General features: G+C 61.6%; 89 protein-coding genes and 2 pseudogenes (1 of these 91 cut by a window edge). 44 read left to right on the top strand and 47 right to left on the bottom strand.

Going from position 1 to position 95,110, the window contains the following annotated elements:
* The 6 genes and pseudogenes from WG900_RS14785 to WG900_RS14760 all read left to right on the top strand — a co-directional run.
* Positions 1-221, top strand: a pseudogene (locus WG900_RS14785) (lytic transglycosylase domain-containing protein); the annotation flags it as partial.
* Positions 222-462: 241 nt separating this feature from the next.
* Positions 463-2,208 (top strand): relaxase/mobilization nuclease domain-containing protein, encoded by a 1,746-nt coding sequence (locus WG900_RS14780; RefSeq protein ID WP_339968149.1) that lies wholly within the window; start codon positions 463-465, stop codon positions 2,206-2,208.
* A gap of 80 nt (positions 2,209-2,288) precedes the next feature.
* Positions 2,289-2,726, top strand: a complete 438-nt coding sequence (locus WG900_RS14775) for an antitoxin Xre-like helix-turn-helix domain-containing protein (RefSeq protein ID WP_339968133.1) — start codon at positions 2,289-2,291, stop codon at positions 2,724-2,726.
* A gap of 22 nt (positions 2,727-2,748) precedes the next feature.
* Positions 2,749-3,414, top strand: a complete 666-nt coding sequence (locus WG900_RS14770) for an RES family NAD+ phosphorylase (protein ID WP_339968130.1) — start codon at positions 2,749-2,751, stop codon at positions 3,412-3,414.
* Positions 3,415-3,526: 112 nt separating this feature from the next.
* On the top strand, positions 3,527-5,512 hold the full coding sequence (locus WG900_RS14765) for a conjugal transfer protein TraG (protein ID WP_339968128.1): 1,986 nt from the start codon (positions 3,527-3,529) through the stop codon (positions 5,510-5,512).
* Complete coding sequence (locus tag WG900_RS14760) at positions 5,509-5,889, top strand: CopG family transcriptional regulator (protein WP_339968126.1); 381 nt, start codon at positions 5,509-5,511, stop codon at positions 5,887-5,889. The genes WG900_RS14765 and WG900_RS14760 overlap by 4 nt, the downstream gene beginning before the upstream one ends.
* Before the next feature lie 102 nt (positions 5,890-5,991).
* Here WG900_RS14760 and tnpC read toward each other — a convergent pair whose 3' ends face one another.
* From tnpC to WG900_RS14715, 9 genes are all read right to left on the bottom strand, one after another.
* The gene (gene tnpC, locus WG900_RS14755) at positions 5,992-7,635 is read right to left on the bottom strand and encodes an IS66 family transposase (RefSeq protein ID WP_339968124.1); all 1,644 of its coding nucleotides are present in this window, start codon (positions 7,633-7,635) and stop codon (positions 5,992-5,994) included.
* Between the two features lie 72 nt (positions 7,636-7,707).
* Positions 7,708-8,028 carry an IS66 family insertion sequence element accessory protein TnpB gene (tnpB, locus tag WG900_RS14750; RefSeq protein ID WP_417598059.1) on the bottom strand — a complete coding sequence of 107 codons (321 nt, stop codon included), beginning with the start codon at positions 8,026-8,028 and terminating at the stop codon, positions 7,708-7,710.
* A gap of 17 nt (positions 8,029-8,045) precedes the next feature.
* Positions 8,046-8,414 (bottom strand): IS66-like element accessory protein TnpA, encoded by a 369-nt coding sequence (gene tnpA, locus WG900_RS14745; RefSeq protein ID WP_339968120.1) that lies wholly within the window; start codon positions 8,412-8,414, stop codon positions 8,046-8,048.
* A 705-nt stretch (positions 8,415-9,119) separates the two neighbouring features.
* Positions 9,120-10,577: a hypothetical protein gene (locus WG900_RS14740; protein WP_339968119.1), complete on the bottom strand. Its 1,458-nt coding sequence runs from the start codon at positions 10,575-10,577 to the stop codon at positions 9,120-9,122.
* On the bottom strand, positions 10,577-12,874 hold the full coding sequence (locus WG900_RS14735) for a KGGVGR-motif variant AAA ATPase (protein ID WP_339968118.1): 2,298 nt from the start codon (positions 12,872-12,874) through the stop codon (positions 10,577-10,579). Before WG900_RS14735 ends, WG900_RS14740 begins: the two co-directional genes overlap by 1 nt.
* The gene (locus WG900_RS14730; RefSeq protein ID WP_339968116.1) at positions 12,871-13,563 is read right to left on the bottom strand and encodes a helix-turn-helix domain-containing protein; all 693 of its coding nucleotides are present in this window, start codon (positions 13,561-13,563) and stop codon (positions 12,871-12,873) included. Before WG900_RS14730 ends, WG900_RS14735 begins: the two co-directional genes overlap by 4 nt.
* Before the next feature lie 825 nt (positions 13,564-14,388).
* Entirely contained in the window at positions 14,389-14,955 is a 567-nt protein-coding gene (locus WG900_RS14725) for a hypothetical protein (protein ID WP_339968113.1), read from the bottom strand.
* Between the two features lie 280 nt (positions 14,956-15,235).
* Positions 15,236-15,538, bottom strand: a complete 303-nt coding sequence (locus tag WG900_RS14720; RefSeq protein WP_339968108.1) for a hypothetical protein — start codon at positions 15,536-15,538, stop codon at positions 15,236-15,238.
* A gap of 130 nt (positions 15,539-15,668) precedes the next feature.
* A complete protein-coding gene (locus tag WG900_RS14715; protein WP_339968106.1) occupies positions 15,669-15,848 on the bottom strand; it encodes a hypothetical protein in 180 nt (59 codons plus the stop codon).
* Positions 15,849-16,089: 241 nt separating this feature from the next.
* On the opposite strand from WG900_RS14715, the gene WG900_RS14710 reads away from it, so the two are divergent.
* Complete coding sequence (locus WG900_RS14710; protein WP_339968104.1) at positions 16,090-17,133, top strand: rod shape-determining protein; 1,044 nt, start codon at positions 16,090-16,092, stop codon at positions 17,131-17,133.
* A 545-nt stretch (positions 17,134-17,678) separates the two neighbouring features.
* On the opposite strand, the gene WG900_RS14705 is transcribed toward WG900_RS14710, so the two are convergent.
* From WG900_RS14705 to WG900_RS14690, 4 genes are all read right to left on the bottom strand, one after another.
* Entirely contained in the window at positions 17,679-19,319 is a 1,641-nt protein-coding gene (locus WG900_RS14705; RefSeq protein WP_339968102.1) for a long-chain fatty acid--CoA ligase, read from the bottom strand.
* Positions 19,304-20,836, bottom strand: coding sequence for an alpha,alpha-trehalase TreF (gene treF, locus WG900_RS14700; protein ID WP_339968100.1), 1,533 nt, complete (start codon positions 20,834-20,836; stop codon positions 19,304-19,306). The genes WG900_RS14705 and treF overlap by 16 nt, the downstream gene beginning before the upstream one ends.
* A 73-nt stretch (positions 20,837-20,909) precedes the next feature.
* A complete protein-coding gene (locus WG900_RS14695) occupies positions 20,910-21,803 on the bottom strand; it encodes an alpha/beta hydrolase (RefSeq protein ID WP_339968097.1) in 894 nt (297 codons plus the stop codon).
* 70 nt (positions 21,804-21,873) lie between these two features.
* The gene (locus WG900_RS14690) at positions 21,874-24,150 is read right to left on the bottom strand and encodes a TonB-dependent receptor (RefSeq protein WP_339968095.1); all 2,277 of its coding nucleotides are present in this window, start codon (positions 24,148-24,150) and stop codon (positions 21,874-21,876) included.
* A 214-nt stretch (positions 24,151-24,364) separates the two neighbouring features.
* Here WG900_RS14690 and WG900_RS14685 point away from each other — a divergent pair, with 214 nt between their 5' ends.
* Positions 24,365-25,294: an alpha/beta hydrolase gene (locus WG900_RS14685; protein ID WP_339968093.1), complete on the top strand. Its 930-nt coding sequence runs from the start codon at positions 24,365-24,367 to the stop codon at positions 25,292-25,294.
* 17 nt (positions 25,295-25,311) lie between these two features.
* Here the strand turns inward: WG900_RS14685 and WG900_RS14680 are convergent, their stop codons facing one another.
* Both WG900_RS14680 and WG900_RS14675 read right to left on the bottom strand, forming a co-directional pair.
* Positions 25,312-26,319, bottom strand: a complete 1,008-nt coding sequence (locus tag WG900_RS14680; RefSeq protein WP_339968092.1) for a LacI family DNA-binding transcriptional regulator — start codon at positions 26,317-26,319, stop codon at positions 25,312-25,314.
* 27 nt (positions 26,320-26,346) lie between these two features.
* Positions 26,347-27,249, bottom strand: a complete 903-nt coding sequence (locus WG900_RS14675) for an alpha/beta hydrolase (RefSeq protein ID WP_339968090.1) — start codon at positions 27,247-27,249, stop codon at positions 26,347-26,349.
* Positions 27,250-27,320: 71 nt separating this feature from the next.
* On the opposite strand from WG900_RS14675, the gene WG900_RS14670 reads away from it, so the two are divergent.
* From WG900_RS14670 to WG900_RS14635, 8 genes are read left to right on the top strand one after another with little or no spacing between them, the layout of a single operon-like run.
* Positions 27,321-28,574: an MFS transporter gene (locus WG900_RS14670; RefSeq protein ID WP_339968088.1), complete on the top strand. Its 1,254-nt coding sequence runs from the start codon at positions 27,321-27,323 to the stop codon at positions 28,572-28,574.
* Positions 28,571-29,575, top strand: a complete 1,005-nt coding sequence (locus tag WG900_RS14665) for an alpha/beta hydrolase (RefSeq protein WP_339968085.1) — start codon at positions 28,571-28,573, stop codon at positions 29,573-29,575. The genes WG900_RS14670 and WG900_RS14665 overlap by 4 nt, the downstream gene beginning before the upstream one ends.
* Complete coding sequence (locus WG900_RS14660; protein WP_339968084.1) at positions 29,572-31,134, top strand: AMP-binding protein; 1,563 nt, start codon at positions 29,572-29,574, stop codon at positions 31,132-31,134. Before WG900_RS14665 ends, WG900_RS14660 begins: the two co-directional genes overlap by 4 nt.
* Positions 31,124-32,278 (top strand): acyl-CoA dehydrogenase family protein, encoded by a 1,155-nt coding sequence (locus WG900_RS14655; RefSeq protein ID WP_339968082.1) that lies wholly within the window; start codon positions 31,124-31,126, stop codon positions 32,276-32,278. Before WG900_RS14660 ends, WG900_RS14655 begins: the two co-directional genes overlap by 11 nt.
* Before the next feature lie 24 nt (positions 32,279-32,302).
* Positions 32,303-33,487 (top strand): lipid-transfer protein, encoded by a 1,185-nt coding sequence (locus tag WG900_RS14650; RefSeq protein ID WP_339968080.1) that lies wholly within the window; start codon positions 32,303-32,305, stop codon positions 33,485-33,487.
* Positions 33,487-33,945 (top strand): MaoC family dehydratase N-terminal domain-containing protein, encoded by a 459-nt coding sequence (locus tag WG900_RS14645; RefSeq protein WP_339968078.1) that lies wholly within the window; start codon positions 33,487-33,489, stop codon positions 33,943-33,945. Before WG900_RS14650 ends, WG900_RS14645 begins: the two co-directional genes overlap by 1 nt.
* A complete protein-coding gene (locus WG900_RS14640) occupies positions 33,938-34,333 on the top strand; it encodes a MaoC/PaaZ C-terminal domain-containing protein (RefSeq protein WP_339968075.1) in 396 nt (131 codons plus the stop codon). The genes WG900_RS14645 and WG900_RS14640 overlap by 8 nt, the downstream gene beginning before the upstream one ends.
* Before the next feature lie 11 nt (positions 34,334-34,344).
* Positions 34,345-35,172, top strand: a complete 828-nt coding sequence (locus WG900_RS14635) for an SDR family NAD(P)-dependent oxidoreductase (RefSeq protein WP_339968073.1) — start codon at positions 34,345-34,347, stop codon at positions 35,170-35,172.
* Between the two features lie 343 nt (positions 35,173-35,515).
* Here WG900_RS14635 and WG900_RS14630 read toward each other — a convergent pair whose 3' ends face one another.
* Together WG900_RS14630 and WG900_RS14625 are read right to left on the bottom strand one after the other, a co-directional pair.
* Positions 35,516-35,818 (bottom strand): type II toxin-antitoxin system RelE/ParE family toxin, encoded by a 303-nt coding sequence (locus WG900_RS14630; protein ID WP_339968071.1) that lies wholly within the window; start codon positions 35,816-35,818, stop codon positions 35,516-35,518.
* 2 nt (positions 35,819-35,820) lie between these two features.
* A complete protein-coding gene (locus WG900_RS14625) occupies positions 35,821-36,066 on the bottom strand; it encodes a type II toxin-antitoxin system ParD family antitoxin (RefSeq protein WP_339968069.1) in 246 nt (81 codons plus the stop codon).
* Positions 36,067-36,264: 198 nt separating this feature from the next.
* On the opposite strand from WG900_RS14625, the gene WG900_RS14620 reads away from it, so the two are divergent.
* Entirely contained in the window at positions 36,265-36,897 is a 633-nt protein-coding gene (locus WG900_RS14620; RefSeq protein WP_339968146.1) for a tyrosine-type recombinase/integrase, read from the top strand.
* A 230-nt stretch (positions 36,898-37,127) separates the two neighbouring features.
* On the opposite strand, the gene WG900_RS14615 is transcribed toward WG900_RS14620, so the two are convergent.
* From WG900_RS14615 to WG900_RS14600, 4 genes are all read right to left on the bottom strand, one after another.
* Positions 37,128-37,961: a shikimate dehydrogenase gene (locus WG900_RS14615; protein ID WP_339968067.1), complete on the bottom strand. Its 834-nt coding sequence runs from the start codon at positions 37,959-37,961 to the stop codon at positions 37,128-37,130.
* Positions 37,962-38,016: 55 nt separating this feature from the next.
* Complete coding sequence (locus WG900_RS14610; RefSeq protein WP_339968065.1) at positions 38,017-40,968, bottom strand: TonB-dependent receptor domain-containing protein; 2,952 nt, start codon at positions 40,966-40,968, stop codon at positions 38,017-38,019.
* A 77-nt stretch (positions 40,969-41,045) separates the two neighbouring features.
* Positions 41,046-42,281 (bottom strand): MFS transporter, encoded by a 1,236-nt coding sequence (locus WG900_RS14605; RefSeq protein WP_339968062.1) that lies wholly within the window; start codon positions 42,279-42,281, stop codon positions 41,046-41,048.
* 70 nt (positions 42,282-42,351) lie between these two features.
* Entirely contained in the window at positions 42,352-43,029 is a 678-nt protein-coding gene (locus WG900_RS14600) for a TetR/AcrR family transcriptional regulator (protein WP_339968060.1), read from the bottom strand.
* Positions 43,030-43,262: 233 nt separating this feature from the next.
* On the opposite strand from WG900_RS14600, the gene WG900_RS14595 reads away from it, so the two are divergent.
* The 16 genes from WG900_RS14595 (at position 43,263) to WG900_RS14520 (ending at position 58,843) form a co-directional block, all read left to right on the top strand.
* A complete protein-coding gene (locus WG900_RS14595; RefSeq protein ID WP_339968058.1) occupies positions 43,263-45,119 on the top strand; it encodes a bifunctional sugar phosphate isomerase/epimerase/4-hydroxyphenylpyruvate dioxygenase family protein in 1,857 nt (618 codons plus the stop codon).
* A gap of 11 nt (positions 45,120-45,130) precedes the next feature.
* Positions 45,131-46,114, top strand: a complete 984-nt coding sequence (locus tag WG900_RS14590; RefSeq protein ID WP_339968056.1) for an alpha/beta hydrolase — start codon at positions 45,131-45,133, stop codon at positions 46,112-46,114.
* Positions 46,114-47,193: an SMP-30/gluconolactonase/LRE family protein gene (locus WG900_RS14585; RefSeq protein ID WP_339968054.1), complete on the top strand. Its 1,080-nt coding sequence runs from the start codon at positions 46,114-46,116 to the stop codon at positions 47,191-47,193. Before WG900_RS14590 ends, WG900_RS14585 begins: the two co-directional genes overlap by 1 nt.
* Entirely contained in the window at positions 47,190-48,077 is an 888-nt protein-coding gene (locus WG900_RS14580; protein WP_339968052.1) for a Nif3-like dinuclear metal center hexameric protein, read from the top strand. Before WG900_RS14585 ends, WG900_RS14580 begins: the two co-directional genes overlap by 4 nt.
* Before the next feature lie 10 nt (positions 48,078-48,087).
* Positions 48,088-48,948 (top strand): Nif3-like dinuclear metal center hexameric protein, encoded by an 861-nt coding sequence (locus WG900_RS14575; protein ID WP_339968050.1) that lies wholly within the window; start codon positions 48,088-48,090, stop codon positions 48,946-48,948.
* Positions 48,949-49,222: 274 nt separating this feature from the next.
* Complete coding sequence (trbB, locus tag WG900_RS14570; protein ID WP_339968048.1) at positions 49,223-50,206, top strand: P-type conjugative transfer ATPase TrbB; 984 nt, start codon at positions 49,223-49,225, stop codon at positions 50,204-50,206.
* A complete protein-coding gene (locus WG900_RS14565; RefSeq protein ID WP_339968046.1) occupies positions 50,203-50,535 on the top strand; it encodes a TrbC/VirB2 family type IV secretion system protein in 333 nt (110 codons plus the stop codon). The genes trbB and WG900_RS14565 overlap by 4 nt, the downstream gene beginning before the upstream one ends.
* An 11-nt stretch (positions 50,536-50,546) precedes the next feature.
* Positions 50,547-50,822 (top strand): VirB3 family type IV secretion system protein, encoded by a 276-nt coding sequence (locus tag WG900_RS14560; RefSeq protein ID WP_339968043.1) that lies wholly within the window; start codon positions 50,547-50,549, stop codon positions 50,820-50,822.
* Between the two features lie 4 nt (positions 50,823-50,826).
* Positions 50,827-53,298, top strand: a complete 2,472-nt coding sequence (gene trbE / locus WG900_RS14555) for a conjugal transfer protein TrbE (protein WP_339968040.1) — start codon at positions 50,827-50,829, stop codon at positions 53,296-53,298.
* 5 nt (positions 53,299-53,303) lie between these two features.
* On the top strand, positions 53,304-54,077 hold the full coding sequence (gene trbJ / locus WG900_RS14550; RefSeq protein ID WP_339968037.1) for a P-type conjugative transfer protein TrbJ: 774 nt from the start codon (positions 53,304-53,306) through the stop codon (positions 54,075-54,077).
* A gap of 4 nt (positions 54,078-54,081) precedes the next feature.
* Entirely contained in the window at positions 54,082-54,411 is a 330-nt protein-coding gene (trbK-alt, locus tag WG900_RS14545; RefSeq protein ID WP_339968035.1) for a putative entry exclusion protein TrbK-alt, read from the top strand.
* 1 nt (position 54,412) lies between these two features.
* Positions 54,413-55,729 (top strand): P-type conjugative transfer protein TrbL, encoded by a 1,317-nt coding sequence (gene trbL / locus WG900_RS14540; RefSeq protein WP_339968034.1) that lies wholly within the window; start codon positions 54,413-54,415, stop codon positions 55,727-55,729.
* A 3-nt stretch (positions 55,730-55,732) separates the two neighbouring features.
* The gene (gene trbF, locus WG900_RS14535) at positions 55,733-56,416 is read left to right on the top strand and encodes a conjugal transfer protein TrbF (RefSeq protein WP_339968032.1); all 684 of its coding nucleotides are present in this window, start codon (positions 55,733-55,735) and stop codon (positions 56,414-56,416) included.
* On the top strand, positions 56,413-57,435 hold the full coding sequence (gene trbG / locus WG900_RS14530) for a P-type conjugative transfer protein TrbG (RefSeq protein ID WP_339968030.1): 1,023 nt from the start codon (positions 56,413-56,415) through the stop codon (positions 57,433-57,435). The genes trbF and trbG overlap by 4 nt, the downstream gene beginning before the upstream one ends.
* Positions 57,432-58,628 carry a TraB/TrbI/VirB10 family type IV secretion system protein gene (locus tag WG900_RS14525; protein WP_339968028.1) on the top strand — a complete coding sequence of 399 codons (1,197 nt, stop codon included), beginning with the start codon at positions 57,432-57,434 and terminating at the stop codon, positions 58,626-58,628. The genes trbG and WG900_RS14525 overlap by 4 nt, the downstream gene beginning before the upstream one ends.
* Positions 58,625-58,843, top strand: a complete 219-nt coding sequence (locus WG900_RS14520) for a DUF2274 domain-containing protein (protein ID WP_339968026.1) — start codon at positions 58,625-58,627, stop codon at positions 58,841-58,843. Before WG900_RS14525 ends, WG900_RS14520 begins: the two co-directional genes overlap by 4 nt.
* A 16-nt stretch (positions 58,844-58,859) precedes the next feature.
* Here WG900_RS14520 and WG900_RS14515 read toward each other — a convergent pair whose 3' ends face one another.
* Positions 58,860-59,789: a HEPN domain-containing protein gene (locus WG900_RS14515; RefSeq protein ID WP_339968024.1), complete on the bottom strand. Its 930-nt coding sequence runs from the start codon at positions 59,787-59,789 to the stop codon at positions 58,860-58,862.
* Positions 59,790-59,904: 115 nt separating this feature from the next.
* Between WG900_RS14515 and WG900_RS14510 the strand changes: the two are divergent.
* A pseudogene (locus tag WG900_RS14510) lies at positions 59,905-60,195 on the top strand (integrase core domain-containing protein); the annotation flags it as partial.
* Between the two features lie 97 nt (positions 60,196-60,292).
* Here WG900_RS14510 and WG900_RS14505 read toward each other — a convergent pair.
* From WG900_RS14505 to WG900_RS14470, 8 genes are all read right to left on the bottom strand, one after another.
* Entirely contained in the window at positions 60,293-60,793 is a 501-nt protein-coding gene (locus tag WG900_RS14505; RefSeq protein WP_339968022.1) for a DUF2285 domain-containing protein, read from the bottom strand.
* Between the two features lie 79 nt (positions 60,794-60,872).
* Positions 60,873-61,082 (bottom strand): transcriptional regulator domain-containing protein, encoded by a 210-nt coding sequence (locus WG900_RS14500; protein WP_339968020.1) that lies wholly within the window; start codon positions 61,080-61,082, stop codon positions 60,873-60,875.
* 384 nt (positions 61,083-61,466) lie between these two features.
* On the bottom strand, positions 61,467-62,885 hold the full coding sequence (locus WG900_RS14495; protein WP_339968018.1) for a phosphotransferase: 1,419 nt from the start codon (positions 62,883-62,885) through the stop codon (positions 61,467-61,469).
* Positions 62,886-62,999: 114 nt separating this feature from the next.
* Positions 63,000-64,286, bottom strand: coding sequence for a cytochrome P450 (locus WG900_RS14490; RefSeq protein ID WP_339968016.1), 1,287 nt, complete (start codon positions 64,284-64,286; stop codon positions 63,000-63,002).
* Positions 64,287-64,409: 123 nt separating this feature from the next.
* The gene (locus WG900_RS14485) at positions 64,410-65,630 is read right to left on the bottom strand and encodes a cytochrome P450 (RefSeq protein WP_339968014.1); all 1,221 of its coding nucleotides are present in this window, start codon (positions 65,628-65,630) and stop codon (positions 64,410-64,412) included.
* 30 nt (positions 65,631-65,660) lie between these two features.
* Positions 65,661-66,227 carry a 3-phenylpropionate/cinnamic acid dioxygenase subunit beta gene (locus WG900_RS14480; protein ID WP_339968012.1) on the bottom strand — a complete coding sequence of 189 codons (567 nt, stop codon included), beginning with the start codon at positions 66,225-66,227 and terminating at the stop codon, positions 65,661-65,663.
* 37 nt (positions 66,228-66,264) lie between these two features.
* Positions 66,265-67,644, bottom strand: coding sequence for a Rieske 2Fe-2S domain-containing protein (locus WG900_RS14475; protein WP_339968010.1), 1,380 nt, complete (start codon positions 67,642-67,644; stop codon positions 66,265-66,267).
* A gap of 35 nt (positions 67,645-67,679) precedes the next feature.
* Complete coding sequence (locus WG900_RS14470) at positions 67,680-68,915, bottom strand: acyl-CoA dehydrogenase family protein (RefSeq protein ID WP_339968008.1); 1,236 nt, start codon at positions 68,913-68,915, stop codon at positions 67,680-67,682.
* 221 nt (positions 68,916-69,136) lie between these two features.
* On the opposite strand from WG900_RS14470, the gene WG900_RS14465 reads away from it, so the two are divergent.
* From WG900_RS14465 to WG900_RS14455, 3 genes are read left to right on the top strand one after another with little or no spacing between them, the layout of a single operon-like run.
* On the top strand, positions 69,137-70,354 hold the full coding sequence (locus tag WG900_RS14465; RefSeq protein ID WP_339968006.1) for a cytochrome P450: 1,218 nt from the start codon (positions 69,137-69,139) through the stop codon (positions 70,352-70,354).
* A complete protein-coding gene (locus tag WG900_RS14460) occupies positions 70,354-70,923 on the top strand; it encodes a malonic semialdehyde reductase (RefSeq protein WP_339968004.1) in 570 nt (189 codons plus the stop codon). Before WG900_RS14465 ends, WG900_RS14460 begins: the two co-directional genes overlap by 1 nt.
* Before the next feature lie 18 nt (positions 70,924-70,941).
* Positions 70,942-71,748, top strand: a complete 807-nt coding sequence (locus tag WG900_RS14455; RefSeq protein WP_339968002.1) for a dienelactone hydrolase family protein — start codon at positions 70,942-70,944, stop codon at positions 71,746-71,748.
* On the opposite strand, the gene WG900_RS14450 is transcribed toward WG900_RS14455, so the two are convergent.
* From WG900_RS14450 to WG900_RS14425, 6 genes are read right to left on the bottom strand one after another with little or no spacing between them, the layout of a single operon-like run.
* Positions 71,742-72,971, bottom strand: coding sequence for an acyl-CoA dehydrogenase family protein (locus WG900_RS14450; RefSeq protein WP_339968000.1), 1,230 nt, complete (start codon positions 72,969-72,971; stop codon positions 71,742-71,744). The genes WG900_RS14455 and WG900_RS14450 overlap by 7 nt on opposite strands.
* A 19-nt stretch (positions 72,972-72,990) precedes the next feature.
* Positions 72,991-73,611 (bottom strand): TetR/AcrR family transcriptional regulator, encoded by a 621-nt coding sequence (locus WG900_RS14445; RefSeq protein ID WP_339967998.1) that lies wholly within the window; start codon positions 73,609-73,611, stop codon positions 72,991-72,993.
* A complete protein-coding gene (locus tag WG900_RS14440) occupies positions 73,608-74,423 on the bottom strand; it encodes an SDR family NAD(P)-dependent oxidoreductase (RefSeq protein WP_339967995.1) in 816 nt (271 codons plus the stop codon). The genes WG900_RS14445 and WG900_RS14440 overlap by 4 nt, the downstream gene beginning before the upstream one ends.
* Positions 74,420-75,586, bottom strand: a complete 1,167-nt coding sequence (locus WG900_RS14435; protein WP_339967994.1) for an FAD-dependent oxidoreductase — start codon at positions 75,584-75,586, stop codon at positions 74,420-74,422. The genes WG900_RS14440 and WG900_RS14435 overlap by 4 nt, the downstream gene beginning before the upstream one ends.
* 5 nt (positions 75,587-75,591) lie before the next feature.
* Positions 75,592-76,173 carry a 3-phenylpropionate/cinnamic acid dioxygenase subunit beta gene (locus tag WG900_RS14430; protein WP_339967993.1) on the bottom strand — a complete coding sequence of 194 codons (582 nt, stop codon included), beginning with the start codon at positions 76,171-76,173 and terminating at the stop codon, positions 75,592-75,594.
* 33 nt (positions 76,174-76,206) lie between these two features.
* Positions 76,207-77,595 (bottom strand): aromatic ring-hydroxylating dioxygenase subunit alpha, encoded by a 1,389-nt coding sequence (locus WG900_RS14425; protein ID WP_339967992.1) that lies wholly within the window; start codon positions 77,593-77,595, stop codon positions 76,207-76,209.
* Between the two features lie 112 nt (positions 77,596-77,707).
* Between WG900_RS14425 and WG900_RS14420 the strand changes: the two genes are divergently transcribed.
* Entirely contained in the window at positions 77,708-77,920 is a 213-nt protein-coding gene (locus WG900_RS14420) for a ferredoxin (protein WP_264415316.1), read from the top strand.
* Positions 77,921-77,922: 2 nt separating this feature from the next.
* Here the strand turns inward: WG900_RS14420 and WG900_RS14415 are convergent, their stop codons facing one another.
* On the bottom strand, positions 77,923-78,351 hold the full coding sequence (locus WG900_RS14415; protein ID WP_339967990.1) for a globin: 429 nt from the start codon (positions 78,349-78,351) through the stop codon (positions 77,923-77,925).
* Between the two features lie 179 nt (positions 78,352-78,530).
* Here WG900_RS14415 and WG900_RS14410 point away from each other — a divergent pair, with 179 nt between their 5' ends.
* Positions 78,531-79,676, top strand: coding sequence for an oxidoreductase (locus WG900_RS14410; RefSeq protein WP_339967989.1), 1,146 nt, complete (start codon positions 78,531-78,533; stop codon positions 79,674-79,676).
* On the opposite strand, the gene WG900_RS14405 is transcribed toward WG900_RS14410, so the two are convergent.
* Both WG900_RS14405 and WG900_RS14400 read right to left on the bottom strand, forming a co-directional pair.
* Entirely contained in the window at positions 79,677-80,420 is a 744-nt protein-coding gene (locus WG900_RS14405; RefSeq protein WP_339967988.1) for an SDR family oxidoreductase, read from the bottom strand.
* On the bottom strand, positions 80,413-80,841 hold the full coding sequence (locus tag WG900_RS14400; RefSeq protein WP_339967987.1) for a nuclear transport factor 2 family protein: 429 nt from the start codon (positions 80,839-80,841) through the stop codon (positions 80,413-80,415). The genes WG900_RS14405 and WG900_RS14400 overlap by 8 nt, the downstream gene beginning before the upstream one ends.
* A 145-nt stretch (positions 80,842-80,986) precedes the next feature.
* On the opposite strand from WG900_RS14400, the gene WG900_RS14395 reads away from it, so the two are divergent.
* A complete protein-coding gene (locus tag WG900_RS14395; protein ID WP_339967986.1) occupies positions 80,987-81,997 on the top strand; it encodes an LLM class flavin-dependent oxidoreductase in 1,011 nt (336 codons plus the stop codon).
* 6 nt (positions 81,998-82,003) lie between these two features.
* Here the strand turns inward: WG900_RS14395 and WG900_RS14390 are convergent, their stop codons facing one another.
* The 3 genes from WG900_RS14390 to WG900_RS14380 are packed head-to-tail and all read right to left on the bottom strand — an operon-like array spanning position 82,004 to position 85,872.
* A complete protein-coding gene (locus WG900_RS14390; protein WP_339967985.1) occupies positions 82,004-83,491 on the bottom strand; it encodes an aldehyde dehydrogenase family protein in 1,488 nt (495 codons plus the stop codon).
* Positions 83,491-85,089, bottom strand: coding sequence for a GMC family oxidoreductase (locus tag WG900_RS14385; RefSeq protein WP_339967984.1), 1,599 nt, complete (start codon positions 85,087-85,089; stop codon positions 83,491-83,493). Before WG900_RS14385 ends, WG900_RS14390 begins: the two co-directional genes overlap by 1 nt.
* Positions 85,090-85,098: 9 nt before the next feature.
* Positions 85,099-85,872 (bottom strand): SDR family NAD(P)-dependent oxidoreductase, encoded by a 774-nt coding sequence (locus tag WG900_RS14380; protein ID WP_339967983.1) that lies wholly within the window; start codon positions 85,870-85,872, stop codon positions 85,099-85,101.
* A gap of 98 nt (positions 85,873-85,970) precedes the next feature.
* Between WG900_RS14380 and WG900_RS14375 the strand changes: the two genes are divergently transcribed.
* Together WG900_RS14375 and WG900_RS14370 are read left to right on the top strand one after the other, a co-directional pair.
* Positions 85,971-87,104 (top strand): sulfotransferase family protein, encoded by a 1,134-nt coding sequence (locus WG900_RS14375; RefSeq protein WP_339967982.1) that lies wholly within the window; start codon positions 85,971-85,973, stop codon positions 87,102-87,104.
* Entirely contained in the window at positions 87,101-88,264 is a 1,164-nt protein-coding gene (locus tag WG900_RS14370; RefSeq protein WP_339967981.1) for a hypothetical protein, read from the top strand. The genes WG900_RS14375 and WG900_RS14370 overlap by 4 nt, the downstream gene beginning before the upstream one ends.
* An 11-nt stretch (positions 88,265-88,275) precedes the next feature.
* On the opposite strand, the gene WG900_RS14365 is transcribed toward WG900_RS14370, so the two are convergent.
* Entirely contained in the window at positions 88,276-88,626 is a 351-nt protein-coding gene (locus WG900_RS14365; RefSeq protein ID WP_339967980.1) for a winged helix-turn-helix transcriptional regulator, read from the bottom strand.
* A 143-nt stretch (positions 88,627-88,769) separates the two neighbouring features.
* Here WG900_RS14365 and WG900_RS14360 point away from each other — a divergent pair, with 143 nt between their 5' ends.
* On the top strand, positions 88,770-89,987 hold the full coding sequence (locus WG900_RS14360; protein WP_339967979.1) for a cytochrome P450: 1,218 nt from the start codon (positions 88,770-88,772) through the stop codon (positions 89,985-89,987).
* Positions 89,988-90,008: 21 nt separating this feature from the next.
* On the opposite strand, the gene WG900_RS14355 is transcribed toward WG900_RS14360, so the two are convergent.
* The 4 genes from WG900_RS14355 to WG900_RS14340 are packed head-to-tail and all read right to left on the bottom strand — an operon-like array spanning position 90,009 to position 94,440.
* Positions 90,009-90,788 carry a hypothetical protein gene (locus WG900_RS14355; RefSeq protein WP_339967978.1) on the bottom strand — a complete coding sequence of 260 codons (780 nt, stop codon included), beginning with the start codon at positions 90,786-90,788 and terminating at the stop codon, positions 90,009-90,011.
* The gene (locus WG900_RS14350) at positions 90,785-91,627 is read right to left on the bottom strand and encodes an SDR family NAD(P)-dependent oxidoreductase (RefSeq protein WP_339967977.1); all 843 of its coding nucleotides are present in this window, start codon (positions 91,625-91,627) and stop codon (positions 90,785-90,787) included. The genes WG900_RS14355 and WG900_RS14350 overlap by 4 nt, the downstream gene beginning before the upstream one ends.
* A gap of 12 nt (positions 91,628-91,639) precedes the next feature.
* The gene (locus WG900_RS14345) at positions 91,640-93,988 is read right to left on the bottom strand and encodes a membrane-bound PQQ-dependent dehydrogenase, glucose/quinate/shikimate family (protein ID WP_339967975.1); all 2,349 of its coding nucleotides are present in this window, start codon (positions 93,986-93,988) and stop codon (positions 91,640-91,642) included.
* Complete coding sequence (locus tag WG900_RS14340) at positions 93,985-94,440, bottom strand: nuclear transport factor 2 family protein (protein WP_339967974.1); 456 nt, start codon at positions 94,438-94,440, stop codon at positions 93,985-93,987. Before WG900_RS14340 ends, WG900_RS14345 begins: the two co-directional genes overlap by 4 nt.
* Before the next feature lie 185 nt (positions 94,441-94,625).
* Here WG900_RS14340 and WG900_RS14335 point away from each other — a divergent pair, with 185 nt between their 5' ends.
* Positions 94,626-95,110, top strand: partial view of an ester cyclase gene (locus tag WG900_RS14335; protein ID WP_264415333.1) — the 5' portion only. It continues 46 nt past the right edge of the window; the window shows 485 of its 531 coding nt (coding positions 1-485); its start codon is at positions 94,626-94,628; its stop codon lies beyond the right edge, outside the window.

Below are 95,110 nucleotides of genomic sequence, written 5' to 3'. Positions count from 1 at the left end.
CGCTGCAAGCAGGCAGCGCGGCAACCGTTGTTGCCAGCGCATTGCCGTTGCAGCCAGTTCGCACGTCCTGGACACAGGGCCAGCTTTTCGCAGTGCGTGGAGATGCACCCGACCACGCATCCGGCAGCTTCGCTGCCACCACGCCGCCAACCTCCATTCCTGCTGCAACTGCACCCTTGAACGGCCTCTTCGCGCCCGTTTCGGGGAGCCGTTCGCAATGATCGATCTTTTGCCCTTCTGGCGCGTGATGGCGTGGTCTGGCGCAGGATTGTGCGGAAGCTCGGTAGCAGGAGGGGAAGGCTCAGGAGGATGGCAAGATAAAAGCAGCGCCGCCGGGTGGGGTGGAGCCTATTGGAATTGCTGGGCTTTCAGCGCCACCCAAGTGTCTGTCATGCTGGCAGAATATCCCGAAACCGCTGCTTTTCTGCCATTTTCAGCGCCGTCGCTTTCTCGGGACCTCCAATTCTCGTGAACGACGACGACTTCAAGGTCAGGCCGGGACGGGTCCGAGATCGCGGCAGCCGCGCGGCAAAGCCCAAGTCGCTCGCTGCACAGGTCCGCGCCCTGTCAAACAAGGCCGGGCGCGTCGGCATTGCCGGGCGGGGTCGCCGCGGGACTGGACGCAGTGCGCGTGGACGGAGCGCCGCGCTGCGGATGCGAACTCTACCGGGACAGCGCCGCGTGCTGGTAAAGGCGCGGGTGGTCAGGCACACAGGCACACGCCTTTCAGCTGCTCCTCTTTCCCGGCATATCACTTATCTGCGGCGCGACGGCGTGACCCGGGACGGAAAGGATGCCGAGCTCTTCGGAAACGTCGATGGTCCGGTCGATGGTGCGGCTTTTGCCGAACGCTGTGCCGATGACCGGCATCACTTCCGCTTCATCGTCTCGCCGGAGGATGCGGGCGACTTGGCCGATGTCCGGGCATTCACCCGCGAACTGGTGACCGACATGGAGAAGGATCTCGGCACCCGGCTCGATTGGGTTGCGGTCGATCACTGGAATACTGACAATCCGCACGTTCACATCCTGATGCGTGGGCGTGCTGACGATGGCCGCGACCTGGTCATCGACAAGGACTATATCCGCGAGGGAATGCGCGGCCGCGCCGAAGAGCGCGTCACCATCGAACTTGGTCTGCGCTCCGAGCGCGAGATTGACCGGGCACTTGCAAGCGAGGTCCAGGCTGACCGCTGGACCAGCCTCGATCGCCGGCTGCAACGCATGGCAGACGAGCTGGGCGGGGTGATCGACCTGCGACCCGATCCGCGGTGCGCCCAATCGACGCTGGATCGTCACCTGATCGGCCGGGCAGGCAAGCTCGAACGCCTGGGATTGGTGACATCAATCTCGCCTGGCTGCTGGACACTAAAGCCCGATCTCGAGCAAACGCTGCGCCAACTTGGCATTCGCGGCGACATCATCAAGACCATGCACCGCGCTCTGACCGGCCAGGGCCATGAAGCGGATACGGGGCGGTTCGCGATGCATGGCGCCCTCGCCGGCGAACCCATTATTGGTCGCCTGGTCGAACGCGGTCTCCATGACGAGCTCACCGGCACGGCCTATGCCGTTATCGATGGTGCCGATGGCCGAATCCATCATCTGCGCTTCGCTGACCTTGATCAAACTGGCGATGCTGCACCCGGTGCAGTTGTCGAGCTTCGAACCTGGACCGACCGGCGGGGAAGGCAGGGGCAATCCCTTTGGGTCCAGTCGGACCTGACGCTTGCCGAGCAGGTGACCGCACGCGGGAGCACCTGGCTCGATCGGCAGCTCATCTCATCGGACCCGGTCCCTTCCGGAGGCGGCTTTGGATCGGAGGTTGAACAGGCCAAGTTCGCCCGGGCCGAGCACCTTGTGACCGAGGGACTAGCCTCGCGCAGCGCCGGGCGCATCGTGTTGGCAAGAGACATTCTCAGCACGCTGCGCTCGCGTGAATTGGCCGATGCCATTGCTGCCATTACCGCACGCACAGGTATGCCGCACCGACGAGGATCGGAGGGCGACACCGTGTCAGGCACTTACCGGCAGCGCCTGCAACTGGCCTCTGGCCGGTTTGCGATGATCGATGATGGACTGGGATTTGAACTCGTGCCCTGGCGTCCACAGCTCGACAGGCATCTTGGCCAGCATGTGACCGGCGCCATCAAGGCAGGGGGCGGTATCGATTGGACACTGGGCCGCTCGCGCGGGATCGGGATCTGATTTCAGCGACCTTGGGCGCTCATTGAAAATCTTGACAATCGCACCACATGGTGCGTATAGACGCATCAGGAGATGCTAACTTGGCAAGTGCAGCAATACGGCATCGCGCGGCCCCGGCGACCGCTGGGTTGCAGAATTTCTCTGGCGATGGGGACCGCAAACGCCTGACCGGGGCTGCCGTCAAGGCCGTGTTGCGGCTCGTCGATGCCTGGGGCGGTAACAATGCTGAGGGCGCCGCACTTCTGGGCGTATCTGAAAGCACCTGGGACCGGATCAAGGCCGGCAAATGGGACGGGACCTTGAGCCAGGACCAGTTGACCCGGGCCTCGGCGCTGATTGGCGTGTTCAAGGGCCTGCACCTGCTCTTCGCTGACTCAATGGCTGATCGTTGGCCGCGCCTGCCCAATCGTGCGCCTATCTTTGGGACGAGGTCTCCGGTCGAAGCCATGATCGAAGGCGGCATTCCCCGCATGCTTGAAGCCCGGCAATATATCGACGCTCTGCGTGGCGGGCTTTGATCCGGGGCCCGCGCTGCCTCTGGTGCGAGAAGCATTCCCGAGCACGGTGAGGCTAGTGGCAAGCGCGCGGCTGCGGGAAGCGGTGCTCGGACCGCTTGCCGATAATGCCGATGACCTTGCGCTGCTTGCCGAAATCGAAGGTGCCACAAGCGGACGACTGGTCGCCGAGGAACGCGGGCTCGGGGCGCTCAGCCCCGAAGAGCTTGTTCACGGCGTACCGCATGCCCGGTTCATCAACGCAAGCTTTGCCTATGCGAAGCCGCGCGAGCCAATGCGCTTCAGCCCTGCGGACCGCGGCGCATGGTATGCAGCTCTCGCTGTTGAGACCTGCATAGCCGAGGTCGGACATCATCTGACGCGGGCGCTCGCTGACGCGGGCGACTTCAATGCAGTCGTCGAGTATGGCGAGATGCTCGCCAGCATGTCTGGCATGTTCGTCGATCTGCGGGCGACTGCCAGCCATCCTGCGCTCGATCCGACCCCCGCGCTTGGATATGCGGCTGGCAACTCCTTGGCCGCACAGGCTCGCTCTGAAGGACATAATGGCATCATCTATCCGTCGGTCAGGCACACTGGCGGCACCTGCATTGCTGCGCTCTGGCCCAATGTCGTGCAGTCTGTGGTTCAAGGCGCGATGGTCCGGCTCACCTGGTCGGGTACGCCTGACTATGCCTGGGAAGCGATCTAGGCGTTTGCGCCATTGCCTCCGTTGGCGCGCCAGCCTTTTATCGTGACACGTCGATCCTTGCCATTTGTGATTCAACCTGCCGATCTGAATGGAAACGGGTCGGAGTTGGGCCATGTCGGCTGCGAAAATCCTTTGGGGCCAGGTGCTGGCCGTATTGATCATCATCCTGGCGAGCCTCTGGGCAGCAACGCAATGGACCGCATCGGCGCTCGCCTACCAGACCGAACTCGGCGAACCCTGGTTCTCGCTGTCGGGCTATCCGGTCTACCGGCCCTACGAACTGTTCTGGTGGTGGTTCGCCTTCGATGCCTATGCGCCGCAGGTCTTCGACAAAGGCGGGATGATTGCGACGTCGGGCGGGTTCGCTGCGATCATGGTGGCCATTGCCATGTCCGTCTGGCGCGGCAGGGAGACCCGCAGTTCCGACACCTATGGTTCGGCACATTGGGCCACCCGCAGAGACATTACCAAGGCAGGGCTCTTCGCCGAGAAGGGCGTGGTGCTGGGCAAATTCCACAACACCTACCTGCGTCATGACGGCCCCGAACACGTGCTGTGCTTTGCGCCGACCCGATCAGGCAAAGGCGTTGGCCTTGTCATTCCCACGCTGCTCACCTGGCCGAGTTCGGTGATCGTCCATGATATCAAGGGCGAAAATTGGGGGCTAACCGCGGGCTTCCGCTCAAGTTTCAGCCGCGTTCTCTTGTTCGACCCGACCAACCTCAAATCGGCTGCCTACAATCCCCTGCTCGAGGTGCGCCGCGGCATCTGGGAAGTGCGCGATGTCCAGAATGTCGCCGATGTCCTGGTCGATCCGGAGGGCAGTCTGGAGAAGCGCAACCACTGGGAAAAAACCAGTCACGCCTTGCTGGTCGGAGCGATCCTCCATGTCCTCTATGCCGAGGCGGATAAGACGCTCGCCGGCGTTGCCGCCTTCCTCTCCGACCCGGGCCGAAACATCGAAACCACCCTGAAGGCGATGATGACGACACCGCACCTTAGTGACGCTGGCCCGCACCCGGTGGTCGCCAGCGCCGCGCGTGAGTTGCTCAACAAGTCGGAGAACGAGCGGTCAGGTGTGCTCTCGACCGCGATGTCATTTCTGGGCCTCTACCGTGACCCCGTGATTGCCCAGGTCACCAGGCACTCTGAATGGCGGATCGCTGACCTGGTCGACGGCAAAAGCCCGGTCACGCTATACCTTGTGGTGCCGCCATCCGACATCAGCCGCACCAAGCCGCTAATCCGCCTGATCCTCAATCAGGTCGGCCGGCGGCTGACCGAGGAACTAGGTGAGGGCAGGGACCGGCACCGGCTGCTGCTCATGCTTGACGAGTTTCCGGCATTGGGCCGGCTCGACTTCTTCGAAAGCGCGCTGGCGTTCATGGCGGGCTATGGGCTCAAGGCCTTTCTGATCGCTCAGTCATTAAACCAGATCGAGCGAGCTTACGGCGCGAACAATTCAATACTGGACAACTGCCATGTCCGCGTAGCCTTCGCGACCAACGACGAGCGCACTGCCAAACGTGTGTCGGAATCGCTCGGAACAGCAACCGAACAGCGCTCGATGAAGAATTACGCCGGCCACCGGCTCTCGCCATGGCTGGGACATCTCATGATCTCCCGTTCAGAAACCTCAAGGCCGCTGCTGACACAGGGCGAGATACTCCAATTGCCCGAAACCGACGAGATCGTGATGCTGTCAGGAGCTCCGCCCGTACGGGCGAAGAAGGCGAAATACTATGCCGATCCCCGGCTGCAAGGCCGAATCCGAAAGCCGCCAGGTCACGCAACTGGTCGTGCGGGCGCGCTGCCGCCGGACGATTGGAGTCAGCTGCCGATCGTGACGCCCGTTCGATTCAAGGCCAACTGTGCTGTGGTTTCTGAGGATGAAGCCAATGGCGGCGTTCGCAGAGAGCCAGAGTTACCTCTGCATGTTGAAATCGCTCCCGCGCGGAAAGCCCCGACCGGTGAGTTCGACTTCGGCAGCAGAGATGAAGCCGACGACGATACTGCAAGGTCAGAAAGGCTCCGGACACGAATGGTCGCAAATTCCCGTCAGGCAGCGCTGGACCCTGGTGACGGGATCGACCTGTGAAGTCGAAGCATACGTTCAGACTGTCAAGCGATGTTGCGAGCCAGCTGGCAGAATTGGCGATTAGAAGGCGAGTATCACAGGCTGAAGTTGTCGAGGCCGCCCTTGTGTCGTTCATGTCGCCCGATGATTCCGAGCGTATGGAGGCCGCGCTAAGCCGCCGGATAGACCGGATTTTCCGCCGCTTGGAGCAACTGGATCAGAATGTCGAACTTGGGAACGAGGCGCTCGGCCTGTTTGTGCGGTTCTGGCTTACGGCAAATCCGCCACTTCCAGATTCCCTTGGAGCCGCTGCACAATCACAGGGCAAGGAACGCTTCGAAGCCTTTGTTCAAGCACTGGCGCGACGAATGGAGGGCACTGAGCGGATGGGCGGATAGCGCTACGCGAGCAATCTCGCTCACTGATTCCTGAAGCGACTGGCTTTCTTGCTCTCGCCACAAATAGCGTAGCCATCCGGTGAAGACCGCATGGTAGAGTGATCAGGCGGCGATGGCGGTGCGCTGAGCCTGCCAGTTCCATGGCAGCAGTTCGTCGAGCCGATTGATGGGATGGTCGGCGATGCGAGTGAGGATGTCGGCCAGCCAGGCCTGCGGGTCGACATCGTTGAGCCGCGCTGTCTGGATCAGGGTATAGAGGATTGCTGCCCGTTGGCCGCCGCGGTCGGACCCACAGAATAGCCAAGCCTTCCGGCCAAGTGGAACACAGCGCAGGGCCCGTTCAGCGGCGTTGTTGGTTATGCAGATCCGGCCATCGCTGAGGAACCGGGTGAACGCATCCCATCGGCGCAGCATGTAGTTTATGGCCTTGGCGAGATCATGGTTGCGCGACAGCTTGGCAAACTGGCTGTTCAGCCAGACGTGAAGCTCGGCAATGAGTGGCGCGCTCAGTTCCTGGCGAACAGCGAGCCGCTCGGCCGCAGTCTTGCCGCCCAAGCCGCGTTCGATGTCGAACAGGGCATCGAGCCGCTGCACGGCCTCGAGCGCGATCGGATAGATCATGCCTGCGCGCTCACCCCGGCTCTTCCTGCGCGCCGCAGCCGCGACGTCAGCCAGTTCGAAGAACTTGCGCCTTGCGTGGGCGAAGCAGCCGGCCTCGAGCACTTGACCTGGCTGGCGACCTGCGGCGTAGAGCTCGCCATAGCCGCCATAGGCATCGGCCTGCAGGATCCCTGACCAGGTTACGAGGTGCGTTCGTGGGTGTTCGCCGCGCCGGTCGCGCGAGTAGTGGAACAGCGCTGCCGGCGGATCGGCTCCGGCGAAAGGCTGGTCATCGCGCACATAGATCCACAATCGGGCGACATCGGTCTTGCCCTTGGCCAGAACCGGCACGGTGGTGTCGTCGCCGTGCAATCGCTCGGCAGCAAGCACATGCGCTTCGATCAGCCGGTAGAGCGGCATCAGCGCGAAGGCAGCGGCCCCGACCTGATCGGCAAGCGTCGAGGTGCTCAGCGGCACGCCTTCGCGGGCAAACCGTTCGGCCTGACGGTTCAGGGGTTGGTGCTGCCCGTACTTCTCGAACAACAGCATCGCAAGGAAGCTGGGGCCAGCCCATCCGCGCGGCACGACGTGGAACGGTGCCGGGGGTTGGGTGATCTTCTCGCAGTCCCGGCACGAGAACTTCTCGCGCACTGTCTGGATGACCTTCCATGCCCGCGGGATCACCTCAAGCGTCTCGGTTACATCCTCGCCCAGCTTGGATAACCGGCTTCCGCCGCAAGCCGGGCATGAGCACGGTGCCGGCACGACCACGCGTTCACGTGGCAGATGTTCGGGAAACGGCTTCCTTGCCGGCCGCTTGCGCTCGAAGGCCGTGACGGTCGCCGTTTTACCTGCTGCGCCTTCGGCCGCCAGGTCGTCTTCGGTAGCATCGGCTTCGAGGTCTTCGAGCTGCAACTCCATCTGGTCCAGCAAACGGCGGGTGCGTTCGGCGCTGGCACCGTATTGCTCGCGCCTGAGCTTGGCGATCTGCAACTTGAGGTGCGCGATGACCGCTTCGGTCGCACTCTCACGGGCGTGAGCGTTTGCCAACCTGGCCTCGGCTTCGTTCGCCCGTTGGGTCGCTGTTGCCAGCAGCGCCTTTAGCGCTTCAACATCGTCAGGAAGGGGTGAAACGGTCGCTTCCATGACCATGATGGAATCACAGAAACGCCCGCAAATGAAGCGCAAAATGCAGGCGTGACGAAGAAAGTGCGTGCCCTATCCGGCGCTTTGCGGACGCCACGAATACTGCGGGTTACGCCAGTCGATCCCCTCCAGCAGGCAGGCCAGTTGAGAGCTCGTCAGAGACACCATCCCGTCCTTCGCCGAAGGCCATACGAACCGTCCCTTCTCGAGCCGCTTGGCGTATAGCGACATGCCGATCCCGTCGTGCCAGATGATCTTGACCAGTGATCCAGCACGCCCCCGGAAGACGAACAGATCACCACCGTGAGGGTCGCGCTTCAGCCCCTGCTGCACCATCAGCGCGAGGCCCTGCATCCCCTTCCTCATGTCGGTGTGTCCCATCGCAATCCACACCCGCGCGCCTGCAGGGATCACCGCAGCGCCTGCAGCGCCGCAGTCACCTGTTCCGGCGATGCAGCGGTAAAGATGCTCACCTGCTTGCCACGCCCCAGATCAACCACAATCGCCATAGGCGCATCGGAGTGATGCTCCCCATTGCCTTCGAGCATCACGGCCTCGGCAAATCCTGACCCGATCGCGGGACTGCAGGCTGCGCTTGCCTGCGCCGCGCGCAGCTTGCCGCGCCACGTGTAGATCAGCGAGCTCGAAATATCATGGCGCCGGCACACCTCCGCGACACACGCACCAGGCGAAAACGCCTCCGTCAGGATCTCGAGCCGCTCTTCAGCGCTCCAACGTCGACGCCGCTCCGGCCCCGAAAATACCGTGATCTGACCCATCCACCGCTCCTAAGCGCACTCACAAGTGCACGCTTAAGACCCCTCACACGCTGACCCAACAAGGCGGGTCACGCCGGATGGATACCAAATAGCGCAGGAACCGATTTGACGCTCGAACCCTCTGACCCTGACCAATTCGTTTGCGAAGCGTTCCGAGGCCTCGATCTTATCCAGTCCGAGGCAATCTACGATGCAGTGATTGCAAATCGGATCGGGTGCGAGGCGTTCGATTAGCGCCTTGACCCTGTGTTGGACGGTTTCGATCATGTCAGGGCCTATCGAAATCACTCAGCCAACGACAGTCGGATTCATGAGTGTGGCGATCACACTGAGCGATAGCTTTCGCTGACAAGGGAGCCATGCAAAAGTGCAGGAGCGCTCCCTGGAACATGCCGTTCGCTCAGCAGCCCGGTCAGGAATCGCGAATGGCTGGCATTGGGACTAAGCGGCCGCTCGCGGCTCCCCACCTGAATGACTGCCATTGGACAATGCCGCCGCTCCAGCCCGAGCTGGATGCCATCTTCGATTGACTGAGGCTGACCGACTGCGAACTTGTGACCTGCCACGGGTAATTTCCTCCAGTTACGATTAGAGTCCGGCCCTCACGAGGACGGACGAGATGAAGCGCAAGAGGTTTACGGAAGGGCAGATCATCGGGATCTTGAAGGAGCAGGAAGGTGGCATGCCGACCGCGAAAGCCAAGCGCTATCCTAACGTGAGCTTTGACGTAGTCCACCCTTCCGCACTGCGCCACTGGATGACGCCGTAGCGGGGCGAGTGAAGGTTGATCGGGGTCACAAAGGCAGCGGCGCGATCAACGTCGTCATCTTCCTCAGTCTGCATCGGCCCTATCGCCATGCCGATAGGCGCCGTGTCTGCATCGAGATGACCATACCGATAGGCAAGCGCAGAACTGGTGACGGCGAGAAACCGGGATTGCGCTTTCTCGCTCAAATTGACGGCGCGCCGATGCGCCCACCTGCCCACAGCCAAGTTCGAATCGAGTATCGGAACCAGAACCCAGTCGGGCTGGAATTGCACGACCGCGTCGGACGAAATGTCGAGCTGCAAGTCTTGGCAAATAAGGACGATGATCCGGCCAAATCCATCGATGTCGACGACATTTAAAGCGCAGCCAGAAGCGTTGTTCTCCGGCATTCGGCTGCTCGCTGCGGCATCGCACAGGCCCAGGACATGCCCGTCCTCAGCCGAAATCGAGGCTGGCCAGATCTTGCGTTGGCGCCAAATGACCGAGCCCACGGAGTTGACAATTACCGCCTCGTTGAATGGCTGCCCATTCTCGGTGTCGTGCGTGTTCTCAGTGCCAAGCAACAAAAGTTTCGGTGCCTCTTCGCACTCTCTCAGCGAAGCACACACTGCATCCGAGTGATCCGCCGACATCACCAGTTCAGGCGCGATGACAAGTTCGGATTCCTTGACCGCGTCAATTGCAGCGATCAGCCGGTTCTTCGCATCGAGACATGCTGCTGGCCCATAGGCAGCAAACTTCTGCCCGCTGATCTCGACCGCACGTACGTCGAGATCTTCGCCAAGTTCAGCCAGCGGCACGAAAGCAATCCGCTCACTGCCTGGGCGCTCGATCGGAATAACACCGTCAAACATGCCCATCCCGACATGCGATAGCTCGATCGCAATCGGAGTCCCTTCGTGACTAAGCTCTAGCGACACACCGCTCAGATAGCTGAAGCGGTCCGCCAGACTGTCTGCGCTGCTTGCGTGGGGATGGCGGGCGACACGCAGCAGCGGCCCGCGGGGCACCAGGGCAAGTTCTCCAGCCTGGCAGTATTTGCCTTGCAACACCCTCGAGTCGCGCAGTCCTTCCATCCATGGTGGCAATTTGGTTGCTCTCTCTGACGGCGGGCGCGGCGTCCTGGGATGGATCGCTCCAAACGCTTCGTCGATCGCGCGCATCGCACCAAGCTGGGCGCCGACCTCGCCAGCTTCTGAACACGCCACAAGTGCTCGCAGCGCAGCAACTGCGAGAGCCGGATCTTCCAGATGGACCATATCCAGAGCCGAGTGGTGGAAATCGGAACTTACCTTTGGAGCACTGCTCCGTTGGCTGGCCGTCAGCACGGCCGACTTGCGCCAATACTCCAAGAATAAGTGTGCCGGCGTTGGCGATGGGTCAGGTTCCTCCATCAGGTTCCATCGCCTTCAAGTCGCCGCCCTTTGCGCCGGGCAGGAGCCGGTTTCGCAAGCATCGTTGCGGCTGCTCCGAATTCAGCGTCGGCCTCGGTGATTCCTATCTCAAGCAACAATTGCCGCAGCGCCTGCAGTTCCGCGGAAAGCTCGTGTTGGGCCTTGATCGTCACGGTCGCCTGCCGCCGAGAAACATAGCGGATAACCAGCAGCGAAACCCTCGCGGTATCATGCGCTGCCTCTTCCCACCCGGGCAGCTGTGAATCCATCAGGCGCTGGAGCAGCTTGGTTGCGGTGACAAAAAAGGTGCGGCTGGTTCGCGTCAGCCTCGCCTGACTGTTTGCAAATTGCGCGGCGCGTTCGGGGCGGAACGCCGCCTGGACAAATTGCAGCACCATCTCGTCATCGCCAACTTCCAGAATTGGAGCTGCCAACTCTGAGAACTGAAGACCGCCATAACTCAGAGTCGAGCCCAGGCGTACCGCCTCCAGGGCGAAATGTGCTCGTTCCTCGACATCCAAAAGGTCTTCCAGCCGCACGGCCAAGTTGATGGCAAGATCGGTGCGCAAACGGGAAAGCTCGCTACGGCTTTCCGACCGGCCATCCGCCTTCTGATAGGCGCTCGCCAACTCATGGCCGCGACGAAACTCGACCACGGCGCGGTCTGGCGAGTCATTGAGATAAGCCATACCTCGAAGCAAATGAATGTCGACCTCGCCTGCTAGGCGTATAGCGACCTGGTCTGGAGAAAGAGAGTTTCGATCCAGGCTATCGATCAGCTTCTGGATATCAGCAATTGCCTGGAACGCGGCTTCTGTTTCGCGGCTGGACACGTGAATTCGGGCAGCGCGGCGGCGAAAACGCAAACGCATTAACCGCGTCGAGATCGTCGGATCACCGGCGACCAGACTATCAAACTCATCAAGTAGAGCCTGCTCGTCCTCGCGATTCAGAAGCCCGCTATAGTCCAGCACCTTGGTGAGCGTGTCGATGAGGAACGGCTTGAATTGGCTACCACCTTCCAGAATTCGGGCGCGCAGCAAGTCGAGTGACTGGTTAAGCAGCTCGATGGCTTCATATGGCGAGGCGGCCTCATCCGATATCTCGGCGGCCGCCTTGACGAGCGTCTCGATATAATCGTCATCCAACTCCGCATCGTGCTCAAATTGCGCGTCGAGCGCACTTTCGACCAGATGCGACATCTCAAGCAAAGCACGTTCAGGATCTTGCGTGCGCAGCTCCAGAAGGTAGCTCGATGTCGCGTGCTTGGGCTGCAGGCGGCGACGCACTCGCTCCACCCAGTGCTCGTAGAGCGCTGGCATCTTGAGCTCGCGTCCGAGCAACTCGGATGCGACCCGAAGGTAGTTTTGCGACAAAGGGTCGGTCAACGGATCACTCGCAATGATTGGCGCGAGTGCTTCATAGAAGGGAACGTTTGGGGAGGCTCCGATCGCCAGCGCGCGGAAGTCCTCGTCGACTGCATCGCCTGCAAATCCGCCGATCGTCGTGAGTTCGCGGCGAGCTCTTGCCCGCGCACTTGCTTCTTCAGAAGTGCCCTGACTGGCAATGCGCATGGGGATCGCCCGAAGCGTGACCTGCTCCTCGCGCTTGGCTCGAATGGCGCCGGCAACCTGCGCAACCCCCTCCATGTTCTGGCGGTTGAGAATGAAGCACAAGGCTACCTCGTCCGGCAGCTGCATAGTGCAAATGCCAGCGACATCAGCAAGGCCCGTACGACTGTCAATGAGCACGAGATCATAATTGGACTTGGCCCAAGACCTAAGCGCGCTCAGCAATATGCCCCCGGCATCCGCCGTGAAAAAGGTCGGCCACGAAATGGTCGCCAGAGCTTCTTCATAGGTATGCCCTTCGCCAATCTGCGCCGATCCAGCACGCAGAATATCAAGACAAGCAGGCCCCTCTTCCAGTTCCAGATCAAACAGCGGCCTCACCAACTCATCAAACGCGATACCGCTGTCGAAGCGCTCAAAATAGCGCAACAATTCAGACCCATCGTCCGTTCGGCGGATGGTCTCGATCCAATCCCAAACCAGATTCAAGATGCCGGGAGCAGCTTTGAGCGCGCGCGCCTCCTGCGGCTCGACAAGCCCGCGGAAATAATAGCCCAGACCTGGAGCTTCCAAATCCCAGTCCATGACCAGTACGCGCAGGCCATTCATCGCCGCCAAGAACCCTACGTTGGCAAGCGCCATGCTCCGGCCGACGCCGCCTTTGAACGAATAGAACGTTACAATGCGGCCCAGATCGCCATCCTCGGGCTCAGCAAACACACTCACGCCTGCGCGCTTTGCAGCGCATCATCGTTTGAGAAATCTGGAATGTTGTTCCAGAAGGAGTCTAGGTTACCAAGCTTCTGGGACACCACGACGCTCAGTGCCTTGCGCGGCTCGGGAAGCGCGCCCTTGTTGCGCGTTGCTCTCGCCAAGGCTTTGGCCGCTGGTGTCAGGAAGTTGTAGACATGAACGCCGTCACGCCGGAAGTCCGCTGCGCCGATGTCGCGCAGCTTCTTCAACTTGCGACTGACCGTCTCCACCCGCTCGCCAACTTCATCTGACAGCTCGCTATTGGTCTTGTCGCCGCAGGCAAGCGCATCGACGTAAAGTGCCATTGCCTCAGACTTCAAGACGGCCGCAAAATCTTCGCCAACGCGCCGGTCGCGCGCCCGCGACGACACGGTCTGCGCCATGCCGAGCTGGCCGAGCACGTAAGACATGCGAATAGGCGAATTCGCGTCGAGGTTCCGAATAGCCTCGATGACTGCCACAGGAGCCTTCGCATATCCGCGGCGCAGCGACTTGCGCACCTGATCGCTGAAACTGTCAAGCGGCTGGTCAAGCCCGCTGGCCAAGGCCTCCTCGAGCCGGATGGCGATGAGGTTGACTATTTCCGAGGTCATGGCGAAAATGCCGCCTTCTGGGTCAAAGGCGGCTGCTAGCGGCTCGTGGGTGGCGGATTTGGCGGTCATAGAAAGCTCCCTGCGCCCCGTATAGCCGGGATTTGTGTAGGATCAATTACCAATCAATGATCAATAATTGATCATGAGCGCGATGGTTCCTGGGCCCAGGTTCCATTCATCGCAAAACAAATTTCGGGATATCGCAGGAAATTTGCAGGCTCAACTACAGCATGCAAACATATTTAATAATTTCAGATGTTTGCTTTGCCGTCACGGCCTGCCTTGGACACCAGCCCTGCAACCGCAGTTCGGCTCAGCGCCGCCAGAACCAACGCAATCGCTCCGCTTCTTATGCCCCGAAAAAATTGTAGCCGGCCCGCCAAATTGCCAGCCACTGGGGCAAAAGGAGGGCAGGTGGGCGATTCAGGCACCGGTTTGACAGTGCGTTTCAGCTCCCGATGTGACGTCGAAACGGGCAGCAAGGAACTCAATTCGAAGCCGCTCTCGTGCCGCGGACTTCACCCCGGCAGGAAGTCCCGGGCCAGTTTGGCGGGCCCACCTTCTGCACCTTGGGCGACCGCCCTCGGTGGAGCTGTCAGTCGGATACGAACTCGTCTCCACCGGATACAGCTGCCGCCCGGGCACCCAAACGTCAGGCCACGAGCGAGTGCCACTCGGCCAGCACGGCCGAGCGTCGGGTGCGGTAGCCGCCCTTTCGGCGGACGTCCGGCGATGATCGCTTTACGATTGACGCGCCGGGGCGAGCCCAGCCCTCAACGAATGGCTCATTTTCTCCAAAGCGGTCGGTCCTTGGGGATTAGCGAAACGGCCGGATCTGGTCGATTGCAGTCGGGCGACCTCAACCGGCACGTTTTGCGAGATTACGACCAGCATTCATACGTCGATCACACGAACGGGCAGGTCATCCTTTGGGGCAGGATGATGCTGGACGGCCTTGTCGATGTGGTGCCTCACTTTCCAAAGGAACGTGTGAATGGCCTGCACTTGTGCCTGGTCGAAGAGAAGCAGCTCGCCGCCCTCAACCGACAGAAAATCGAAAGTCCTGCCCTCACCAAGGTTAGTTCGCCAGATCGAAGCCGTGATTCCGCTGTGATCGCCATCTGAATGCGCATAGGTCCTGTTGCGGGCATCGATCAGCATCTCGTGCAGGTTGTTTTCTTCGCCTGACATTGCGAACCCTTGTCCCAGCTGCTTCCAACTGAAAGGCGCAGCCATGCCGCGAGCCGTTGAAAATGGCCGCGCGTAGGACACGACCATCGACGTTTCGTAGCACTTGAACCGGCGTCGATCTTCCTGCGTGCATCGCCCGATTTCCCAATCGACGTCTTCCATCAAGAATGTCGCCGCACTCAAAGCGTGACGAAAATCCAGAGCGCTCATCATTAGTCGATGATGCTGACCCTTCAGGTGCTGCTCAGGCGTAAGCTTGGGTTTGCTCATAACCAGGACATGTATGAGGCAGGTGCCATAAACAACTTCCTAGATGGAAGGGGTGGGAACATCACGCTTAGGGCGCGTACCTGCTCGACCGCTGTTTGACCTGAGGATGATTGGTTAGGGTGCATACCGACATTCGTGCGGCAGTGGCAGAACGGCGTGAACTGGTCGCTTGCTGCCGGAAGCCACTGCCGGCTCGTCGAAGGGTTTCGGGCGCCGATAGGCGTCGCTTTTTGAAGCGTCAGGTTACGCCGAGACCAGACATCTGACGAAAGCCTCGACATCATGCGCTGGGCGCTCGCGAAGCTGGACCCCGAAAACTGGCTGGCCAGGCGATGATCCTGCATCGATCGCCCAGAACGATGGTCCGTTCAAGCATGACCTCGACCGGTATAAATATCCCCAGCGTCACGGCGTCGATCCGCTCAAGCATCGCGCGATGGGTATGGAGTTCCTGCAGGAGCGGGATGTCCGCCTCGCCCGAACAAGCCAGCTTTGCGGACCTGTTCGCACAATGTCGGATGGTGCGATCATGCCACTCGTGCGGCAGTTCGCAGCCGTTGACCGGAAATGGTTCGATGACCAACCTTTGCCTCGCCTTAAGCGCTGGCCGGACGCTCACATCGCGTCAGAGCTTTTCGAGATGATCATGCTTCGCGTCGCGCCATGGTCGCCAGGCGATAGGCGGGTTGTGCTTACCCGTACTTCGCCGCGCATCATGCTGCGGTAAGATGCAAGGCTTGTCCGTGTTGGGAAAGGTTCGCGAGTAGGCTCCGGTAATAGCGCGCCAGCTGCAGATAGGTGGCGCGCTTGACCTCGACCCTGGTCCAGGTGGCGATCAGGTAGCAGCGGTCGATGCGGCGGGTCAGCCGTTCAAGTGTCCAGGTGAGGCGCATCCGATTCCCTTTCGCTGCCGGTAATGGTGAGGCGCGGCGCACCTGCAAAGTGTCTTGAGATCAGCCGTCAAATCGGCGGGACAGGCCGATCCCGCGCGCATCAACCGTACTGCGAGATGGGTCTTGTGCGCAGCTTGCCCCGCGGTAGGGGCAACTGGCGGATCGGTTAATCCAGGAGTCAGCCAGAGGGCGTCTTGCCCTCCTACCCGCCGATTGCGGCGGGGAGGGGAATTTCCAACCGATGTCTTTCTTTGACCTGTTCCAGTTTTCTGCGGTGGACCTTGCTATCGACTTGGGCACTGCCAACACCGTTGTCTATCTGCGCGAGCAGGGAATTGTCCTCGATGAACCTTCCGTGGTAGCCATCGAGACGATCGGCGGCATGCCCCGCGTGCGCGCCGTGGGCGATGATGCCAAGCTCATGCTGGGCAAGACCCCCGACAACGTCAAAACCGTCCGACCACTGCGCAACGGTGTGGTTGCCGACCTCGAAGTTGCCGAGCAGATGATCAAGCACTTCATCGTCAAGGCGCAGGCTAAGGGGGGCAAGCTGCGACGTACTTCCGAGATCGTCATATGCGTTCCTTCACACTCGACGCAGGTTGAGCGCCGCGCCATCCGCGACGCAGTTTCCAATGCTGGAGCCCGCCAGGTGTGGCTGATTGACGAGCCCATGGCCGCCGCGATCGGCGCCGGTCTACCTGTGTGCGATCCTGTCGGATCGATGGTCGTGGATATTGGCGGTGGCACTACCGAAGTTGGCGTAATTTCGATCCAGGGCCTGACAATGAGCACTTCGGTAAGGATCGGCGGCGATCGAATGGACGAGGCCATAACCGCAGGCGTTCGCCGCAATCATAATTTGCTGATTGGTGAGGCTACCGCTGAGCGGGTGAAGAAGCAGCTCGGATCGGCGCGGGCTCCAAGAGATGGTGTAGGGGAAACCGGGATCGTCAAGGGCAGGAATGTTACCCGCGGCGTGCCGTCGGAAGTCGAGATTACCGAGGCCGAGGTGGCTGAGGCCTTGGCAGAACCAATCAGTCAGATTGTCCACGCGGTCCGCGTGGCGCTCGAGAATACCCCGCCCGAGATTGCTGCAGACATGATAGAGGGTGGCATCACTATGACGGGCGGAGGTTCCTTACTCAGCGAAATCGCAACCGTTCTCGCCGAAGCTACCGGACTGCCGGTTGTGGTTGCAGACGACCCTTTGCATTGCGTTGCCCTTGGGGCGGGTCGAGCACTGGAAGACCAGGGCTATCGGGGCGTGCTCCACCGGGTTTGAGTGACTTGCGCCCTCGCACTGCCGGCAACGCCGAGGGCGCCATCAGCTTCGATCTTGCCGGGTTACGAGCCATAACTTGGCGGTCTGTGCTTTCGTCTTGAATGGCCGCCTTCGATGGGCATGATTTATGCCTACGAACGGCAGCTAAGTCAGCGTTTCTGCCCATACGGTTAAACATATGCCAACGGCAGGTTACGGCGTGAGCGGATATTCGAGTGCCCGCAGCTGACCGGCGTGAATTGGTCGCTTGCTGCCGGAAGCCACTGCCGGCTCGTGGGACTTTCCTGCCGTTCCTATGCACCCGTCGAACGGCAGGATTTGCCAATAGCGGACGTCAGTTCGTGAGGCTCAGGATGGTCATGATTGCGGACGTTCCGGCATGTCTTCTTTCAGAAGCGTAGATCAAGATAACTGTCGTTCTGGCCGCGAAACGTCAAACCAACCTTGCGCCTAAATCTCAGTCGCTCATAATAAAGAATACCAACGACTATTCGAGACTTGCCGCAGCGTGTTGGCGTCCCACGGCCTAGGTTCTAGCTGCCGACCTAAATGCAGCTTGGAATGGCGCGCGCCCCGGAAAACAGGCTCTGATATCTGGTTCGGATCGCCTTTTTGTCGATCTTCCCCGTAGCGGTAAGCGGAACCGGCTCGATGATGATCGCGTCAGGCATCCACCAACGCACAAGCAGTGGCTCGAGATATGCACGGACAGCACTTACAGTTAGCATTTCGCCTTCGTGCGGCTCGACAATAAGAATTGGACGCTCGTCCCATCGTGGATGTTCGACCCCAACGACCGCTGCAATGCGCATGCCGGGACATGCGCTTGCAGCGTTCTCAATGTCGATCGAACTGATCCATTCTCCGCCGCTCTTGATTATGTCCTTGGCCCGGTCCGTTAACCGAACAAAGCCATACTGATCGATCGTGGCGATGTCGCCGGTGTCGAACCAGCCGTCGGACCCGGCAGCGGGGATATCGGGAAAATAGCGATCGACAACCCAGGGGCCGCGCACCTGGAGGGCTCCTGAGGATTCGCCGTCCCACTGCAACTCTTGACCTGCTTCATCAATAATGCGCAGCTCGATACCGAATTGCAGACGGCCCTGGCGGGTCCAAATTGTCTCGTCGACGAAGTCTTGTGGTTCGGCAGTCAGCTTGGGTGTCGGAGTGGATATGACACCGAGAGGGCTAGTCTCGGTCATGCCCCAGATCTGCCTGACGGTGACGCCGTAACGCCGCTCGAAAGTCTCGGCCATCGCGCGGGGAACAGCCGAACCACCGATGATCAATTGCTTGAGTGCGCCAGCGTCTTCGCCACTTCGTTCGAGGTGCGCGAGATACATTGTCCAGATCGTTGGCACACCGCCCGAGAAGGTCACGCCTTCGCTTCTTATCAATTCCTGCAAGCTTGCGCCGTCGAACTTGTCGCAGGGCAAAACCAGTTTGCACCCGTTGAGCGCAGCGGTGAACGGCAGACCCCAAGCAGTCGCGTGGTACAGAGATGAGCAGGGCATGATCACGTCGAAAGCCGTGAACCCGAAAGCGCCTGACAGCCCGGCGGCGAGCGCGTGGAGGACGATCGATCGGTGGCTGTAAAGCACGCCCTTGGGATCGCCGGTAGTGCCTGAGGTGTAGCAAAGGATGGCGCCGGTGTTCTCGTCGAAGCTGGGCCATTTGAGATCCCCGATCTCCGCTGCAATCAACATCTCATAGGATACTGCTCCAGCAAACGTGGGGTCGAGCCGTGCATCATCGGAAAGCAAGATGAAGTGCCGGATATGCTTCAGCCGCGGACGCAGCCGCGTGACCAGTTCGACGAAGCTACGTTCGAACACCAACACCGAACTACCAGCATGGTTGATCGTGTAGACGATCTGGTCGTCTGACAGGCGCGGATTGGCGGTGTGGAGCACAGCGCCGATGCCCGGGACAGCGTAAAACAGCTCGAGATGACGATGGGTGTTCCAGGCCAGCGACGTCACGCGGTCTCCTGGCAATATGCCGATCCGTTGCAGTGCCTGCGCAGCCTTGCGCGCACGTTGTTCGCAATCAGCCCAGCCGTAATGGTGCGTTGGTTCGTCGACCAGGCGCGACACGATTTTACGGTCGCCGTGCGCCTTGGCTGCGAAGCGGATGATGCCGCTGATCTGTAACGGCATCGCCTGCATCAGGCCTGCGAGCATGAGTTCCCTTCCATTTCTGCTTGCTTGGTCAGGCACGAATCGAGGAAATCAGCTGTCACACCATTCGTCCAGCCAAACCCGGTTTGGGGCGCATATTCGCCGCCGGCGCCAATAGCACCCGCTTCGACGTCGTATTTCTCATAGATCAGGCCGCTTTGCTGGTAATTCTGATCCACCGTATCAACCCACCTCCGCGCGATCTCCAAAGCAAGGTCTTCGTGCCCGTAGCGTGACAGGCCGGTCACCGCGATCCATTGCAACGGCGCCCATCCATTGGGCTGGTCCCATTGCTCGCCGGAAGCGACCAGAGTCGTGCGCAAGCCACCCGGCGCGAGGTAGTTCTCGCGCACATACCTGGCGGTGGCCTCCGCTTGGGATTGAGTAGCCAAGCCGACCAACAGCGGCGTAAGGGCGGCGGCGCTGGAATTCTTGCGCGGCTGGTTCAATTCGAGGTCAAAGTCAGCGAAGTAGCCCGACTCCGCGTTCCAGAAATAGCGGTGCAACACTGTACGGCGATCCTGTGCGAACCGGCCAAAGTTCTTTGCGTCATCGGCGTCGCCCATCGCGGCGATGGTGCTCTCCAGGCCGAACAGGAAAGCGTTGAGGTCGATCGGCGCGACTATGGTCGTGCGAATTGAACCGAGGTCTGGCCCATCGAGCCAGCGCGAAGAGAAGTCCCAACCGCTTTCTGCCCCAGCGCGCAAGTCACGATAAACCTGTCTGAGTGGGCGTCCGCTTGCGGTTGCCGTGGCGACATCCTCGCGCCAGCTTTCGTCACGCGGTGTGTCGCGCGGATCCCAGTACCGGTTGACCAGGGCGCCATCCGCAAGCCGCGCGACGTGTCTGCGCTGTTCACCCGGTGCGAGGCCGTCGGCCCCGGCCATCCACCATGCGTGCTCGCGCTTCATCGCGGCCAGACGGCGAGCAGCGATTTCGGGGCGACGATCATCGAGCAGCGCGACCATCATGTGAAATAGAGGCGGCTGCGACCGACCAAGGAAGTAGGACCGGGCACCGTTCGGGACATGGCCATGTTCTTCGATAAGGTCGGTCATGGCCTCGACAATGCCGTTAGCGAGTTCAGTCTCGCCATCGCGCAAGAGCCCCAGCATCGTGAAGAAGCTGTCCCAGTAGTACATTTCACGGAAGCGCCCGCCCGGAACGACATGACGGTGCCTCACTGACAGCGCCGATGAGTGTTTCCCGCCAAAGGCAGGATCGCGGGCGAGTTCCGACCACATCGCGCGGATATAGGCACGAAGGGGCAAGTCGGGATTCGCTCTGGCTGCAACCGAGCTGGCAACCGAGCTCGGAAGCTCGAAGTTCGCCATGACGAACCTCGCCAATTCTTCTTCGTCACGAGGCAGGCGCGCAAAATCTGCCATGATTTCCGGGATCGGGCGGCGCGGCAGGGCGTCGACAAAGGTCTTGCCGTCCGCGAGGATGTCGCCCTCCTGGACCGCAGCTAGCAGGGCCCCGTAAAGCTCCTGGGGCGTGGATTCAGGCGCGCTTGTCATCGGCCGGCACACACTTCCGTGACCTTGTCGCAGGCACGATGGCACATGGGCTTGCGCAAGATTGTCCCGCTCCTCACGCGCAAAGATGCCTTGCGAAGAAAGCAGCCTGCGCGGCCAGCGCATCATCGGTTTCAGGGCAATCGATCCACGCCCAGAAGGCATGGAGCATGCCTTCATACACGCGCAGGTCGGTCGTCACGCCAGCGCGGCGGAGCGCGAGATCGGCGAGTACCGTCTGGCTGAGAAGTTGATCGCGGGTACTGGCCATCAGCAGCGCCGGCGGGAAGCCTGACATGTCACCGTAGATCGGTGACAGCAGCGGGTCGGTCCGCTCTGTCCCTGCGCTGTAGTCACCGACAACGTCCGGAGCTGTCCGTGACCCCAGAATCGCCGGTAGAAAAGCTTCACAATCTCCCGCCAGGGCAAGGTCGGCGCTGCCGGAAAAGACGCCGGCAGCCGCAGGCATCGGTAGTCCTTCGGCCTTGATACGCGCCAGCAGCTGGAGCGTCAGGATGGCACCGGCAGACGTTCCGTAGACGCCGATAGACGTTGGTGAACGATGGGCGAGCGCATCTCGATAGACCGCCAGTGCATCGTCCACCGCAGCAGGGAAGGGATGCTCGGGGGCCATCCGGTACATCACCGAAACGACCGGGATCCCGGTCAGCCCGGCAATCGGGATCGATTCGGTCAGGGATCCGGAATCGACAATAAAGCCGCCGCCGTGGAAGTTGATCAGCAAGCGAGGCTCAGCGCCTGCGTCGATGTCCTTGCGGCGGACCAGCTTCACCGGAACCCCTGCGATCCGCGCCCTGGAAACTTCGACCCCGAAGCGCTTGGCCCGGCTCTTGCCCAGCGCTCGCAAGGGAAACGACGCTGCCGCGCGGACCGCCGCGCGCGTCACCGGGTTGCGGAGCAGACTGGCGGTCATTTCGGGCGCCGGCTTCGCTGACAGCAAAGGAGTCATCGCAGCGCGCGCCTCCGCGCTGACGGTCAGCGCGAAGGGCGGCTGCGGCGTGGATGTAGGAGGCATCGACTCAGTTGCCGAAACGGTAGCCGAGGCGCACCCCGAACATCCGAGGCTCGGTATAGGTCAGGCCGACGGTGCCGGTGCTTCCGACATACTGGTCCAGCACGCCGACCGGGCGGGCCTGATCCGTCAGATTGGTCACGAACACCCCGAGATCGAGAGACTTGCCGCCGATGTTGCGCAGGTCGAGGCTGGCGTTGAGCAGGCCATAGGCCGGAAGGAAGCGATAAAACGAGGCATTGGTCTGTGCCGTCGAGACTTCCGACTGGCGCACATAGTTGACACCGATTTCGAAGTCGCCGGCCGATCCCAGAGACGTTTCGTACTTCGCCCCGACCGAGAATTTATGCTTCGGCGTATAGGGGAAAGGCGAACCATTGAGGATCGCGCCCGCACTTGCGTCGGTAACCTCGGTATAGCGCGCGTTGATGTAGGAGTAGGTGCCGGTGAACGTCAGCCCCGGGGTCGGGATCAGCGCAGCAGTGATTTCGACGCCTTCGATCTTCCCCTTCGCCGCGCTGCGCGTGATGTTGAGCGGGATTGTGCCAGACGGGGTGGTGACCAGTTCGGTCGTGGTGCGCTGGATATTGCTATAGATCCCGCGGTAAGCGGCGATGTTGAAGCGCCCCCTGACTGTGCCGAGATCGAACTGCGACTTTAGGCCGATTTCGACGTCGGCCAGTCGCTCCGGCGCGTAAGTGCGGAACTGTGAACCAACCGGTACCGGACCGTTCACCCCGCCCGACTTGTAGGCATCACGCGTCGTCATATAGACATGGACCGTGGGCGACACATCATAGTCGAGCGTCGCGGTATAGCTGAGATACTGGTCGTCGGTCGTGCCTTCGACTGCCGGTGGCGCGAAAATCGTCTGCGAGACGAAGCTATGCTCCCAGGTATAGCGGAGCCCGCCGGTCAGGCTGAACCCTTCGAGCGCGGGTGAGATGCGGCCAAGTTCCAGCGTGCCTTGGCCGAACACCGCCTCGCTCTGGTTCTTCGAAACGAATATAGCCGATGCCGTGGGCAGCAGCGTGCCGAACGGGAAGAACGTGTATTCGGCAATGCCCGCCGGTCCGTCCCAGCCCTGCCGGTCGAGGAAGCCGCCAAGCGTGAAGGTAAGCGCCTTGTCAAACGCGGTTCCTTGAAGCTGCAGCTCTTCGGTGAAGAACGTCGGGGCGACGGTGGGCACCCTGCCGCTCGTGAACAATCCCGGGTTCGCCGGATTTACCTGGCTCGTCTGGCCCGAGATGGGGTTCACGGTGGCGTCGTAATCGTATCCGTACTTGGTCCACAGCTTCGAATAGCTGATGATGTTACGAAGCTTCAGATTGTCGGACAGCTCGAACGTGGCCTGATTGAGCACTTGCCAGTACCGCGAGTCAGAGAACTGATCGAGGTTGTAGGCAACCTTGCGAGGGCCGCGCGCATTCTGCTCGGCGACTGCCGTCACCATACCCGGATAGAATGCCAGCACTGGGAGGAAGCCGAACGGCGGGCCGGCATCGATGCCGGCAGCCGGGTTGAAGGCGCCGAGCACCGTGCCGCTGCCATTCGAATGCGAATTGTAGTACCGCGCCATGGTATAGAACTCGACGCCATCCGCCGGGCGCAGGGTCAGCCCGACCCGGACGCTTTCATAAGCGAGGTTGTCATAATCCTTGCCGGAGAAGAACGGGCCGACATCCTTGGTGTAACCATCGCGCCGACCGATCTCGCCGGCAACGCGCAGCAGCACCTTGTCCGAGATGATCGGGATATTGAGTGCGCCTTCGATCCGGCGATCGCTATAAGTGCCGGCCTGTATGCGAACATAGCCTTCGTACCGGTCCTGCGGTTTCACAGGTTCAAACAGAATGTTGCCGCCGGTCGCATTCTTGCCGAACAGCGTTCCTTGCGGACCAGCGAGCACCTGGACATTGGCGAGATCGAAATAGCTGCCCACCCGGCCGTCGATGTTTACCGAGTTCGGCACTTCGGCGAAATAGTTGACCACACCGGGGGTTGAGCCGAACGCCGGACCCTGGCCGCGCAGCGCGAAGTAGGCAAATTCGCGCGGATAGCCACCGTTGATCGTGAACAGCGACGGGGTGTTGTCAGCGAGCGAGGTGCGGTCAGTGATCCCCTTCTGGGCAATGTCTTCTTGCGTGAAGGCAGTTACCGAAATTGGCACCTCCTGAAGATTTTCCTCACGGCGGCGCGCAGTGACAGTGATTTCACCAAGGTCGCTATCGGGGTTTTCGGTCGTGGCGTTGCCCGCCGGCGCAGCGCTCTGAGCGAGGGCCATGCCGGGAATGGCGCTAGAGCCAAGTGCGAGAGCGAAGAGAAATTTGGAGCGCATCGAGTTCATAAGTCCCTCCCAAAGGGTATGCAGTTTTTCAATTGAGGTGATAGCTGACGCAAAATGATATCGATGTCAATAGGTGCTTGTGGCGGAAATCAATACGTGTATGTTTGGGCTTCGAGAGGAACTGCTATCGATAGCAGACGTGGGAGAGACAATGATCGATCCGTTTCAGTTTTCCGGTTGCGTGAGTGACGCGGCGCGGTCCGCGTTTGCTGCGGCAGCGCTCGATCCAGCCGCGCCCACCGATCTGGCAGACCTCCGCCTGCATTACGACGCCTACAACCGCCGCCTGCTCGCTGCGGCCTTAAACCGCTACTCGGTCGGCATTGAGGAAATCGCGATCGACGGCGTGAAGGTCCACAGCGTGGAACCGAGCCTGGGAGTTACCGATCCTCGTACGTTGGTCTGCCTGCACGGCGGTGCCTTCATGTGGGGATCGGGTGCCGGCGCCTTGCTCGAAGCGGTTCCACTTGCAGTGGTTACCGGAATGCGCGTGCTCGCTATCGATTATCGCCTGGCGCCCGAGCACACGTTCCCTGCCGCGGTAGACGATGTGGTTACCGTCTACCGAGACCTGCTGTCCCGGTCGGCTGCGCACAGCATCGGGTTCTATGGCTGCTCTGCTGGCGGAATGCTTACCGCTCAAGCAGTTGCCCGGATCGGTCACGATCAATTGCCCGGACCGGGTGCCATTGCCATGCTTCACGGGACCGCGCTCGAGTTCACCGGCGATACAGCGGCGACGGCAGCGGCATTCGATCCCCACGCAACTCCCGGAGCGTACCCAACGGTCGACCAGCTACCCTATTTCGTGACTGCCGACTTGCAGGACCCGCTTGTGCTTCCGGGGAATCATCCGCAAGCGCTGGAGAAATTTCCCCCTAGCCTGCTGATTTCCGGGACCCGCGATTTTGCCGCGAGCGCCTGCGCAACCATGCATCGCCGGCTCCTTGCTGCAGGCGTCGAGGCCGATTTCGTCCTGTTCGATGGGCTGTGGCACGCGCATCACATGGACGTCGAACTGCCGGAATCGCAAGAGGTGTTTGAGCTGGTCGCGAAGCATTTCAGGCAACATTTGCGGTGAGAAATTTGCGCCCGCTATCAGCCGCCACTGCTCTCCCGGACGACCAGTTCAACAGGAAGCTGGTGCGACGTGCGGTCGGCTGTACCTTCGACCAACCCGATGATGGTTTGTCCGAGAGTGCGTCCCGCGGCAGCGCCATCCTGCCGGATCGAGCTCAGCGGTGGCCGATGGCTGCTGGCGATTGGCGCGTCGTCGAAACCGACCACGGCAACGTCTTTCGGAACCTCCAAGCCCCTTGCGTTCAACTCGTCGCAGGCCCCCGCAGCAATGAAATCGCTGGCGGCGAAGATCGCATCGAAGGAAGTTCCGGCATCGAGTGCCGCAGCGACCGCAGCAGCTCCGGCCTCGGCGGTAAAAGCACAAGGCAGCGCCGCCGCGAGCATGGCAGCGCTCGAAGCGAGTACTTCTCTGCACCCGGCCAGCCTTGCGGCAACTTCAGGGTGTTGGTCGTCGCCGAGGAAGAGCAATCGGCTGCGGCCACTTGCGACCAGATGCTCGGCGGCCAGCCGGCCCCCGGAATGATTGGCGCTGCCCACGACCGGAACCTTGACGCCGCTGACCGGCTCACCCCAGGCGACCGTGGGAAGGCCGAAGCCCTCGATCTGCGCAAGACGGTGTGCGCCTTCGCCCTCGCCAAGCATGACGACGCCGTCAGCGCCCATCGCGCTCGCCGCGACGAAGTGCTCGTTTGTGGTCAGGATCATCGCATAGTCGGCCGGGGTCAGTGCTTCGAGCAGGCCGCCGATCATCGACAGGAGCAAAGGATCGGCAATCGGTCGGTCGTCACGATCAAGCTGCTCGATGACGACGGCAATTGTCCGCGAACGCCGGGTGCGCAGACTGCGCGCGGCGACATTAACCCTGTAACCGACCTGCCTGGCGACCTGCGCAACGCGCTCGCGCACTTCGGGGCGCACCAGATCGCTGCCGCGCAGAGCACGCGAAACGGTGATCTTGGACACGCCGGCGAGCGCGGCGACCATTTCCATGGTCGGACGCTCGGCGTTTCCGCCCAGTTTGTTCATGCCGCAATCTGCATCGAAGATGTGCCCCTAACCTTTGAAATAGCGGCAAACCAGCCGCGCGATCAAGTCGAACGACCGCGAAACCGCAGGAACGGTCGCGGGCAGGAACATGAAGCCGTGCGGCAGGCCGGGCAAGCGGCACGCGAGCGTTTCGACACCCGCCGCGATCAGTGCCCGCGCATAGTATTCACCGTCGTCGCGCAGCGGGTCTTCCTCGGCGGTGAGCACGATCGCCGGAGCCAGTCCGTCATGTCGCTCGGCCCGCAGCGGGGAAATCAATGGATCTGCCAGATCGGCACCCCCGGCGTACATGGCCGCGCCGCCATCGAGATATTCGCGCGAGAACCCGCCCACTTTGACCGTCTCGAACGAGGGCAAGCAGAAGCGCAGGTCGGTTGCAGGATGAACCAGCAACTGGAACAGCGGCTGTTCCCCGCCTTCATCGCGCAGACGCAAGGTCATGGCGGCGGTCAGGTTCGATCCGGCGCTTTCACCGCCCAGCGCGATTCGCGTGGGGTCGCACCGCAATCCGGCCGCCTCGCGCCGGGCCCAGGCCAATGCAGTCGCTGCATCGTCCAGTCCGGCCGGGAACGGGTACTCGGGCGCCAGCCGATAGCCAACCGCAAGCACAGCGCAGCCGGCGCGGGCAGCCAGATGGCGATGCATCGCGTCATGGGTCTCAAGGTCGCCCAGCATCCAGCCGCCGCCGTGAAGGAATACGAGCAGGGGCAATGGCGCATCGCTTTCAGGGCGGTACAGCCGTACCGGAACGCCGTTCGCATCGAAGTCGCGGACTGTCTCGATCTCTACCCCCGGCAGCGCCTGCCCCATCATGGCCATGCTGGCGCGCACCATCGGCAGAATTTCGGCAGTCATCGCCGGCATTTCGGCGGGTTCACCCATGAGCGCAGCGATATCCGGATCCAGCATGTCATTCCTCGTCCCAGTGATGACATCGATATCAATCAAACCTTGCAGCAATGCAAGGGTGGGAGTGAAACATGCCTTTGAATCCCATTCCTGAACCATTGGCCGGTAGTGATCACGCTGCCAGTGGCCCTTCCCGCGAAGGCACTCTCAGCCCGCTTTCGATGGGCGTGTCCGGTCTCTATCTGGCGCTCTATATCCACTACGGATTTTTCGGATTCATCCCGCTGTGGCTGAAGGCCATGGGCGCGCAGCCCGGCGAGATCGGCGTGCTCCTCGCCATTCCGCTGATCCTGCGCCTGCTGACGGTTGCTCCGTTTTCGGCCTGGGCGGGACGGCGCGGGCTGGTGCGCAACTCGATCGTCGTGACCTCGCTGGGTGCCGCGGCAATCGTCGCGCTCTTGCTCGGCCGCCCGGATCATGCGGGGCGGATTGCCATCGTCCTCGCCTTCTCGATGATGTGGGACCAGATCCCGGTTTTGGTTGATTCTTACGCGGTTATGGCCGTGCGGAGTCACGGGCTCGACTTCGGGCGAATGCGTGTCTGGGGATCAATAGCTGTCGTACTGTCGACTGCCAGTGCCGGCTGGGCGTTTGATCAGTTCGGAATAGAAGCGCTGCCGCTCATCTGCGCAGTCCTGCTGCTGCTTCCGGCAATGGTTGCGGCCCTGCTCCGGTCGGATCGCCACCTGGCGATGGCCGAAGCTGGCGAGAGCGGGCGTTGGCGCGACGTGATTGGCGATGGCAAGCTAATGCGGGCCATGGCGGCGGCATCGTTGATCATGGGCAGCCACGGCGTGCTCAACAGCTTCGGCGCGATCCAATGGGCAGCCCATGGCATTTCGACCAGCACGATCGGCCTGCTCCAGGCACTGGCGGTGAGCGCAGAAATTCTCGCGTTCTGGTTCGGTACCAAGCTCCTCGGGCGGCGCGATCCGAGCCTGCTGCTGTGCATTGCTGCGGCGGCTGCGGCGATCCGGTGGCTCATCATGGCGACCGACCCGGGCGTGCCCGTGCTGATCGCGACACAGCTGTTCCAAGGCGTAACCGCCACCGGCGCCATTCTCGGCATGATGCTGGTCATCGCGGCGCGCGTGCCCGTCCAGACAAGCGCCGCCGCCCAAGGGCTGAATGCGGTGCTGCTCGGCGTGGTGCTGGCCGTGGTGACCGCAGGCTCTGGCCTGCTTTGGGCTTACGGAACCTCGTTCGCGTACCTGGCCATGGCGGTGATTGCCGGGATCGGGGTGGCCTTCGCATGGCCAGCAAAGGCCGAGGGCGAAGAATTGACGGAACACGGACAAACGTCCGCAACGGGAGTGGAACAGTGATCAGAACAAAAACCTTGGCAGTGCTGCTGGCGAGCCTCGCCTCCAGTGCCTCACTGGCCCAATCCGCTGCGCCCGCGCCGGAACGCAACATCCTCACCTGGCCGATGCCAGAGACGGTGAGCCCGGAAGGGAGGACAGCCGCCATAGCCTCGGCCAACACACCGATGCCCAACCCGATGCCGCCGCTTCCGCTCGTTCGCCAGATGATCGGCGGGATGCAGGTCGCGATGGGGAAGCAGCTCGAAGCGCGCTACGGTGTCCGGACCGAGGAGTCCGTCATCGCCGGCGTGCCGGTAAGGATCATCTATCCCAAGGGCGTTACCGCAATCGGCAAGGGGCCAGTGCTGCTCAACCTGCACGGCGGCGGCGGCAAGGTCGATTCCGGATCGCTTACCGAGACTATCCCGATCGCCGCGCTGACAGGTATCCCGGTGGTCTCCGCGCTCTATCGGCTGGCCCCGGAGAATCCCTATCCGGCCGGACTCGACGACGCGCTGGCTGTCTATCAGGCGCTTGAGAAAGACCACGGCGCTTCGCGGATCGGCGTGTTCGGGACTTCGGCCGGCGCCGTTCTGAGCGCTCAACTGGTCGCGCGGCTGACCGTCCTCAGGCGGCCCATGCCAGCCGCGCTGGGCTTCTTCGGTGGCATGGCCGATGCCAGCAAGAAGGGCGATTCGATCTCGTGGATGCCCATGCCGGGCGGTGAGTACGGGGCTGATCCTGTCTACAAGATAAAACTTACCGATCCGGTCCTTTCGCCCATTCATGGCGACTTGTCTCATTTTCCGCCGACCCTGCTGATCACCAGCACGCGTGACCTTGCCCTGAGCGGGACCTCGATTTTCGGGCGCGCCCTCTACGAGCAGGGCGTGGCGTCTAACCTGGTCGTATTCGACGCTCTTCCGCATGCATTCTGGACCTATTTGATCGACATTCCCGAAACCGACCAGGCCAACAAGCTGATCGCGGATTTCCTCAAGCGCCGCCTCGCTGCCAAATGACTGGCCAGCAACTCAGCTATGTGAGCGCAGTTCGCGCCGCTGTCGCGGATCGACTGGCGGCTCCGGCGTCGGTGTTCGAAGGATGCGTACGGACCTGGGGTGATACCCTTGACCGCGCGGCGCGGATCGCCGGCGGCTTGCTCGCCCTTGGCGTCGAGGAAGGCGACCGCGTGGGCATCCTCTCCGCCAACAGCGACGATTACCTTGCGCTTTATCTCGCAGTGCCGTGGGCCGGGGCAGTGCTGGTGCCACTGAACTGCCGGTGGAGCGAAGCCGAGAACCGGTTTGCGATCGAGGATTGCCGGCCAAGGGCAATCTTTGTCAGCGACGACTTTGCCGATGCCAATGCCGCTATGCTGGCAGAGGAAAAGGTCGAAGCACTGATCTCGCTAGGGTCGCCGCGTGGCGGCTGGCACACACTCGCCGAATTGCTTGCCCGCGAGCCAATCGACGCCGCTTTTCGCGGCGGGGACGACCTGTTTGCGATCTTCTACACCGGCGGCACGACCGGACGCTCGAAGGGTGTCATGCTGAGCCATGACGGGTTCGTGGCGAATTGTCAGTCGATGCGCGAACTGGGCCTGTTCCCGCAAGGCTGCCGTGGCTTGGTCGTCCCGCCGCTGTTCCATCTCGCGGCGGCTGCAGTGCTGACCATGACGATGCTGGCAGGCGGCACAGCTGTCATCGGCAAGGGCTTTGAGCCCGCCGCGACGCTGGATTTGATCAATCAAGCAGGCGTAACCGATGCTCTGCTGATCCCGACGATGATCCAGATGATGCTTGATGCACCGGGTTTTGATGCCGCGAAACTCAAGCAGGTGAAATCGATACTCTACGGAGCCTCGCCGATGCAGGAGGCCACGCTCGACCGGATAATGGCGGCGGCTCCGCATGTCGACTTTGTCCAGCTTTACGGAATGACCGAAGTCTCATGCTCTGCAACGATGCTGGGTGCGGACTATCACAAGGGCGAGCACCGCGCGGCGGGCCGCCATCGTGGGGCAGGCAAACCAATCTCGATTGCCGAGATCGGCATCGCTGACGACGCGGGCAACCTCCTGCCGACCGGCGAAGTGGGCGAAATTCTCATCCGGGGTCGCGGGGTAATGCTCGGGTACTGGAACCAGCCCGAGCTCACCGCCGAGGCCTTGCGCGGTGGCTGGATGTACACCGGCGACGGCGGGCGGCTCGACGATCACGGGATCCTTTATGTTGTAGACCGGATCAAGGACATGATCGTCTCGGGAGGCGAAAATGTCTTCTCCGCCGAAGTCGAAAGCGTCCTCGCATTGCACCCGGCGGTGGCACAGGTGGCGGTGATAGGGGTGCCTGACGCGCGCTGGGGCGAGCGGGTTCATGCGGTTATCCTGCCGCGTGCGGGTGCAGCCCTGAGTGAAAACGAAGTTGTCGCTCACTGCCGCGAGCGCATCGCCGACTACAAGTGTCCACGCTCGGTCGAATTCCGCAACGAACCTTTGCCGCTGTCAGCTGCCGGCAAGGTGCTCAAGGCCGAACTGCGCAAGACCTATTGGGAAGGACAAAGCCGCAATGTCGCCTGAATCAAGCCCGTGGATGGATGACGAACTGGTCATGCTCGAGGATCAGGCCGCCCGCTTCATCGAGGGCGAACTGACACCTCGGCGCGAACAGTGGGAACGCGACGGGCAGGTCGACCGAACCGCTTGGGAAAAGGCAGCTGAAGCCGGCCTGCTATGCGCCAGCATTCCGGCGGAGTACGGCGGCGGCGGTGGCACCCTCGCGCACGAGGCGGTGATCCACCAGGCGCTGACACGCGCCGGGCTTGGCGGCAGTTTCGGCACCGGCAATACGATCCATTCGGCGATCGTCGCGCATTACATCCTGGCTTACGGCACGGAGGACCAGAAGCAGCGCTGGCTTCCGGCGATGGCCCGAGGCGAGCGGATCGGCGCGATTGCGATGACCGAGCCGGGAGCCGGGTCCGACCTGCAGAATGTCCGCACCCGGGCAGCAGCTGTACAAGGCGGCTGGCTGCTCAATGGGGCCAAGACCTTTATCTCAAACGGCCAGACTGCCGATCTGGTCGTCGTGGTGGCGCGGACTGGCGATGATGCCGGTGCCAAGGGTGTTTCGCTTCTGGTCCTTGAAACCGACAGTGTCGAAGGTTTCCGGCGCGGCCGCAATCTCGAAAAACTCGGAATGCATGGTCAGGACACGTCGGAACTGTTCTTTGACAATGTGTTTGTGCCCGCGGGTAACCTGCTCGGCAGCGAGGGCGGCGGCTTTGTCCAGTTGATGCACCAGCTCGCTTGGGAGCGCCTCATCATCGCGCTCGACGCGGTGGTCAACATGGAGCGCGCGGTGGCATTGACCACCAACTACGTCCGCGAGCGCAAGGCGTTCGGGAAGACGCTCATGGACTTCCAGAACACCCAGTTCGTGCTTGCCGACTGCGCGACGCAGGGCACAGTTGGCCGGGCGTTCGTCGACAGCCTGATGGTCAGGTTGCTCGCCGGCGAGCTCGATGGGGTCACTGCCGCCAAGGCCAAGCTGTGGTGCACCGAAGCCCAGTGCAAGGTGATCGACGCCTGCCAGCAGCTGTTCGGCGGTTATGGCTACATGGCCGAATATCCCATTGCGCGGATGTTCGCCGATGCCCGCGTCAGCCGCGTTTACGGCGGCGCTAACGAAATCATGAAGCTGATCATTGCCCGGGCGCTGTGACGCCGGGCCAAGTGGAGAAATCGCATGAGTAAAGTCCGCATTGCCGGGGTCGGCATGATCCCGTTCACCAAGCCCGGCCAGAGCGAGGACTGGGACGTGATGGCCGAAAAGGCGATCCGCCTCGCGCTTACCGATGCCGGAGTGTCGTACGACCAGGTCCAGCAGGCCTATGCCGGCTATGTCTATGGCGATTCAACAGCCGGCCAGTCCGCGCTGTACCGGGTCGGGCTGACCGGTATCCCGATCGTCAACGTCAACAACAACTGCTCGACCGGATCGACCGCGCTCTATCTTGCGCGGCAGATGGTCGAAGCGGGGGTCGCCGACTGCGTGCTTGCTGTTGGTTTCGAGCAAATGGTTCCCGGCGCGCTGGGCATGGTGTTCAACGACCGCAAGCGCACGCTCGACATGGCGCTTGTCCGGCAGGACGAGTTGCAGGCCTATGATGAACAGGCGCCGTTCGCCGCGCAGCAGTTCGGCGGAGCGGGGCTCGATCACCAGGCGCGGTTCGGCACCAGCGGCGAGGCGTTCGCCCTGATCAGCGTCAAAGCGCGGCGCCACGCGGCGAACAATCCGATGGCGCTGTTCCGCGATCCCATCACTCTGGAAGAAGTCATGGCCTCCAAGCATCTCTACGGCCCGATCACCCGCTTCCAGGCCTGTCCGCCGACCTGCGGCGCGGCGGCGGCGGTGCTGGTCTCGCCGGCATTCGCCGCACGGCACGGCCTCGATGCTTCGGTCGAGATCGTCGCGCAGGCGCTCACCACCGATATGCCGGGTACCTTCGAGAACCGCGGTATGATGAGCGTGGTCGGATATGACATGGCCAAAGAGGCCGCGAGGCAGGTCTACGACGCTTCCGGCATCGGTCCCGACGACATCCAGGCAGTCGAACTGCACGATTGCTTCACCCCCAACGAGCTGATCTCCTACGAAGCGCTAGGGCTCACCCCAGAAGGCACCGCCGAGCAATATATCCGCGATGACCAGAACACTTACGGCGGGCGCCACGTTACCAACCCCTCGGGCGGGCTACTGTCGAAGGGCCACCCCCTCGGTGCGACCGGGCTCGCCCAGTGCTATGAACTGACGCACCAGCTGCGCGGGACGGCCGGCAAGCGTCAGGTCGAAGGCATCCGTCACGCGCTGCAGCACAATGTCGGGCTGGGCGGCGCCTGTGTGGTGACGCTATACGGAAAGGCCGGCTGATGCTCGACCGGGCTGTTCATGTTGGCGTAGTCTCCGAACCACGCGCGGTCGTGGTCGAAGAAGGGTTCCTCAAGTTCTTTGCCAAGGCGACGGGTGAGACCGATCCGATCTACTTCGATGCGGAGGCGGCGCGCACTGCCGGGCACCCCGCCATCCCCGCGCCGCCAACTTACCTGTTCTCGCTCGCGCTTTCTGCTCCCGCCAAGCGCGGCGGCCTGTTTGATCCCGTTGGCGGTCTGGGCATCGACATGGCGCGTGTCCTCCACGGCGAGCAGAGCTTCACCTATCATGCCCCGATTCACGCCGGTGACCGGCTCGTCCTGACGACCACGACCAGCGACATTTATGCCAAGAAAGGCGGCGCGCTCGAATTCGTCGTGCAGGATACGCAAGCCGTTGACAGCGCAGGCGTCCTGCGCGCCGAAATGCGCATGGTGACGGTGGTCCGCAATGCTTGAGGGCGAGGTACTTCCCGAGCTGGTGCGCGGCCCGATCACGCGCGGCACGCTAGCGCTGTTTGCCGGCGCAAGCCACGATCACGTGCCGCTACATTTCGACAGCGATTTCGCCAGCGCCGCCGGAATGGATGACGTTTTCGCGCACGGCATGCTGTCGATGGCTTACCTGGCGCAGGCCCTGCGCCAATGGGTGCCGGCAGACCGTTTGCGCCGCTGGAACGTGCGCTTTTCTGCAATCACGCCGCTCTACGCCACGGTCCATTGCCGGGGCGAGGTAGCGGAACTGTTCGAACACGAAGGCGAACGCTGCGCCCGACTGACCATCGGCGCGTGGACCGGACAGAGCATTCAAACATTGGGCGGCGACGCCATCGTCGCGATAGATTGAGGAAAATTGTGATGAGCAAGTTGAAGGGTAAGGTCGCGATCGTGTCGGGTTCCGGCCGCGGGATCGGGCGCGCGCTGGCGCTCAAGCTGGCGTCCGACGGCGCAAGCGTGGTTGTCAACGACCTTGACGAAGAACCGGCCAGCCAAGTCGTGGCGGAAATCGTCGCTCTGGGTGGCCGTGCCGTCGCCTGCGTCGGCAACGTCACCGCCGAGGATTTCGGGAAGCGCTTCGTACAGACCGCGCTCGACAGTTTTGGCGGTCTCGACATCATCGTCAACAATGCCGGCTATACCCGCGACGGCGTGATCCAGAAGCAGACTGACGAGCAGTTCCAAGCAATGCTCGACGTTCACGTTACCGCGCCGTTCCGCATCCTGCGTGCAGCCGCCGAGCCAATGCGAATGTTGCACAAGAAGGAAGCTGCCGAAGGACGCGAGGTGGTCCGAAAAGTGATCAATATATCCTCGATGGCAGGCACGCACGGCAATGCTGGCCAGGTCAATTACTCGTCAGCTAAGGCTGCTCTCGTCGGCATGACCAAGACGCTATCAAAGGAATGGGGCCGCTACAAAGTCTGCGTCAATTGCGTAGCCTTCGGCTTCATCGATACCCGGCTGACGAAGGCAAGCGACGACCCGGCTACCTTGATTGAAATCGAAGGCAAGTCGATCCAAGCCGGTGTGCCGACCGATGTACTCGGTGCATTGAAAAATATGGTTCCGCTAGGCCGTTCCGGAACGGTCGAGGAAGCTGCTGGCGGCATATACCTCTTCTGCATTCCCGAAAGCGATTATGTCAGTGGGCAGGTGCTGATCGTTGGCGGTGGAATCAGTATTTGATTGGCGATTTGGCCACTCTCAGAGCAAGTGCACCGGCTGGCCGAGACCGAGGCCTAGCGCTTTGTTGAAGGTCGGTGTTCGTTTGGACGGCAACTATCTCAGCGTAAGTCGCGGAAAATGCGAAATGGACAAGCGGCCACTTGCGGGTCGATGACAATGCACCTGCAACGGTGACTTTTTCAGCGGCTTCTGCCTGGATGCATAAACGTATGCCAACGACAGCTTTCAGCGCTAGCGGACATTCAAGCGCTTGCTGCAAAACGGCGTGAATTGGTCGTCAGGAGAAGCGCCCAGTGGGGCGGGGATCTTTGTGGATTGGCCGCATGCCCTTACCTCGCCACGGCTAGCCATCGTAATTAGAGGATATCCAATCTTCCCGACCATGCCGGACGCGTAGAATGACGACCTCGCCCTCATCTCCCACATCATAAATCACCAGATGGGCCTTGTAGGGATGCACGCGAACAGGCGGCGAGATCTCCTCGCGCAGACGCGCGGCATGGGGATAGTCTGCGAGAAACGCGAAAATTGCGCTCAACCCTTCGTGATAGGCGTCGGCCTGAGGCAGGCCGAACTGCTCTATGCCCTCGAGAAAAATGGCTGTCAGATCGTCGGCCGCGGCGCGGGTTAAGCGGAAGCGAGGCACGGTCAGGCTTGAGAGGCCTGCTGGCGGATCGCCCGCGCCCGGATGTCCGCCATCGTCTCGTCGCTGAGGCCACTGGCGCGGGCCTCGTCGACCAGACGCTGCATGGCGGCAACCTTGTCGGCGCGTTCCTGGTCACGGCGGATAAGATCGCGCACATAGTCACTGGCATTGCTATACCGGCCGGTGTCTGCTTGCGCCTCCACCCATTGTTTCATCGGGTCGGGCAGTGAGATGTTCATCGTAGCCATGGCAACCTCCAAACTTGAAAATAGCAAGGATTGGCAAAGTTTGTCAATTGATGGTTGGTCATGGCCTGCCCTCGTGCATGAGGGCATTATGCAGCCGGCGCCTCCACGATCTCCCGAGCATCAAGCCCCACAACATTTCCCCCGTGGGGCTGCAACCGTTCTTCAGAATGGCCAATTCTGGCCAATCGGAGAATGATCATGGAAATGTCTGAAACCGTGAATGCGTCCCCCAAGCGCTCAGTCTGGAATGCCGGGCGCACTGTCGGCGCGAAGCGGGCCCTGAAGCCCAAGCAAATATGGGAGATCCGCTTCTACCTCAATCAGCGCCGCCGCCTGCGGGACAGGGCGCTGTTCGACCTTGCGATCGACAGCAAACTGCGCGGTTGCGACCTTGTTCGCATGAAAATTGGAGATGTTGTCAGCGGCGGGCAGATCCGAACGCGGGCCATCGTGATGCAGCAGAAAACAGGTCGGCCTGTTCAATTCGAACTTCTCCCCGATGCCCGGGCCAGCCTGCTGGCGTGGCTCGAGCGGCGGGGCGGCACGGTTGATGATTATGTCTTCCCAAGCCGGGTTGATCGCAATGGTCACCTCAGCACACGGCAATATGCCCGGCTTGTCGACGAATGGGTGACGGGGGTGGGCCTGATGCCAAGCGAATATGGCACGCATTCGCTCCGCCGCACCAAAGCCTCGATCATCTACCGGACGACTGGCAACCTGCGCGCCGTCCAGATCCTGCTCGGTCATAGCAAGATTGAGAATACGGTCCGCTATCTGGGGATCGATGTGGAAGACGCGCTCGCGCTCGCTGAAAACACCGAGATCTGAACCGTCGGCTCCCCGCAGCACAGACGGGGAGCCGACTTTGGTCACCCTGGGACATTCCTGCCAGTCGGCGCCGCGACCCGGAACGACCGGTTAGGCCGATACTGGCCATTCGTGGATCTACTCAAGCCCAATCACTCAGGTCCAGCCTTGGTGACAATGCGGCACGGCGACTGGGCGCACGAAATGACCGGAAAGCCGACGCTCCACCAGAATATTCTGTCCAAGCCGCCCTAACAGGCGGCGAACGTTGCGCGCATGCGCTTCTTGTCGGCAATCAGACCTGTGAATATCTGGAAGGCCCGCGCGGCCTGGCCGATGACCATGCCGCTGCCGTCGAGCGTGCGGCATCCCTTTACCCGGGCCAGTCGCAGCAATTCGGTTTCGAGCGGGAAATAGACGATGTCGGCGACCCAGTGATGCGAGGCGATCAGCGACGGGTCGATTGCCGGTTCGGGGTGGGCAGCCATGCCCATCGGCGTCGTGTTGACTATGCCGCGAACCAAAGTCGTATCGATGTCGGTGGAACCGCGCGCCACGACCCGGCCCGGGCCGTATTCGCTGCAAAGCCGCACCGCGAGAGCCTCGGCGCGTGACAGATCGACGTCGGAAATCTCAAGCCGGGTCGTACCCAGCGAGAGCAAGGCATTGGCAACTGCGGAACCCGCACCGCCCGCGCCCAGCTGCAGGACAACGTCGAGCTCTGCTTCGGGAAGACCTTCGGCCAGGCTTTCCTGAAAGCCGGTCTTGTCGGTGTTGTAGCCGATCAGCCGGCCATCCTGTATGGCTACGGTGTTGACCGCACCCACACTGCGGGCGCCGTCTTCCAGCTCGTCCAGCAGGGGGATGACGACCTGCTTGAACGGATAGGTGATGTTGACACCGTTGTAGCCCTCTGCCGCAAGTCGGCGCAGCAGGGGACCCAGCTCCTCATCGGCGAGGCCGAGTGCAGTGAAATCGAACAACTCGTAACGCAGGTCCAGCCCCAGAGCCTTCGCTTCCTGTTCGTGCAGCCAAGGCGAGCGCGAGGCCTGAATGGAGCGGCCGATGAGTCCTGTGCGTTTCATGTAAGTGCAATCGTAACGGGCAGGCGCCAGCTAGGCCAGCGCCTGCCCTGATGGATCAGAAGCTGATGCGCGCACCGACATAGAACGACCGGCCGATCAGGTCATAGAGCGCCGGATCGGTCGAGATCTGCGAACTGGCGACGAAGGGCAGTCCCTTGTCGAACAGGTTGTTCACTCCGAAGCGGAACTCGATGTTCTTCTGTACCTTCACGGTCGCAAACATATCCCACAGATTGTAGGCCGCGACCGGCAGCTGGACGTTGTTGGGCGTCAGCACCGCGCTGACATCGGCCAAGGCACCCTGGTAGCGCCAGCGCAGGCCGAGACCAAGGGTGTCCGACTTGTAGCCGAAGGTGGTCAGCGCCTTCCACTTGGGCGTGGCGCGCGGCGGCACACTGTTGGGACCGGCGCCGCCATTGCTGATGCCGGTATAGTTGAGAAATGCCGCGCCCGGCAGCAGCTGAACTTTGTAGTTGTTCAGCCAGCCGATCGCCGAATCGACGTAGAGCTTGCCGGTCTGCCCCAGGAACGGAGCCGGGACGCCCCAGTGGATCTGGGCCTCGACACCATCGGTCTCAAGCGCGCCGAGGTTGAGGAACGGGGTCAGCACCTGCGAAAGCTGGCCGGTCGAATCGCGGCGGATCAGCTGGCAGTATTCGTTAGAGTTGCTGTAGCTGGTGTTGCTGCCATCGAGGTTGAAGCACTTCGACAGCACGGTCAGGCCCGGGATCGGTGAGATCACGTCCTTGATCTTGATGTTGTAGTAGTCGAGCGACAGCGAGAAATCGCCGAACACGCCGCTGTTCGACGGGGCGTTGAACACCATGCCGACGTTGAAGGTGTTGGCGCGTTCCGGAACCAGCCCGGCATTGCCCGATGTGACCTGGCCGGTGGCGGTGGTCGGGAATTGGTACGAACCGATCGCCGCGCTGGGAACGCCCTGGGCAACGCAGAGCGCGCTGACCTGGGCGGCATTGGCGCCAGTGCGGGCGGTGGAGCGCACGTCGCAGGGGTCGCCGATGGCACCCGGTGGCGTGCCGATCACAAGCTGGTTGCCCTGCTGGGGCGAGAACAGCTCGCCGATATTGGGCGTGCGTACGGCGCGCTGGTAGGAACCACGGATCAGCAGCGATTCAACCGGACGCCACCGGGCATCGAGCTCGAAGCTGGTCACCGATCCGGTCACCGAATAGTCGGAATAACGGATCGCGCCGCCAACGGCGAGTTCCTGGAAGAACGGCTTGTCGCTCAGCAGCGGAATATCGACCTGAGCGGCGAATTCCTTCACCGAGATGCCGGTCTTGGCGAGCGGCAGGGTGTTTACCACGCCTTCGATGTTTGCGCCCGGAGCGAAGCCGCTGTTCGCCGTCAGGTCGAAGTCGGGGCTGAACTTGTAGGTGTTCTTCCGATAGCTTGCCAGCATGGCGAGCTGGACTGGTCCTGCGCCCAGATCGAACAGCTTGCCGTTGACCTGGAGCTGGGCCTGCGTCTGGCCGAGGTCTTCCACGCTGACCGCATCCTTGGTGATGAAGGCGCGGCAGGCTGCCGAGAGCGAGCGGGCATTGGCATCGCCGAACGGATTGAACCCGCCGGCGCAGAGCGAGGCCCCGCCGTCGGCCGAGTTGAGCAGCTTCTGGACCTGCGACTTGAGCACGGCCTGGTGCATGGTCTGGGTGTGCTTCGACTGGTCGTAAGCCGCGAAAGCGTCGAAGCTCCAGCCCTCAGCGATGTTGCCGCGCAGGCCGAGCATGTACTGCTGGACGTTGTAGTTTTCGTCCCAGTTCTTGTCCGGCACGCCGACATAGCGACCGTTCCAGGTGAAGGCTGCGGTCGGGTTCGGACGCGAGGCGAGTATCGTGCGCAGGTCGGCCGGGATGAACGGATTGGTCACCGGGATCGTGGTGAGGGCCGGAAACTGCGTCAGGCTGCCGCCGCTCTCGGTATTGACGGTGAGGTCAACGAACAGGAACTGGCCATAGGCGGTCAGGTCCGGGGTAAGTTCGAAATCGCCCTTTACGAAGGCGGTCTTGCGATCGAGCGCGTTTAGTACCTGCAGCTGCTGGCCCACCGGCATGCGCACGTTGCCGCCGATGACGGCATAGCCGTTGGTGCCGTTGTCGCCGCGATAATTCACCGCGCCCGTCTGGACGAAAAGCGTGCGGTCGTTGTTGAAGCCGAGGTTGAGCAGCGGATTGCGCGCGCCGGTAATGCCATAGGTGGTGAACACGCTCTGGATCACGGCAGCGTCGGGCGCGTTGGTTGCGCTTGGCACGAAGGTCCCGGTGCCGATGAACGAGGAGGGAACCTTGTCATTGAAGAACGACCGGGCCGTGCCCTGGATCGGGTCCTGCGTGGTGTAGCTGAAGGCAGCAAGCAGGCTGCCGCGGCCTTCGGCGAACTTGGTCCCAAGGGCCAGCGAGGCGTTGAACTTGGCAGCATCGCCGCGCTCGCTGATGTTGTACTGCGTATCGGCGCGGATGCCTTCGAAATCGCGCATGATCTTGAAGTTGACCACGCCAGACATGGCGTCCGAACCATAAACCGCCGAAGCGCCGCCGGTGATCACGTCGATCCCGCCGATGATCGATTCCGGGATGATGTTGATGTCCACGTTTCCGTTGACGTCCGACAGCGGCAGGCGCTTGCCATCGAGCAGCACGAGGTTGCGGTTGGATCCGAGGCCGTGAAGATTGATCGAGGCGCGGCCGCCGGTACCCTGGCCGCCGGTCGCGGCATTGCCTGCCGTGGTGAAGCTGGGGAACTGGTTCAGCGCATCGCTGAGGTTGGGCGTGCCGGCTTCCTTGATCGTTTCCGCGCCGACCGAAACGATCGGGCTTACGGCGGTGTTGTTTGGCCGCCGGATCAGCGAACCGGTAACAACAATCTCATTAGCATCGACTGATTCGCCTCCATCGGCAGCGGCGTCCTGTGCCAGTGCCGGGGCGGTCAATGCCACCGCAAAACCAAGAAAAGACGCCGAAATGGCGAGACGCGATGCGAACTTCATCCTCAATCCCCTCCCGTTGCGGGACGCCTTTCGCCCCCGCTTCCGTGACCTTCATTTATGTTACGAACTAGTTCCTGTCAATTCGCAGGATTGCGGCTCAACCGCTGCACGGCAAAGGCGCAGGTAGCGCAGGCGAGCAGCGGCACGCAGTAAGCGGAGAAAAGGATCGGCAACGAAACCTTGGCCGCCATCAGCTGTCCACCGATAAACGGGCCGACGATCGCGCCGCTCCGCCCGATGCCGATTGCCCAGCCTATCCCGGTTGCCCGGACATGCGACGGATAGGTCTCTGCCGCCAGCGGCCAGACCCCGTTGTAGCCGCCCTGCAGCAGCACTCCGATCAGGAAGGCGTTGACCATGGTCCCCGCCACCGACATTTCGACCGATCCAAACCACACCATCGCCACGGCCGCGCCGCAGAGCATCGTCGGCACCAGCTTGCCCAGCGGCACGCGCACGGCGAGGAAGCTCATGGCCACGGTGCCGGAAAAGGCACCGAAGTTGTAAAGCGCCCCGGCATAGATGCCGTTGGTCTCCGAAAGCCCAGCCTCTATTGCCAGTTTGGTTATCCAGCTGACGATGAAATAGAGGACCATCAAGCCAAAGAAGACCGCACCCCACAGCGCGAGCGTCCGTCCGCGCAAAAGCGGGCTGAATAGCGATCGCACTCCGCCCTTGACCGCTTCGCCATTGGCGCCATCGGCGGCGGGAACGGAATCGCCCAGCAATACCCAGGCAAGCGGGAACAGGAACACCGTGATACCCCCGGCGCCAATCAGCAGCGCGTGCCAGCCATAAATTGGCAAAAGCTGAGCTACGAGAAGGCCGGTGAACACGGCGGCGAACGGATAACCCGCCTGGACCAAACCGACAGCCAGGCTGCGGTGTCTTTCCGGCGCACTCTCGGAGGCAAGTGCGGCCATGGCGGCGAGTACGGTGCCGATGCCCGCTCCGACAATCACGCGAAGCGTGAAGAGCTGGCTCACGCTTGCTGCAAATCCGCTCGCCAGCATGCCGGCAGACATCAGCGCCAGCGCAACAAGGATCACCTTGCGCCGCCCGAACTTGTCCGCCAGCGGCGCAATGAACATGCCGCCGATTGCCATGCCCAGCAGCCCGGCACTGAACAGGGTGCCCATCACGTCCGGACCGATGCTCCAATCCTGCTGGATGCGCGGCGCGATGAACGAAAGGATAGTTACGTCGACGCCGTCGGCCATATTGATGGCAAAGCATAGCGCAACCGTCGCAATTGCCCGGCGCGTCCAGTCAACCGGTGATGCGGTGCTCTCGCCCGCATGAAATCCTGCCATTATCCTCTTCCCCTTGCCGCCGGGCCTTGCACAGCCGGTTCTGGTCCGTCAGCCGGGGGGCCAGACGAAGTCAGTCCTTCTGCGTGACCCAGGCTATGATGATGTCTGCCACCTGCCGCGCCCGCCGCTCGATCGCGTCCGGACTGGTCATGTCGACCCCGAAGTTGTGAGCGAAAGTGAACTGGTTCGATACGTTGTAAAAACTGAGAGCGGTCACGTTCATGTGCAGTTCGACCGGATCGATACCCGGTCGGAACGACCCTTCTGCCTCGCCCCGCTCGATGATGCGGGCAAGGATGTCCACGGCCTTGCGGTTGCGCTCGGGCAGGCCCTCGATCTGCTTGATCTGTTCGCCGTGCAGGATGTTCTCGTTCATCACCAGACGCACCAGTTCCTGATGCTGCGAGTGATAGCGCACGTCGTGCTCGATGAGGCTGCGCAGCGCCTCGACCGCCGTCCCGGCTTCGATGTTGACGGCGCTCTCGCTGGCGCGCACCTGACGGTAGGCACGTTCGAGCACGGCGCGATACAATTCTTCCTTGCCCTCGAAGTAGTAGTAAATCTTCCGCTTGGTCGCCTTGCCCGCGATCTCATCGATGCGGGCTCCTGCAAGACCCTTTTCAACGAACTCGGCCGTGGCGATGTCGATGATGTGATTGATCGTCGCCTCGCGCGTTTCGGCGTGCGAACGGCGTGGGGGCTTGGTGGCGGAGGGCTCAGAAGCGGAAGGCGCTGGGGCTGTGGGCAAGTCGAAGTCTCCGGGAACAGGCCTGCCGCGCCGGGAAGACGGCACGGTTCGGACCTTTGTCCCGGCTTCGATACCGCCATTTTTCGCTGCCGTCAGCACCCGCAAAAGACTTTCGGACATTTGTGTTACGAACTAGTTCGCATCATTTCTGCTTTTGTCAACTCCGCGACCGTGATATGCAAGCGCCCAGGGAGCAGATGTCTCCCGCTCGGGACAGGACGGCAGGCACCGCGATGAAGACTTCTATCGCAACGGTTTCGATCAGCGGCACTCTCGAATCAAAGCTTCAGGCCATTGCCGCTGCGGGGTTTGACGGGGCCGAAATCTTTGAGAACGACCTTCTGTCGACGCATCTCGGCGCGCGCCAGATTGCGGCGATGATGGCGGACCTTGGGCTCGCCTGCACCATGTTCCAGCCGTTCCGCGATCTTGAAGGCCTGCCCGGTCCGGCGCGCGAACGGGCCTTTGACCGGCTTGAGCGCAAATTCGACGTTATGGCCGACCTCGGCACAGATCTGGTGCTGGTCTGCTCCAGCTGCTCGCCGCAGGCCGAGGGAGATCGCCCCCGCCTGATCGATGACCTCGCCGAAGCGGCCGAGCGTGCAGGGCGGCGCGGCATGCGGATCGGCTATGAAGCGCTGGCCTGGGGCCGCCACGTCAACGACCACCGCGAGGCCTGGGCGCTGGTGCGCGATGTCGATCATCCGGCACTCGGGCTGGTGCTCGACAGCTTCCATTCGCTCGCCCGCGGCATCCCGTCGAGCAGCATCGGCGACATCCGGGGCGACAAGCTGTTCATCGTGCAGGTCTGCGATGCGCCGCAATTGCAGATGGATTACCTCGGCTGGAGCCGCCACTTCCGCTGCATGCCCGGACAGGGCGATTTACCGCTCGACGACTGGGCCGAAGCGATCCGCCGCACCGGCTATGACGGCTACTGGAGCCTTGAGATCTTCAACGACCGTTTCCGGGCAGGCTCGGCGAGCGGCGTCGCGCTGGATGGGCTGCGTTCGCTCCGCCTGATGGAGGGCGGCATTGCTCGGCCCGTCTCGACTAGCGCCGCGCTGCCACCCAAGGCCGCACCCCGCGGGGTCGAATTCCTCGAATTTGCCGCCAGCCATGACGAGGCGGAAGCGCTGGGCGCCATGCTGCGCCCGCTCGGTTTCCGACCAACCGCACGACACCGCAGCAAAGACGTGACGCGCTGGACACAGGGTCCGGTCAACATCGTCATCAATTGCGAACCCGAAGGCCTGGCGCACAGTTTTGACGTGGTTCACGGTGCATCGGTCTGCGCGATCGGGCTGGCGATGGACGATGTCCCCGGCGCACTGGCGCGCGCCGATGCGCTAAAGGTAGCGCGCTTCGAACAGGCGATCGGACCGGATGAATGGCCGATCCCCAGCGTGCGCGGGGTAGGGGGCAGCCTGCTCTATTTTGTCGATGCCGCAACGCGCGATTCGATGTGGGCGCATGAGTTTCCCAATGCTCTGGAACCGGCAGCGCCAGTGCAGCTCACCGGCATCGATCATATCGCGCAGACCATGCAGTTCGAGGAATTCCTGTCGTGGCAGCTGTTCTATGTCAGCCTGGTCGACATGGCGAAGACCCCCCAGATCGAGATCGCCGATCCCATGGGCCTGGTGCAGAGCCAGGCGGTGGAAAGTGCCGACGGCTCGGTGCGCTTCACGCTCAACGGCTCGCTGGCCAACCAGTCGCTGTCCTCGCGGTTCATCCAGAACTATTTCGGTGCCGGGGTGCAGCACATCGCCTTCGCCTGCACCGACATTTTCGCCACGGTCGATGCGGCAATTGCTGCGGGGATCGAGCGGCTGGAAATCCCGCGCAATTACTATGACGACCTTGAGGCGCGCTGGGGATTGGCACCCGAGCTGATCGAGGCCATGGCAGCGCGCGACATCCTTTATGACCGGGATGGCGAAGCCGAATACTTCCAGTTTTACACGCGCGCCTTTGCCCGCCGCGTCTTTTTCGAACTGGTCGAGCGGCGCGACTACGCCGGTTATGGTGCGATCAACGCACCAATCCGCCTCGCCGCGCAGGCACGCCACAAACCCGATTTTCTGTGATGGAGACGATAATGGTCCGCAAGGCATTCAACCTTCTGGCAATCGCCGCGCTGTTGGCAGGGTCCGCAGCCCAAGCCGCGCCAGGCCGGGTTTTCCCAGTGTCGGAGAAGCCGGAGCTGACAGACCACTTCCCGGTCGTGCCGGTCAGCTTCCCAAAGGGCGTGAAGGGCTATCGCGATATCGTCTATCAGCAGATCACCGGCCATGTGCCGCAGATCGTTGATATCTATGTGCCGGCAACCAAGGGGCCGCACCCGCTGGTACTCTATATCCACGGGGGCGGCTGGGTCGGCGGGCATACCCGTCATTCCGGGGCCCTGGCGGACTTTCCAAAGGTGCTGGCCGCGCTGGCAGATGAAGGCTTCGTCGTCGCCAGCCTCGAATATCGCCTCTCGGGCGATGCGAAGTTTCCCGCGCAGGTGCAGGATGCCAAGGCCTCCCTGCGTTTCCTTCGTGACAATGCCGCGAAGTACCGTATCGATCCTACGCGCGTTGGCATCTGGGGCGGATCAGCCGGCGGCCACCTTACCGCGCTGACGGCCCTGAGCTGCAAGGAAACCACGCTCGATCCGGCCGCTGCCAAGGACGTCTGCGCCACGGCCGCCGTCACCTGGTACGGCGTCTTCGATTTTGCCGCCCTGGCCGCCGGACGGGAAAACGGGGTCGATGGCGCAGCCGAACGGCTGCTCGGCTGTACCACGCGGTGCAGTGCAGAAACCTATGCCCCCGCCAGCCCGGTGACTTACATCGATGCAAAGGATCCAGCTTTCCTGCTGATCCATGGTACCGAAGACAAGGTCGTGCCGGTTGAACAATCGCGCATCGGCGAGGCACGCCTTCGCGCCGCCGGTGTCCCGGTGGAATCGATCTACATCGCCGGCGTCGATCATTCCTTCATTGGCGCAACGCCGGGGCAGACGCGCGAGGCGACGCTGAAGGCAACCAACGCGACATTCGACTTCTTCCACCAGAAATTGCGCGTGCCCGGCCGCTGATGGGGCTCACCGGGTTCATGGCCGCAGCTGCGCTGGCGTCTGCAACGCCGGCGGACTGCGCGTCCGACCCGCCGCTTGAATATACCTGCGGCCCGGTCAAGCCCGAAGATGTTCTGGCCCTGCCGGACACGCCATGGCTGGTGACCAGCGGGTTTGCGCCCGGCGCGGGGCTCAAGCTGGTGGACAGCAGAACCGGAACCTTTCGGCCATGGTTCGATGGTTCGCCGGGGCAGGTCGGTGCCAGGCTTGACGGTTTTCCGGACTGTGCAGGTCCGCCGGAGCCATCGCTGTTCAACTCGCGAGGCCTCGGGCTGCGGCGCATTGCCGGCAATCGCTGGCGATTGCTGGTGGTCAACCATGGCGGGCGCGAAGCGATCGAGGTGTTCGACGTGATCGCGCGCGGCAAGGCCGAACCCGAACTTTCATGGCGTGGTTGCCTGCCAATGCCTGTGGGGCAGGTTGGCAACAGCGTGGCCGGCTTCGCCGACGGCACGGTGCTGGTAACCGTGCTTACCCGGCCCGGAACGACCATCGCCGACTTCGTCGAAGGCCGCGATACGGGCGCTGTATGGAGCTGGTCGCCCGGCGCGGCACGCTTTGTCGAGCTTCCGGGGACGCGGCTGCCGGGAAACAACGGTATCGAAGTCGATCCCGATGGCAGGCACTTCTATGTCATCGCGTTCGGCTGGCACTCGGTCGTTGCTTATGACCGGCGCGATACGAGCCGCCCCGCAGCACGGATCGAGGCGCCCGGTTTCATGCCCGACAATATCCACTGGACAGGCGGACGCTTGCTGCTGACTGGCATGCGGCTCGAAGAACCAGCATGCGGCGGTCGGCGAAAGGTCGTGAATGGCGTCGCCGATCCCATGCTGTGCCATCGTGGCTGGGCAGTGGGCGAACTTGACCGCGATAGACAGCGCATCCGGATTGTGGCCAGCGGTGAACCTGCGCCCGGTTTCAATGGCCATTCGGCAGCTGCCATTTCAGGCGGACGGCTGTGGCTCGGCTCGTTCCAGTCCAGCCGCCTGGCCGGATTGCCACTCCCGCCAGCCCTGACCCGAGGAAAGCGCCGATGATTGACCGCCGCACAACCATTGCCGCGCTTGCAGGCACGCTTCTGGCACCCGCGCCGCTGGTGCGGGCCTCGTCACCGCTTCCGGCGGGCCTGACCGCACGCGAGGTATTCGCCGCGATAAAGGCAGCCTCCGGCCAGCCGTGGGATCCGAACCCGACCGATGATCGCATCATTTATGGCCGCCGCGATGCGCCGATCACAGGCATCGCCACCTGCTTCACCGCAAGCATTGACGTGCTGCGCCGCGCCAAAGCCGCGGGGCTCAACTATATCGTCCCTCACGAAGCCAGCTTCTTCGAGCGATACGACGATTTCGCCGAATCTGCCCTGCGCGACGGCGATCCGGTGCTGATCGCCAAGAAGCGCTTGCTCGATGAAAACGGCATGGTGATCCAGCGCATGCACGGCCATGCCCACAGCCGCCCCGGAGATGCGATCATGACCGGACTTGTTCGGCGGCTCGGCTGGGAAAAGCTGCGCGCCGAGCGCCCCGGCATGCCGTGGATCGAACTGCCCGCCACCTCCGCGCGCGATCTGGGACGCCACATTTCCAGGCGCCTCGGCCGAAAGACAATGCGCATGTTTGGCGATCCGGCGCGGATGATCCGCACGGTCTCGATCTCGGCTGGCATGCCGGGAGAAAACGCCCAGATACAGCAGCTCGAATCAGGTGCCGATGCAGTCCTGCTCGGCGAAGTGCGCGAGCCCGAGGTGCTTGGCTATGCTCAGGACATGGCGGCCAGCCGCCCGGTCACGGTCTATCTCGCTGGGCATACCGGTGAGGACCCCGGCATGGGCGTGCTTGCCGAATGGCTTCAGGGCATCTTTCCTGCCCTGCCGGTGCGCTGGCTGGAAGCGGCCGACCCCTACAGCAACCCTGCCTGAGGAGCCGGTAATGCGAGGATACGAACTTTTCGAACTGATACAGCTCGGTCTCGGCCCGGAGGCAAATCGGCACCGCGGCGTCGACGCCCCGGCCCGCCGTGACACGGCTATTGCTGGCGGATCGTACCGGTCTCCGGGAACGCTGGTCGATGGCTTCCGCGCGGGCGATGGCGACAGAGAGGTGAAGGGTATCGTGGTCGTCGCCCGCGCCTCCACCGAAGTGCTGCGCCGTGCGGCCGAACTCGGGGCCAACCTGGTGATCAGCCGGCAGGCCTTCCTCGGCGATAGCCAGGACCGCCCAGTTTCCCGGCCAGAACCGGCGCTGGCCGAGAAACTGGCGCTGATCGAGCGCAGCGGAATTGCGGTGCTGCGGCTGCAGGATGCCCGCACCGGCGCGGACGGGCGAGCTATAACCCAAGCCTTGCAGCGTGCCATCGGCCTGAAGTCTGCACTGAACGAAGCCGGTCTGCTGGATGCGCTTATCTATCGGCTGCCGTCAACGCCGCTGATCGATCTTGTCCGCCGTATCAAGGCCGCGACAGGCAGCAATGCGGTGCGGCTGATCGGCGACCCTGGCATGCCGGTGCAGGGATTGGCGCTGGCGACCGAAACCAGCCGTCCCAACGCGCTCAATCCGCTGATCGCGCGCGCTGACGTGAACCTGCTGGTGGCAGGCGAAGTCCATGAGACGGAAACCAGTGCCTATGTCATGGACGCGATGGCACTAGGCCAGCAAAAGGCCATCCTGCTGGCCGGATCGATCGCCCTCGAGGAACCGCCGGCCCGCGCACTCGCGGCATGGCTCAAACGCCAGGTTTCCTTGCCGGTTACCTTGCTGCCATCCAGCCCTGTTCTGGAAGACTTCGGCTAAGGGTTTGCTGGGAACTACCGACTTTGGTCGAATCCGGCCAATCAGCCCCTGATCGTTCCAATGTCCGCTTGCTACACTTTAGTTGTTGATTCCGGTTAGTCGCCAAGGTCCGACACAGGAGACATAGCAGCATCGAGAATCGCCGCTGCTTTCTCACTTTTCGCCACGCTACGCCGCGGGCATTAGCTTGTTGCCTTCCCCCAATCTGATGCCCTTTTGATCTGCCTCACGAGGACAGCCGATGGTCGGTTGTCTCGCTTACACGAGGCAATTCATGAGCGTCATCCCCATCCAGACGCAAGCATCGTCGCGAGGCGCGCGCATGTTACGCACCGCGCTCGGCCCGAAAATTGCAGCGTGGCTTGAGGACACCTCGGTTATTGAGGTCATGCTCAATCCCGACGGGCGGCTCTGGATTGATAGGCTTGGAGCAGGGATCGCCGATACGGGGAGCGGGATGTCCGCAGCCGATGGCGAGCGTATCATCCGGCTGGTTGCGCACCACGTCGGGGCTGAGGTTCATGGGCGGGCACCGCGTGTTTCCGCCGAATTGCCCGAGACGGGAGAGCGCTTCGAAGGCTTGCTGCCACCGGTGGTGGCATCTCCCAGCTTTGCCATTCGCAAGCCCGCCATCGCGGTGTTCACGCTCGGCCAATACGTGGCAACGGGCATCATGGCGCAGTGGCAGGCCAATGCGCTGGCCCGCGCGGTTGCTGCCAGGAAGAATATCCTTGTCGCTGGTGGTACTTCGACCGGCAAGACGACGCTTACCAATGCGCTGCTGGCCGAAGTCGCCAAGACCGATGACCGTGTTGTCCTGATCGAGGACACCCGCGAGCTGCAATGTGCCGCGCCCAATCTGGTGTCGCTGCGCACCAAGGACGGCGTTGCGACCCTCTCCGATCTGGTCCGCTCGGCGCTTCGGCTTCGGCCCGACCGAATCCCCATAGGTGAAGTGCGCGGGGCTGAAGCGCTCGACCTGCTTAAGGCATGGGGCACAGGGCATCCCGGCGGTGTCGGCACGATCCATGCCGGATCAGCGCTGGGCACGCTGCGGCGCATGGAGCAACTAATCCAGGAAAGCGTGGTCACCGTGCCGCGCGCGCTGATCGCCGAGACCATCGACATGATCGCCGTGCTGGTCCGCGACGGCACCGGACGGCGTCTCGCCGAACTCGCACAGGTCACCGGCCTTGATGAGCGCGGTGACTACCGAATTCTTCCTATCATCCCCGAAGCTCAAGGAGGCCTTTCATGATCCAAACCCTGTTCCGTGTCCGCACCCGGATGACCTTTGTCGTGCTTGGCGGCTGTGCGATGCTCGCGGCTGCGGCTCCGGCTCATGCCGCAGGCTCGTCGATGCCGTGGGAAGCGCCGCTCCAGTCGATCCTTGAATCCATCCAGGGTCCGGTCGCCAAGATCGTCGCGGTCATCATCATCATCTCGACCGGTCTGGCGCTCGCCTTTGGCGACACCTCGGGGGGCTTTCGGCGGCTGATCCAGATCGTCTTCGGCCTGTCGATCGCCTTTGCCGCCTCGTCCTTCTTCCTGTCGTTCTTCTCGTTCGGCGGCGGAGCCTTGGTGTGATGGGGGGTCTGATGGAGAGGCAGGCTCCCGAGGCCGTGCCGGGATATGTCGTGCCCGTCCACCGGGCGCTTACAGAGCACATCCTGCTCGGCGGTGCACCGCGCGGCCTCGCGATTGCGAACGCCACGCTGGCAGGTGCCATCGGACTTGGCCTGCGTCTCTGGATCGCGGGTCTCGTAATCTTCGCTCTCGGCCACATGGCTTCGGTCTGGGCGGCGCGGCGCGATCCGCAGTTCGTCGATGTCGCCCGGCGGCACCTGCGTTTCCCCACCCATCTGAGGGTCTGAACCGATGCTTTCGCTTCGTGAATACCGGAACAAGGCCGATCGGCTTGCAGACTTCCTTCCCTGGGCTGCGCTCATTGGGCGAGGCGTGGTGCTTAACAAGGACGGCAGCTTTCAGCGCTCGGCCCGCTTTAGAGGTCCAGACCTTGACAGCGCGACGCCCGCAGAACTGATCGCAACGACGGCCCGGCTGAACAGCGCGTTGCGGCGGCTGGGATCGGGCTGGGCGACATTTGTCGAGGCGGTCCGCCGTCCGGCGAGGGACTATCCCGAGAGTACCTTTCCCGATCCTGCCTCCGAATTGGTCGAGCGTGAACGCGCCGCCCAGTTTGCCGAAGAAGGGGCGCACTACGAAAGCGGCTATTTCCTGACCCTGCTGTGGATGCCGCCAGCCGAGGACGCCGCCCGCGCCGAGAGTTGGCTCTACGAAGGCAAGGCCGAGAAGGGTATCAATCCCAAGGAACTACTCGACCTGTTTGTCGATCGGACCGACCGGCTGCTCCGCCTGGTTGAAGGCTTCGTTCCCGAAGTCGCCTGGCTCGATGACCGCGAGACGTTGACCTATCTGCACAGCTGCATCTCGACGCAGGCGCACAGCGTTCGCGTGCCCGAAACGCCAATGTATCTCGATGCGCTCCTTGCTGATGAGCCGCTAACCGGCGGGCTCGAGCCGCGCCTCGGCAAGTCGCATCTGCGCACGCTGACCGTGGTCGGCCTTCCCAGCGCGACTTTTCCGGGACTGCTCGACGAACTCAACCGGTTGGCCTTCAGCTACCGCTGGTCGACCCGCGCGATCATGCTCGACAAGACCGACGCGACAAAGCTGCTCGGCAAGATCCGCCGGCAATGGTTCGCCAAGCGCAAGTCGGTCGCCGCGATCCTGAAGGAGGTCATGACTAACGAGGCATCGGTTCTCGTCGACAGTGACGCTTCCAACAAGGCCGCCGATGCCGATGCGGCGTTACAGGAATTGGGCGCCGATCATGTCGGCCAGGCCTATGTGACCGCCACCGTCACCGTCTGGGACGAAGATTCCGCACTGGCTGCGGAAAACCTGCGCCTGGTCGAGAAGGTGATCCAGGGCCGCGACTTCACTTGCATGATCGAAGGCATGAACGCGGTTGAAGCCTGGCTTGGATCGCTGCCGGGCCATGTTTACGCCAATGTCCGGCAGCCACCAGTTTCAACTCTCAACCTAGCCCACATGATCCCCCTCTCAGCCGTTTGGGCCGGGCCGGAGTGGGATGAGCACTTGCTCGCACCGCCGCTGTTCTATGCACGGACCGAAGGCTCCACCCCCTTCCGGTTTTCGCTCCATGTCGGCGACGTCGGCCACACGCTGGTCGTCGGCCCGACAGGGGCGGGCAAGTCCGTTCTGCTGGCGCTGATGGCACTGCAGTTTCGGCGGTACGATCGCGCCCAGGTCTTCGCGTTCGACTTTGGCGGATCAATTCGCGCAGCAGCACTCGCCTGCGGGGGAGATTGGCAGGATCTCGGTTCCAGCTTGGCAGATGAAGGGCCGGGAGCTGTTCAACTGCAGCCGCTGGCACGCATAAACGAAGCTGCCGAGCGCAATTGGGCTGCCGAATGGCTCCAGGCCATTCTCGCTTCAGAAGGTGTCACGGTCGATCCGGTCACCAAGGAGCATCTGTGGTCTGCCCTTACGTCACTGAGCACCGCGCCGGTTGCCGAACGCACACTGACGGGTCTGGCCGTACTGCTGCAATCGCAGGCCCTGAAGCAGGCGCTCGCACCCTATTGCATTGGCGGACCGTTCGGACGGCTCCTCGACGCTGAGGTCGAACACCTAGGTGTTGCGAGCTTCCAGGCTTTCGAAACCGAAGGCCTCACCGGATCGGCGGCGGCCCCGGCGGTGCTGTCCTACCTGTTCCACCGCATTGAAGGCCGGCTCGATGGCTCTCCCACCATGATCATCATCGACGAGGGCTGGTTGGTGCTCGACAGCCCTGCCTTCGCCGCTCAGCTGCGCGAATGGCTGAAGACGCTGCGCAAGAAAAATGCGAGCGTGGTGTTTGCAACCCAGAGCCTCGCCGACATCGAGAGCAGTGCAATCGCACCTGCCATCATTGAAAGCTGCCCGACCCGCATCTTCCTTCCCAACGAGCGAGCGGTCGAGCCGCAAATTCTGTCGATCTACCGCCGCTTCGGGCTCAACGATCGCCAGATCGAAATACTGGCCCGGGCGACCCCGAAGCGCGACTATTATTGCCAGTCAGCACGCGGCAACCGGCTGTTCGAACTGGGACTTGGCGAGGTCGCACTCGCGTTCACCGCCACTTCGTCGAAGACCGACCAGCTGACAATCGGCGAGCTTACGCAGGCGCACGGGGCGGACGACTTTGCGCGCCAATGGCTGCGCCATCGGCGTCTTGGCTGGGCAGCCGACATGCTGCCTCCAGCGCAATCCATCCCCCCAGCCCGAAGCCCCCAATTCCCTTCGGTCCAAGTCAAGGAGTAGTGCCCATGAAATCGAGTCCTGCGAAACAAGGCAGTCTTCGCCAGGCGCTGACAGCCGGAGCCGCGATCCTGTCGCTGACCGCGACAGCGCTGGTGCCTGCGCCCGCTTGTGCCCAGTTCGGCGGCATCGTCTACGATCCCTCGAACTATGCGCAGAACGTGCTCACCGCGGCGCGCACGCTCGAGCAGATCAACAACCAGATCCGCTCATTGCAAAACCAGGCCACCTCCCTGATCAACGAAGCGCGCAACCTCGCGAGCTTGCCGGTCACTGTGCTCGCGCCGCTCCAGCAGCAGATCCAGCAGACGCAAGCGCTGCTCGGGCAGGCACAGCGGATGGCCTACAATGTCCAGCAGATCCAGACAGAATTCGCCCGCCAGTACAAGTCCATGGATCTTACCACTTCGCAGCGCACCATGGTGGAGGGCGCGGAAAGCCGCTGGCAGAACAGCGTGGCTGCGTTCGAGGACGCCCTCAAGGTCCAGGCCGGCGCGGTTGCCAATATTGAAGGTACGCGAAACGCAGTGCACGACCTGGTCACCGCCAGCCAGTCGGCGACAGGTGCACTGCAGGCCGCCCAGGCTGGCAACCAGCTTCTGGCCGTCCAGGCGCAGCAACTCGCTGACCTTATTGCCAGTGTCACCGCACTGGGCCGGGCGCAAACGCTGGATGCGGCAAATTCTGCGGCCGCCAAGGCTCAGGCGCGCGAACAGCTCCGTCGCTTCCTGACCCCGGGCCGCGGCTACGTGCCCACCTCCGTCAAGATTTTCCGGAACTGAAGCGATGGACACCAAGCTTTTCGCGCGGATCGGGGCGGGGGCCTTCGTAGCTACCGCGCTAACCATGACCGCTTTGGAACTGCGCGAACGGCCCGTCCGGACGTTACCCGAGATTGAAACCGTCACCGATGACGAAGGCGATCCGCTCGACGCGATGCTGCGTGATTGTGCGGCGATGGGCGAACAGGCGCTGGAAGTTAGCCCGTGTCTTGCCGCCTGGGCGGAAAAGCGCCGCCGCTTTCTCGGCGCCAAACCCAAGCCCGGCAGTCCCGTGACAGGAGACCACTCTCCGTCCGCGGCTTCCGTCGATCCACATCCAGCAAAGGGCAGGTGACATGGGTGGTACGGGCGTCGTTGACCGCTTCCTCGACATTTTCTCGCGCTATATCGACAGCGGGTTCGGCCTGCTTTCTGGCGAGGTTGCGTTCGTTGCAACAACGCTGATCGTGATCGACGTTACGCTCGCAGCGCTGTTCTGGTCCTGGGGCGAAGCAGACGACATCGTGTCCCGGCTCGTCAAGAAGACTCTGTTCGTCGGGATCTTCGCCTACATCATCGGTAACTGGAACAACCTGGCGCGGATCGTCTTCGAGAGCTTCGCGGGGCTTGGCCTCAAGGCCAGCGGTACCGGGTTCACGGCGGCAGAACTGCTGCAACCTGGCCGCGTCGCGCAAGTGGGGCTCGAGGCTGCCCGACCGCTGCTTGAGTCAATTTCCGAACTGATGGGCTTCGTCAGTTTCTTCGAGAATTTCCTCCAGATCGTCATCCTGCTGGTGGCCTGGGCGCTCGTCATCATTGCCTTTTTCATTCTCGCGATCCAGCTGTTCATCACCCTGATCGAGTTCAAGCTGACAGCGCTGTGCGGCTTCGTGCTGATCCCGTTCGGGTTGTTCGGCAAGACCGCCTTCATGGCCGAACGCGTGCTGGGCAACGTGGTTTCGTCCGGCATCAAGGTCCTTGTGCTCGCCGTGATCGTTGGCATCGGCTCGACCATCTTTTCCGAGTTCACAAGTGCGATTTCCGGCGAGCCGACCATCGAGGATGCGCTTTCGATCGTACTGGCCAGCCTGGCTTTGCTGGGACTCGGTGTCTTCGGCCCGGGCATTGCAAACGGGATCGTCTCGGGCGGCCCGCAGCTTGGCGCTGGTGCCGCTGCCGGAACCGCGCTGCTCGCCGGTGGCGCAACCGCAGGCGCTGTTGCCGGTGCGCGCTTGGCGGGCGGCGCAGTCGCGAATGCCGCATCCAATGTTGCCCACGGCACTTCGCGCGCTGCGGGCGGGGCGAGGATGGCCTATGCGCTGGGCTCGGCCGGCAAGTCAGGAGCTGCGGCAGTCGGTTCGGGCATGTCCGCTGTCGGCGATGCCGCTGTCGGTGCTGCCACCTCGCCGCTGCGCAAGGCAGCTGATGGCATAAGGCAGTCGTTCCGCGATGGGAGCCGCGCCGCGATCACCAATACTGGCGGCACGATCACATCCTCACCCAATACGCCGCCCGCAGCTCCTGCTTATGGCGACGCAGGTCAACCCGCCTGGGCCAAGGCAATGAAGGATCGGCAGACCCTGACCCATAGCGCGACGCTCGCCGCCCACACGCTCAAGGCCGGTGACAGTCACGGCGGCGGCGCTTCCATCGATATTTCGGAAAAGGACTGACGCATGTTTCGACGACCCTCTATCCGCTACGGCAAGACACCTGAGCCCGAGACGCCTTACCAGCGCGCCGCCCAGGTCTGGGACGACCGCATCGGCTCGGCCCGCGTGCAGGCCCACAGCTGGCGACTTGCCTTCTTCGGCGCGCTCGGCCTTTCCACCTGCCTTACTGCCGGTCTCATCTGGCAAGGAGCGCGCGGCTCGATCGTTCCCTGGGTCGTGCAGGTCGACAAGCTCGGAGAAGCGCAGGCCATTGCACCTGCACAGGCCGACTACAGCCCAAGCGACCCGCAGATCGCTTTCCACCTTGCCCGGTTCATCGAGCAAGTACGTGCAGTACCCGAAGATCCGATCGTGGTCCGGCAGAACTGGCTGCGTGCCTATGACTTTGCCACGGACAAGGGTGCGCTTGCGCTCAATGACTATGCTCGCACCAACGATCCGTTTGCGCTTGTAGGCAAGGAACAGGTCGGGGTGGATGTGACCAGCGTCATCCGCGCTTCGCCAACCAGTTTTCGTGTTGCCTGGGTCGAGCGGCGCTACCGCGATGGCAGCCTTGCCGAGACGAGCCGCTGGACAGCGATCCTGACGACCGTCGTCCAGGCTCCGCGCACTCCCGATGCCCTGCGCAAGAACCCGCTTGGCATCTTCGTCAATGCCATCAATTGGTCGAAGGAACTCGGATCATGATCAGCAAATTTCTCACTGCACGAAGCCGCACCATGTCCCTAATGCTCGCTGCCAGCACAGCCCTTGCTTTCCCTACGCAGGCCAAGGACCAGCCTGCAGCGCCTGCGATTTCAAGCGAGTCATCGCAGGCGCACCATTCACCTGGAACGATTGTGGCCGTCCCGGTGCCGCTTCCACTCCCAGGGCAACTCCAACCCCTTCCGCGGCGCGTCGCTCCCCTCGCCGCGGGTCGCTCCCGCCCGTCCCAGAGTCGCCCCACTCTCCGGGACAGGGTGGGAGCGGCAATGGAAGCAGCCCGGGTCCAGCCTGAACGCACGGGGTTCGTCAACGCAATCCAGGTCTTTCCCTACGTTGAAGGCGCGCTGTACCAAGTTTACGCCAAACCTGGCCAGGTGACCGACATTGCTTTGCAGGAAGGTGAACAACTTGTCGGTTCGGGGCCTGTCGCTTCCGGCGATACGGTGCGCTGGATGATTGGCGACACCGTAAGCGGGGCAGGTGCCAATGCGCGGGTCCACATACTCGTAAAACCCGTTCGGCCCGACATCACGACAAACCTCGTGATCAATACCGACAGGCGTACCTACCATGTGGAACTGCGCGCCAGTCCGTCTGTCTACATGGCCTCGGTCTCCTGGACCTATCCTCAGGACGCGCTGATTGCCCTTCGGCAGGCCCGAGCAGAAGCGGGGCGAATGGCACCGGTTGCGTCAGGCATGGACCTCTCGCTGCTCAATTTTCGCTACGAAATCGCTGGCGACAAGGCGGAGTGGCGTCCGCTGCGTGCTTTCGATGACGGGACCCGCGTGTTTATCGAGTTTCCGGAGGGCGTCGCGCAAGGCGAGCTTCCGCCTCTGTTCGTGGTCGGAACTGGTGGTGAAGGCGAATTGGTCAACTACCGGGTCGCAGGACGCTACATGATCGTCGATCGCCTTTTCGGCCAGGCCGAGCTGCGAATTGGCGCCGGCAAGGGCCAGAAGACCGTCCGTATCACCTCCAACCGACGGGGGCGGGCATGACTGATCAGGATCTGGCCCCGGCGGGCGGCGAGCCGGTGATGGACGCCGAAGCCGCCGTGAAGCTGCGCGGCGATCCGCCGCGCGTCATGCGCTTGTCTCGCAAAGCCATCGGCATTGCCTCGGCCTGCGGGTTCGCAGTTGTCGGAGGCGCTCTCATCTACGCACTGCAACCGCAGGCACGCAAAGCGGCGGACGAACTCTACAACACCGACGGTGTAGCCGTAGCGGACAACCTTGCCGGCGCGCCGAAGGACTATGGGTCAGTGCCGAAGCTCGGACCGCCGCTACCCGGCGATCTCGGCAAGCCAATCCTCGATGCTCAGCGGCGCGGCGACGTTGCCGCCTTGCCCCCCGTGGGTCACCCCCAAGTCGCAAGCAATCCTGCGGAGAGCGCTGCTCAAGCGGCACGCCAGCGCGCCGAGCAAGAGCGGGAATCTGCGCGTGCTAGCCGTCTGTTCTTCGGCGGTGGGACCGCCGGGAACAGCAGCCCGGGCATGATCGGGAATGTGGCGACCACAGTAGGTCCCGCTGTCCCTGCCGCTGCCACTCAGAACGAAGCCGGCAGGAAGCAGGCATTTCTGGAACGCGCCAGTGACCGCCGGACCGTGTCTGCCGAGCGGTTGAGTGGGCTCGCGTCTCCTGCGATCCTGCAAGCTGGTTCGGTCATACCTGCAGCGCTGATCACCGGCATTCGCTCGGACCTGCCCGGACTGGTGACCGCGCAGGTCACACAAAATGTCTATGACAGTCCGACCGGGCGGATACTGCTGATACCTCAGGGCTCGCGGCTGATCGGCGAATACGATGCCGAAGTCTCGTTTGGCCAAAGCCGGGTCCTGCTCGCCTGGAACCGGCTGATCCTGCCTGATGGGCGCTCGATCGTGCTTGAGCGCCAGCCGGGTGTTGACCCGCGCGGCTTTGCCGGCCTGCAAGATGGGACTGATTATCACTGGGGAGGGGTGCTCAAGGCTGCACTGGTGTCGACCCTGTTGGGCATCGGCTCTGAGCTTGGTTCCGGTAGTGATGGCGAACTGACCCGTGCAATCAGGCGTGGCACTCAGGACAGCGTCAATCGCGCCGGCGAGCAGGTCGTGAGCCGCGAACTCGGCGTACGGCCGACGCTCACCATTCGGCCCGGCGCGCCAGTTCGTGTGCTCGTGACGCATGATCTGGTGCTGGGAGAAGGGCAGTGACGCGGCTCAAGCTGGCGGACATCGCCGATGATAAGCCGGTGCGAGTGACGCTGGAGCTGCCGGCGCGTCTTCACCGGAATCTTGTTGCCTATGCGGTCGCGATCAATGGCGGCAATACCGAAGGCGCTCCGCCCATCGAGCGTTGCATTCCGCCAATGCTCGACCGGTTCATCTCGACTGACAGGCAGTTTGTGCGGGGCAAACGGAGCGGCTGACTGGGCGGCGAACCGATCAGCCTCGCTTCTGTATCTCAGCCTCAAGCTCGGCAATGCGTTCGCTGCAAACCTCGTGTACCACGCGGCCAAGTTCCTCGACCCGTTCACCAAGCCACGTCAATTCCTCGGCGCTGATCCGGTAGTGCTTCGAGTAGCGAGCCTTGACGTAGGCCTCCTTGAGCTTCTCGAAGGTCGCGCGGTCCTTGCGGTTATCGGCTGGCCAGACATAGGTGAGGCGGCGATCTAGGCGTTCGGCTTGGGTGCGAAGGAAGCCAAGGTTGTGCACGTGTGGGGTGTAGAAGGTCGTAACAAGCAGCACGCAGTGGTAAAGATTTTCGGTCGCCTGATGTAGAAGAAACGCTGCTTTTTTGTTCCAGCCCTTAGCTCCCATGAACCTCGCTGTTTCAAGAAACTGCTGTCCACCCGGCAACCACTCGTCCAAATACTCCTTGGCCATTGCCAGTGCCTGCTGCGGTGTCTTGGGCTTGGGCGTGTGGAGCTCGATGTCGTCGCTCTGGTAAAGCGCTACGCCTTCTTTGGCGACGTCCATGAAGAAGTAGCGGCCATGGGCGAGCCCGTCGTTCACTTCCTGCAGTGTATGGACGATGAAATTTACCGGCGTGCTGAGCGTACCGGTGATGCCGTACTCGCGCATCAGCCGGTCATCGAGCTTGGCCCAGTACTTGACCCGGTCGGTCAGCCGCTTGTCATTGACGATGATCAGCAGGTCGAAGTCAGACTTGTAGCCCTTGGCGGTATGTGGCTCATCGATCCAGCCGCCGCGCGCGTAGGAGCCGTAGAGGATCACCTTGAGGATCCGCCCCGCCTTCTTCCATTGGTGTTTGGCTAGCGCGAAACTGTCTTCGAATTCCTCGAACAGGATCTGTACAACACGCTCGAGCTCGCGCTGCTTGTTGGATGGCAGGTGATCGAGATCGGTCCGCATGGAGCAAACCTAGCAGGCAAAGGCTTGCTATGCCCAGCCCATTCAAGGTGCCTTTTGACGGAATTAGGTCAGGAATGGGTCTCGGCATGCAGTGCCATTTGTGTAAGTGAGCGCGGCGATCAAATATACCGAGCGCCTGGCCGAAGCCGGGATCGAACCATCCGTCGGCAGCGTTGGCGACAGCAATGACAACGCCTTGGCCGAGACGATCAACGGCCTTTACAATGCCGGGGTAATCTACAGGCGAGGTCCGTGGCGATCCTTTGAAGCCGTTGAATACGCCACGCTGGAATGGGTGGACTGGTTCGACAACCGCAGACTGCTCGCGCCCATCGGCAATATCCCGCCTGCCGAAGCAGAGGAGCGATACTACGCCATGCTGGACGATACGCCCATGGCCGCATAACTTAAACCAAATGGCCTCCGCCAATCCCGGGACGGTTCATATCTCCAATAGGCACATTTCCAGAGACATGGTGGAGTTTATATTAATTTCAATAGTTTCATTGTCGAAGCTCACCCTTGAGCAGAGCGTGATAGCCGCCGTTCATCAGCGATTTTGCTTCATTGACGAGACGCTGCGTCCGCCGCCTTTCGGACGAAGTCTTCCACTCTGCGGCGCTTGCCAACTTTGTGCGGGGATAGACGATCAGCTGGCTGATTTCCCGGATTGGATTGGGATTGCCGGCGCTGTCCGCGAGGTAATCGAGAATCCTGAGCATCAGATTCAGTCTGCTGCGCTGAAAAGGGGTAGGGAACAGGCATTTGGGGCCCGGATCCAGTGGTGAGCCCTGCAGGGACTTGTGAAACCACTGCAGCGCAGCAATGCGAACATCGATCAGGCTGTCGGTCTGAATGACGCATTTCAGTCCGGTGTTTGGTTGGGAATTGTCGATGCACAGCCGCAAGGGTCCATGTGGAGTTGCGAGAACGATGTGGCGCAGGCCGTCGATGGTCCGATCCAGCACGGCGGCCCGGCCAGCGAGGATCTGATCAACCGTCAATGCGGTGGTTCGAGGAGATGCAGGCTCAAGGATTATCGTCGCAGGCGACAGTTCCGTTGCCCAAACCGCAGGTGCCAAATCAGCCGGTGCGTCTGGTCGGCATGGGAAACATCAGGCCCCATGTACGGGCCACCTCCTTTGCTTCCCTGGACAGCGGGTCGCGCGCTATCGCTTCAGAGATCCTGGCATATTGCGCCCGATATTCCCGGTTCCGCCTGAGGAATTCCTGCGCGAAGCCCGTGAAATCCAGGGCCGATAGCTGTTGCTCTGCTTCAGACCCCGTCGACACTTGCTTCCCTCCGGCACATGCGGAGGTTGTCGAGGATCAGGTCGGTTGCTCACATTCCGGAGCTAGGGGAGGGGACTACCCAGATATTGGTAGATTTTGAGCCTGAGACTGTCGCTGGACAGGAAACATGTAGGGTTTTGCTTTCGGCTGCCGGCATTCTTGCCCCCGTCGTCGTCCTGAAATCCAATCGCACAACCGGAAAAGTGAAGCTCCGATATCGGCTAGATCATTGCTGCGCCTTATCGCGCTGGCCCTCACCACGTAGAATGAAGACAACTTTAGATCATTGCGCTCCAGGTCTTCGTCGATTCAGCAAACGATGCCATGTGCGTGGCCCGTCACCGATCCTAACCGGGCCATTGACGCCCAGATCCATGGTCTGGCCTAATCCAGCTTGCGGTCGAGGATCGGTTCCATTTTGGCCAGGGCGATATGGTCCGGAGCGGGGTCCGCGCCGGCAATGATCAGACACTGGCGCAGGAAGCGGCGGTGGAACAGGCGGGTGAGGGCGGCATCCTGTTCGGCGCCGGCGGCGGTGATGAAGCGGGTGAGGGCGGCATCGGCCTCGGTGACATTGGCGGGATGGCTGCCGGTAAGTGCCGCCGTTTCAGCGATGTCTGCCGCTTCGCACCACTGGCGGTAGTGGCCGCGATTCTTCAGATAGTGCGGAATGGAAGCCAGCACATTGCGCTGCCAATCCGGCAGGGCATCGCTTTCAGGCAGGCGGCCCAGTTCGGCGATCAGCTTGCCCAGCGCGAGGTCTTCCAACGGCGTCGCTTCAGGGGGCGGCAAGGTGATGTCGTCCAGCTCCAACCCGATGATTTCGGCCAGGGCTTCCACTGCGCGTCGTCCAATCACCGCAATCTGGACCATGCTTTCGACCCAGTCGCCACCGCGTCCCATGTCATGCAAGCCAAAGAATGGGCCGTAATAGGCCTCGCATAGGAACGCGACGGTGTGGAAGGCGATGGCGTCGTAGTCGAGCGGCTGACCTGAAGCCTGCTCGTAATGAAGGAAAAGGGCAGGCACATCGCCCATATTCTCGATCGGATGCCGCCCGCGATAGCAGGCTAGATCACGCATCGGATCGCCGAGATGGCCGATTTCGACATCGAGGATGCAGGTTACTTCCGGTCCGTCCGAGAGGAATTGCCCACAATCTCCGGTCAGGAACGACACGCGGGAAGTGCCCTTGGGGTAATTGCGTCGCAGCCAGCCGGCGAAAAAGTGGATGAAGGGATCGCTGATGCCGTTCATCCCGGTCATGGCGTGAAACAGCTCGAAGTTGCCGAGCGCAATCGCTCTGTCATCGGCGGGCATCAGGGCGCCGGCGGCAACGAACTTTTCCGGCGGGATGCTGTGCATCCGGGCCAGGATCTCCATGTAGCTGAGAGAGGCTTGCCAGCGGTCCTCAGTCATTTCCGAGCCCTGTTCGATGGCCTGCTGGATCAGCCCCGGATCACGCCCGCCGCGCACCCATTCCATGACGATGGCGGCGGGCTCTGGGCAATAGCCAAGGATCGCAGGAATCGGCACGCCGTTTTCATGCAGGGTGCGCTGCATGTCCTTTTCGTAGTCGAGCGGGTAAGGGTGGGTCAGCCAGGTACGCTCACCCTTGAGCAGCAATTCCGTCGGCTGACCGTTGCGCATCATTGTCGCTCGCCAGACTGGCCGCCACCGCCGCTCCTTGTGCAGTTCGATCTGGGAGGCACCCAGTTCGTCTTCGAGATAGGCTGTCAGCAGCGCGACATCGGCGTCATGCGTATCATGATCGCGCGGGGTGGTTCCCTGAGGCTTGAACACGGCACTCTCCCAGACTGGCGATGGGCCGCCCGCGCAATGCGAAGCGGCAGCCATTGCCTGACCTGTGCCGCGCATTCTCGGGGCACTTCACCTACCTTCCGGACAGTGGCGGGATCAGTCCCAAAGAACGTGAATGGCGTCCGGTCCGCGCATGTTCAGGCCGCGAATTTCCGGATGCGGATAGGCGGGATCAAAGCGCAGGTTCGGCAGATCGAGCATGGCATCAAGCGCTACTTCCATTTCTGCCAGCGCCATATGCATGCCCATGCACATATGCGGGCCGAAACCAAAGCTGAGCAGCGGGCGCATCGGACGTTTCAGCCACAGACGATCCGGGTCCTCATAGGCCTCAGGATCGCGGTTGGCCGAGGCGATGGATAGCAGGACTGCAGTACCCTTTGGAATCGCCACGCCGCCCACTTCCATGTCACGCGCCGCAATGCGCGCGACAGCACCGGCGGTGGGATCGCGGCGCATGGTTTCGCTGACCGCCTTGGGGATCAGGGTGCGGTCTGCGCGCACTTCTTCGAGCACGTCGGGATTTTCGAGCAGTTGCACCATCATGTTCGCAAAGCTGCGGGTGGTCGTTTCACCCGCTGCCAGCAGCAGCATGCGGATGAACAGGGTGATTTCGTCGTCGGTGAACTTGCGGCCTTCGTGCTCCACCTGCATCATGTGGCCAAGTATGTCGGCGCGCATTTCGCCGCGCGCGCGATAGGCCTGCACGATCGGCATGACGGTGTCGTACATCGATTGTCCGGCAACCATCGATTGCGGCACGGTCACTGCCGCGAGTTCGGGGTCGGTCTGCGGTGCGGCGACAACCTGAATCGCCCAGCTGGCCAGATTGGAGAGGAGATCGGCATCATGAGGGAAGCCGAAATAGGCGTAGATCGCGCGGATCGGGAAGGGTAGCGCAAGTTCACGCACCAGATCGGCTTTGCCATTGGGGCGCAGCTTGTTGATGAATTCATCCATCACCACGGGACGGATCAGCGTATCGACCAGCTTGCGGATTTCAGTCCGCATGAACGGCTTTGCCAGAGTCGCGCGGAACTTGTCGTGCGCTTCGCCGTCCATCGCGGTCAGCAGCATGTTGTCCACTGCCGCGCCAAAGCCGTCGCCGACAATGTAGCTCAGCCAGTCCTTCGGATTCATCAGGACCGAATGAATGTCCTTGTAGCGCAGCAGGGTGACCGTGGGGCGGCCGGTCATCATGTAATCGGCCATCGAGGGGATCTGGTTCTGCAGCAGCAGGTCGCCATGCATCACCGGGCACTTGCCGCGCAATTCCGCGAACATGGGATAGGGATTGTTGGGTGCAGTGCCCGCATAGCCGTTAGTGACCAGCGAGTAATCGGCAACCATCTGATCCAGCGGATCAAGGGTGGTGCTGCTCATGTTTCAGGCTCCGTCAGGATTATGTCTGTTATCGTTCATGGGCAATCTAGACGCCGCGCGAACCTGTCTGAAGGCATGTTCGTTTTACCCGCGTAAAGCGGGCGGACGCTTGTGCCGCCCCGGCTACCAGACGAGCGGCAGTTCCAGCGGCTGGATCATTCCGAGATGGAATTCCACGTCTTTGCCGGGTTCCAGTTGAAACTGCGGGATTTCCTTCAGGAACTGGCTGATGGCGAAATTGAGTTCGCGGCGCGCCAGATGCAGGCCAAGGCACAAGTGTGGCCCGGTTGCGAAGCTGACGTGCTGAGGCTTGCGATCGAGCCGAATTTCTGCGGGGGCATCCCATGCGGCAGGATCGCGCCCGGCAAGCGTGGTGGACATGATGACCTTGTCGCCGGGCATCATCGTGGCGCCCTTCAACTCGACCTTGTTTGCCACGGTGCGAAACGTGGAAACTGCCGCATAACCGCGCAGCATTTCTTCGATGGCATCGGGAATCAGATCGGGGTTGGCGCGCAGCTTGGCCTGATCTTCAGCGTGAGTGGCCAGATGCCAGAACTGCAAACCCAGGTTGGTGGAAACCGTATCGAGCCCGCCAATGAACAGGTTGAAGGCAAAGCCCAGCACCTCGTCGTCGTTCATTTTCCCACCATCGACTTCGGCATTGACGCCGAAGGTCAGCAGATCTTCGCGGGGGTTGCGTTTGCGGTCTTCGATTTCGCCTCGAAGATAGGCGACAACGCTTGTCGTGGCGGCAGCTATCGTTTCCAGATCGTGGCCGTGCAGCAGGTCGGTCTCCCAGGCCATGAACTGGCCAACCATGTCCTGCGGCAGTCCGATCAGGTCAAGGATCACCTTGATCGGAAATTCAAAAGCGAATTCGCTCATGAATTCGCAAGATCCGCGATCCTTGAACTGGTTTATGTAGTGACTGGCATAGGCCGCAACCTTTTCTTCCAGACTGCGCACCGCCTTTGGTGTGAACAGGGGAAAGATCATCGCGCGGTAACGGCCATGATCAGGCGGGTCCATCTCTGCCGGGACAAGATGCCAATGCTCGCCGGTCAGCATGGCAAAGGGCGCGAATCCCATGTTGATGAAGTTCACATTGTCCTTGTAGATCGCGGACACATCGTCGAACCGGCGGACCACCCAGGCCGGTTGCGCTCCGGGATAGGCATCGCGGGTGTAGAACACATCCGGATGGCTGGCGTGCACGGCATCGACCAGATCGACATAGGGATTGCCGATGTGCGTCGTGCCGAACTGGAACGGCCAGTCGCGGATCATGCTTTCTGGAACATGGGCGGGGATGGTGCGATCAATCACGAGATCAAGCGACATGGGGGTCTCCTCTCACCGGAATGTCTGCCGTCACAGGAAAATGGCGAAGTTGGGCATTCCCAGCACGACCTGATCGAGCATGATCGAGCGCCGGGCGATCTTGAAACCGTCCTTGGTCATGCGCAGCCGGTCGTTCCGTTCAGCGCTCAACTGCTTGTAATCCTTGGCCTCAGCGCGATTGCGGGTGAGGAATAGGTAGCTCGACACTTCGTATTCGTCTGGCACATCGGTTTCCCAGACGGTGACGTTCGAGATGAATCGCCGCACGCGGCTTGCCGGGTCTTCCGACCAGGCGTTGGTCGTGGTGATAAGGCGCGTGATGCGCAGCATCATCGAGTTATAGTCGTCATCGAAATGGCCCATGGTGCCGAACTCTTCACTGAACTTCTGCACCCGACGGGTGATGCGCACCGGTGCCTTGTATTCGAGATCCTCGGCGAGCAGTTCGCCCCAGGCCTTGATGTCCCGGTGATCGAGCAGGCGGGCCTCGCGGATGAGGAAGCCCATGATGGAGTTATAGACGGGTGAACCATAGGGAACCTCGCCGCGGCGCTGGTCTTCGCGGGTGTAGGTTACAGTTGCGACGGTGACGGACATGATGGAGGTCCCTTTTATCGGAATGCTGCGGAATTGCTCAGGCTTCGGCGGTCATCAGCTTGTGATAGGCAAGCCACCACTCCCACTGCGCATCGTCCTTGCCGAAGCCTTCATAGACCTTGGCCTTGTCCGGCCAGTCAGCCGGGCGGTTTTCGCCAAGAATGGCCTGATATTTCATCGTCTCGGTCCGGCCGATCACACCCTTGGCGCTTTCGGTCATGTGCGGCCAGGTGTCGCTGTCGTCCTGCTCGATGATGCCTGACGTGCCGGTGCCAAGCGTGGCTGCTGCGCGCATCATCACCTTGACGTGCTCAGGCGTCCCCTTTTCGGCGAAGTAGTACGTCGTCCATTCGAAATGGTTCGGCCCTTTGGGCATGATCGAATGGAGCACGAGCGCCGATCCCAGCGTACCATCACGCAGCGGGCTGTAGATGAAAAGAATGTTCATGTTCGGGAACATGCCGCCCACCACTGGGGGAGCCTTGGCCAGGACATGGAGTTGCTCGGCGCTCATGTTGCGCTTTACCTCGGGCAGCAGCTCGGGCGTGATGCCGGGGGGCGGGAAGGCCTCAAGCCGCTCCTCAGGCGTCAGCTCACCCTTGCCATGTGCGAGAGCCCAACTGGTATCGGCGGCGATGCAACGCAGCGAATGGCCGTTGCCTGACAGGTTGATACCATACATGGCCGGTGCGCTTTCGTGTTCGGTATCCGTCTCGCCGCCCATCGCGCCGATATCGATCACCGAGCCGTGCAGGGTGAGGGTATGGAAGCCGTCACAGGCGGACTGTTCGCCAGCTGTTTTCCAGTTGGCGTCGATCGTCAGGCGCTGCGGGGGTCCGAGTACCTCCAGCCCCTTGTCGGTGCGGCAGAACAGCATGTCGTAATAAAACTTCATGTCGCCGAACCATTCGTCGAGCGACGGGCCATCATGGTTCCAGGTGGCAAAAACCAGACCGCCATAAAGCTGAACACGCGCCTTCTTGAGGCCGAGCTGTTCCTTGGTCCTGATGTTGCCATGCATCTGTTCCCGCTCGATCGGAGCGCCGATGAAGCTGCCGTCGGGGCGGAAGGCCCAGCCGTGATAGATGCACTTCTGAACGCGGGCATTGCCGCTGTCGGACAGGCAGACATGCATGGCCCGGTGAGGGCAGACATTGAGCGAGACGTGAACCTGACCGTCTGCTGCGCGGGCGACGATGACCTGATCCTCACCCATCAACCGGACGACATAATCACCCACGTTGGGGATTTCGGTTTCATGACCGATCATCAGCCAGGCCTTGGCGAAGATCCGCTCCAGCTCCAGTTCGTAAAGCTCCTGATCGTGCAGGGCAGCAACCGAAACCTCGCGGTTCTCCAGATCGATGAACTGCGACATGGCTTCCTTGACGTAATCGTTGCGTGAATTGAGACGCATGGCCTGTCTCCTCTCGTAGGTTCTGTTTTTGGGGGTCAGATGAAATCGGGCAGGGCGATGTTGGGTTCGACGCCGAGCAGCGATTTGCCGAGAATTTCGTAGCCGACATAAGGCAGGTTCGCGACGTGACGCATGGCGAACGACGCGTCCCGGTAGAGCCGCTGGATCGGGTTCGAATCGGCGTAGGCGCTTGATCCGGCAAGGAACATCAGCTCCTCTATAGCTTCGCTCAGCAGGCTGACGGACAGCGATCCTTCGCCCTTGCTCAGGGCCCGTTGCTGCGGGGTAAGGCGTTCGTGTGCGAGACCTGCATTGTCGATCAGATCGCAGTTCTTGAAGGTGAGAGCTTCGGCGGCGGAGATCTTGGCTGCGGCCTTGCCGAGTTCACCCTGCATCATCACGGCTTCGGACTGCCTGGGATAGGAAGTGTATATGATGGGGCGCTTGTGCGAGGCTTCCATCACCCGCTCCATGATGGCGGAAGCGGCGCCGGCGACCACGGCATGGGCTGTGGCGCGCAGGAAGGGCATGAAGGGCCAGAAGTCGGATGGTTCGCCTACGTGGCGCTTGCCGGGGGTGTGTCCGCCGATGCCCAGTTCGGCGACGTTGTAGAACTGATCGCTGGGGATGAACGCGTCCTTGGCGACGATGGTGTTTGAGCCAGTGCCCTTCATTCCCATCATGTGCCAGGTGTTCTCGATGGTGTACTGTTCGCGCCGCAGATAGGCGAAGCCGCCGCCGTTGTGACCGTCTTTGCCAACCGTCGCCACGCCAAGCTGGGCCCACGAAGCATGGGCCGAGCCCGATGCGTAGGGCCAGCGGCCATTGACGATATAACCGCCGTCAACCTCGACCATGGTCCCGGGCGGGTTGGCAATGCCGCAGATCACCGGATGCTCGCTGCTCGATCCGAAGATCGCCTCCTGCAGCGCGTCCGGGCCAAGGCTGGCGACCCAGGTGGTGCCGTGCAGCACGGTATAGACCCAGCCAACCGAAGGATCGGCCTTGGCCAGCTCGTAGCCCACCAGCGCCATGGCCTGGGCGCTGGTGCCAAGTCCTCCCCAGCGGCGGGGGGCGGCCATGGCCCAGAAGCCGGCATCGGTCAGCGCGGCGAAGACATCGGGATGGAGGACGCCATGCTCGTCGCCATACGAGGCATGTTGGCGCAGCAGCGGTTGCAGTTCGCGGGCCCGGCCGACCATCTCCTTTTCGGCTTGCAGGTTGTATCCGCAGGACTGTTCAACCGCAGCCGCTTTGAGTTGTGTGGCCATTGCTTGTGATCCTCTCCAATGCGCAGCTTGCGAATCAACTAGATATACACAAACTGTCTATTTTGTATTATTAAGCAGAATTCGGAGGAGACGGAATTGATCCAGATCAAATCAGGCAGATCGATGCCAGTTTTGGGATGACCCTATCCTTCAGCAGGGTGCCGAGCCGATTGCGGCCGATATCAAAGGAGACAATAGAACGAGTCTCAGGGAGAATTTCGATGATCGGCGCGCAAGTCACTGAAGCTCCGGCCCACGTTCCCAGAGAGCTGGTTTTCGATTATCCCATCAAGATGGGCGGTCTGGTGGATGAGAACCCGTTTGAGACGACCATTCCCGAAATTCACCGCACGATGCCGCCGGTGTTCTATTCGCTCGACGCCTATCCGGGCGGCACTCCAGCGTGGATTGTCCGGCGGGTCGAGGACCTCGAAAAAATCTATTTCGACACCGACAATTTCTCGAACAAGGATTTTGCGCCTTTCGCCATGCTGGTGGGCGAAAGCTGGAGTTCGCTTCCGGCGGAAACCGATCCGCCGATGCACGGGCTCTATCGAAAGTTCGTCAACCCGTTGTTCACGCCCAAGGAAATCAACAAGCTGGACGGCAAGATCCGGCTCTATGCGCAGGAATACTGTGCGGCAATCAAGGCCAGGGGATCGTGTGAATTCGTCCACGATTTCGCCTTTGAATTTCCGATCAAGGTTTTCCTTGAACTGATGGGCCTGCCGCAGAGCATGGTCGCCACCTTCCTCGAATGGGAAATGGACCTGCTGCACACCAATGATCTGGGCAAGATCGCCGCCAGCACCCGCAAGGTGGTGACTTACCTTCGCGAACAGATTGCCGAGCGGAAGGCCAATCCCGGCAACGATCTGATCAGTTATGGCGTCACCGCCGAGATCGAAGGTCGTCCGCTGACTGACGACGAACTGGTGGGCTTCACCTTCAACCTGTTCATTGGCGGCATGGACACCGTGTCCACCAATATGGCCTGGCAGTTCCGCCACCTGGCCACACACCCCGAGGATCAGGCTAGGCTGCGGGCAAATCCCGAAATGATCATGGATGCCATCGAGGAAATGATGCGCGTCTATCCCGCCGTCACCACGTTCCGCACCTGCACCCATGAAGTGACAATCGGCGGGGCAACATTCCAGCCGGGTGACAAGGTTGCGTTGGCCACGTGTCTCGCCGGGCATGATCCCGATGCCTATGAAGAGGCCGATGTCGTGAAGCTGGGGCGCAAGTCGCGTTATCTCAGCTTTGGCTATGGGCCGCACTTGTGTGTCGGCATGCATCTGGCGCGGCGCGAAATGCGGATTGCGCTGGAGGAATTTCTGAAAGCCATTCCGCCATTTCGTATCCAGGAGGGCTATGTCGTAAAGACGCACACTGGCGGAATTCTCCAGCCAGACAAACTGCCCCTGGTGTGGTGATGGATATCGGCCAACTGTTCGACGAGGCGCGAACGTACAATACATACGAGGACAGACCGATCGCGGCTGACCTGCTGCGAGAAATCTACGATCATGCCAGGTGGGGGCCGACGGCGGCGAATACCTGCCCGGCGCGGTTTGTTTTCGTTGCTTCGGCAGAAGCGAAGGCGCGGCTGGGGGAGTGTGTCTCTGCGGGCAATGTCGCCAAGGTGGCTTCGGCGCCCGTCACCGTCATCGTCGCTGGCGACAGCCGCTTTTACGATGAAATGCCCAAGCTGTTTCCTTCACGCGATTACCAGTCCGTCTTCGCTGGCAAGGCTGATCTGATTGCCGATATGCTGGCGCGCAATGTGCCGTTGCAAGGGGCCTATCTGATGATCGCTGCCCGTGCGCTTGGCCTCGATTGCGGGCCGATGTCTGGCTTCGACGCGGGAAAGGTGAATGCTGCATTCTTGCCCGACGGACGCTGGCAGGCCAATTTCATCTGCGCGCTGGGCTATGGCCGCGAAGACAGCCTGTTCCCGCGAAACCCGCGGCTTGGCTTCGAGGATGCCTGCCGCATCGTTTGACGAAACCGGGAGGCGTCGATGCCTGATATAGATCCGAATTTCAGGGATACCCTCGATGATTTCGACAGGCGGGACGTGACCCTGCTGGGTACAACCAAGCGCGTCTATGTTTCAGGAACCGGTCCGGCAGTTATCGTCATGTCGGAAATTCCCGGCATCAGCCCCTACGTCGCTCGGTTTGCCCGCTGGGTGCGTGATGCCGGGCTGACGGTCTATATGCCATCGCTGTTCGGCGAAGATGGTGTGCTGCCCGGCAACGGCAAGGCCATGCTCACGCTGGCGCGCGCCTGCATCAGCAAGGAATTCCGTGCCTTCGCCAGCAATGCCTCCAGTCCGGTTACCCGCTGGCTGCGCGCGCTCGCAGCGGAGGCGCACAAGGAGTGCGGCGGCAAGGGCGTGGGGGCGATCGGCATGTGCTTTACTGGCAATTTCGCTTTGTCGATGATGCTGGAAAAGGCGGTTGTTGCGCCCGTGATGTCGCAGCCATCAATGCCGATGCATAATCCTGCCGGGCTCGCCATCGATCCTGACGAGCTGGCTGCGGTCAAGGCAAGGATGGAGGCTGAAGATCTGACCGTGCTCGCCTATCGCTTTGACGGTGACAGCTTCTGCCGCGCCGAGAGGTTTGCGGCCTATAGCGAGGCTTTGGGGGACCGCTTCATCGGCAAGGTCCTCCCCGATTCAGCAGCCAATCGCGATGCGCCGCTCAAGACCCCGCACAGCGTGGTGACTTTGCATCTGATCAACGAGGCAGGGCAGCCAACAGTTCAGGCGCGCGACGAAATACTCAGTTTCTTCCGCGCGCGCCTGATCGCCGATCAATAGGCTCCCGGAGGCGAGATCATGTCGCCGCCCGCGATGTTGCGGCCATAGATTTCATAGCCGATGGTGGGGATGTTCTGGATGTGGCGCAGGCCCATCGAGACGTCCTTCCAGTAGCGGCTGATCGGCTTGTCGAGCGAGAATGCCGACGATCCCGCCAGAAACATAAGCGATTCCGAAGCCGAATGCACCAGCTTGATCATCTGCGCGCACTGGGCACGGTGACGTGACTTGTCATCCAGCGTCAGCTCACTGTCAGTCAAGCCGACGCGGTCAAATTCGCCGACCAGATGGAACAGGATCAGTTTGGCCGTGTCGATCATGGCCGCAGCTTCACCCAGATCGCGCATATAGGCGCCCGAATTGGTGCGAGGTCCGATGGTCGTGGTAAGCACAGGCTTCTTGCCAGCCTCGTCACGGACGATTTCCAGCATGGCCTCTGTTGCACCGATGAGCTGGGCAATGCCGGTGGTGCGAACCACGGGAACGACTGGCAGAAGATCCGATGGGGCGCCAAAGTGGCGCTTGGTGCGGTCAATCTGACCAGCGCGTTCGTCCATCAGCACCATCTGGCCTTCAGGAATGAACACGTCCTTGGCCACGCTGGTGTCTGAACCTGTGCCCTGCATGCCGGTTACGTACCAGCTGTCCTTGATCGTCAGGTCGCTGAAGGGAATGTAGCACATCGAAATGCCAGGAACGACGGGGCCTTCATAGCCCTCCAGCACCACGCCCTGCTGCGCCCAGGTCGATTGGCGCGATCCCGAGGTATAGGGCCAGGCTCCGTTGATGATCCAGCCGCCATCAACCTTGCGGGCCTTGCCCGGCGGATTGTAGGCGCCGCAGACGGCTGCCGGGCCATTGGCGAAAACGGCATCCTGCACGCTGTCCGGAGCAAGGCTGGTCACCCAGCTGGTGCCATTGATGATCTGAACGACCCAGCTGATTGCAGGATCCCCCTTGGCAATCTCGATTTGCATGCGGCAGAAATCGGTGAACGACAGGCCGATGCCGCCAAGCCGCCGGGGCAGCAGGGCGCCAAGAATGCCGTTTTCGTTCAACGCCCGCTCTACGGCCTCGGTGGGAGAGCGTTGCGCCTCGCCAGCTGCGGCTTCCGCCATCAGCAGTGGTCGCAGTTCCTTCGCCTTGGCAACCATGGCGTCAGCCGTTGCGCGGTCGGCAAAGGCGTTGAGATCTTTCGGGTCGAGCTGTGCTGCAGTGGCCATTATGGTGTTCCTTTCCTGCTCAATTGCGTGATGCGGCTATCGCCAACGCCCATTTCTGGATGTTGTCGGCCGTATCATTCCAAAGCTGTTTCCATTGATCGCTGGCGGGAATCAGCAAAGTGCTGAGCTGGTTGCGCACCAGCCCTTCGACGAAGCCGTCCCGGTTCATCGGTTCGCCCAGCAGCGTGTCAAGATAGTCAAAGGTGGGTTCAAGCGCATCGAGCACTGCCTGCTTGTATCTTGCGAAACGGCTGCGGAAGAAGGCGAGGTGAAAGGCTGGCTCCACCTCGAACACCCGGCCTGGCGAATTTTCCTCGGTGTAGCGGGCGTAAAATTGCATCACCGCCTTGAGCCGAAGGATCGGGTCTTCGATGCCCTTGCCAGATTCGCGAATGCCGCTTTCAAAGCCAGTGCAGACAAATTCCGCGACGGCAGACAGGACCTGGTCCTTGTTCGAGAAATAGCGATAGAGCGTACCGCGCGAAACACCGCTGGCATCGATGATGTCACTCATCGACAGCCGCTTCACGCCGCGTGCCGCTATTGCATCCAGGGCCCCGCTGAGGATGCGGATCACGCTGGGTGAAAGCTCCACTTCGAGCGCGGGCTCTTCTTCGATCGGGGCGGTTGCCAGTTTCATGCGGTGCCCTTTTCCAGTTCTTCCAGATTGTGCGGAATGCTGACGTAGCCGGGCAGGTTCTGCCCGCCATCGACGTTGATCATCTCGCCCGTCACAAAGCGCGACATTTCCGAGGCGAGGAAGACAACCACCGGGCCGATATCCTTTTCCGGGTCGCCCGCACGTTTCAGCGGGTTTGACGCGACGACCGTTTCCATAAAGCCTGGCACTTCATCGACCAGCTTGGCAAAAACCTGGCCCAGCCCGGTTGGCGCGATGGCATTGACGCGGATGTTGAACCGGCCCCATTCCACTGCGGCACTGCGCGTCAGGCCGACGATGCCCAGCTTGTTGATGTTGTAATCGCTGTGCAGCCAGGCACCCGTCTGGGCATCGATCGAGCTGAAGTTGATTACCGATCCGCCGCCGCGCGCCTTCATGTGCGGGAATGCTGCCTGCATCGCCCACCAGTTGCCCCAGACGCCGATGTCCAGCGTGCGGCGCAGCATCTCGTCGGTCTTGTGTTCCAGGAGGACACCGGCGGACAGCAAGGACGCATTGTTGACCAGTATGTCGATGCCGCCGAACGTATCGACCGTTTGCTGCACCATGCCGAGAACGTCTTCCTTGACGCCTGAATCTGCGGCGATGCCGATGGCCTTTGTGCCGAATTCGCGCTCGATTTCCTCAGCAGCGGCGGCAGTCGCTGCGCCGTCGCGCCCGCTGATCATCAGCGATGCGCCTTCCTTTGCCAACGCGCGAGAGATACCGTGGCCAAGCCCTTTGGCCCCGCCGGTGACAATCGCGACCTTACCTTCGAGCAAGCGGCTCATGCAGTCCCTCCCACTTTTGCGTCCATTTCCATGCGTTCTTCGCACTTGTCCTGTGTCAGCACGTAACCGCGCACGATCCCGCCTGTATCGACGAAAAGGTGCTTTGATCCCTTTGCATCGTCTTCAAGGCAGCGCCATTCGCCTTTGGCACTGCGCGGCGGAGGCAGCAGGTTGATCGGCAGCAGCGTGGTCTTCACCTGGACCGAAAGCGGCGGAAAGCGGATCTCGGTGGGCGTACCCAGCGCAGACGGTGCGATCCCCCGTGCCGCTGCCATGATCGGCGTGACATAGGCCGAAAGGCCGTGTTGATATTCGGCGCAATCACCGATGGCAAAAATGTGCGGATCGCTGGTCTGGCCATATTCGTTGACCTTGATACCAAGTCCGATGTCCAGTCCGGCCTCTGCGGCCAGCTTCACATTGGGGCGCAGGCCGACTGCCGACAGGACAAGGTCAGCCTCTACCATCGTGCCGTCGTCCAGAGTGGCGACATAACCCGGGACGCCTCCGCGATAGCCTATCGCGGTGATTTTCCGGCCGAGGTGCCATTCCACACCCTGAGCAGAAAGGGCATCTCGCACCTTTTCGCCCACCGGCGGCGGCACCAGCTGCGCCAACGGGAGCGGCAGCATATCCACCACCACCGGCTTGTATCCCGTGGAGATCAGGTCATTGGCAAATTCGGTGCCGACCAGCCCGGAACCCATGATGAGGACGCGCGCGCCATCGGGCAGTTCGGTGCGGAACCGCGCATAGTGATCGAGCTGATTGACCGCGATGGCGCGGTGGGCGGCTTCGCCCTCGATTGGCGGACGGACGGGAATGGCCCCTGTCGCCAGGATAAGCACGTCATAAGGCACCGGCCCCCCCGTGGTCAGCAGCGCCTTGCCGGCCCGGTCGATTGCCTCAGCCTGCCGGCCGGTGCGGGCGTCCAGCTTCAGCTGCAGGGCCATCTTCCCGGCATTCGAGGTGATCAGCGTGTCGGCCGTCTTCTCTTTGGCGAGCGCTGTTGAAAGCGCAGGCTTCGAATAGAAATGGCCATCCTCCATCGTCACCAGAGTCAGCTTGGCATCGGGCGAGAGCCGGCGCAGCTCGCGCAGAACGCCGAACCCGGCCAGCCCGCTGCCAACCACGACAATAGAGGGTGGGGACCCGCCCGCCATCGAACTTAGAGGAAGACCGCGAGGTTGGACATGCCGAGCACCGACTGGTCGACAATGATCTCGCGACGGGCGAGGACATAGGCACCGTTGACATCGCGCCACACGTCGCGGCGTTCCGCAGTGAGTTGCTCATTGTGCGGATTGTCACCGCGACTGCGCTCAAGATAGAGGTAGCTGACGACTTCGTAGTCGCCTGCAGTCTCGCACTCGCCAACGCGAACGTTGGTGATGAAGCGGCGGCAACGCGATGGCGGATCTTCGGCCCATGCGCTCTTCTGCAAGCGGCCGGTCCGCATCAGGATCGAGGTATAATCGTCGTCGAAGTGGAACATGGTCCGCATCACGTCGCGATCCCGGTTCACCCCGGTGCGGGTCATGCGGATCGGGGCCTGATAGACCAGATCGGCAGAAAGCATGGCGATCCAGTCATCGAACCGGCGCTCGTCGAGAGCTGCGGCTTCGTCATAAAGCGTTTCAAGCAGGCGATTGTACACTGCCGAGCCGAGCGGCACCCGCTTGCGCGAGGAAAGCCCGCGCAGGATGGTCGTGGAATCGGGGGCAGCGGTCGATTTGGTAACCCAGGTCATGTCTCACTCCTCTCAGCGCAACGAGCGTGCTTTTCAGACTTCGCTCATCAGCTTGTGATAGGCCATCCACCAGTTCCACTGGGTGTCGTCCTTGGTAAATCCGGGATAGAGCAGTCCGCCGCCCTTCCAGCCTTCGGGGCGTTCATGGCCGTGCAGCGCCTGATATTTCAGCGTCATATGCTTGCTCACGCCGCCGCGCGCGTTGCGCATGATAACCGGCCAGACGTCGGCGTCATCCTGCTCGATCGTCCCTGAAGTGCCGGTCTGCTGAATCGAGTTCTGCAGCATATCGCGCTTCATCTGCTCGGGTGCATCCTTCTCTGCAAAGATGAAGTTGACGAACTCGACCTGGTTCGGGCCTCTCGGCACATAGGTATGGAGCGCCAGTGCGCCCGATGATCCGCCATCGGTGCGCGGCGCGAAGATGAAGGCGATCAGGATGTTGGGGAACATGCCGCCCACCTGCGGCGGAATGGTCGCCAGCTGTTCCACCTGATCGGCGGAAAGGTTCCGGAACAGCTGCGGGATCATTTCCTTGGTGATGCCCGGGGGCGTCAGCAGGTTGAGCCGTTCCTCCACAGACTTGCCTTCAAACGGCACGTCGGCAAACATCTTGAAGGTTTTTTCCGCCTCAAGACAGCGCAGCGAATGTCCCTGCTCGCACGATACATCAACGCCGTACATGCCCGGAGCCTGATCGTAGATCGATTCTGCCGTGCCGCCCATGACACCCCCTTCCATGAGGCTTCGGTGCAGGGTGAGGGTGTGGAAACCGTCAGAGCCAGACTGTTCGCCCGGCACCTTCCAGTTGCACGGCAGGACAAAGCGCTGCGGCGGGCCGAGCAGTTCCAGCCCGTTGTCGGTGCGGCAGAACAACTGGTCCATGTAGTATTTGATGTCGCCGAGATATTCGTCGAACGAGGGCCCTTCGATGTTCCAGGTGGCGAAGATCAGCCCGCCATAGAGGTGGACGCGCGCCTTCTTCAGGCCCAGCGTCGCCTTGTCGACATTGTTGCCGTGCATCTTCTCGCGCTCGACAGGTGCGCCGATGAAGTCGCCGTTCGGCTTGAAGGCCCAGCCGTGGTAGATGCACTGGTGAATCGGCTTGTTGCCTGCCTCTCCCAGGCAGACGCGCATGCCGCGATGGGGGCAGACGTTCAGCGAAACATTGACGTTGCCGTCGCGATCACGCGCAATGATGACGTTGTCTTCCGCCATGTCGCGGACAATGAAATCGCCGGACTTGGGAATTTCGCTCTCATGCCCCAGCAACAGCCAAGTCTTGGCGAAGATCCGCTCCATTTCATGGGAATACAGCTCTTCGTCGGTCATCACGCGCAGCGACACCTCATTGGTGTCTCGCATAATCAGATCGTCGAGGGTGGTTCCGTCTCGCAGGACCAGGCTTGCTTGCTGCAGCATGGTGATCTTCTCCTCAGGTCGTTTTTTCTCGTTGATTCGCGTTATACATATTGAATGAAATATGTTCAAGGTGTAAGTTGCATATCAAAGTTTGGATGAGAGGAGTTTTGGCATGTCTGGAGAGGGCAAGCTCAAGGTAGTGATCAACAAGCCGGCGTGCTGCGGCTATGGCGTCTGCGCCGATATCTGCCCCGATGTTTACAAGCTGGATGAGAACGGCATCGTCTATGTTGATGACGAAATCGTGCCTGACGGCATGGAAGATCTCGCGCGCGAAGGGGCCGATGCCTGTCCGCAAGCTGCGATCAAGGTCGTGCCTGCGTGATCCTAGTGTGCATGGGCGATCAGCCGGTAAAGGTCTGCCGTAACCTGCCGCCACGCTGCCTCATAATCTGTTGACCAGCGCTCGTCCGCCAAATCTGCCAAGGTCTCGACAAACAGATCGAGCAGTTCTGCGTAGAGTGGCAGAGAAAAGTTGCCATAGCAGCGATGGGCAATGACGAGGTTGTGGATCGAGGTATCGACCCAGCTTTCCTTGGTCGAAAGCGCGATGAGACTTTCGAGTATCTCGCTCACCATCGCTCCGCAGGACACAGACGGCTGAAAGAACATGGCTTGCTGATCGGGATGGCAGGCGAAAAAGCGCGCAAAGAAATGCGGCGTAATGTCCTCACCCGCTTCGGCCACGGCATAGAGAGACTGTTCGAGCAGGTCTCCAAGTTTGTCGCTTTCGATCGTGGCAGCCAGTTCCGGCATATCGTCCCTCCCAATCCTGCCGGCAGCAATCCCCCAATTCGGGCGGGTCAGGCTTGATCGAGATCAAGCCGCTGCGAAGGATCTTTTGACTGAGGGCAAGTCGTCATCCCCTGTCTTGCGGAAGGTCCGGCCCCGCGCAATCGCGCCGAGGTGGCAACTCATGTTTGCGTGAGGACACGATGCGACACGAGCTGGAACCGCTGTTTACGCCCTTTACCTGTGGTTCGCTGACCACGGCGAACCGCTTTGTCATGTCGCCGATGACGCGCAATTTCAGTCCTGGCGGCGTGCCCGTGCCGGAGGCTGCCGATTACTATGCACGCCGGGCGAAAATGGGGCTGGTGATCACCGAGGGCGTCGGCCCGGATCATCCCGCAGCATTGGGAGATGGAACGACCGGCGGCCCGGCGCTGCCCGTAATGTATGGCGAAGCGGCACTGGCCAGCTGGAAGTCCATCGTCGATGCCGTCCATGCTGCTGGTGGCAAGATTGCGCCGCAGCTGTGGCACATGGGGCCGATCCGCCTTGCCGGAACCGGCCCGCACCCAGAGGCATCTTCGATCAGCCCGTCGGGCGTATGGGGGCCTTTCGACAAGGCGATGGTTCCGCCGGACTATCTCGAAGCGGTGAAGGCTCCAGGTGTTCCGGCCAGCGATTCCGAAATTGCCGACATAATCGCAGGTTTTGCCCGGTCTGCGGCGCAGGCGCATCACCTGGGTTTCGATGCCATCGCGCTTCACGGTGCGCACGGCTATTTGCTCGATAGTTTCCTGTGGGCCGAAACCAACCATCGCAGCGATCAGTGGGGCGGAGACCGGCTGCGCCGCACCCGGTTGGCGCGCGAAGTGGTGCGGGCGGTTCGCCGGGCGATCCCTGCAGACAAGCCGATCATCTACCGTTTCTCGCAATGGAAGCTGCAGGACTATGGCGCAAGGTTGGCGGAGACCCCTGAAGAACTGTCCATGATCACCAGCGCACTGGCTGATTCCGGCGTCGATATCTTTGACGTTTCGACCCGCCATTTTGACGCACCTGCGTTTGGCGGTTCGGACATGGGCCTATCAGGCTGGGTGCGTAAGCTGACCGGCAAGCCGGTCATGACCGTTGGCGGTATCGGTTTTGACAAGGACCTGCAAAGCTCATTCATGGAACCGACCGCATCGATCGACAATCTGGACGAAGTAGCCCGCCGTTTCGGCGCCGGCGAATTCGATTTGGTCGCCATCGGCCGCGCTGCGCTGATGGATGCCGATTGGATCGGCAAGGTCTGCAGGGGTGAACCGTTCAAGTCTTTCGATATGTCTGCCTATGGCAGGCTGGACTGATCAGAAGCCCTCCGAAGTGGCGTAGATGTGCATCCGCGCGGCATTGGCGTTACCGGTCTGCTCGCACATGAACAACACGGCTTTGGCAATGTCATCGGGCACCATTGGCGGAATGAATTCATCCCAGCCCGGCTGCCCCTTTTGCTTCATGTCGGCGAAGATTTCGGTGGTGGTCGTGCCGGGCGCTATCAGCCCGACGCGCACGCCGCTGCCTGCCAGTTCGATCCGCAAGACATCGGTGAACCGCTCCAGCGCCGCCTTGAGCCCGCCATAGACGCCAGTACCCGCAGCAGTCAGGCTGGCGCCGATGCTGGAGAGATTGACGATCTGTCCTGCGCCATTGGCCTTCATCTGACGGGCAAAAAGCAGACTGGTGCGAACCACTGTGGTGTAGTTGATGGTAATCAGCGGCTCGAGTTCGGCCAGATCGAAGGAATCGACATGGCTGGTGCGCAGAATTCCGGCATTGTTGATCAGAATATCCGTCTTCCCGAAGCGCGAAGTGGCGGCATCAAGCAAGGCTTGCGCTGCATCAGCGCCGCCAAGATCCAGCTCAAGGGTAGTCGCTGCAGGACCCAGCTCGGCGGCAAGCTTCTCCAGCCGATCTCGCCGGCGCGCCACCAGCATGACATTCGCTCCGGCCGCAGCAAGCTTGCGGGCCGTTGCGGCACCAATGCCCGAAGACGCCCCCGTGACGATTGCATTTTTTCCGGCAAGGCTGGTCATGTCAGAGCTTTCAATCAAGCAGGACGGCGTGAAACTGGCGTCTGGCGATCTGCCAGCCGCTGCCTGTGCGGGCGAACTGGTCATCGTAATAGCCAACGCCGCGGTGAGTGGGGCCACCGACGTTCATCGGCGTCAGCAAGGCATCGACATAGGACCGGGCAAGGACCCCGCCACTCGCAGAGTGAATTTCGATATTGCTGATCCGGTGCAGGGTCGGGCCAATATCGGCGTGCGCCTGCTTCATGTATTCGGTGATGGCGGTTGCGCCGTGCCACTTGCCAAAGCCGCCGTAGTCTACCTCGCAATCGAAGGTGAACAGCGATTGGAACAGGGGCCAGTCACGCTGATCGATCCCGGTGGCATAGGCGATCAGCACGGCGGTGATTGCACGCTCATCCTGCGCGCTTAGACCCGTTCCGACACGAACCGCCTGATTCATCCCCAGCTTCCTCTTCTCGGTGTTGCCGGGAGTCTAGTTTGCGCGGAGCGGACGTGGCCCTTCTTTGGATAGGGGGTTTCGCGGCCAATCCGCATTAGCCAGCAGGCTTGGGAGAAGTGGCGATATGCTGATATCAAGTCTTTGCATGACGGGTTACGATGGGCCCGCTCCCGGCCTTGAAATCTGGCCGGCAGAGCCTGCCTATTGCAGGCCGGATGTGGCGCAGGCATCGTTCGCCCACAGCCTCGCCATGGCGCGCAAGGCGGATGAGCTGGGCTTTGACTGGGTCAGCCTGTCGGAACATCATTACGCGCCCTATATCATGACGCCCAATCCCTGCGTGATGGCGGGCGCGTTGGCGCAGGTGACCAGCCGCGCCAAGATCGCGCTGCTCGGGCCATTGGTGCCGCTGTCAAATCCGGTCCGCCTCGCCGAGGAACTGGCGATGGTCGATATGCTCAGCGGCGGACGTCTGATCGTGCTGTTCCTGCGCGGCACGCCGAATGAACACCAGACCTACGACACCGATGCCGCCGCGACCCGCGCGATGACGCAGGAAGGCATCGACCTGATCATCAAGGCATGGACTTCGGACGAACCCTTTGCCTGGCACGGCGCGCAGTATCAGTTCAGCACAGTCTCGGTCTGGCCAAAAACCGTTCAGGCACCGCATCCGCCGATCTTCGGATCAGGCAACAGCGATGAATCGGTGCGCTTCGCTGCTGCCCGCCGCATGGGCATTGCCTTTTCGTTTGCCCCGCCAGAGGTGGTGCGCGACTGGGTGAAGCTCTATCAGGCCGAGGCAGCGAGCGCCGGATGGCAGCCGGGGCCAGAGCAGGTCATCTATCGCGGGATTGCCTATGCGGCGGAAAGCGATGCCAGGGCGATGGACGAGATGGGCGCGTTTTTCGGCCAGAAAATGGCCGAACAGGCGCAAATCCAGCAAAAGACAATGGGCGGTCCACCGGTGGTGCCGCTGGTTCTGGAGCCCTATTTTGTCGGCGGCCCCGAAACGCTCAAAGGCAAAATGGAAGCGATCCGCGATTGCGGGGTAGGGGTGGTTGACCTCGCCTGGGGGATCGGTGATCCAGCCCAGCGCGAGGCCGCTATGGAGTGCTTTGCAGACGGTGTGCTTGGGGTGGCGCAGGGGTTGTAAGGGGAATTATCCGATCGGGTAGAACACCGACTTTTCGTGCTGGTATTCGCGTAGCCAGTTCGGACCGTATTCTCGCCCGACGCCCGAGCGCTTGTAGCCGCCGATAGGGGCATAGCTCATCGTTCCGGTGCCGCCATTGAGTGAAACGCTCCCTGCGCGGATGCGCATGGCCATGGCATAGCCGGTGGCGGCATCGGCGGTCTCGACCGCGCCGTTAAGGCCATATCGCGAGTCATTGGCGATGGCGATTGCTTCATCATCGGTATCAAAGCCGATGATGCAGCCGACAGGTCCGAAGATTTCGTCCTGAGCGATAGCCATGTCGTTGGTGACATCGTCGAACAGCGTCATCTCGGTGAAGAAGCCGCCTTCCAGACCAGCAGGTCTGCCGCCGCCGCACAGCAGGGTCGCTCCGGCTGCCTTGCCCAATGCGATGTAGTGCTCGACCTTGTTGCGCTGGCTCTCGCGGATCAGCGGCCCCATGGTAACCGTGGGGTCCGAGGCATCGCCCACCTTGATCTGTGACGCCACTGCCTTGGCCACAGCGGCAAAGGCTGGGCGGATGGAGTTGTGCACCAGCAACCGCGTCGGGATGGCGCAGCCCTGGCCGGCATTGACCGAGAGAAAGCCCACGGCCATCGCGGCCGCGCGCTGCACATCGGCATCGTGACGCACGATCATCGCGGACTTGCCGCCGAGTTCGAGGTGTACTTTCTTCAGCGTCGGCGCGGCCTGCGCCATGATCGCCGCGCCGACCCCTTCCGATCCGGTGAAAGTGACCATGTCCACGCGTTCGTCCGTGCACAGCACCTGACCTTCGGCGATGCCCCCGGTGACGATATTGAGCACGCCCTCGGGCAGGCCGATTTCCTCGCTGATCTCGCCAAACAGCAGCGCCGAATAGGGCGTGAACTGCGACGGTTTGAGCACCATAGTGCACCCGGCCAGCAAAGCAGGGGCAATCTTGGCGAGGTTGAGCAGGAAGGGGAAATTGTAGCCAGTGATTGCGCTGACCACGCCGAACGGTTCCCGCACCACCGTGGTGCCGCCGATTGACTGCGGACCGCCGGGAATGAACATGTTGGGTGTAATGTCGATGGGAAGCCGCTCGGATTCCTCCCGGCGGGCCGTGGCAATGGCGGCGACAAGATGGTTGATCGGATTGGCCACCTGCATCCCGTGCGTGATGTGCTGGGCGCAGCCCACCTCTGCCACGATCAGCGCAGCAATATCAGCCTGACGGGCGCGCAGGGCATCGACCATGCGCTGCATCACGTTGGCGCGTTCATCCATGGTCATGGTGGGCCAGGGGCCGTGATCAAACGCCTGACGAGCAGCACCGATGGCCGCTTCGATCTGGGCCACGCTGGCCAGCGGCGCGTGGCCGATCACCGCGCCCGTCGCCGGATTGATCACCTCTTCGCTGCCGGCTTCGGGAGCAACCCAGCTACCATTGATGAACAACTGGGTGATATTGGTATAGGGAATGGTCATCAGGCAGGTTCTTTCGCAAGGATCATGTCCGCCGCATTCATGGCAATGGCCATGGCGGGGGCGTTGGTGTTGCCGGAAACGAGCGTCGGCATGATGGAGGTGTCGCAAACGCGCAGGCCGTCGACCCCGCGGACGCGCAATTGCGGATCGAGCACGCTGGCATCGTCCGCGCCCATCGCTGCCGTTCCGGCGATGTGAAAACTGGTGCCGCCCAGCTTGAGCAGGTTGGCAAGGATCGCTTCATCGCTATGCATTTCCGCGCCTGCGCCGACTTCCTCGACAATCCAGTTGGACAAGGCGGGCTGCTGTCCCAGACGACGAAGCCATTTGAACAGGTCCAGCGCGGTCTGCCGATCCACATCCTCGGCAAAATGGTTGGCATTGATGTCCGGCATCGAAGCTGTGTCAGCGGAGGTGATATGCGTCCAGCCCCGGCTTTCCGGCCGGGTGAAATAGCCAAGCACCCGCATGCCCGGGAACTTGTCGAGATAGACCTGCCCGGAAGCATTGACGCCCATTGTCACGAGCATCGAGCCGATCTGCGCGTCGGGCCGGTCAAGGCCGGGACGGGTCTTGATGAAGCCGCCCACTTCATGCGCCGCATCAGTCATCGGGCCGCTGGAGGACAGGAAATAGCGAAGTACGGAAGCGATCAGGCCCATTCCCTGAAGCTTCTGGTTGGAACTGTTCCCGGTTACGCGCCAGTCCATCGCCATATAGCGATGCTCGCGCAGGTTTTCGCCAACCAGCGGGCTATGGACCACCGTTTCGATGCCGAGGGCTTTCAGGCGTTCGCTGTCCCCGATGCCGGACAATTCAAGCAGCTTGGGCGATTCGACGGCACCGGCGCTGAGGATGATCTCGCCGCGGCACAGGACGGTGCGATCCGCCAATTGCACGCCGCTGGCCCGAGTGCCGTCGAACAGGATTTTTTCTGCGCGCACCCCCGTCAGAATATCAAGGTTGGGACGTCCGCGAACCGGATCGAGGAAGGCGCGGGCGGCGGAGAAACGCTTGCCCTTGAAGGTCGTGACCGTCTGGTATCCCATGCCCTGATCGGCGACGACATCGGTATGGTTGACGTCTTCAACCTCTGGCACGCCCAGTTCACCGGCCGCATCAAGGATCGCCTGGCACAGCGGATTGCCCTTGGGGTAGCGTGAAATCTTGAGCGGCCCGCCGGTGCCGCGCCATTGATCAGTGCCAAGCACATGGTCTTCGAGCTTCAGGTATTGCGCGCCGATCCGGTCCCAACCCCAGCCGGTGCAGCCCGCCTTGGCCCAATCGTCATAGTCCTGCGGGCTTCCCCGCATATAGACCATGCCGTTGATCGAGCTTGATCCGCCGACCGTCCGACCCTTCAGCCACAGTTCCTGCGGCTGGTTTCCCGCCGGCGTTACCGGATAGGCGAAGACATGCCGATTGGCCGGATCGAGCAGCTTTCCCACACCGCGCGGCATGCGGATCAGCGGGCTCTTGTCGTCCGGTCCGCTCTCCAGCAGCAGCACGCGGTTGGCCGGATTTTCCGAAAGGCGGTTCGCCAGCACGCAGCCCGAAGAGCCCGCGCCAACGACGATGTAATCATAGATCTCAGCCACGCTGCATCCCTATCCGATCAGGTGTCCACCATCGGCTATCAGCGTCTGGCCGGTAATATAGCTTGCCGCGTCGGAAGCGAGGAAAAGGACGGCGGCGGCGATTTCCTCGGGCCGGCCGGGGCGGCCGAGCGGCGGCATGAACCTGGCGATGACTTCAGGCGGAAAACCCGGACCGCTGGCCGCGCCTTGACCTGGCGTGGTCGTGTTGCCTGGGCACACGGCATTGACGCGAATCCCGTCACTGGCGACTTCCATGGCCGCCGAACGGGTCAGCGAGACGACACCCGCCTTGCTTGCTGCATAGGCCATCAGGCTGGGCGCCATCGGATGAAACGCGCTGTTCGAGGCAATGTTGACGATCGCCCCCTTTGTCTCGTCCGCTCGCATGACCGCCACGGCTTCTCGCATTGCCAGCATGACCCCGCGCAGATTGATGTCGAGCGTCTGGTCCCAATAGGCCAGATCGGTATCTTCCAGCATTCGGCGGTGCTGCACGCCCGCGTTGTTGACCAGAATATCCAGCCGCCCGAAATGCTGCCGCGCCGCTTTGACCAGAGCAACGACGCTGGCCTCGCTTGCCATGTCCACAGCCCTGGCCACGGCATCGCCGCCTATGTCCTTTGCCACGGATGCAACCTGATCGCCGCTGATATCCGCCAGCATCACCTTCGCGCCTGCTCCGGCAAAGGCGCGCGCCATGGCTTCGCCCATGCCCTGTGCCGCGCCGGTAACGATCACGGCTTTGCCGCGCAGATTGTAGACTTGGTTCAGATCAAGCATCATCGCCGGTTCTCCCGGTCACAGTGAATTGACGCACGGCATGGTGTCCGCCCCTATCTCAAGACGGGTGAGGGCGCATTTTGCCGTCGTAGCCTTCGGGCATGATAACAGCAGAAGAGATGCTCGCCGAAGCGGGACTGAGCGGCGAAATCGCCTCGGGAACATACCCGGGCCTGTCAGCCGCGCTGACCGCGCTTGATATGGAAACCGGTTTGACTGCCGAAGGCAGGGAGCGCGCGCTGGCGCAATTTCGCGATAACCTGGCGCGGCTCGCGGCGATCGTCGCAGATCGCGCCGCTCATCCGGAGATCGCCGAGGTCAGGATCGATCGACCGGTCTTTATCCTTGGCCTGCCGCGCTGCGGAACATCGATCCTGCACTCCCTGATCGGCGCCGATGCCAAGGTGCGTACGCCGCTGCAGTGGGAAGTTGCCGCGCCGTCACCGCCGCCGGAAGCGGCAACCTTCGACACCGATCCGCGCGCAGCCGGCTTCGATGCCTATGTCGCGGCCAATTTCACCGGGGCATGGGCCGACGTGCTGAAGGCGCACCCTATCGGCGCGCGCATCCCCCAGGAATGCGGGATGATCCTGGAAACTGCGTTCCAAGGGATCAACCCGACGATGCTGTTCAGCCTGCCCGGCTATTATGAATGGTACCGGCAGGCTGACACGCGTTTCGGGTATCAGGTCCACAAGATGTGGCTTCAGCACTTGTCGTGGAAAAATCCGCGCGACCGCTGGGTGCTGAAAGTGCAGGAGCACGCCTATCATCTTCCCGAGTTGTTCGCCGCCTATCCCGATGCTGTACTGGTTCAGCCGCACCGCGATCCGGTTACGGTGATGGCTTCGATCTCGCGCCTTATCGAAGTGATCCGCTGTGTCAGCTTCGAAACGATTGATCGCGCCGCGTTGGGGCAGGAACTGCTGCATCTGTGGCATGACGGGCAGGTCGCTTCGATGGCATGGCGCAAGGCCAATCCGCAGGTGAAAGTGCTCGATCTGCGCTTCAAGGATATCGTTGCCGATCCGGTGGCGGCGGTGCGCAGTGTCTATGACCATGCGGGCATGGATTTCTCGGCTGAAACACAGCAGGCGGTCAGTAACTGGTGGGCGGCAAACCCATCTGACAAGCACGGCCAGCATAAATATGAGCTGGCGGATTATGGCCTGACCCGCGAGCAGGTCGAGTCGGTTTATAGCGACTATATAGCAGCTTACGGTGACTATATATGACCGCATGGGAAGAACGGATCGCCGCGTTCAGCGGCACGACCGAACTGCTTGGCCTGCTGGCCGATCCCGCTGATCCGCAAGCCGCAGCAGAAGCAGAGCGCCTGTTCTGGATGACGCTCGCATCGGGCTGGTTCACTGCCTTTGCCGATGCCGATTTCCCTGATTTCGTCCCCGCCGTCAGCACGCATCTGCACTGTGTCGGCACGAATCCCGATTACAACTACGGCACGGCAACAATTGATGGTGCCGGCAGCTATCTTTTGACCGGTGAGCGCGGCGAGGGGTTGTTCCTGTTGATGGACATCGCAGCTGGCGGGCTGGGGGTCATGGACAAGCCGGGGCCTTCCTTGGGCCTGCTGGACTTCGATCGGCTGACATTGGATGCGGATGGGCGTTTTTCATTACTGCTCAGCGCTGAGAAGCCGGCTGACTGGTCTGGTGACTGGCACCATCTTGATCCTTCCGCCCGCTCGCTGTCGCTGCGTCAGGCGAGCTATGACTGGGGCTCGGGCCGCGAAGCGCGCATCGCCATCGAGCGAATCGACAAGGCCCATCACCCGCGCCGCCGTTCCGCTTCCGACATTGCCGAGCGCCTCACTGCGCTTGCGGCCTATCCTAAGCGCTTGTCCGGCATGGCACTTGGTTTCATTGCCGCTCAGCGCGCGAAGGGGCTGTGGAACCGCCTGGAGCACGATGATTGGGCAGGTCAGGGCGGCGTGCAAGGCCAGCATTATTATCAGGGACTGTTCCGGCTGGAACCGGGAAAGGTTCTGCTGCTGGAAACCGAATTGCCGGATCACGTCCGCTACTGGAACGTGCAGTTGTCCGACATGCTGTGGAACAGCGTGGACTGGATGAACCACCAGTCCAGCCTTAACGGCGGTCAGGCGCGGATCGATAGCGATGGCCGGTTCCGGGCAGTGATCGCGCTGGAAGATCCCGGTGTGCCCAACTGGCTAGATCCCGGCGGCAATGGCGAAGGCGCCATCATGCTGCGCTGGACCGAAGCAAGCAGCGGTCCGCAGCCCAGCTTGCGGCTGATCGATCTGGTTGACCTTCGCGCGCAACTCCCAGCCGATACTCCCGCAGTTTCACCCGACGTCCGTGAAGGGCAATTGCGCGCGCGCCGGCGCGGGGTGCAAATGCGGCGGCGTTGGTAGCGCGGTCTGGATCATGACTCCGCTTTGCCGAATTTCTGCCACCATTCCATCAGCGACTTTATGGTCGGCTCCAGCGCCTTGGTTGCCTCGGTCATGCTGTATTCCACGCGCGGCGGGACTTCGGCAAAGACCTTGCGTGTCACCAGTCCATCGGCTTCCAGTTCGCGCAATTGCCGGGTCAGCATATGCTGGGTCACGCCGGGAATCGTCCGCAGCAGCTCTCCGAAGCGATGTGTTCGGTGATAGAGCAGCCAGAGGATCTCCAGCTTCCACTTTCCCGCAATCATCGTCAAAGCCTTGCGCAGATCAGCGTATTCATCGGCCTTTACTTCGCGGTTTTTCGCAATAGTCATCTTTATCATACTAACCTACAGAAATTCATCCTGCTTGTTCAAAGTCATGTTAGCTAATAGCTGAACCTAATGAAAGTCGGGAAACGCGGACGCAGGCCAAACCCCTTGTCCAGCCCTGTTCGTCAAGATCACAGAATGCATGGAGCACCGCGATGCAGATTCAGTTTCCGGAACCGACTATTCCTGATCACGTCCCGCCCGCGTTGGTCCGTGCGTTTCCCTATGTTTTCGGAATGACGACGCGCGATGATCCGTTTTCCGACTGGGCTTCGGCGGTGCATGAAGGGCCGGATATCTTCTATGCGCCTCATGCCTATCCGGGAGGAACGCCGGCGTGGATCGTTCGCAGGGTGGAAGATTTGCGGAAGATCTATTTCGACACCGACACCTTTTCGAGCAAGGATTTTTCGCCCTTTTCAAAGCTGATCGGCGATACCTGGACCAATTTGCCGGTGGAGATCGATCCGCCCGAGCACGCCAAATATCGCGCCTTCATCAACCCGCTGTTCACGCCTTCAGCCATGACGAAGCTGGAAGGCCGCATCCGCAATTATGCGGTCGAGTACATCGAAGCCTTTCGCGACAAGGGAGCCTGCGAATTCATGGCCGATTTTGCCTTTGAATTCCCGATCAAGGTGTTCCTCGAGCTGATGGATTTCCCGCTCAGTAACACCAAGCAGTTCCTCGAATGGGAGTACGGTCTGCTCCACGAGATGGATATGTGGAAGATCGCTGATGCCACGCGCAACGTCGTGGGTTTCCTGCGTGAGCAGATTGAAGACCGTCGCAAGAACCCGCGCGGCGACATCATCAGCTATGCGCTGAGCGTAGAAATCGAAGGGCGCAAGCTTAATGACGATGAACTGGTGGGCTTTGCCTTTAACCTGTTCATCGGCGGACTCGACACGGTTTCAACCAACATGGGGAACCAGTTTGTTCATCTGGCCCGCAACCCGCAGGACCAGACCTATCTGAAGGATAACCCCAAGCAGATACCCCATGCCATCGACGAAATGATGCGGGCCTATGCTGCGGTCACGACCTTCCGCACCTGCACCAGGGAAACGGAGTTCGGCGGTGTAACGATGATGCCTGGTGACAAGGTGGCGGTGTCAACCACGCTCGCCGGCCGCGATCCGCAGGAGTTTCCTGAACCCGGAATCATCCGGTTCGACCGCAATCCGCGTCATGTCTCTTTCGGCTTTGGTCCGCACATGTGCGTGGGCATGCACCTTGCACGTCGTGAAATGCGCATTGCCATCGAGGAGTTTGTAGGGCGGATCCAGAACTTCAGCATCAAGCCGGGGCACGAGATCGAGTATCACCTCGGGATGATTCAGCCGGTTTCCCTGCCGCTGGTCTGGAGCTAGAGCTAGAGCTCCCTAAGCCGGTCAGGCTGCGCCCAACTTGTCGGTACCGGACGTCAGCACCCGGTCTCCCATCCGCAGGCGCGCGGCCTCTTCTGCTGCAAGGCCTGCGGCCGTGGGATTCTGCACGGCATCCTTGGTCAGCTGATCGGTCAGCCAGTCCCAATGGGTCATACGAAGGCTCTCCTGATCGACGCAGGATGCGCCAGCAAGCAGCGGGCTTTCCCGCCATGCCTCCCATGCCGCGGCGTCATTCACCTTGTAGATGCCGACATAATTGTGGCCCGGCGTCGTAGGGATCATCTGGCCGTAGGGGCGGAACATGGCGAACCCTGCCGATTTCACGCCCGGCCGCCTTGCAGCCTGCGGCAGGTATTCGCTGGCATACCATTCGCGCAATTCGGCATCCTGACCCGGTGCAGCATTGATCTGTTCCAAGATGACGCCGCCCGAATGCTGCGTGCCGGGATCGTTGTCGCGGAAAGCGATCGGGTAGTAGTGATAATCTTCCAGCACAGTATCATCGATGGCATCGGTCACCATCATCCGGGACGTCAGCGCATTGTCCCAATGCTCACGCGAGAAGCGCTCGGCATCGAAGACATCGTAAAGCGCCAGACACTGCCAGTCGAAGCTGTCGGGCAGGACCATCGGCTGGTCGGCACTGCGGCTGAAACGCTGGGCAGTGATCGAACCGCGAAAGCGCAAGGCATCGCGGACATGAATGTTGGTGTACCAGTCATCGAGGTCAGCCTCGCGGCCCGGGCGTGCTTTGGTCAGTACGACCAGAACGGCTTCGATCATGCTGCATGACCTTCCGCGGGTGTGAAGGGTTTGGCAGGTGCGCCCATCGTGGTGCGGTATGACATGGGCTGCTTGCCGTCCGTGTCATTCACACCATAGCGCTCGCCCAGTTCTGCGCCGATCAATGCCTGTCCGCTGAGCGCCATCAATTCTGGATCGCGAAACAGCGCATCGATCACAAGCCCGGTGAATTCGGGGGTTTCCCAGTGCGGCAGCATTGCGCGAAGGTCGTCGGGAATGTGCTCCGGCGGCATTGCGCGCACCGCATCGGTAAGGATGAAGCCGGGCCACAGCGAGATCGCGGCAACCCCGTGCGGAGCGAGGTCCACCGCCATATCGGCCATCATCTTGTCCGTGCCGGCCTTGGCTGCACCATAGGCGGGTCCATGAAAATAGGAGATCGCGCCGTAGAACGAGATGCTGGCGATCAAGCCCTTGCCGGCGGCAATCATCAGCGGAGCCGCATGCCAGGCCGCAACATAATTTGACCGCAGGCCGACATCGATCATGTCGATCAGCTTGAGCGGCTTTGCCCAGAAACCGCCCGGTGCGATCAGCAGCTCGGGATAGACAGCGGCGGCGTTGTTCACCAGAATGTCCAGCCCGCCCAGGTCCTGTTTCACCTGGGCAAAAAGGGTGGCAACCTGCGCATCGTCGGTGTGGTCGCAAACAATCGCCAGCGGCTTGCCACCTGCCGCCGAAATCTCGTCTGACACGCTCGCCAGATCGGCTTCACTTCGGCCGGTAACGCAAACCGTTGCACCTTTTGATGCGAGTCCGCGCGCAATGCCGCGACCCAGTCCGCGCGTCGCTCCAGTGACGACAGCAACAATGCTCATGGCGTTCTTTCCTTAGTTTGGGGGAGTGCGCGGCAGCGCATAGGCGATCAGCGTGTCGCTGTAGCCCGAGAGGATGCCGCCATGGCCGCCTGCCGCGATAACGACGAACTGGCGACCCGATGTGTCGGACCAGTAAGTCATGGGATTGGCATTGCCGCCCGCCGGCAAACGCCCCTTCCACAGCTCGCGACCGGTGCGGATGTCATAGGCACGGAACACGTGCTCCTGCGTTGCGCCGATGAAAGCCAGGCCCGATGCTGTAACCACCGAGCCGCCGATATTCGGCACCCCCATCGGGATCGGTAAGCCAGTGCTCAGCAGCAACGGTCCGCTGTCACGCATGGTGCCGAATGGCTTCTGCCACAGAAGTTTGCGGGTATTCAGATCAACTGCGCTGATCAGGCCATAGGGCGGCTCTGTACAGGGCGCGACAAGGGGCGAAAGGAACGGCGCGACAGATACGCCATAAGGCGTGCCTGCCTGCGCGACCGGACCTGCCACATTCTCGAAACTCGGCTTGGCGACGGGCCTCAATCCCATGTCATCGGCTGCCTTGCGCGGGATCAACCGGCTGTAGGTGACGACGTGCGACGAATTGACGATTGCGATTTTGTTGACCGGGTCAACCGCAATGCTGCCCCAGTTGTGCCCACCAAGCGAACCTGGCCAGGTAATGGTCGGTCTGTCAGCTTCCACCGGGGTCATCGGGCCATCGAACCGGGCTTCTTTGAATCGCAGTCGGCACCATGCCTGATCGACAAGGGCCACACCCCACATGGTCTTTTCGCTGGGCATGGTCCCGCGGAAACTGGGCATGCCGGTCGAAAACGGCTGGGTGGGGGAAGATCGCTCACCCACTGCGTTGCTCACCGGTACCTTCTGTTCGGTGACCTCTGCGATCGGCGTGCCGGTACGGCGGTCCAGCATGAACAGTTCGCCGCGCTTGGTGGGCTGGATCAGGGCGGGGCGGCCGTCGGCCAGATCGACCAGCACTGGCTGCGAAGCAACGTCGTAGTCCCACAAGTCATGATGGGTCGTCTGGAAGTGCCAGCGCGGCTTTCCAGTTGTCCCATCGAGAGCGACGACAGCGCTGGAATACTTGTCCATTTCGGCCGTGCGATGCCCGCCATAATAGTCAGGCGTGGCATTGCCCATCGGCACATAGACCAGGCCAAGCGCAGGATCTGCACTCATGACACTCCAGCTGTTCGGCGTGCCGGGGGTATAGGTTTCCCCAGGCGCAGGTTCGCCTGTGCGATCGGGCCTGCCAATGTCCCACGCCCACGCCAGCTTACCTGTTACCGCGTCATAGGCCCTGATAACGCCTGATGGTTCGCCAGTCGTTTGTCCGTCGGTGACCCAGCCGCCCAGAACCAGCTTGCCAGAGATGATCGTTGGCGGCGAAGTGACATGGTAATAGCCTTTGGGTGCGGCGCTCATGCCTTTCAGCAGATTGACAGCGCCAGCCTCGCCAAAGGTCTCGCAGGCCTTGCCTGTCTCCGCGTCAACAGCCAGCAGGCGGCTGTCGATCGTGGCTGTATAGACCATGGCCGCGCAGGGGGTTCCGGGCGGCGCGCCTTGAACCTGGAAATAGGTGACGCCGCGGCACGTCTGGCCGAAAATTCCCTCGGTGTCTGCATGCGCAGCATAGCGCCAGACCTGCTTCCCGGTCTCTGCGTTGAGCGCGATGATATCGTTATAGCCGGTGCAGAAATACAGCTTGTCGCCAATCTTCAGCGGAGTTGCCTCGAACGGGGCGGCTTCGCCATTGGGTTCCTTGCCCAGTGAAAACGTCCAGGCTTCTGTCAGAGCGCCGACATTGGCCGGGGTGATCTGCGACAGCCGGGAATAGCGATTGCCGCCTGCAACATTGCCGTAACTGGTCCAGTCCTTGGCCGCGGGGTCGATTGGCCCACCGTTCAGCCCCGCCAGATCGGTGCCGCCGGTTATCCGGTCGTTCCAGAAGATCCAGGCCGTGCCGCCGATGATCCCCGCCAATGCCAGCCCAAGCAATGCGCGGGACAGGGGACTGGATTTTGCCGTGCCAAGCGATTGTCTGACCCATGGGGTGAGCAACCACAGGCCGATTCCGGTCAGCAATCCCAGCCGGCCAGCAAGAGCCCAGCCATTCAGGCCGCTTTCCCAGATCGCCCAGAGCAGTGTGCCTGCCCAGAGCGCGGCAAAAACCTGAAGCGCCTTGGCAGACTGCTTCCATAACAGCCATGCCGTGCCTGCCAGCAGCATTGCGGCCAGCATGTAATAGAGTGAACCACCAGCCAGCAGCAATTGGCCGCCGATCCAGAACAGACTACCCGCAAGCAGCAGCAGGACCATCGCCAGCAGGCGGTTCAGCACTTTCATACCGTCATTGCCTTCACATGGTCAGGCAGGTTGTGATTGTAGCATTTCTTTTCGTAGAGGCTGGAAATCCGCCAGCCCTGGGCCGTCCTGCGGAACTGGTGGATGTACCAGAGACCGAAGAAAATGGCCTGAGGCTGCCCGTCATCGCCGGGGACGACCATCGGGTTGTGGCAAACGGTACGGGTCTCGGCAGTGTCGCCGTCAAACTTGTATTGCGTGGTCATCACCGCGTGCTGGGCCATGGGAATGGGGCCAAGACTGGCCCGCAGGAAGGCCTTGATTTCCGCCAGCGACCCTTTGACTCCAACCATTTCGCTGTAATCAATTACCGCATCCTCGGTGAAAAATTGGTCGAGCGCGTCAAAATCCTTGTCATCGACGGCATAGCAGTAGCCGACCAGAAGATCCTGAATCTCGAACCGGTCGGACATTTCGCCCAGTGAAAGTGCCATGATTCTGCCTCTCCGCAGCTGTCGTTGTTTCAGCTTGTGCTATCAGGCAGGCAAAATCGAAGGCCTTCCCAATGGTAGGTTGCACTCGGGGCAGCAGACCGGAAAAGCACATTCGAATGCGGTCACTTGCCTGTGATCGATCAAGCCCATGCCGCTACTCGTCGGCCTAACTATGGAGATACCTTATGGCCGGACGCCTTCCGCCTTTTACGCTTGAAGATTTCACCCTTTCGCCCGCCAAGCGCGCCGAAATTACGGGTGGGCTGACCGAACGCCAGGCCTTCATGGTGAACCAGTGGATGGACCTGCACGTCGCGCTCAACGCTGGCGACTGGGGCGGTTTCGATCGCTACATGAACACCGAAAAGATGACCTATGATAACCCGAACCGTCCCGATCTGGGCACGTTTGCGGAATGGTCGACCTCGCCCAAGGCGCTCTACACAACTTTCCCGCCGAGCCTTTATCGCACGTTGAAGGCCTGGGGTAACGGTGACGATGAAATCTGCGTGCTGTGCCATCACCACGGTAAGCACACCGGCGGTCCCTACATGGGTGTGGAGCCGACCGGCAACCAGCTTGATGTGCTATGGTTCAGCTGGATCAAGTTCGAAGGCGACAAGATCGTCCACATCTATTCGATCTCGGACGTACTTTCGATGCTGATCGA

This window comes from Novosphingobium aquae (assembly GCF_037572715.1).
GTDB classification, from domain to species: Bacteria; Pseudomonadota; Alphaproteobacteria; order Sphingomonadales; family Sphingomonadaceae; genus Novosphingobium; species Novosphingobium aquae.
This window is presented reverse-complemented; position numbering and strand designations above follow the sequence as displayed.

Excerpts from the sequence above, each read along its gene's own strand:
- WG900_RS14450 (WP_339968000.1), bottom strand. The coding sequence starts at position 72,971 with ATGGCCACTGCAGCACAGCTCGACCCGAAAGATCTCAACGCCTTTGCC.
- WG900_RS14425 (WP_339967992.1), bottom strand. The coding sequence starts at position 77,595 with ATGCTGCAGCAAGCAAGCCTGGTCCTGCGAGACGGAACCACCCTCGAC.
- WG900_RS14610 (WP_339968065.1), bottom strand. The coding sequence starts at position 40,968 with ATGAAGTTCGCATCGCGTCTCGCCATTTCGGCGTCTTTTCTTGGTTTT.
- WG900_RS14565 (WP_339968046.1), top strand. The coding sequence starts at position 50,203 with ATGATCCAAACCCTGTTCCGTGTCCGCACCCGGATGACCTTTGTCGTG.
- WG900_RS14485 (WP_339968014.1), bottom strand. The coding sequence starts at position 65,630 with ATGTCGCTTGATCTCGTGATTGATCGCACCATCCCCGCCCATGTTCCA.
- WG900_RS14740 (WP_339968119.1), bottom strand. The coding sequence starts at position 10,577 with ATGGAGGAACCTGACCCATCGCCAACGCCGGCACACTTATTCTTGGAG.
- WG900_RS14470 (WP_339968008.1), bottom strand. The coding sequence starts at position 68,915 with ATGGCCACACAACTCAAAGCGGCTGCGGTTGAACAGTCCTGCGGATAC.
- WG900_RS14490 (WP_339968016.1), bottom strand. The coding sequence starts at position 64,286 with ATGAGCAGCACCACCCTTGATCCGCTGGATCAGATGGTTGCCGATTAC.
- WG900_RS14350 (WP_339967977.1), bottom strand. The coding sequence starts at position 91,627 with ATGAGCATTGTTGCTGTCGTCACTGGAGCGACGCGCGGACTGGGTCGC.
- WG900_RS14430 (WP_339967993.1), bottom strand. The coding sequence starts at position 76,173 with ATGACCTGGGTTACCAAATCGACCGCTGCCCCCGATTCCACGACCATC.
- WG900_RS14675 (WP_339968090.1), bottom strand. The coding sequence starts at position 27,249 with ATGCTGGATCCGGATATCGCTGCGCTCATGGGTGAACCCGCCGAAATG.
- WG900_RS14465 (WP_339968006.1), top strand. The coding sequence starts at position 69,137 with ATGATCGGCGCGCAAGTCACTGAAGCTCCGGCCCACGTTCCCAGAGAG.
- WG900_RS14390 (WP_339967985.1), bottom strand. The coding sequence starts at position 83,491 with ATGACCATTCCCTATACCAATATCACCCAGTTGTTCATCAATGGTAGC.
- WG900_RS14460 (WP_339968004.1), top strand. The coding sequence starts at position 70,354 with ATGGATATCGGCCAACTGTTCGACGAGGCGCGAACGTACAATACATAC.
- WG900_RS14595 (WP_339968058.1), top strand. The coding sequence starts at position 43,263 with ATGAAGACTTCTATCGCAACGGTTTCGATCAGCGGCACTCTCGAATCA.
- WG900_RS14415 (WP_339967990.1), bottom strand. The coding sequence starts at position 78,351 with ATGCCGGAACTGGCTGCCACGATCGAAAGCGACAAACTTGGAGACCTG.
- WG900_RS14730 (WP_339968116.1), bottom strand. The coding sequence starts at position 13,563 with ATGACCGCCAAATCCGCCACCCACGAGCCGCTAGCAGCCGCCTTTGAC.
- trbG (WP_339968030.1), top strand. The coding sequence starts at position 56,413 with ATGATCAGCAAATTTCTCACTGCACGAAGCCGCACCATGTCCCTAATG.
- WG900_RS14345 (WP_339967975.1), bottom strand. The coding sequence starts at position 93,988 with ATGAAAGTGCTGAACCGCCTGCTGGCGATGGTCCTGCTGCTGCTTGCG.
- trbJ (WP_339968037.1), top strand. The coding sequence starts at position 53,304 with ATGAAATCGAGTCCTGCGAAACAAGGCAGTCTTCGCCAGGCGCTGACA.
- trbL (WP_339968034.1), top strand. The coding sequence starts at position 54,413 with ATGGGTGGTACGGGCGTCGTTGACCGCTTCCTCGACATTTTCTCGCGC.
- WG900_RS14410 (WP_339967989.1), top strand. The coding sequence starts at position 78,531 with ATGCGACACGAGCTGGAACCGCTGTTTACGCCCTTTACCTGTGGTTCG.
- trbK-alt (WP_339968035.1), top strand. The coding sequence starts at position 54,082 with ATGGACACCAAGCTTTTCGCGCGGATCGGGGCGGGGGCCTTCGTAGCT.
- WG900_RS14355 (WP_339967978.1), bottom strand. The coding sequence starts at position 90,788 with ATGATCGAAGCCGTTCTGGTCGTACTGACCAAAGCACGCCCGGGCCGC.
- WG900_RS14615 (WP_339968067.1), bottom strand. The coding sequence starts at position 37,961 with ATGAAACGCACAGGACTCATCGGCCGCTCCATTCAGGCCTCGCGCTCG.
- WG900_RS14625 (WP_339968069.1), bottom strand. The coding sequence starts at position 36,066 with ATGGCTACGATGAACATCTCACTGCCCGACCCGATGAAACAATGGGTG.
- WG900_RS14640 (WP_339968075.1), top strand. The coding sequence starts at position 33,938 with ATGCTTGAGGGCGAGGTACTTCCCGAGCTGGTGCGCGGCCCGATCACG.
- WG900_RS14585 (WP_339968054.1), top strand. The coding sequence starts at position 46,114 with ATGGGGCTCACCGGGTTCATGGCCGCAGCTGCGCTGGCGTCTGCAACG.
- WG900_RS14650 (WP_339968080.1), top strand. The coding sequence starts at position 32,303 with ATGAGTAAAGTCCGCATTGCCGGGGTCGGCATGATCCCGTTCACCAAG.
- WG900_RS14560 (WP_339968043.1), top strand. The coding sequence starts at position 50,547 with ATGGAGAGGCAGGCTCCCGAGGCCGTGCCGGGATATGTCGTGCCCGTC.
- WG900_RS14705 (WP_339968102.1), bottom strand. The coding sequence starts at position 19,319 with ATGCTCGCAGGCCTGATGCAGGCGATGCCGTTACAGATCAGCGGCATC.
- WG900_RS14725 (WP_339968113.1), bottom strand. The coding sequence starts at position 14,955 with ATGAGCAAACCCAAGCTTACGCCTGAGCAGCACCTGAAGGGTCAGCAT.
- WG900_RS14645 (WP_339968078.1), top strand. The coding sequence starts at position 33,487 with ATGCTCGACCGGGCTGTTCATGTTGGCGTAGTCTCCGAACCACGCGCG.
- treF (WP_339968100.1), bottom strand. The coding sequence starts at position 20,836 with ATGACAAGCGCGCCTGAATCCACGCCCCAGGAGCTTTACGGGGCCCTG.
- WG900_RS14575 (WP_339968050.1), top strand. The coding sequence starts at position 48,088 with ATGCGAGGATACGAACTTTTCGAACTGATACAGCTCGGTCTCGGCCCG.
- WG900_RS14525 (WP_339968028.1), top strand. The coding sequence starts at position 57,432 with ATGACTGATCAGGATCTGGCCCCGGCGGGCGGCGAGCCGGTGATGGAC.
- WG900_RS14400 (WP_339967987.1), bottom strand. The coding sequence starts at position 80,841 with ATGAATCAGGCGGTTCGTGTCGGAACGGGTCTAAGCGCGCAGGATGAG.
- WG900_RS14445 (WP_339967998.1), bottom strand. The coding sequence starts at position 73,611 with ATGAAACTGGCAACCGCCCCGATCGAAGAAGAGCCCGCGCTCGAAGTG.
- WG900_RS14710 (WP_339968104.1), top strand. The coding sequence starts at position 16,090 with ATGTCTTTCTTTGACCTGTTCCAGTTTTCTGCGGTGGACCTTGCTATC.
- WG900_RS14605 (WP_339968062.1), bottom strand. The coding sequence starts at position 42,281 with ATGGCAGGATTTCATGCGGGCGAGAGCACCGCATCACCGGTTGACTGG.
- WG900_RS14765 (WP_339968128.1), top strand. The coding sequence starts at position 3,527 with ATGTCGGCTGCGAAAATCCTTTGGGGCCAGGTGCTGGCCGTATTGATC.
- WG900_RS14440 (WP_339967995.1), bottom strand. The coding sequence starts at position 74,423 with ATGAGCCGCTTGCTCGAAGGTAAGGTCGCGATTGTCACCGGCGGGGCC.
- WG900_RS14340 (WP_339967974.1), bottom strand. The coding sequence starts at position 94,440 with ATGGCACTTTCACTGGGCGAAATGTCCGACCGGTTCGAGATTCAGGAT.
- tnpC (WP_339968124.1), bottom strand. The coding sequence starts at position 7,635 with ATGGAAGCGACCGTTTCACCCCTTCCTGACGATGTTGAAGCGCTAAAG.
- trbF (WP_339968032.1), top strand. The coding sequence starts at position 55,733 with ATGTTTCGACGACCCTCTATCCGCTACGGCAAGACACCTGAGCCCGAG.
- WG900_RS14620 (WP_339968146.1), top strand. The coding sequence starts at position 36,265 with ATGGAAATGTCTGAAACCGTGAATGCGTCCCCCAAGCGCTCAGTCTGG.
- WG900_RS14480 (WP_339968012.1), bottom strand. The coding sequence starts at position 66,227 with ATGTCCGTCACCGTCGCAACTGTAACCTACACCCGCGAAGACCAGCGC.
- WG900_RS14365 (WP_339967980.1), bottom strand. The coding sequence starts at position 88,626 with ATGATAAAGATGACTATTGCGAAAAACCGCGAAGTAAAGGCCGATGAA.
- WG900_RS14685 (WP_339968093.1), top strand. The coding sequence starts at position 24,365 with ATGATCGATCCGTTTCAGTTTTCCGGTTGCGTGAGTGACGCGGCGCGG.
- WG900_RS14670 (WP_339968088.1), top strand. The coding sequence starts at position 27,321 with ATGCCTTTGAATCCCATTCCTGAACCATTGGCCGGTAGTGATCACGCT.
- WG900_RS14455 (WP_339968002.1), top strand. The coding sequence starts at position 70,942 with ATGCCTGATATAGATCCGAATTTCAGGGATACCCTCGATGATTTCGAC.
- WG900_RS14375 (WP_339967982.1), top strand. The coding sequence starts at position 85,971 with ATGATAACAGCAGAAGAGATGCTCGCCGAAGCGGGACTGAGCGGCGAA.
- trbE (WP_339968040.1), top strand. The coding sequence starts at position 50,827 with ATGCTTTCGCTTCGTGAATACCGGAACAAGGCCGATCGGCTTGCAGAC.
- WG900_RS14590 (WP_339968056.1), top strand. The coding sequence starts at position 45,131 with ATGGTCCGCAAGGCATTCAACCTTCTGGCAATCGCCGCGCTGTTGGCA.
- WG900_RS14380 (WP_339967983.1), bottom strand. The coding sequence starts at position 85,872 with ATGATGCTTGATCTGAACCAAGTCTACAATCTGCGCGGCAAAGCCGTG.
- WG900_RS14690 (WP_339968095.1), bottom strand. The coding sequence starts at position 24,150 with ATGGCCCTCGCTCAGAGCGCTGCGCCGGCGGGCAACGCCACGACCGAA.
- WG900_RS14435 (WP_339967994.1), bottom strand. The coding sequence starts at position 75,586 with ATGGCGGGCGGGTCCCCACCCTCTATTGTCGTGGTTGGCAGCGGGCTG.
- tnpA (WP_339968120.1), bottom strand. The coding sequence starts at position 8,414 with ATGGGTCAGATCACGGTATTTTCGGGGCCGGAGCGGCGTCGACGTTGG.
- WG900_RS14370 (WP_339967981.1), top strand. The coding sequence starts at position 87,101 with ATGACCGCATGGGAAGAACGGATCGCCGCGTTCAGCGGCACGACCGAA.
- WG900_RS14360 (WP_339967979.1), top strand. The coding sequence starts at position 88,770 with ATGCAGATTCAGTTTCCGGAACCGACTATTCCTGATCACGTCCCGCCC.
- WG900_RS14475 (WP_339968010.1), bottom strand. The coding sequence starts at position 67,644 with ATGCGTCTCAATTCACGCAACGATTACGTCAAGGAAGCCATGTCGCAG.
- WG900_RS14515 (WP_339968024.1), bottom strand. The coding sequence starts at position 59,789 with ATGCGGACCGATCTCGATCACCTGCCATCCAACAAGCAGCGCGAGCTC.
- WG900_RS14660 (WP_339968084.1), top strand. The coding sequence starts at position 29,572 with ATGACTGGCCAGCAACTCAGCTATGTGAGCGCAGTTCGCGCCGCTGTC.
- WG900_RS14395 (WP_339967986.1), top strand. The coding sequence starts at position 80,987 with ATGACGGGTTACGATGGGCCCGCTCCCGGCCTTGAAATCTGGCCGGCA.
- WG900_RS14655 (WP_339968082.1), top strand. The coding sequence starts at position 31,124 with ATGTCGCCTGAATCAAGCCCGTGGATGGATGACGAACTGGTCATGCTC.
- WG900_RS14635 (WP_339968073.1), top strand. The coding sequence starts at position 34,345 with ATGAGCAAGTTGAAGGGTAAGGTCGCGATCGTGTCGGGTTCCGGCCGC.
- WG900_RS14580 (WP_339968052.1), top strand. The coding sequence starts at position 47,190 with ATGATTGACCGCCGCACAACCATTGCCGCGCTTGCAGGCACGCTTCTG.
- WG900_RS14715 (WP_339968106.1), bottom strand. The coding sequence starts at position 15,848 with ATGCGCCTCACCTGGACACTTGAACGGCTGACCCGCCGCATCGACCGC.
- WG900_RS14695 (WP_339968097.1), bottom strand. The coding sequence starts at position 21,803 with ATGACTCCTTTGCTGTCAGCGAAGCCGGCGCCCGAAATGACCGCCAGT.
- WG900_RS14420 (WP_264415316.1), top strand. The coding sequence starts at position 77,708 with ATGTCTGGAGAGGGCAAGCTCAAGGTAGTGATCAACAAGCCGGCGTGC.
- trbB (WP_339968048.1), top strand. The coding sequence starts at position 49,223 with ATGAGCGTCATCCCCATCCAGACGCAAGCATCGTCGCGAGGCGCGCGC.
- WG900_RS14680 (WP_339968092.1), bottom strand. The coding sequence starts at position 26,319 with ATGAACAAACTGGGCGGAAACGCCGAGCGTCCGACCATGGAAATGGTC.